This is a genomic window from Albibacillus kandeliae (genome assembly GCF_003116585.1).
GTDB lineage: Bacteria > Pseudomonadota > Alphaproteobacteria > Rhodobacterales > Rhodobacteraceae > Albibacillus > Albibacillus kandeliae.
Genome location: NZ_QEHM01000007.1, coordinates 280,341 through 393,541, shown reverse-complemented (window position 1 = coordinate 393,541; position 113,201 = coordinate 280,341). Strand labels below are relative to the sequence as shown.

101 protein-coding genes and 1 riboswitch (2 of these 102 cut by a window edge) are annotated in these 113,201 nt (G+C 65.9%); of the genes, 49 read left to right on the top strand and 52 right to left on the bottom strand.

From position 1 onward, the window contains the following. The 9 genes from dctP (DDT93_RS17650) to DDT93_RS17610 form a co-directional block, all read left to right on the top strand. Positions 1-758, top strand: partial view of a TRAP transporter substrate-binding protein DctP gene (dctP, locus tag DDT93_RS17650; protein WP_109467232.1) — the 3' portion only. 232 nt of this gene lie to the left of the window's left edge; 758 of the gene's 990 nt are visible here — the last part of the coding sequence; the start codon falls outside the window, past its left edge; the stop codon is at positions 756-758. Next, positions 755-1,354, top strand: coding sequence for a TRAP transporter small permease (locus tag DDT93_RS17645; protein WP_109467177.1), 600 nt, complete (start codon positions 755-757; stop codon positions 1,352-1,354). Before dctP (DDT93_RS17650) ends, DDT93_RS17645 begins: the two co-directional genes overlap by 4 nt. Next, positions 1,354-2,673 carry a TRAP transporter large permease gene (locus DDT93_RS17640; protein WP_109467176.1) on the top strand — a complete coding sequence of 440 codons (1,320 nt, stop codon included), beginning with the start codon at positions 1,354-1,356 and terminating at the stop codon, positions 2,671-2,673. The genes DDT93_RS17645 and DDT93_RS17640 overlap by 1 nt, the downstream gene beginning before the upstream one ends. After that, positions 2,670-3,911: a malonyl-CoA decarboxylase gene (locus DDT93_RS17635; RefSeq protein ID WP_109467175.1), complete on the top strand. Its 1,242-nt coding sequence runs from the start codon at positions 2,670-2,672 to the stop codon at positions 3,909-3,911. The genes DDT93_RS17640 and DDT93_RS17635 overlap by 4 nt, the downstream gene beginning before the upstream one ends. A 13-nt stretch (positions 3,912-3,924) precedes the next feature. Continuing rightward, positions 3,925-5,439, top strand: a complete 1,515-nt coding sequence (locus tag DDT93_RS17630; protein WP_109467174.1) for a malonate--CoA ligase — start codon at positions 3,925-3,927, stop codon at positions 5,437-5,439. Between the two features lie 70 nt (positions 5,440-5,509). Next, positions 5,510-5,616: riboswitch (TPP riboswitch) on the top strand. Beyond that, complete coding sequence (locus tag DDT93_RS17625; protein WP_109467173.1) at positions 5,607-6,221, top strand: YkoF family thiamine/hydroxymethylpyrimidine-binding protein; 615 nt, start codon at positions 5,607-5,609, stop codon at positions 6,219-6,221. It overlaps the preceding riboswitch by 10 nt. Positions 6,222-6,260: 39 nt before the next feature. After that, positions 6,261-7,028 (top strand): ABC transporter permease, encoded by a 768-nt coding sequence (locus DDT93_RS17620; RefSeq protein WP_109467172.1) that lies wholly within the window; start codon positions 6,261-6,263, stop codon positions 7,026-7,028. Continuing rightward, positions 7,015-7,755 (top strand): ABC transporter ATP-binding protein, encoded by a 741-nt coding sequence (locus DDT93_RS17615; protein ID WP_109467171.1) that lies wholly within the window; start codon positions 7,015-7,017, stop codon positions 7,753-7,755. The genes DDT93_RS17620 and DDT93_RS17615 overlap by 14 nt, the downstream gene beginning before the upstream one ends. Further along, the gene (locus tag DDT93_RS17610) at positions 7,752-8,732 is read left to right on the top strand and encodes an ABC transporter substrate-binding protein (protein ID WP_109467170.1); all 981 of its coding nucleotides are present in this window, start codon (positions 7,752-7,754) and stop codon (positions 8,730-8,732) included. Before DDT93_RS17615 ends, DDT93_RS17610 begins: the two co-directional genes overlap by 4 nt. Positions 8,733-8,767: 35 nt before the next feature. Here DDT93_RS17610 and DDT93_RS17605 read toward each other — a convergent pair whose 3' ends face one another. After that, positions 8,768-11,185, bottom strand: a complete 2,418-nt coding sequence (locus DDT93_RS17605; protein WP_109467169.1) for a GcvT family protein — start codon at positions 11,183-11,185, stop codon at positions 8,768-8,770. Then, the gene (locus tag DDT93_RS17600) at positions 11,182-13,572 is read right to left on the bottom strand and encodes a GcvT family protein (protein WP_109467168.1); all 2,391 of its coding nucleotides are present in this window, start codon (positions 13,570-13,572) and stop codon (positions 11,182-11,184) included. Before DDT93_RS17600 ends, DDT93_RS17605 begins: the two co-directional genes overlap by 4 nt. A 198-nt stretch (positions 13,573-13,770) precedes the next feature. Here DDT93_RS17600 and DDT93_RS17595 point away from each other — a divergent pair, with 198 nt between their 5' ends. The 3 genes from DDT93_RS17595 (at position 13,771) to DDT93_RS17585 (ending at position 17,717) form a co-directional block, all read left to right on the top strand. Then, positions 13,771-14,766 carry a LysR family transcriptional regulator gene (locus DDT93_RS17595; RefSeq protein WP_109467167.1) on the top strand — a complete coding sequence of 332 codons (996 nt, stop codon included), beginning with the start codon at positions 13,771-13,773 and terminating at the stop codon, positions 14,764-14,766. A gap of 114 nt (positions 14,767-14,880) precedes the next feature. Continuing rightward, entirely contained in the window at positions 14,881-16,401 is a 1,521-nt protein-coding gene (locus DDT93_RS17590) for a trimethylamine methyltransferase family protein (protein ID WP_109467166.1), read from the top strand. Further along, positions 16,398-17,717, top strand: a complete 1,320-nt coding sequence (locus DDT93_RS17585; RefSeq protein ID WP_109467165.1) for an aspartate aminotransferase family protein — start codon at positions 16,398-16,400, stop codon at positions 17,715-17,717. Before DDT93_RS17590 ends, DDT93_RS17585 begins: the two co-directional genes overlap by 4 nt. Here the strand turns inward: DDT93_RS17585 and DDT93_RS17580 are convergent. Next, on the bottom strand, positions 17,714-18,469 hold the full coding sequence (locus tag DDT93_RS17580) for a sulfotransferase-like domain-containing protein (RefSeq protein ID WP_109467164.1): 756 nt from the start codon (positions 18,467-18,469) through the stop codon (positions 17,714-17,716). The two genes, DDT93_RS17585 and DDT93_RS17580, sit on opposite strands and share 4 nt — an antisense overlap. Before the next feature lie 341 nt (positions 18,470-18,810). Between DDT93_RS17580 and DDT93_RS17575 the strand changes: the two genes are divergently transcribed. The 3 genes from DDT93_RS17575 (at position 18,811) to DDT93_RS17565 (ending at position 22,960) form a co-directional block, all read left to right on the top strand. Continuing rightward, a complete protein-coding gene (locus tag DDT93_RS17575; RefSeq protein ID WP_109467163.1) occupies positions 18,811-19,782 on the top strand; it encodes an ABC transporter substrate-binding protein in 972 nt (323 codons plus the stop codon). A 62-nt stretch (positions 19,783-19,844) separates the two neighbouring features. After that, entirely contained in the window at positions 19,845-20,900 is a 1,056-nt protein-coding gene (locus DDT93_RS17570) for a betaine/proline/choline family ABC transporter ATP-binding protein (protein ID WP_109467162.1), read from the top strand. Next, positions 20,897-22,960, top strand: a complete 2,064-nt coding sequence (locus tag DDT93_RS17565; RefSeq protein ID WP_109467161.1) for an ABC transporter permease — start codon at positions 20,897-20,899, stop codon at positions 22,958-22,960. Before DDT93_RS17570 ends, DDT93_RS17565 begins: the two co-directional genes overlap by 4 nt. Here DDT93_RS17565 and DDT93_RS17560 read toward each other — a convergent pair. Together DDT93_RS17560 and DDT93_RS17555 are read right to left on the bottom strand one after the other, a co-directional pair. After that, positions 22,949-23,911 (bottom strand): helix-turn-helix domain-containing protein, encoded by a 963-nt coding sequence (locus DDT93_RS17560; protein ID WP_198654893.1) that lies wholly within the window; start codon positions 23,909-23,911, stop codon positions 22,949-22,951. The genes DDT93_RS17565 and DDT93_RS17560 overlap by 12 nt on opposite strands. 82 nt (positions 23,912-23,993) lie before the next feature. Then, positions 23,994-24,779 (bottom strand): SDR family NAD(P)-dependent oxidoreductase, encoded by a 786-nt coding sequence (locus tag DDT93_RS17555; protein WP_109467160.1) that lies wholly within the window; start codon positions 24,777-24,779, stop codon positions 23,994-23,996. Positions 24,780-24,948: 169 nt separating this feature from the next. On the opposite strand from DDT93_RS17555, the gene dctP (DDT93_RS17550) reads away from it, so the two are divergent. Continuing rightward, positions 24,949-25,932, top strand: coding sequence for a TRAP transporter substrate-binding protein DctP (gene dctP, locus DDT93_RS17550; RefSeq protein ID WP_109467159.1), 984 nt, complete (start codon positions 24,949-24,951; stop codon positions 25,930-25,932). Positions 25,933-26,035: 103 nt separating this feature from the next. Continuing rightward, entirely contained in the window at positions 26,036-26,479 is a 444-nt protein-coding gene (locus tag DDT93_RS17545; RefSeq protein ID WP_109467158.1) for a type II 3-dehydroquinate dehydratase, read from the top strand. A gap of 3 nt (positions 26,480-26,482) precedes the next feature. Here the strand turns inward: DDT93_RS17545 and DDT93_RS17540 are convergent, their stop codons facing one another. From DDT93_RS17540 to DDT93_RS17465, 16 genes are all read right to left on the bottom strand, one after another. Then, positions 26,483-27,160: a GntR family transcriptional regulator gene (locus tag DDT93_RS17540; protein WP_109467157.1), complete on the bottom strand. Its 678-nt coding sequence runs from the start codon at positions 27,158-27,160 to the stop codon at positions 26,483-26,485. 134 nt (positions 27,161-27,294) lie between these two features. Next, a complete protein-coding gene (locus DDT93_RS17535; RefSeq protein ID WP_109467156.1) occupies positions 27,295-28,095 on the bottom strand; it encodes an HpcH/HpaI aldolase/citrate lyase family protein in 801 nt (266 codons plus the stop codon). Further along, the gene (locus DDT93_RS17530) at positions 28,092-28,949 is read right to left on the bottom strand and encodes an FAS1-like dehydratase domain-containing protein (RefSeq protein WP_232825495.1); all 858 of its coding nucleotides are present in this window, start codon (positions 28,947-28,949) and stop codon (positions 28,092-28,094) included. The genes DDT93_RS17535 and DDT93_RS17530 overlap by 4 nt, the downstream gene beginning before the upstream one ends. Positions 28,950-28,959: 10 nt before the next feature. Next, positions 28,960-30,153, bottom strand: a complete 1,194-nt coding sequence (locus tag DDT93_RS17525; RefSeq protein WP_109467154.1) for a CaiB/BaiF CoA transferase family protein — start codon at positions 30,151-30,153, stop codon at positions 28,960-28,962. Next, positions 30,150-31,304: a CaiB/BaiF CoA transferase family protein gene (locus DDT93_RS17520; protein WP_109467153.1), complete on the bottom strand. Its 1,155-nt coding sequence runs from the start codon at positions 31,302-31,304 to the stop codon at positions 30,150-30,152. Before DDT93_RS17520 ends, DDT93_RS17525 begins: the two co-directional genes overlap by 4 nt. A gap of 14 nt (positions 31,305-31,318) precedes the next feature. After that, the gene (locus DDT93_RS17515) at positions 31,319-32,542 is read right to left on the bottom strand and encodes an FAS1-like dehydratase domain-containing protein (RefSeq protein WP_198654892.1); all 1,224 of its coding nucleotides are present in this window, start codon (positions 32,540-32,542) and stop codon (positions 31,319-31,321) included. A gap of 198 nt (positions 32,543-32,740) precedes the next feature. Then, positions 32,741-33,319, bottom strand: a complete 579-nt coding sequence (locus DDT93_RS17510; RefSeq protein WP_109467152.1) for a cysteine hydrolase family protein — start codon at positions 33,317-33,319, stop codon at positions 32,741-32,743. Between the two features lie 60 nt (positions 33,320-33,379). After that, a complete protein-coding gene (locus DDT93_RS17505; protein ID WP_198654891.1) occupies positions 33,380-34,033 on the bottom strand; it encodes a GntR family transcriptional regulator in 654 nt (217 codons plus the stop codon). A 48-nt stretch (positions 34,034-34,081) separates the two neighbouring features. After that, on the bottom strand, positions 34,082-34,882 hold the full coding sequence (locus DDT93_RS17500; protein ID WP_109467151.1) for an N-acyl homoserine lactonase family protein: 801 nt from the start codon (positions 34,880-34,882) through the stop codon (positions 34,082-34,084). 10 nt (positions 34,883-34,892) lie between these two features. Further along, positions 34,893-35,624, bottom strand: a complete 732-nt coding sequence (locus tag DDT93_RS17495) for an ABC transporter ATP-binding protein (protein ID WP_109467150.1) — start codon at positions 35,622-35,624, stop codon at positions 34,893-34,895. Then, positions 35,617-36,396, bottom strand: coding sequence for an ABC transporter ATP-binding protein (locus tag DDT93_RS17490; RefSeq protein ID WP_109467149.1), 780 nt, complete (start codon positions 36,394-36,396; stop codon positions 35,617-35,619). The genes DDT93_RS17495 and DDT93_RS17490 overlap by 8 nt, the downstream gene beginning before the upstream one ends. After that, positions 36,396-37,343: a branched-chain amino acid ABC transporter permease gene (locus tag DDT93_RS17485; RefSeq protein ID WP_109467148.1), complete on the bottom strand. Its 948-nt coding sequence runs from the start codon at positions 37,341-37,343 to the stop codon at positions 36,396-36,398. The genes DDT93_RS17490 and DDT93_RS17485 overlap by 1 nt, the downstream gene beginning before the upstream one ends. Before the next feature lie 31 nt (positions 37,344-37,374). Further along, a complete protein-coding gene (locus DDT93_RS17480; protein ID WP_109467147.1) occupies positions 37,375-38,274 on the bottom strand; it encodes a branched-chain amino acid ABC transporter permease in 900 nt (299 codons plus the stop codon). Beyond that, positions 38,274-39,164: an NAD(P)-dependent oxidoreductase gene (locus tag DDT93_RS17475; RefSeq protein WP_109467146.1), complete on the bottom strand. Its 891-nt coding sequence runs from the start codon at positions 39,162-39,164 to the stop codon at positions 38,274-38,276. The genes DDT93_RS17480 and DDT93_RS17475 overlap by 1 nt, the downstream gene beginning before the upstream one ends. A gap of 4 nt (positions 39,165-39,168) precedes the next feature. After that, a complete protein-coding gene (locus DDT93_RS17470; RefSeq protein ID WP_109467145.1) occupies positions 39,169-39,918 on the bottom strand; it encodes an SDR family NAD(P)-dependent oxidoreductase in 750 nt (249 codons plus the stop codon). A 70-nt stretch (positions 39,919-39,988) separates the two neighbouring features. Then, entirely contained in the window at positions 39,989-41,197 is a 1,209-nt protein-coding gene (locus tag DDT93_RS17465; protein ID WP_109467144.1) for an ABC transporter substrate-binding protein, read from the bottom strand. Between the two features lie 196 nt (positions 41,198-41,393). On the opposite strand from DDT93_RS17465, the gene DDT93_RS17460 reads away from it, so the two are divergent. From DDT93_RS17460 to DDT93_RS17450, 3 genes are all read left to right on the top strand, one after another. After that, positions 41,394-42,692 (top strand): CaiB/BaiF CoA transferase family protein, encoded by a 1,299-nt coding sequence (locus DDT93_RS17460; protein ID WP_332872703.1) that lies wholly within the window; start codon positions 41,394-41,396, stop codon positions 42,690-42,692. A gap of 113 nt (positions 42,693-42,805) precedes the next feature. After that, the gene (locus DDT93_RS17455; RefSeq protein ID WP_109467142.1) at positions 42,806-43,720 is read left to right on the top strand and encodes an isocitrate lyase/PEP mutase family protein; all 915 of its coding nucleotides are present in this window, start codon (positions 42,806-42,808) and stop codon (positions 43,718-43,720) included. A 6-nt stretch (positions 43,721-43,726) separates the two neighbouring features. Beyond that, complete coding sequence (locus tag DDT93_RS17450; RefSeq protein ID WP_109467141.1) at positions 43,727-44,863, top strand: 2-methylaconitate cis-trans isomerase PrpF family protein; 1,137 nt, start codon at positions 43,727-43,729, stop codon at positions 44,861-44,863. A gap of 59 nt (positions 44,864-44,922) precedes the next feature. On the opposite strand, the gene tcuA is transcribed toward DDT93_RS17450, so the two are convergent. After that, positions 44,923-46,431 carry an FAD-dependent tricarballylate dehydrogenase TcuA gene (tcuA, locus tag DDT93_RS17445; protein ID WP_232825494.1) on the bottom strand — a complete coding sequence of 503 codons (1,509 nt, stop codon included), beginning with the start codon at positions 46,429-46,431 and terminating at the stop codon, positions 44,923-44,925. A 219-nt stretch (positions 46,432-46,650) separates the two neighbouring features. Here tcuA and DDT93_RS17440 point away from each other — a divergent pair, with 219 nt between their 5' ends. The 3 genes from DDT93_RS17440 to DDT93_RS17430 are packed head-to-tail and all read left to right on the top strand — an operon-like array spanning position 46,651 to position 50,541. Then, complete coding sequence (locus DDT93_RS17440; protein ID WP_232825493.1) at positions 46,651-48,123, top strand: aldehyde dehydrogenase; 1,473 nt, start codon at positions 46,651-46,653, stop codon at positions 48,121-48,123. 32 nt (positions 48,124-48,155) lie between these two features. Further along, complete coding sequence (locus DDT93_RS17435) at positions 48,156-49,136, top strand: NAD-dependent epimerase/dehydratase family protein (RefSeq protein WP_109467138.1); 981 nt, start codon at positions 48,156-48,158, stop codon at positions 49,134-49,136. A 10-nt stretch (positions 49,137-49,146) separates the two neighbouring features. Beyond that, on the top strand, positions 49,147-50,541 hold the full coding sequence (locus DDT93_RS17430) for an MmgE/PrpD family protein (protein WP_157960216.1): 1,395 nt from the start codon (positions 49,147-49,149) through the stop codon (positions 50,539-50,541). Here DDT93_RS17430 and DDT93_RS17425 read toward each other — a convergent pair. The 10 genes from DDT93_RS17425 to DDT93_RS17380 form a co-directional block, all read right to left on the bottom strand. Next, on the bottom strand, positions 50,538-51,221 hold the full coding sequence (locus DDT93_RS17425) for a GntR family transcriptional regulator (RefSeq protein WP_109467136.1): 684 nt from the start codon (positions 51,219-51,221) through the stop codon (positions 50,538-50,540). The genes DDT93_RS17430 and DDT93_RS17425 overlap by 4 nt on opposite strands. A gap of 229 nt (positions 51,222-51,450) precedes the next feature. After that, positions 51,451-52,398 carry an alpha/beta hydrolase family protein gene (locus DDT93_RS17420; RefSeq protein WP_109467135.1) on the bottom strand — a complete coding sequence of 316 codons (948 nt, stop codon included), beginning with the start codon at positions 52,396-52,398 and terminating at the stop codon, positions 51,451-51,453. After that, the gene (locus DDT93_RS17415) at positions 52,395-53,414 is read right to left on the bottom strand and encodes an oligopeptide/dipeptide ABC transporter ATP-binding protein (RefSeq protein WP_109467134.1); all 1,020 of its coding nucleotides are present in this window, start codon (positions 53,412-53,414) and stop codon (positions 52,395-52,397) included. Before DDT93_RS17415 ends, DDT93_RS17420 begins: the two co-directional genes overlap by 4 nt. Continuing rightward, positions 53,411-55,324, bottom strand: coding sequence for a dipeptide/oligopeptide/nickel ABC transporter permease/ATP-binding protein (locus tag DDT93_RS17410; protein ID WP_109467133.1), 1,914 nt, complete (start codon positions 55,322-55,324; stop codon positions 53,411-53,413). The genes DDT93_RS17415 and DDT93_RS17410 overlap by 4 nt, the downstream gene beginning before the upstream one ends. Then, complete coding sequence (locus DDT93_RS17405; RefSeq protein WP_109467132.1) at positions 55,321-56,265, bottom strand: ABC transporter permease; 945 nt, start codon at positions 56,263-56,265, stop codon at positions 55,321-55,323. Before DDT93_RS17405 ends, DDT93_RS17410 begins: the two co-directional genes overlap by 4 nt. 21 nt (positions 56,266-56,286) lie before the next feature. Beyond that, complete coding sequence (locus tag DDT93_RS17400; protein WP_109467131.1) at positions 56,287-57,804, bottom strand: ABC transporter substrate-binding protein; 1,518 nt, start codon at positions 57,802-57,804, stop codon at positions 56,287-56,289. 269 nt (positions 57,805-58,073) lie between these two features. Further along, a complete protein-coding gene (locus DDT93_RS17395) occupies positions 58,074-60,740 on the bottom strand; it encodes an AMP-binding protein (protein ID WP_157960215.1) in 2,667 nt (888 codons plus the stop codon). Positions 60,741-60,768: 28 nt separating this feature from the next. Beyond that, complete coding sequence (locus DDT93_RS17390; protein ID WP_109467130.1) at positions 60,769-61,653, bottom strand: SDR family NAD(P)-dependent oxidoreductase; 885 nt, start codon at positions 61,651-61,653, stop codon at positions 60,769-60,771. A gap of 72 nt (positions 61,654-61,725) precedes the next feature. Then, a complete protein-coding gene (locus DDT93_RS17385) occupies positions 61,726-63,297 on the bottom strand; it encodes a carboxylesterase/lipase family protein (RefSeq protein WP_109467129.1) in 1,572 nt (523 codons plus the stop codon). A gap of 41 nt (positions 63,298-63,338) precedes the next feature. After that, entirely contained in the window at positions 63,339-64,607 is a 1,269-nt protein-coding gene (locus DDT93_RS17380; protein ID WP_109467128.1) for a CaiB/BaiF CoA transferase family protein, read from the bottom strand. A 114-nt stretch (positions 64,608-64,721) separates the two neighbouring features. On the opposite strand from DDT93_RS17380, the gene DDT93_RS17375 reads away from it, so the two are divergent. Next, entirely contained in the window at positions 64,722-65,666 is a 945-nt protein-coding gene (locus DDT93_RS17375; RefSeq protein ID WP_109467127.1) for a LysR substrate-binding domain-containing protein, read from the top strand. A gap of 41 nt (positions 65,667-65,707) precedes the next feature. Here the strand turns inward: DDT93_RS17375 and secD are convergent, their stop codons facing one another. From secD to DDT93_RS17355, 4 genes are all read right to left on the bottom strand, one after another. Continuing rightward, positions 65,708-68,296: a protein translocase subunit SecD gene (gene secD, locus DDT93_RS17370; RefSeq protein WP_109467228.1), complete on the bottom strand. Its 2,589-nt coding sequence runs from the start codon at positions 68,294-68,296 to the stop codon at positions 65,708-65,710. A gap of 97 nt (positions 68,297-68,393) precedes the next feature. Continuing rightward, a complete protein-coding gene (locus DDT93_RS17365; protein ID WP_109467126.1) occupies positions 68,394-68,843 on the bottom strand; it encodes a hypothetical protein in 450 nt (149 codons plus the stop codon). 233 nt (positions 68,844-69,076) lie between these two features. Continuing rightward, positions 69,077-69,451: a hypothetical protein gene (locus DDT93_RS17360; protein ID WP_157960214.1), complete on the bottom strand. Its 375-nt coding sequence runs from the start codon at positions 69,449-69,451 to the stop codon at positions 69,077-69,079. Positions 69,452-69,513: 62 nt separating this feature from the next. Then, positions 69,514-72,027 carry a cation:proton antiporter gene (locus DDT93_RS17355; protein WP_109467124.1) on the bottom strand — a complete coding sequence of 838 codons (2,514 nt, stop codon included), beginning with the start codon at positions 72,025-72,027 and terminating at the stop codon, positions 69,514-69,516. A gap of 338 nt (positions 72,028-72,365) precedes the next feature. Between DDT93_RS17355 and DDT93_RS17350 the strand changes: the two genes are divergently transcribed. The 5 genes from DDT93_RS17350 (at position 72,366) to DDT93_RS17330 (ending at position 77,812) form a co-directional block, all read left to right on the top strand. Further along, on the top strand, positions 72,366-73,457 hold the full coding sequence (locus DDT93_RS17350) for a TRAP transporter substrate-binding protein (RefSeq protein WP_109467123.1): 1,092 nt from the start codon (positions 72,366-72,368) through the stop codon (positions 73,455-73,457). A 190-nt stretch (positions 73,458-73,647) separates the two neighbouring features. Beyond that, positions 73,648-74,226 (top strand): TRAP transporter small permease subunit, encoded by a 579-nt coding sequence (locus tag DDT93_RS17345; RefSeq protein WP_109467122.1) that lies wholly within the window; start codon positions 73,648-73,650, stop codon positions 74,224-74,226. Next, positions 74,226-75,617: a TRAP transporter large permease gene (locus tag DDT93_RS17340; protein ID WP_109467121.1), complete on the top strand. Its 1,392-nt coding sequence runs from the start codon at positions 74,226-74,228 to the stop codon at positions 75,615-75,617. Before DDT93_RS17345 ends, DDT93_RS17340 begins: the two co-directional genes overlap by 1 nt. A 321-nt stretch (positions 75,618-75,938) precedes the next feature. After that, the gene (locus DDT93_RS17335; RefSeq protein ID WP_157960213.1) at positions 75,939-76,421 is read left to right on the top strand and encodes a molybdopterin-dependent oxidoreductase; all 483 of its coding nucleotides are present in this window, start codon (positions 75,939-75,941) and stop codon (positions 76,419-76,421) included. After that, positions 76,418-77,812: a sensor histidine kinase gene (locus tag DDT93_RS17330; protein WP_109467119.1), complete on the top strand. Its 1,395-nt coding sequence runs from the start codon at positions 76,418-76,420 to the stop codon at positions 77,810-77,812. Before DDT93_RS17335 ends, DDT93_RS17330 begins: the two co-directional genes overlap by 4 nt. Positions 77,813-77,822: 10 nt before the next feature. Here DDT93_RS17330 and DDT93_RS17325 read toward each other — a convergent pair whose 3' ends face one another. The 5 genes from DDT93_RS17325 to DDT93_RS17305 form a co-directional block, all read right to left on the bottom strand. After that, positions 77,823-78,488, bottom strand: a complete 666-nt coding sequence (locus tag DDT93_RS17325) for a sulfotransferase family 2 domain-containing protein (RefSeq protein WP_157960212.1) — start codon at positions 78,486-78,488, stop codon at positions 77,823-77,825. Between the two features lie 271 nt (positions 78,489-78,759). Continuing rightward, complete coding sequence (locus DDT93_RS17320) at positions 78,760-79,788, bottom strand: trans-3-hydroxy-L-proline dehydratase (protein WP_109467117.1); 1,029 nt, start codon at positions 79,786-79,788, stop codon at positions 78,760-78,762. A 116-nt stretch (positions 79,789-79,904) separates the two neighbouring features. Continuing rightward, positions 79,905-80,528 (bottom strand): hypothetical protein, encoded by a 624-nt coding sequence (locus DDT93_RS17315; protein WP_109467116.1) that lies wholly within the window; start codon positions 80,526-80,528, stop codon positions 79,905-79,907. Continuing rightward, entirely contained in the window at positions 80,525-81,379 is an 855-nt protein-coding gene (locus tag DDT93_RS17310; RefSeq protein ID WP_109467115.1) for an alpha/beta fold hydrolase, read from the bottom strand. The genes DDT93_RS17315 and DDT93_RS17310 overlap by 4 nt, the downstream gene beginning before the upstream one ends. After that, on the bottom strand, positions 81,376-82,809 hold the full coding sequence (locus tag DDT93_RS17305) for an FAD-dependent oxidoreductase (protein WP_157960211.1): 1,434 nt from the start codon (positions 82,807-82,809) through the stop codon (positions 81,376-81,378). Before DDT93_RS17305 ends, DDT93_RS17310 begins: the two co-directional genes overlap by 4 nt. A gap of 232 nt (positions 82,810-83,041) precedes the next feature. Between DDT93_RS17305 and DDT93_RS17300 the strand changes: the two genes are divergently transcribed. From DDT93_RS17300 to DDT93_RS17245, 13 genes are read left to right on the top strand one after another with little or no spacing between them, the layout of a single operon-like run. Continuing rightward, positions 83,042-83,560 (top strand): TRAP transporter small permease, encoded by a 519-nt coding sequence (locus DDT93_RS17300; protein WP_157960210.1) that lies wholly within the window; start codon positions 83,042-83,044, stop codon positions 83,558-83,560. Further along, complete coding sequence (locus DDT93_RS17295) at positions 83,561-84,853, top strand: TRAP transporter large permease (RefSeq protein ID WP_109467112.1); 1,293 nt, start codon at positions 83,561-83,563, stop codon at positions 84,851-84,853. A gap of 58 nt (positions 84,854-84,911) precedes the next feature. Then, on the top strand, positions 84,912-85,895 hold the full coding sequence (locus DDT93_RS17290) for a TRAP transporter substrate-binding protein (RefSeq protein WP_109467111.1): 984 nt from the start codon (positions 84,912-84,914) through the stop codon (positions 85,893-85,895). A 35-nt stretch (positions 85,896-85,930) separates the two neighbouring features. Continuing rightward, positions 85,931-86,266, top strand: coding sequence for a hypothetical protein (locus DDT93_RS17285; RefSeq protein WP_109467110.1), 336 nt, complete (start codon positions 85,931-85,933; stop codon positions 86,264-86,266). A 57-nt stretch (positions 86,267-86,323) separates the two neighbouring features. Continuing rightward, positions 86,324-87,397, top strand: coding sequence for a class I SAM-dependent methyltransferase (locus tag DDT93_RS17280; RefSeq protein ID WP_109467109.1), 1,074 nt, complete (start codon positions 86,324-86,326; stop codon positions 87,395-87,397). After that, on the top strand, positions 87,397-88,125 hold the full coding sequence (locus DDT93_RS17275; protein WP_109467108.1) for an SDR family NAD(P)-dependent oxidoreductase: 729 nt from the start codon (positions 87,397-87,399) through the stop codon (positions 88,123-88,125). Before DDT93_RS17280 ends, DDT93_RS17275 begins: the two co-directional genes overlap by 1 nt. 8 nt (positions 88,126-88,133) lie before the next feature. Beyond that, positions 88,134-88,673, top strand: a complete 540-nt coding sequence (locus DDT93_RS17270; protein ID WP_109467107.1) for a hypothetical protein — start codon at positions 88,134-88,136, stop codon at positions 88,671-88,673. Further along, positions 88,670-89,023: a hypothetical protein gene (locus DDT93_RS17265; RefSeq protein ID WP_109467106.1), complete on the top strand. Its 354-nt coding sequence runs from the start codon at positions 88,670-88,672 to the stop codon at positions 89,021-89,023. The genes DDT93_RS17270 and DDT93_RS17265 overlap by 4 nt, the downstream gene beginning before the upstream one ends. Further along, positions 89,020-90,963: an oxidoreductase gene (locus DDT93_RS17260; RefSeq protein WP_109467105.1), complete on the top strand. Its 1,944-nt coding sequence runs from the start codon at positions 89,020-89,022 to the stop codon at positions 90,961-90,963. Before DDT93_RS17265 ends, DDT93_RS17260 begins: the two co-directional genes overlap by 4 nt. A 10-nt stretch (positions 90,964-90,973) precedes the next feature. Next, positions 90,974-92,602: a GMC family oxidoreductase gene (locus DDT93_RS17255; RefSeq protein ID WP_109467104.1), complete on the top strand. Its 1,629-nt coding sequence runs from the start codon at positions 90,974-90,976 to the stop codon at positions 92,600-92,602. Further along, positions 92,599-93,288 (top strand): carboxymuconolactone decarboxylase family protein, encoded by a 690-nt coding sequence (locus DDT93_RS17250; protein ID WP_109467103.1) that lies wholly within the window; start codon positions 92,599-92,601, stop codon positions 93,286-93,288. Before DDT93_RS17255 ends, DDT93_RS17250 begins: the two co-directional genes overlap by 4 nt. After that, positions 93,281-94,006 (top strand): hypothetical protein, encoded by a 726-nt coding sequence (locus DDT93_RS26960; RefSeq protein ID WP_232825492.1) that lies wholly within the window; start codon positions 93,281-93,283, stop codon positions 94,004-94,006. The genes DDT93_RS17250 and DDT93_RS26960 overlap by 8 nt, the downstream gene beginning before the upstream one ends. Continuing rightward, positions 94,003-94,365: a nuclear transport factor 2 family protein gene (locus DDT93_RS17245; protein WP_232825491.1), complete on the top strand. Its 363-nt coding sequence runs from the start codon at positions 94,003-94,005 to the stop codon at positions 94,363-94,365. Before DDT93_RS26960 ends, DDT93_RS17245 begins: the two co-directional genes overlap by 4 nt. Here DDT93_RS17245 and leuD read toward each other — a convergent pair. Genes leuD through DDT93_RS17230 form a run of 3 tightly spaced genes read right to left on the bottom strand, consistent with a single transcriptional unit; the run spans position 94,356 to position 97,155 of the window. Further along, entirely contained in the window at positions 94,356-94,967 is a 612-nt protein-coding gene (gene leuD / locus DDT93_RS17240; protein ID WP_109467101.1) for a 3-isopropylmalate dehydratase small subunit, read from the bottom strand. The two genes, DDT93_RS17245 and leuD, sit on opposite strands and share 10 nt — an antisense overlap. Next, positions 94,967-96,364 (bottom strand): 3-isopropylmalate dehydratase large subunit, encoded by a 1,398-nt coding sequence (gene leuC / locus DDT93_RS17235; RefSeq protein ID WP_109467100.1) that lies wholly within the window; start codon positions 96,362-96,364, stop codon positions 94,967-94,969. The genes leuD and leuC overlap by 1 nt, the downstream gene beginning before the upstream one ends. Continuing rightward, on the bottom strand, positions 96,361-97,155 hold the full coding sequence (locus DDT93_RS17230) for a GntR family transcriptional regulator (RefSeq protein WP_109467099.1): 795 nt from the start codon (positions 97,153-97,155) through the stop codon (positions 96,361-96,363). The genes leuC and DDT93_RS17230 overlap by 4 nt, the downstream gene beginning before the upstream one ends. Positions 97,156-97,327: 172 nt before the next feature. Between DDT93_RS17230 and DDT93_RS17225 the strand changes: the two genes are divergently transcribed. From DDT93_RS17225 to DDT93_RS17205, 5 genes are all read left to right on the top strand, one after another. Next, positions 97,328-99,082, top strand: a complete 1,755-nt coding sequence (locus DDT93_RS17225; protein WP_109467098.1) for a hydantoinase B/oxoprolinase family protein — start codon at positions 97,328-97,330, stop codon at positions 99,080-99,082. Then, positions 99,079-101,148, top strand: a complete 2,070-nt coding sequence (locus DDT93_RS17220; protein ID WP_109467097.1) for a hydantoinase/oxoprolinase family protein — start codon at positions 99,079-99,081, stop codon at positions 101,146-101,148. The genes DDT93_RS17225 and DDT93_RS17220 overlap by 4 nt, the downstream gene beginning before the upstream one ends. Further along, on the top strand, positions 101,145-101,762 hold the full coding sequence (locus DDT93_RS17215) for a cysteine hydrolase family protein (protein WP_198654889.1): 618 nt from the start codon (positions 101,145-101,147) through the stop codon (positions 101,760-101,762). The genes DDT93_RS17220 and DDT93_RS17215 overlap by 4 nt, the downstream gene beginning before the upstream one ends. Continuing rightward, entirely contained in the window at positions 101,759-102,631 is an 873-nt protein-coding gene (locus DDT93_RS17210) for an isocitrate lyase/PEP mutase family protein (protein WP_109467096.1), read from the top strand. The genes DDT93_RS17215 and DDT93_RS17210 overlap by 4 nt, the downstream gene beginning before the upstream one ends. Positions 102,632-102,738: 107 nt before the next feature. Beyond that, on the top strand, positions 102,739-103,539 hold the full coding sequence (locus tag DDT93_RS17205; RefSeq protein ID WP_109467095.1) for an aldolase: 801 nt from the start codon (positions 102,739-102,741) through the stop codon (positions 103,537-103,539). Between the two features lie 24 nt (positions 103,540-103,563). Here the strand turns inward: DDT93_RS17205 and DDT93_RS17200 are convergent, their stop codons facing one another. The 4 genes from DDT93_RS17200 to DDT93_RS17185 are packed head-to-tail and all read right to left on the bottom strand — an operon-like array spanning position 103,564 to position 107,314. After that, positions 103,564-105,054: a tripartite tricarboxylate transporter permease gene (locus DDT93_RS17200; RefSeq protein ID WP_109467094.1), complete on the bottom strand. Its 1,491-nt coding sequence runs from the start codon at positions 105,052-105,054 to the stop codon at positions 103,564-103,566. After that, complete coding sequence (locus DDT93_RS17195; protein ID WP_109467093.1) at positions 105,054-105,554, bottom strand: tripartite tricarboxylate transporter TctB family protein; 501 nt, start codon at positions 105,552-105,554, stop codon at positions 105,054-105,056. Before DDT93_RS17195 ends, DDT93_RS17200 begins: the two co-directional genes overlap by 1 nt. 2 nt (positions 105,555-105,556) lie before the next feature. Further along, positions 105,557-106,300 (bottom strand): arylmalonate decarboxylase, encoded by a 744-nt coding sequence (locus DDT93_RS17190; protein ID WP_198654888.1) that lies wholly within the window; start codon positions 106,298-106,300, stop codon positions 105,557-105,559. 57 nt (positions 106,301-106,357) lie between these two features. Then, positions 106,358-107,314 carry a Bug family tripartite tricarboxylate transporter substrate binding protein gene (locus tag DDT93_RS17185; protein ID WP_109467092.1) on the bottom strand — a complete coding sequence of 319 codons (957 nt, stop codon included), beginning with the start codon at positions 107,312-107,314 and terminating at the stop codon, positions 106,358-106,360. 123 nt (positions 107,315-107,437) lie between these two features. On the opposite strand from DDT93_RS17185, the gene DDT93_RS17180 reads away from it, so the two are divergent. Both DDT93_RS17180 and DDT93_RS17175 read left to right on the top strand, forming a co-directional pair. After that, positions 107,438-108,598, top strand: coding sequence for a mandelate racemase/muconate lactonizing enzyme family protein (locus DDT93_RS17180; protein WP_109467091.1), 1,161 nt, complete (start codon positions 107,438-107,440; stop codon positions 108,596-108,598). Between the two features lie 19 nt (positions 108,599-108,617). Beyond that, entirely contained in the window at positions 108,618-109,139 is a 522-nt protein-coding gene (locus DDT93_RS17175; RefSeq protein WP_109467090.1) for a MarR family winged helix-turn-helix transcriptional regulator, read from the top strand. A 43-nt stretch (positions 109,140-109,182) separates the two neighbouring features. Here the strand turns inward: DDT93_RS17175 and DDT93_RS17170 are convergent, their stop codons facing one another. From DDT93_RS17170 to DDT93_RS17155, 4 genes are all read right to left on the bottom strand, one after another. Next, a complete protein-coding gene (locus tag DDT93_RS17170; protein ID WP_109467089.1) occupies positions 109,183-110,826 on the bottom strand; it encodes a tetratricopeptide repeat protein in 1,644 nt (547 codons plus the stop codon). Positions 110,827-110,998: 172 nt separating this feature from the next. After that, entirely contained in the window at positions 110,999-111,535 is a 537-nt protein-coding gene (locus DDT93_RS17165; protein ID WP_109467088.1) for a carboxymuconolactone decarboxylase family protein, read from the bottom strand. After that, positions 111,532-112,404 (bottom strand): carbon-nitrogen hydrolase family protein, encoded by an 873-nt coding sequence (locus DDT93_RS17160; RefSeq protein ID WP_109467087.1) that lies wholly within the window; start codon positions 112,402-112,404, stop codon positions 111,532-111,534. The genes DDT93_RS17165 and DDT93_RS17160 overlap by 4 nt, the downstream gene beginning before the upstream one ends. Beyond that, positions 112,401-113,201, bottom strand: partial view of an ABC transporter ATP-binding protein gene (locus tag DDT93_RS17155; protein ID WP_109467225.1) — the 3' portion only. The gene runs 864 nt beyond the window's last position; the window shows 801 of its 1,665 coding nt (coding positions 865-1,665); the start codon falls outside the window, past its right edge; its stop codon occupies positions 112,401-112,403. Before DDT93_RS17155 ends, DDT93_RS17160 begins: the two co-directional genes overlap by 4 nt.

The following is a 113,201-nucleotide window of genomic DNA, read 5'->3' as shown; positions in this document are numbered from 1 at the left end:
CGCGCGGCCAGCTCGACATGACGATCTTTCCGCTGTCCTACGCGGGTGGCCAGCAACCGGCCTACAACCTGACCCTGATGCCGGGCCTGGTGAAGAACCATGACCACGCCGCCCGGCTGTCGGCCTCGCCCTTCATGGACAAGATCGAAGAGATCATGGGCGGCGACGACGTCAAGACGTTGGTGCATGGCTACCTGGCCGGCGGGTTCGGATCGAACAAGGGCTGCATCACCAAGCCGGCGGACGTGCAGGGCGTGACCATCCGCGCGGCGGGCAAATCCTTTGAGGAGATGCTGGCCGGGGCAGGGGCCTCGATCAGCTCGATGGCGTCGTCCGAGATCTACTCGGCACTGCAGACCGGGGTGCTCGACGCAACCAATACCTCGTCGGAAAGCTTCCTCAGCTATCGCCTGTACGAGCAGCTGAAGTGCTATACCCCGGCGGGTGAAACCGCGCTGTGGTTCATGTACCAGCCGCTGCTGATCAACAAGACCACCTTTGACGAACTGACGCCCGAGCAGCAGACGGCGCTGACCGATGCCTCGGCCAAGGCTGAAGCCTGGTATCTCGACAAGGCCAAGGAAGGCGACGCCGTCACCACCAAGGCCTTTGCCGACGCAGGGGTCGAGATCGCCGAAATGACGCAGGCCGACTTCGACGCCTGGCGTGAGCTGGCCAAGGAAACGTCCTACCCGGCCTTCGCTGGCTCGGTCGACGGTGGCCAGGACCTTCTCGACATGGCTCTGTCGGTCGAATGAGTGCTGCGCCCGTCGCTCCTCGTTCGGCGGGCGCCGACATCGGCGCGCGGGATCCGCGCGCCGATTACCGGCCGCCGTTCCCGCTGCGCGCCATCGGTGCGGTGTCCACGCTGTTCGGTGTCGCCGCCGCGGTGATGATCCTCGCCTCGGTGCTGATCACCTGCCACATGATCTTTGTGCGCGGTGTGCTGGGCCAGTCGACCATCTGGCAGACCGAGGCCGTGATCTACCTGATGATCGGGGCGACCCTGCTGGGCCTGCCCTATGTTCAGAAGCTGCGCGGACACGTCGGCGTTGATCTGCTGCCGCAGATGCTGCCGCCCGCACTGCGCCGCATCCTTGCCGTGGTGGTCATGCTGGCGACGGTTGCCATGGTCGCCGCGATGGTCTGGTACGGCTGGGAGATGTTCCACCTCGCCTGGAAACGCGGCTGGAAATCCGAGTCGGTCTGGGCCTTCCCGCTGTGGATCACCTACCTTTCCGTGCCGCTCGGCTTCGGGCTCTACCTGCTGCAATTGCTGGGCGATCTCTGGCTCGCGACCTTCGGTCCCGAGACCGTGCTGCCCGAACCTCATCCTGAACGGAGCCCCGACTGATGGATCCCCTGATGCTTGGACTTCTGGTGGCGGTTGCCACCGTCGTCGTCCTGTTCTCCGGCGTGTCCGTGGCCGTGGGCCTGCTGATCGTCGCCACGCTGTTCCTGTGGGTTTTCGACGGCGCCCGCTCGCTCGAGGCACTGCCCGAACTCTTCTATGCCGAGCTGAACAGCTTTGCGCTGTTGTCGATTCCGATGTTCATCATCATGGGGGCGGCCATCGCCTCGACCCGCGCGGGGCCCGACCTCTACGAGGCGCTGGAGCGCTGGCTGACCAAGGTGCCGGGCGGGCTGGTGGTGTCGAACCTTGGGGCCTGCGCGCTGTTTGCTGCCATGTCGGGCTCCAGCCCGGCGACCTGCGCGGCCATCGGCAAGATGGGGATCCCCGAGATGCGCCGCCGCGGTTATCCGTCGGAGGTTGCCGCCGGATCCATCGCCGCCGGTGGCACACTCGGCATCCTGATCCCGCCCTCGGTCACGATGATCGTCTACGGGATCGCCACCGAGACTTCGATCGGGCGGTTGTTCCTTGCCGGGGTCATCCCGGGGATTCTGCTGACATTGCTGTTCATCGCCTGGGCGATCTTCGACACCTGGCGGCGTGGCGCGGCGAGCGCGGCGCTGGCTTCGGCGCGCTACACCTGGCGCCAGCGGTTCGAGATCCTGCCGCGCGTCCTGCCGTTCCTCGCGATCATCGCCGGGGTGCTCTACGCGCTTTACGGTGGGGTGGCGACGCCATCGGAGACAGCCGCAGTAGGTGCGCTGCTCTGCATCGTGGCCGCCATCCTGATCTACCGGATGTTCAGCGGCCGCGACCTCTGGGTGGTGCTGCGCGACAGCACCCGCGAGAGCGTGATGATCCTGTTCATCATCGGTGCGGCCGGGGTGTTCAGCTTCATGCTGTCCTCGCTCTTCGTGACGCAGTCGGTTGCGCAGTGGATCGCCGCGCTGGAGGTCAACCGCTGGGTGCTGATGGCGGTGATCAACCTGTTCCTGCTGGTGGCCGGGTTCTTCCTGCCGCCGGTCGCGGTGATCCTGATGTCGGCGCCGATCCTGCTGCCGATCATCACCGCAGCGGGATTCGACCCTTACTGGTTCGCCGTGATCGTCACCATCAACATGGAAATCGGCCTGATCACGCCGCCGGTCGGCCTGAATCTGTACGTCATCAACGGAATCGCGCCGGATATCACCCTGCGGCAGGTGCTGGTCGGTTCGATGCCCTTCGTCGGCTGCATGATCCTTGCTATCATCCTGCTGTGTCTGTTCCCGGGGCTGGCCACCTGGCTGCCCCAAGCCGTGATGGGGGTCGCGCTGTGAGCCTTTTGTCCGATGTCCTTACCACCGTGTTCTCGCGCAGCAACCGGCGCCGGTTGTTGTCCGCGCCGGATAACCGCAGCACCGAAGCCCTGATCGGCGACCTGCTGTCGGGGCACGGCGAGATCTCGGGGATGACCACCGCCGCGCAGATCCTCGACCGCTACGGCGAGCTGGACGACGCGGGCAAGCTGGCCTTCTTCGACCATCTGTCGGAGGGTCTGGGCATCGACATCGGCGAGGTGCGCGCGGCGCTCGACGCCTTCGAGGCAGAGCCGGGGCAGGGATCGTACGGAGCGTTCCTGAAGGCTGCAGAGCCCCGCCGGCAAGAGCTGGCGCGGCGGCTGAACCGGGTGCCCGGGGCCACGCCGCAACTTGTGGCCATGCGCAGCGACCTGCTGAGGCTGATCCCGCGCAAGGACCCGCGCGCACGCATCGACCTCGATTTCCAGCACCTCTTTGCCTCGTGGTTCAACCGGGGCTTCCTTGTGCTGCGCCGGATCAACTGGGAAAGCCCGGCGCAGATCCTCGAGAAGATCATCGCCTACGAGGCGGTCCACGCGATCCACTCGTGGGACGACCTGCGCCGCCGGGTCGAGCCGTCGGATCGGCGCTGCTTTGCCTTCTTCCATCCGGCGATGCCGGATGAGCCGCTGATCTTTGTCGAAGTGGCTCTGACCAAGGGCATTCCCGGCTCGGTGCAGGGCCTGCTGACCGAGGGACGCGCGCCGCTGGCGGCCGAGGAGGCGGATACCGCCGTGTTCTACTCGATCTCGAACTGCCAGGCGGGGCTCGCCGGGATCTCCTTTGGGAACTCGCTGATCAAGCAGGTGGCCGAGGACCTCGCGGCGGAATTGCCGAACCTCTCGACATTCGTCACGCTTTCGCCCATTCCCACGCTCACGAAATGGATGGCGGAGCAGGGGATCGACCCCGACAAGCTTGACGACGACGGCCTGAAGTCGGTGGCGGCGCAGTTCCTGCTGCATGCCAAGCGCGGCGACGGGATGCCCTATGACCCGGTGGCCCGGTTCCACCTTGGCAACGGGGCCTATGTCTACGCGGTGCATGCGGGGGCGGACCTGTCGAAGAAGGGCATGGCGGAAAGCGCGGGGGCGATGGTCAACTACCGCTACGAGGCAGAGAGCTTTGCCGAGAACCACGAGAGGTTCGCCGGCCAGCAGGAAGTGGTGGCCAGCAAGGCGGTGCGCGCGCTGGTCAAGACGCCCGCAGCGGCGTGAAAGGAGACAAGACTTGGCAAACCCGCTTTACGACCGGCTGATCGCGCCGCTCGACGGACGCGCGTCCGATTTTCTGATCCTCGCCGATGGCCGGACCCTGTCGGGCGACGCCTTTCACCGCCTTGCGGCACGTCAGGCGGGCGCGCTGGTTGCGGCGGGTCTGGTGCCGGGTGACCGGCTGGCGGTGCAGGTCGAGAAATCGCCCGAGGCGCTGGCTCTTTACGCCGCCTGCGTCATGTCCGGCGTGGTCTTCCTGCCGCTGAATACCGGCTACAAGGCCGACGAGCTGGAATACTTCGTGTCCGACAGCCAGGCGGGTGCGGTGATTTGCGGACCGGGTGCCGAGGAGACGCTGCGCGCGATTGCGGGATCCGCCAAGGTCCTGACGCTGGCGGCCGATGGCAGCGGCAGCCTTTCGGACGCAGCGGCGGCCCAGCCGGACCGTTTCGACGTGGCCTCGCGCGGTGACGACGACCTTGCCGCGCTGCTCTATACCTCGGGCACGACCGGGCGGTCGAAGGGCGCGATGCTGAGCCAGTCGAACCTGTTGTCGAATGCGCTGACACTGGTCGAGGAATGGCGCTACACCGCCGACGACGTGCTGCTGCACGCGCTTCCGATCTTCCACACCCACGGGCTGTTCGTGGCCTCCAACGTGATGCTGGCCGCTGGCGGGTCGATGATCTTCCTGTCCAAGTTCGACGTGGACACGGTGCTGCGGTTCCTGCCGCAATCGACCTCGATGATGGGCGTGCCGACCTTCTACACACGTCTGCTGGATGACGCGCGTTTCGACCGCGAGATCTGCAAGGGCATGCGGCTCTTCACCTCGGGCTCCGCTCCGCTTCTGGCCGAGACGCACCGCGCCTTCGAGGCGCGCACCGGTCATCGCATTCTCGAACGTTACGGCATGACCGAGACCAACATGAACACGTCGAACCCCTACGAGGGCGATCGCCGCGCGGGCACCGTCGGCTTTCCGCTGCCAGGCGTGGAACTGAAGATCACCGACGCCGAGACCGGCGCCACCCTGCCGGACGGCGAGGCGGGCATCATCGAAGTGCGCGGGCCCAATGTGTTCCAAGGCTACTGGCAGATGCCGGAGAAGACCAAGGCCGAGCTGCGTGAGGACGGGTTCTTCATCACCGGCGACATCGGCGTGATCGACCCGGACGGCTATGTCCAGATCGTGGGCCGGGCCAAGGACCTGATCATCTCGGGCGGCTACAACATCTACCCCAAGGAGGTCGAGCTGGTGCTGGACGACCAGCCCGGCGTGCTGGAAAGCGCGGTGATCGGCGTGCCGCATCCGGACTTTGGCGAAGGCGTGGTCGGGGTGCTGGTGGCCGAGCCGGGCGCGACCCCGGACCTCGACGCGATCCGTGCCTCGGTGGGCGAGAAACTGGCCAAGTTCAAGCAGCCCAAGGTGTTGGAAGTGGTCACGGAACTGCCGCGCAACACCATGGGCAAGGTGCAGAAGAACATGCTGCGCGACCAGTTCGCAGAGGCGTTCAAGACCCCGGCCTGAGCCGGAATACCCTTTATCGAGAAACCGATAGCCACGGCGTTGACACGCCGTGGCGCATGCCTATAGTCGCCGCCGTAACCAGGGGTGCTCCGCGAGGGGCTGAGATGCGCAACAGGGCGCGAACCCTTCACAGCTGATCTGGGTAATACCAGCGGAGCGAGGTAGTCATGTTCATAGGCGCGCAAGTGTCGCTCTATCCGATGACGTCCGATTTCATCGACGTCATCTTCTCGGGTCTCGAAGCCCTCACCCCCTACAAGTCGGATCTGCGGATCGAGACGGACGACATGTCGACGCTCATGGTCGGTGCGCCCGGTCCGCTGCTGGATGCCATCCGCGACCTATTTGCCGCTGCCGCGCGGCGGCCCGAGCACGTGACGATGCACGTCACCCTCTCGCGCGGATGCCCGGGCGAGCCCGACGATCCGAGCTGCCATTGCGAGACGCTGACCCGTGCGCAGGACCTTTCCCTCGCCGAGCGTCAGGTGCTGGCGCGCGAGGCGGTTGCCGATGCGCCGGACCTCGGGGTCGAGATCGACCTCCAGTTCTCGCTCTACGTGCTTGGGCAGGATCGGCACATGGACGAGATCTATGGCTGCATCGACTTTCTCAAGGCCTCGGGCACCTTCCTGAAGTCCAAGAACTTCTGCACCCGGCTGCGCGGCGACGCGGGCGCGGTGTTCGAGACCCTGCGGCAGGCCTTCCTGCGGTTCGGTCCCGCCGAGGGGCATGTCACCATCGACATGACCGCCTCTGCCAACAGCCCAAGTCCGCGCGCCTGACGCGCGAGAGTCCCGGCCCCTTTGGCCGGGGGAGGCATCATGCCGTTTATCAGACACGCAATCCCGACTCTCCTGATCGCCGCTGCCCTGTTGCTGGCCTGGCAGGGCTATTGCCGCCTCGCCGAGGTCTCGCCGCTGGTGCTGCCCGCGCCCTCCGACGTGCTGGCCGCCCTCTGGATGGACCGCGCGCGGCTGGCGCTGCACCTGCTGGCGACCGTGAAGGTGACTTTGGTCGGCTTCACGCTCTCGATGGTCTTCGCCTTTGTCACATCGGTGGTGTTACATTTCACTCCGTGGCTCAGACGCGGGGCGATGCCGCTGCTGGTCGCCAGCCAGACGATCCCCATCGTCGCCCTCGCGCCGCTGATGGTGCTCTGGTTCGGCTTCGGGCTGCTGCCCAAGGTTTTGCTGGTGATCCTCGTCACCTTCTTTCCCATGCTTCTGAGCCTGCTGTCGGGCTATGGTCGGCTGCCCGCCGCCTACCGTGACCAGCTGATCTCGATGGGGGCCGGGCCGTTGACGGTGTTCCGCCGCGCGACCTTGCCCGTGGCGCGGCCCCTGTTCCTGGCCGGTCTGCGCATCTCTGCGACCTACGCCGTGGTCGCGACGATCTTTGCCGAATACGCCGGGGCGCGGCAGGGACTGGGGATCTACATACTGAGCGCCAAGAACAACTTCCGCGCCGACCTCGTGCTGGCGGCGGTCGCGGTTTCGGCCGCGCTAACGCTCCTTCTGCTGGGCCTCCTGCAACTCGCCGACAGGCTGACCGGCCGCCGGTTCCGGGGAGGCGACGATGTTGCGGGTTGAGGGGCTGACCATCCGGTCGGAGGACCGGTTGCTGGTGAGCGATGTCTCTTTCGCACTGGAGGAGGGGCGGATCACCTGCCTGATCGGCCCGTCCGGATGCGGCAAGAGCTCGGTGGTGAAGTGGCTCTCGGGCGTATTGCCGGACGGTCTGGTCGCGGAAGGCGCGACGCATCTCGACGACGAGAGGCTGTCTCTGCCGACGCCCGCAGTGGCCTACCAGCCGCAGCAGGACAGCCTGTTTCCCTGGCTGACCATTGCCGAGAACGCGGCACTCGGGCTGGAAGTCCGGGGGATGTCGCGGAGCGAGGCGCGGGCGTGGGTGCTGCCGCTGCTGGAGGCTTTCGGTCTCGGCGGGCAGGCGGCGCGGTTTCCGCGTGAACTGTCGGGGGGGATGCGCCAGCGCGCGGCCTTTTTGCGGACCATCGTCCAGCCGGGCCGGTTTCTGCTGCTCGACGAACCTTTCTCGGCGCTCGACGCGGTCACCCGGCTGGGGATGCAGACCTGGCTCTGCGAACGGCTGCGCGAGACGCCGCGTGGCGTGCTCATGGTGACCCACGACCTCTACGAGGCGACACAGCTGGCCGACCGCGTCTTGGTCATGGCGGCCCGACCCGGACGCATCGTCGCCGATATCCCGATCACCCCCCCGCGCGCCGCGCGGACCGAGGCGAACCTTGCCGAGATCCGAACGGTGCTCCGATCCCTGCTTATGGAGGAAATGACTTGAACAGGATCCTGATGACCGCATTCTGCCTCGCCCTGCCGCTGGCGGCGCAGGCGGACGAGAAGATCAGCATCGCGCTGGACTGGACGCTGAACACCAACCATGTCGGCCTCGTGGCGGCGCGCGATCTCGGCTACTACGCCGAGGCCGGGCTCGACGTCGATATCCTGCCCTATACCGACAGCGCCTCGACCGCACTGCTTGCGGCAGGCGCCACCGATTTCGCCTATATGACCGCGCTCGGATTCCTGAACGCGCGGGCCTCCGGCGCGGACCTCGTCGCGCTCTGGGCGACCATGCAGCACGAGACCGGGCGGTTGGTCTACAACAGCGAGAACGAGGGTATCACCCGCCCTGCCGACCTCTCGGGCAAGATCTACGCGGGCTTCGGAAGCGCCTGGGAGGCGGCGCTGATCGGCACCATGATCAAGGCAGACGGCGGCTCGCCCGAGTTCGACACCGTGACGCTCGGGACCGGGGCCTACGAGGCATTGGCCAGCGGCGCGGTCGATTTCACGCTGGAAGTGGCCACGTGGGAAGGCGTCAACAGCGAGATACTCGGACGCAAGCAGTCGCACTTCGACTATTCCGACTACGGCGTGCCGGATCAGCAGAACGGCTACATCGGGACGCGCCCCGAGCTGCTGGCCGAGCAACCGGAGATGGTGACCGCCTTCATGAAGGCGACCCAGCGGGGCTATGCCTGGGCCGCTGACCACCCGCAGGAAGCGGCGGCTCTGATGATCGCGGCGGGCGACTTCCCGAACGCCGCGCTGGTGGAGGGGTCGATGAAGGCCATCGTCGACGGGAACTACCTGCGGGATGGCGATACACCCGTAGGGGCCATCGACCGCGCGCGGCTGGAACGGATGGTCGGTTTCCTGGCCGAAAACGGGGTCCTGAAAGGGGCTGACGGTGCGCCGGTTGCGGATCTGGGCGATCTGTCGACCTGGTACAATCAGGACTGGATGACCGAGTAGGACGAAGGATCGCGCCGGCGGATGTGTCGGCGCGATCAGCCCCTGAGACGGCTGTTGCCCGGATCGTAGGGCGGCGTGTCAAGCACGCGCGCGGGATAGGCGATGCCAAGGATCTCGACCGACAACCCGTCATGTGCGCCGCGGTCACGCAGGTAGGCAAGGCCGAGCGCCTTGCCCGTGCGATGACCCCAGGACGCCGAGGTGACGATGCCCACGGGGGCGCCGTCGCGATAGACGGTGTGGCTGTAGAACGGGTCGACATCCTGCGTTTCGATGTCCAGCAGGACCATTTCCCAGCGATTGTCGCGGGCCTGCCGGTCCAGCATCGCCGCCTTGCCGACAAACTCGCGGCCCTCGGGCCGGATCAGGAACCCTGCGCCGGTTTCGCCGGGCGTGCGTTCGGTGGTGAAGTCCGCACCCCAGGCGCGATAGCCTTTCTCAAGGCGCATGGAGTTCATCGCGAAGGCGCCGAAGAAGCCGAGGCCATGCGGCACGCCCGCCTCGACCACCGCGTCGAAGAGGGCCGGGAGTTCGACAGCCGGGGCATGGAGTTCCCACCCGAGCTCACCGACATAGGAAAGGCGCATGGCGCGCACCGGGACTCCGGCGACGGTGATCTCGTGGACGGAAAGCCAAGGAAAGCCCCCGGTGAGGTCCGCATCGGTAAGAGTGGCCAGAACGTCGCGCGATTTCGGACCCATGAGACCGATCACGCCGATCCGGTCGGTCACGCGGGTGATGGTGACATCGTGATCCGCCGCGCGGGCACGTAGCAGGTCGTCGTCCATCTCCTCGGCAGCGGCGGCGGAGGTGAGGTAGGCGTGGTCCGGGGCCAGCCGCGCGACGGTAAACTCGGACTGGGTGCCGCCAGCGGGGGACAGCGCGTGGGTGAGGCCGACGCGCCCGACCCTTGGGGGCGTGTTGGCTCCGAGGCTCATGAGGAACGCTTCGGTTCCGGGCCCGGTGACCTCGAACTTGGAGAAGACCGACAGGTCGGCCAGACCGACCGCGTCGCGCACCGTCTGGCATTCGCGTGCCACGGCGTCGAACCAGTTCGAGCGGCGGAAACGCGGAATGGCTTCGTCCCCCAACCTGTCGCTGAACCAGTTGGGACGTTCCCAGCCATAGGCCGCGCCCATCACGGCGTTCCGCGCGAGCATCCGGTCGTGCAGTGGCGAGAGGCGCTTGCCCCGGGCCGCGGGGCGTTCCTCGTGCGGGTAGTGGACCCCGAACTGGAGCCCGAAGCATTCGATGGCCTTTTCCACCCGGTAGTCCCGGTCGGCCCACGAGCCGAAGCGGCGGCTGTCGACGGCGAGGGCGTCCATCGGCGGGGCGCCGTGGGTCATCCAGTGGGCAAGGAACCAGCCCGCGCCGCCGCCTTCCATCACCCCCATGGACGAACCGGTGAGGAGCCATGCGTTCGGCAGGCCGTGGGCCGGGCCGATCAGCGGGTTGGCATCGGGGGTAAAGGTGATGGGGCCGTTGACCACCGATTTCACCCCGCCGGTCTCGAGCGCCGGGATCCGCGCCATGGCGGCCATGATGATGTGTTCGACGCGGTCGAGATCGGGCGGCATCAGCTCGGCCCCGAACTCGGGCGGTACGCCGTCGATGGACCAGGGCTGCGCGTCCTTCTCGTAGGGGCCAAGGATCAGCCCGTCGCGTTCCTGCCGGACGTACCAGCTTTCTTCCGGGTCGCGGATCATCGGGAGCTCCGGCAGTCCGGCGGCGATGCGGTCGGCAACGGCGGGAATGGTTTCGGTCACGAGATACTGGTGCAGCACCGGCACGGAGGGGATGTTCAGCCCCATCATGTTTCCGATCTCCCAGCCCCATGTGCCCGCGGCGTTGACGATGTGGGTCGCGTGGATCTCCTCGCGCACGGTCTCGACGATCCAGTGCGCGCCCTCGCGGCGGATCGAGAGCACCGGGTTCTGCCGCAGGATGGTGGCGCCGCGCGAACGGGCGCCCTTGGCCATCGCGTTGGTGGCAAGGGTCGGGTCGACGTGGCCGTCGTCGGGTTCGTAGATGCCGCCGATGATGCCCTCGGTGCGGGCCAGCGGGTGCAGTTCGGCGACCTCCTCGGGCGAGGTCAGCAGGCGCAGGTCATAGCCGGTGAATCGCGACAGGCCCGCGACATGGGCGAATTCATCCATCCGGTCGGGGTTGGAGGTGATCCGCATCGCGCCGGACCGATGGAAACCGCAGGTGTCGCCCGTCTCTTCCGGCAGGATGTCGCGGTAGAGCCGGACCGAGGTGGCGCGCAGTTCCTGAATCGTGGGGTTGTGCGCGAAATGGGTGCAGAGCCCGGCGGCATGCCAGGTGGAGCCGTGGGTGAGGTCGTTTTTCTCGGTCAGGACGACATCGGTCCAGCCCGCCTTGGTCAGGTGGTAGAGCAGCGAGACGCCCATCGCGCCGCCGCCGATGATCAGGACCTGGGCCTTGAGTGTCATGCGCGCATCCGTTCGCCTTTGGGATCGAAGGGGGGGCGCGCCAGCGCCCGGGCCGGGTAGAGCCGCCCCGCGATCTCGATTTCAAACTGTCGTTGGGCCGTGTCGGCGGGGCGTTCACCGGGGGCGACGCCGATCATGCCGAGGGCAAGTGTCTTGCGAGTCCGCGCCCCGCGCGCGCCGGAGGTGGTGAGGCCGACGACCTTGCCATTCTCGCGGATCGGTTCGTCGTGGAGGACGAGGGGGCTGCCGTCGATTTCGAAGAGGTGGAGGCGACGCGTGAGGCCCTCGGCCTTCTGTTGTTCGAGGGCGGGCTTGCCGAGGAAATCCTTGCGCCAGCAGACGGTAAACCCGAGGCCGGCCTCCAGCGGAGAGATCTCGGGGCCGAGATCGTGACCCCAGTGGCGGAAGCCCTTCTCGATGCGGCAGCCGTCGAGAGCGTAGTGACCAAGCGGGCGGGCGCCCGCCGCGTGAAGGGCATCGAACACCGCTGGTGCCGTGGCGGCGGGAACGTAGAGTTCCCAGCCGAGTTCGCCGACGAAACTGACCCGTGTGGCGCGGCAGGCTTGTCCGGCGACGGCCACCTCGCGAGAGGTCGAAAAGGGGAAAGCGGTCCAGTCATCAGCAGAGAGAATGGAGAGCAGGTCGCGCGAACCGGCGCCCATGACGCCGATCACGGCCTCGTCCTCGGTCGCGTCGTGGATCACGATATCGCTGCCCGCGCTGTTGCGGCGGAGCCAGGCAAGGTCGCGCCAGCGGGTCGCCGCTCCGGAGACGAGGCGGAAGCTGTCCTCGGCAAGCCGGGTGATGGTCACGTCCGCCTCGATCCCGCCCCGGGCGTTCAGGAGTGGCGTGTAGACGGCCCGGCCCGGGGCGACGTCGAGATCGTTGGCGGCAAGGTATTGCAGGGCAGCAAGGGCATCGGGGCCGGAGATGTCGAACTTGCCGAATGGCGACAGGTCGACCAGCGCGGTGCCGGTCTCCATGATCGCGGCCTCGCGGTGCACGATGGGCTGCCAGCCCTGTTCGCCGACGGAGTAGGGAAACTGCCGCTCGCTCTCGTCGCAGGCGTACCAGAGGCCGCGCTCCCACCCGGCTGTGAGGCCAAAGACGGCGCCCGCCCGTTCCCAGTTTCCGTGCAGCGGCGATTGGCGAAGGCCGCGCCCGGCCTTGGGCTGCTTGAAGGGCCAGTGCAGCGCGAAGACATCGGCGACGGCTTCCTCCATCCGGGTTTGCACGTGAGCGCCCGTGGCGGTCAGCGGGTCGACGCGGGCGATGTCGACCTCCCAAATGTCCATCGGTGCGGCGCCCTCGATCATCCAGTCGGCGAGGATACGACCGATCCCTGCGGAGGACATGACGCCGACCGAGTTCATGCCGGCGGCGATGAACAGCCCGTCGACCTCATTAGTCTGCCCGATCAGGGGCTTTGAGTCCTTCGTAAAGCTTTCCGGCCCGTTCATGAAATGCTGGATCCCGATCTGTTCCAGCGCGGGGATCAGGGCGAGCGCGGCCTCCATGAAGGGCGTGAACTGGTCCCAGTCCTCTGGCAGTTCGAGGAAGGGGCGGTTGCCTTCGGGGCCGTGGGCGTTCCAGCACTTGGCGTGGGGTTCGAAGCCGCCGATCACCAGCTTGCCGGCATCGCCCTTGACGTAGATGCCACGGTCGAGGTCGCGCAGTACCGGGTAGGGCAGGGGCAGGCCGGGCATGGGTTCGGTGACGACGTACATGTGCTCGACCGCCTGTAGCGGGAGCGCGACGCCCGCCGCATCGGCGAGCCGCTTGGACCATGCCCCGGCGCAGAGGGCGACGCGGTCGGCGAAGATCTCGGTTCCGTCGGCAAGGCGCGCGCCTTTCGCCGTGCCGTTCTCGATCAGCAGTGCGGCGACCTCGGTGCCCTCCCGGATTTCGGCGCCCTGTGCGCGGGCGGCGCGGGCATAGGCCATGCAGAGGTCGACCGGGTTGACGTTGGCGTCTTCCTCGACCCGGAGCGCACCGGTCACGCCATCGAGGGAGAGGCCGGGCACGTCGATGGACTGGGGCGGAACGACCGTGGGAGTAAGGCCGACATGGCGGCCGAGGGCGGCGATGCGGTGCAGTTCGTCCATGCGGGCCGGGTCGCGCGCGATCCAGTAGCCGCCGGTGCGGCGGTAGCCGGTGGAAAGGCCGGTTTCCGCCTCCAGCCGGGGAAACAACTCTCCGGCGTACATGGCGAGGTGGGTCAGGTTGGGGGTGGCGCGCAGGGGCCCGACGATGCCCGCCGCGTGCCACGAGGTGCCCGAGGTCAGCTGGTTGCGCTCCAGCAGGGTCACCTGTTCGCCCAGCCGGGTGAGGTGATAGGCAAGGCTCAGGCCGATGGCGCCCCCGCCTATGATGAGTGTGCTGGTCATCGTCCTGCCCGGCCGCCACAGTTCCTGCCCGAAGGGAGCCCGAAACCGGCGGCGCGATCAAGGTCATGGCTGCTGCATTAGGACAACTAATGAAAGTCAGAACAGATCGGTGCCCAAGCCGGAAGCATTTGATTTATCGGCCTCTGCATCGCAAGCTACGCGCCGGTAACACGGCCGGGACAGGCGAATGGGGCGCAGATGAGCAAGACGCGCAAGGAAATGGACATCAACCTGTTCCGTGCCATCGAGGTCTTCATGGCGGTGACCGAGATGCGGCAGGTGACCGCCGCAGCCGCCGCGCTGGGGATGACACAGTCTGCCGCCTCGCAGCACCTCAGGAACCTCGAACTGGCCTTCGGCGTCACCCTGCTCGACCGGAGCCGCCGCCCGGTTTCGCTGACCCATGCGGGCGAGGCGTTGCAGCGGCACGGGTTCCGGATCCTGAATGAGATCGAAGACCTGAAGTCCGAGCTGCGCCACCTCAGTGCCTCGGCCCTGCCGGTGCTGCGCATCGGCCTGCTGGCGTCGATAGCCACGACGCTGACGCCGGGCCTCTACGACTTTGTCGAGAACCGGCTGCGGATTCCCGAACTGGTACTGTCCGCCGGTCTTGCCTCTGACCACCAGAGCTTGCTTAACGCGCGCAAGATCGACGTGGCCGTGACCTCTGATCTCTTGCTAAACACAAGTGATTACGACGTTTTCCAGATACTCGAAGAGCCTTTTCTGCTGGTGCTGCCCGAAGGATACGACGGCCCGGCGGACGACATCACCGAAATCGCCCGGCGTCTGTCGCTGGTGCGGTTCGGGGCCTCGACCCCGGTCGGAAGGCGGACCGATCAACACCTCCAGCGCTGTCGGCTGGACCTGCCCCACGCGATGGAGGCGGACCGCGCCTCGATGGTGGTGGCCGGGGTGGTGACGGGCAAGTGTTTCGCCATCCTGACACCCTCGCTGCTGATCGACGGGGTGGCCGAGGGGATGCCCCTGCGGCTGGCGCCCTTGCCCTTTGCGGGGTTCAAGCGCGGCATCCAGTTCGTTGCGCGGCGCGGCGATCTTGGCGAACTGCCCGCGCTGCTGGCGCATGAGAGCCGCGCGATCCTGCGCCAACACTTCGAGCGCCGCTTTCCGGGCATTGCCGATGGCATTGACTACGGTCCGGACTATGGCGCCGCGGCTAATCCACTTCATTAGGATTTCCGATAAAGCGTCTTGCCGCTGTGCGGAGCGGATTCCGCGGGCTTAGACTGAGATCCAGAATCAGGGTGGCGCACCATCAGTGGCGCCTTTCAGCGAAAGGATCAGCGGATGAGCCGGAGAGCGGGTCGTCGCGTGAGGATGGAGGCCCGCGCCGCGTCGAACGGGCTGGCGGCACCCTACACGCTGCGGCGCATCGGTATGGTCAGCCTCATCAGCGAAGAGTCGGTCGCGATCATCGAGCGCAACGCCGACCGGATTCTTGACGAGATCGGCATGGATTTTCGCGGCGACCCCGAGACGCTGGAGCTGTTCCGGGCGCATGGCGCGCGGGTCAGTGGCGAGCGGGTGCGGTTCGATCCCGGCTGGTGCCGGGACAAGATCAAGACGGCGCCGTCCATCTTTACCCAGCACGCGCGCAACCCCGCGCGATCGATCCAGGTTGGCGGCGAGGCGCAGGTCTATGCGCCGAGTTTCGGCCCGCCCTTCGTGCACGATATGGAGAAAGGTCGGCGCTATGCGACCATCGAGGACTTTCGCAACATCACCAAACTGCACCATCAGCTGAACGCCGTGCAGCATTCGGGCGGCGTCGTGGTGGAGCCGGTGGATCTGCCCGTGCCGGTGCGCCACCTGCACATGGCACATACGCACCTGACGCTGAACGACAAGCCGTTCATGGGCGCGGTGACGGCGCCGGAACGGGCCATCGACACAATCGAGATGTGCAAGATCGCGATGGGCAAGGAGTTCGTCGAGAACAACTGCGTGCTCTACTCGGTGGTGAACACCAACGCGCCGCTGGTGATGGACGAAACCATGCTGTGGGCGCTGAAGGAATACGCCAAGGCAGGGCAGTGCACGGTGGTCTCCCCGTTCGTCCTCGGCGGTGCGATGAGCCCGGTTTCGGTCGCCGCGACGCTGGCGCAGGTGCTGGCGGAGGTGCTGGCCTCGGTCGCGCTGATCCAGCTGATCCGGCCCGGCGCACCAGCGGTCTTTGGCACCTTCTTCTCGCCGCTGAGCCTCAAGACAGGGGCGCCGACCTTCGGCACGCCCGAGGGGACCCAGTTCCAGATGTGCGCCAAGACGCTTGCGGACCGGCTGGGCCTGCCGTTCCACTCGGTCGGCGGGCTGACCTCGTCCAAGGTGCCGGACGCGCAGGCGGGTTACGAGAGCCAGTCGCAGCTGATGGGGGCCGCGCTGGCTGGGGTGAACTTCATCATCCACGCGACCGGCTGCCTCGAAGGGCTGCTTACCACCGGCTACGAGAAGATCGTGATGGATGCCGACCGCTGTTCGGCCATGCAGAGGTTCGTTCAGGGCGTGGACTTTTCCGAGGCCGCGCAGGCAATGGAGGCCTTTCACGAGGTCGAGCCGGGGGGGCACTTTCTTGGGGCCAAGCACACGATGGACAATTTCGAGTCGGCCTTCTGGCTGGGCGACATGTCCGACAACGGCACCTACGAGCAATGGAGCGCCGAGGGCGCGACATGGGAACACGAACGCGCCTCGGCGCGCGTGAAGAAACTGTTGGACACCTACATGCCGCCGGAGATGGACGTCGCCACGCGCGAGGCGCTGGACGATTTCGTGGCGCGGCGCACCCGCGAGATCGAGGGAGACCCCAAATGACGATGCAGACCACCTGGACCCTTGCCGATACCGCGGCGCGGCGAGACCGGTTCTATGCGGCGAGCCAGAAGAAGTTCGTGCCGTTTCGCGAACCGATGGTGTTTCGCAAGGGGTCGATGCAGTACCTCTGGGACGTTGAGGGGCGCAAGTACACCGATCTGCTGGGCATGAACGTCTGCATCTCGGTCGGGCATTCGCACCCCAAGGTGGTGGCGGCGGCGATGGAGCAGGCGCAGGAGCTGACCCATTGCACCACGATGTTCTACCACCCGGTCCCTGCGCATTTCGCCGAGGAACTGGCGGCGACCCTGCCGAAGGGGCCGAAGGGCGACGTGGAATGGGTGGTGCATTTCACCAACTCGGGGTCCGAGGCCATCGACCTCGCCATGACCATGGCGCGGGATTACACCGGCAATCTCGACCTGCTGGCGCTGCGGTCGGCCTATCACGGGCCGACGGGCGCGGCGCAGTCGATCACCGGGATCAGCGGCTGGCGTCACGCTGGAATGCCGGGCAACGTGGCCTTCGTCGCCGAGCCGAACCAGTACCGGGGCATCTTTGGCGAGAATGCGGGCGCGCAGCCCTATCTGGAGGAGATCGAGCGCACCATCCATGCGGCGACGATCGGCAAGGTCGCGGGCATCTTCGTCGAGAGCGTGCAGGGTTACGGCGGTATCATCGAGATGCCCAAGGGCTACATGACCGGCGCGGCGGAACGGGTGCGGGCGGCGGGCGGGCTCTACATCGCGGACGAGGTGCAGTCGGGCTTTGGCCGGACCGGCGATCACATGTGGGGGTTCGAGGCCGATGGCGTCATCCCCGACATCGTGGTGATGGCCAAGGGCATCGGCAACGGCTTTCCCCTTGCTGCGGTCGTGGCGCAGAAACACATCGCGGCGCCGATGGCCGAGAAGTTCATGTTCCACACCTACGGGGCCAACCCGACCTCCTGTGCGGCGGGGCGCGCGGTTCTGGAAGTGATCCGCGAGGATCGGGTTCAGGAGAACGCCAGGGTGGTTGGCGCGGCGCTGCTGGAGCGGTTGCAGGATCTGAAGCAGCGGCATGCCGCGATCGGGGACGTGCGGGGCCGGGGCCTGATGCTGGCCATCGAGATGGTCAAGGACCGCAAGACAAAGGAGCCGGATGCTGCGACCACCTCGGCGGTGTTCGAGGCCTGCCGCGACAGCGGGCTGATCCTGTCGAAATCCGGGCCCTACCAGTCCTGCCTGCGGATGGTGCCGCCGCTGTGCCTGTCGCTCGATGACGTCGACACGGTGGCCGAGGGTCTCGACCGGGCCTTTGCCTCGACCGCCTAGGGTTTCAGTGCCTGCGCCTTCAGCTCTTCGTAGAAGGGCCGGTGGTGATCGAGGTAGGCCCGCATCCGGGGATGCTGTTCGGCGATCCGGTCAAACTGCGCGGCGCGTTCGCGCAGTTCGTCTTCGGTGATCGGGCGGATGCCCTTGGAGGCGCTTACCGCGCCGTGCCAGCCCTCGACCTGTTTCCAGTCCTCCGGCTTGTCTTCCTGCCACTCAAAGGCATGATCGGCTGCGGGCAGGCCGATGGCCTGCCAGAGGGCGCCAACGGTGCCCGGGGTGTCGGCGCGCACGTCCTCGGCCTGCACAATCACCGGTGGTCGCCCGGCGCGGCGCAGGGCGGCAACGTGCTGCGCCTGCGCTTCCAGTCCGATCTCCTCGAGCGTGGCCTCGGGGTCCAGCTTGAAATAGGACATGATCGAGGCCACCGGGTCGCGGATCAGGAAGGCGTTGATCAGCACATTGCCGAAAGCGCGGTCCTCCATGATGCGGGGCATCACGTAATAGCTCATGTCCTTGATGAAGACCGGCCGGGTCCGGGCCTCCTCCATCAGCATGTCGCGCACCGCTTCGTAGCTGAGCGGGCGGTCGGGCTCGGCCTCGAAGTGCGGCATCTCCCGGACCTTCCGGTGCACGTAGTAGTCGTACATGAAGGGCTCGTGAAAACAGGTGAGGTCGCCGCGTTCGCGCATGACCCTCTCCATCGCCGTCGACATGGAGCGCGGGTGGGACCAGAGCGCGATAATCGGATGCATCGTCTTCTCCCTTCGGGGGGCAAATCCGGGGTCTGCAAGAGACCGGGTTGACGCGATGCTATGGGTGCAGTTCCTATGGTGTCATGATGCCTTTGGGCACTGGCAGCAACGGGAGAGCGTTTCGAGGCCGCTCCGGCAACAGTGGGTGGCAGACCGGATAGGTGCCGGAAGGCACCTATGCAGGGGGGCAGGCGGGGGTCAAGCTTGCACCTGGCGCGCCGTTTCGGGTCTATTCACCCGACACATTCGGCGCACCGGCCCATGACGACCGCCAGGGCGGCTGCGGGACGCCGATGGCGGGACATACAAAACAACAACACCGCACTGACAGAGGAGAAGACATGACCAAGTTCAAGAGTCCGGCATCCGCTATCTGCGCCGGGGCCGCGATGCTGGCGCTTGCCGGTGCGGCACAGGCCGCCGACCTGGGCGCCACCGATGCCCCGATCAAGCTGGCCATCAACGAATGGACCGGACAGCATATCACCACCCATATCGCCGGCGACCTGCTGACCAAGATGGGGTACAAGGTCGAGTACGTGACCGCAGGGAACTATCCCCAGCACACCGCGCTGGCCGACGGCGACCTGTCGGCGACGCTGGAGGTCTGGACCAACAACGTCGGCGACATCTATCCGAAGATGAAGGAAGAGGGAAAGATCGTCGATATCGGTCCCCTCGGCCTCGCCACGCGCGAGGGCTGGGTCTATCCCAAGCACATGGAAGAGCTCTGCCCCGGCCTGCCCGACTGGGAAGCGCTGAAGTCGTGCAAGGACGCGATGGTCACGCCCGAGACCTTCCCGCAGGGCCGCATCCTGTCCTACCCGGCCGACTGGGGTACCCGTTCGGCCGATATCATCAAGGCGCTGGGGATCGACTACAAGGCCGTGCCCGCCGGATCCGAGGGTGCGCTGGTGGCCGAATTGAAGGCCGCCGACGCGCGCAAGACGCCGCTGGTCATGATGATGTGGGCACCGCACTGGGTCTTTGCCGATGTCGACGTCGGCTGGGTCGAACTGCCGGCCTACGAACCCGCCTGCGATACCGATCCGTCCTGGGGCCCGAACCCGGACGCCACCGGTGACTGCGGGGTCGAGGCGCCGGAGACCGTGAAGGTGGCCTGGTCGGGCTTCGAGGAGAAGTGGCCGGCAGCCTGGGCGTTCCTCGAAGCCTTCTCGGTGGATACTTCCGAGCAGGAACTGATGATGAAAGCCATCGACCAGGACGGCGGCAAGGTCGAGGATGTGACCGCCGCATGGGTCGCCGATCACGAGGCGGTCTGGAAACCCTGGGTCGACGCCGCTACCCAGTAACCCGCGACTGGCGCGGTCCGCAAACGGGCGGGCCGCGTGACCTGACTTGCCTGGATCATGCGATGAACGACCAACCCGAAGCGAAGCTCTCGGTCAGGGACCTGTGGAAGATATTCGGACCCGATCCGAAGGGCGTCGTGTCAGGGGAATTCCCACGGATGACCCACGAGCAGCGGCTGGCGCATGTGCGCGCCAGCCAGCATCACGTTGCCGCCGCCGGTGTCAGTTTCGACGTGCCCACCGGCCATATCTTCGTGATCATGGGGCTTTCGGGCTCTGGCAAGTCCACGGTGCTGCGCTCGATCTCGCGGCTGGTCGAGCCGACCTTCGGCTCGGTCACGCTGGAGGGCACCGATCTGCTGGGGGCCAGCCAAAGCGAGCTGATCGAGATCCGGCGCCACAAGATGGGAATGGTGTTTCAGGACTTTGGACTGCTGCCGCATCTCGACGTGATCCAGAACGTCGCCTTTCCGCTCAAGGCGCAGCGCCGTCCGCGCGAGGAGAGGCGCGAGCGCGCGCGCCAGATGATCGAACTGGTGGGTCTCAAGGGGCGCGAGCATGCCTATCCGCACGAGTTGTCGGGCGGGCAGAAGCAGCGGGTCGGCATCGCACGCTCGCTGGCGGTGGAACCCGAACTCTGGTTCCTGGATGAACCCTTCTCGGCCCTCGACCCGCTGATCCGGTCGCAGATGCAGGACGAGTTCCTGCGTCTCCAGACGCAATTGAACAAGACCATCGTCTTCGTCACTCACGACTTCCTCGAAGCGCTCAAGTTGGCCGATGAGATCTGCATCATGAAGGACGGCGAGATCGTGCAGATCGGCACCCCTGCAGAGATCGTGCTGCGCCCGGCGAACGACTATGTGCGGCGATTCATCGGTGACGTGCCGCTGGCCAATGTGCTGCGCGCCGAGGACGTGATGAGCCCGGCATGGGACGACGGCAAACCCCATCCGACGGTGGCGCGGCAGGCGATCCTCGACGAGGCGATCAAGCTGTTCGACGAGACCACCGAGACGGTCGACGTCGTCGATGCCGAGGGGGCGGTGATCGGCTCGCTGCACCCGCTCGAAGTGATCCGCTCGCTCTATCATGACCAGCCGGAGACCGCTGCATGAGCCGTTTCGCGCGGCGTTTCGTGGTCTCTTGCGGTGCGGCCTGGCCCTGGCTGCTGGTCTTTGCCGTGGGCGCGGCGCTGGTTTTGGCCCGCGCCGCATATCCCCAGGTGGTGACCTTTCCCGATGGCTGGCTGCTGCCGTTGGAGGGGCCGATCAACGTCGCGATGGACTGGATCGTCGAAAACCTGCGCGGCGTCACCCGGGCGATCAGCGGGGGGCTCGGTTGGGCCTTCTGGCTGGCGCAGGAGATGCTGGTGCATACGCCCTGGCTGGTCACCCTCGCCGCGATCTCGCTGATCAGCTGGCAGGGCGGCGGCCTGCGGCTGACGCTTCTGATCGGGGCGATCCTGCTCTACATCCTGGTGTCCGGCTACTGGACCGAGGCGATGAACACCCTCGCGCTGGTCCTTGTCGCCCTGCCGCTCTCGGTGCTTCTCGGCTTTGCCGCAGGCTATCTCGGCTACCGATCCGAGACAGCGCGCGGGATCATCATGCCCACGCTCGACCTGATGCAGACGGTTCCGGCCTTTGCCTACCTGATCCCGATCCTGCTGCTCTTTGGTTTCGGTCCGGTGGTGGGGCTGATCGCCAGCGTGGTCTTTGCGGTGCCGCCGATGGTGCGTAACACGATCCTGGGGTTTCAGCGCATCCCGCCCGCGATCATCGAGAGCGCGTGCATGTCGGGATGCTCGCGGCGGCAGCAGTTCCTCTGGGCCGAGTTGCCGACCGCGCTGCCGCAGATGCTGATCGGGGTGAACCAGACGACCATGGCGGCGCTGTCGATGGTGATCATCGCGGCAATCATCGGCGGATTCGAGGACATCGGGTGGGAGGTCCTCTCGGCGATGCGCAAGGCGCAGTTCGGGCAGGGGCTGCTTTCGGGTATCGTGATCGTGGTGCTGGCGGTCATGCTCGACCGGCTGACCGCCGCCTATGCCGCGCGTCAGCTGCCGACGACAAGCCACGCGGGCTGGCCGTGGCGGCGGTTCGCCGTGATCCTCGTCGCCGCGATCTGCGGGGCGTGGCTGCTGGCCTGGCTGGTTCCCTTCTTCGCCGACTGGCCCGAGGCGCTGGTGTTCTTTCCCGCCAACGCGATCAACGCGGCGACCACCGACTTCGTGATGGCCTTTGGCGAGGTGATGTCGCGGATCAAGAACGCAATCCTCTACTTCTTGCTCCTGCCGGTGAAACTCGGGTTCGAGCGGGCGGTGGTGCCCTTCACCTGGGGCGTGACCTTTACCCCGCTTGCCAAGACGATCTACTGGCTTTTGGCGGCAGTGGCCTGTGCCGTCGCCTTTGGCCTCGGCCGCTGGCGCGCCGGGGTGGCGGCGGTGATTGTCGCGGGGTTCCTGTTCCTTGGGGCGACCGGGCTGCCCTGGGCGCTGGTGGTGCTGGCCGTGGGCCTGCTGGCCTGGCAGGTCGGCGGCGGGCGGTTGCTGGCCCTTGCCGTCTTCAGCCTCGGCTTCCTGCTGCTGAACGGCATCTGGCCCCCGGCCATGCTGTCGATCTACCTCTGCTTCGTCGCGGTGGTGATCTGCATCCTGCTGGGCGGTGTCATCGGCATCTGGGCGGCATCCTCCGACGTGGTCTCGCAGGTCATCCGCCCGATCAACGACATGTTGCAGACGCTGCCGCAGTTCGTCTTCCTGATCCCGGCGCTGATGCTGTTTCAGGTCGGTGACTTCACCGCGCTGCTGGCGGTGGTCGCCTATGCCATCGTTCCGATGATCCGCTATACCGAGCATGGGCTGCGCTCGGTTCCGCGACCGCTGATCGAGGCCGGGGTGTCCAGCGGCTGTTCGCCCTGGCAGATGTTCTGGCAGATCCGTCTGCCGCTGGCGCAGGCGCAGATCCTCATCGGCATCAACCAGACCATTCTCTACGCGCTCGGTATGCTGGTGATCGCCGCACTGGTCGGAACCACCGACCTCGGGCAGGCGATCTACATCGCTCTTGGCAAGGCCAACGCCGGGGCGGGGCTGGTGGCAGGGCTTGGCATGGCGCTGATCGCCATGACGGCGGACCGGATCCTGCAGGCGGTGATCCGGTCAGGACGCTGACGGCTGGCCCAGTGACATCGCCTCGATGTAGAGCAGGAAGAGCTCGCGCTCGCTGGTGATGTCGAGCTTGTTGTAGATCCGGCGCTTGTGGTTCTTGATGTTGCCGACCGAGAGCCCCAGCGCCCCGGCGATGCCGGAGCTGTTGTGGCCTTCGAGGGTCAGGCCGACGATATCGCGCTCGCGCGGGGTCAGACCCAACTGGTTGCCCCAGGCCTCGATGCTGGTCGAGCGGCCCGGCGCACCGGCTCTCTGGGGTGCCGGGGTCCAGACATAGCGCTCGGTTCCGCCGAACTCGCCGGCGATGGAGGTGCGGATCATCTGGCCAAAGGGGCTCTTCTGTTCGCGCCACTCGTTGGTGACCCAGATGGTCTCGCCCGTGACACTGGTAAGACGCATGGGGCGCCCGAGCGACGGAGAACTCTCGATATCGGGCTGCTCGCCGCTCATCAGAAGGCGGATGTGCAGCCTGTAGAGCGAGGCCGCGGCAGGGAAGATGCCGCGCAGGTTCAGCACGTCCTCGGGCGTGAACAGTCCTCGGCGGTTGTTGTAGAAGAAGGCGACGGAATCCCGCGCGACGGCAGGCATGAAGACCCCGATCTCGTCCTTCACCCGGATCTGGGGCAGGAAGTTCTGCACGTAGTTGTCGCACCGGTTGTGCCCGGCGATCATGTCCTGCAGCCAGATCACCCCCGGTTTCTCGCTCTCGCGCCAGTGTTCGAGATAGGGGTCGTCCTCGATGAACTCCGAAAGATAGAGCTCGGCCAGGTGCGATGGGAAGGAGTGCGAGTGAATCAGGAAGCGGGGCTGGTCGAAAGCCGAGTAACGCGCCATCGTGATAAAATCGTAATCGAGCACGGTGCCGATCGCGTCGGCGAGCTGTTTCTCGAAACGCGCGGTTCCCATTGCGCCGGTTATCTCCGGCAGGGTCTCAACGAAGCGGTTGGTCTCCATCTCGGCATCCTGTCGCTCGTGCGGGTCGGCAGGACGACTCTGGCGCTTTCCGGTCCGCAGGACAAGCCGGGCCGCGCGGCGCCTACCAGAGTGCGCCGCCGGTCACCTGAATGTTCTCCATCGTGATGCCGCGTGCCGCATCGCTGCACAGGTAAAGGGCAAGCGCGGCGATCTCATCGGTCTGGAGGATGCGGCCCTGCGGGTTCTCCGAGGCGATATCCGCCATTGCCTGCTCGACGCTGCGCCCGCGCGCCTCTCGCTGGACGATCTCGGCCACGTCGCGGCGCATCAGGTCGGTTTCCACCCAGGTGGGGCTGATCATCACGCAGGTCACCCCGTGGGGCGCGCCTTCCAGGGCGACACAGCGGGTCAGCCCCAGCAGCCCTGCCTTTGAGGCGCAGTAGGCCGGGTTGTCCTTCCACCCGACGCTGGCGGCGGTGGAACCTATGTTAATGATGCGCCCGAACCCCTTGTCGATCATGCCGGGCAGCAGGGCGCGGGTCATCCGGAAGGCGCCGGTGAGGTTGGTGTGGAGGATCGCGTTCCAGAGGGCGTCGTCGTGGCCGCAGACTGGCTGCTCGCGGGTCATGCCAGCTGCATTGACGAGGATGTCGGCGGGGCCGATCGCGGCATCCGCGCCCGCGATGAAGGCGTCGATGCTGGACTGGTCGGTCACGTCGAGCGGCGCGGCGAAGACACGGTCGCCCGCAGTTCTCAGCGCGGAAAGCGCCGGATCGTCGCTGCTCCGGGCCGAGCGGGAACCGACCGCGACGGCCGCCCCGGCTTGGGCCAGCGCTTCGGCGATGGCGAGGCCCATGCCCGAAAGTCCACCCGTCACGATGGCGGTTTTCCCGGTCAGATCGGTCATGTTGCCCTCCGTCAATTCCCTGTTCGCGCCACTCTAGCGGGATCGCGACCGGGGAGCCACGTGATCGATCGCGTTCGACGCGGTTTGCAAGGCATCCGAAATCGTATTAGATTTTGATGATCATAATACGAAGATAGATTCGTATGATTCAAAATGGGGAGGAAACAACATGATGGACCGGAGACTGATGCTGGGGGCCCTCGCGGGCGCGGCACTCTTCGTTGGGGGACCGCAGGCGGTTATCGCGCAGGACAAGCCCGAGCTGACCTTCTCGGCGGTGTTCTCGCAGCAGGACATCCGCGCCGAGATGATGGAGATGTTCAAGGCGGATGTGGCTGATATCGCCAGCCTGCAGCTCTACTACGGCGGCAACCTGTTCAAGCAGGGGACCGAAATCACTGCGATCCAGCGCGGCAACCTGTCGATGGGCAACGTCGCGCCGCAGGACATTGCCAAGCAGATCCCGGCCTTCTCGATCCTGACCTCGGCCTACCTGTTCCGCGACGCGGCGCATCTGAAGGCGTTCTTCGAGAGCGACGCGGGCGCCGAGATGAAGGCAATGGCAGAGGACCAGCTGGGCATCCACATCCTCGGGCCGACCTACTTCGGCACCCGGCAGGTCGGGCTGCGCGTCGACAAGGAGATCAAGACGCCGGCGGACATGCAGGGGATCAAGCTGCGGATGCCGGGCGGGGACGCGTGGCAATTCCTTGGTTCGGCCCTTGGGGCAAACCCGACGCCGATGGCCTATGCCGAGGTCTACACCGGGTTGCAGACCGGGGCCATCGACGGGCAGGACAACCCTTATCCGAACGTCGAGAACATGAAGTTCTACGAGGTGATGAGCCAGATCGTGCGGACCTCTCACCTCGTCGCCTATGACCTGCTGGTGATCTCGCAGCAGGCGTGGGACGCGATGAGCGCGGATCAGCAGCAGGCGTTCCAGGCCGCAGCCGACAAGGCCATCGCCTGGAGCACCGAGCAGCATCTTGCACAGGAGGACAAGCTGGGCGCGTTCTTCGAGAGCGAGGGGCTCAAGATCTCGACGCCCGACGTCGACGCGTTCCGCAAGCACGCGCAGGAGATGTACCTGAACTCGGACCTGTCCAAGGACTGGCCCGCAGGGATGCTCGACCGGATCAACGCGCTCTGAGTTGACGCGCGGCCCGGTACCGGGCCGCCACTACCGGGAAAGCCGGGAAGGGCGCGGTGCGCCGTCCTTCCCGGATCAGACAAGGCGTGCATAGGGAAAGATCATGCGCAAACCCCTCTACGTTCTGAACGGCCCCAACCTCAACCGGCTGGGCCTGCGCGAGCCCGAGATCTACGGCAGGACAACGCTGGCCGAAGTCGAAGAACGCTGCAAGGCGGCTGCGGGGCAGGAGGGGCTGGTCTTTCGCCAGACCAATTCGGAATCCGAGCTGATCGGCTGGATCCACGAGGCCATCGACGAGTCCTCGGCCCTGCTGATCAACCCGGCGGCGTTCACCTTCTATTCGATGGCGGTGATGGATGCGCTCAAGATGTACCCGCACCCGATGATCGAGTTCCACATCTCCAACGTCCACAAGCGCGAGCCGATGTACCACACTTCGCTGGTCTCGCCGGTCGCGACCGCCGTGATGGCGGGCACCGGCGCGCGGGGCTATGCCCACGCGGTACGGATCCTACGCGAGATGGTCGACGAACGGGCGTGTTAGTCTTCAGCTGAACTTGCCGGTGGCGAGGATGTGTTCCATCCCCGCCCGAACATGCGAGGTCAGCAAGGTAACCGCCGCCTCGGCATCGCGGGCAATGACGAGGTCACGCAGACGGCGGTGCTCGTCAGCGGCCGGTTTGCCGCGAAAATCGAGCGCCAGAAGGTGATAGCGCAGGTAGCGGTCGAACACGTTCGAGTGGGTGGTCATCAGCGCGGGCATGTCACAGGCCGAGATCGTCGCGTGGTGGAAATCCCAGTCGAACTGCACCCATTGCTCGACCGAAGAGGGCGCGCCGTCCATCAGCTTGGCCTCGACCGATTGCAGCTTGTGATGGGCGGACACGACATGCGCCTCCCAGTCGAGGCTGCCAAGTTCGATCGAGCGGCGCAGGGCGTGGCACTCCAGCAGCAGGCGCAGTTCGCAGATGTCGCGCAGGTCGGCCTCGTAGACGGGTGCGACCTCGAACCCGCGCTGGCCTTCGGCAACCACGAAGCCTTCGACGACAAGCCGGTTCAGGATCTCGCGCAGGGTGGTGACGCTGACCCCATAGGCTTCGCGCAGCCGATCGAGACGCAGCCGCTCGTCCGGTTTTAAGGCGCAGCGCAGGATGTCGAAGCGCAGCTTGCGCAGGGTGGCGTCCCCGACGGACTCGCCGGCGGTTTCGGAAACGAAGATCTTCACGGCAGGCTCGCGGCTTGGTTCCGGGTGTCCTGGTGATCCTATACGCAGGCCGCACGGGAGGAAATGGGAGAGGATCCTATTTTTTACGTAATGTAGGATAAAGGGGGTGAGCTCGCGAAGTGAGGCCTCCGGGGTCAGACGACTTCCCTCTGCCGCATGATCTGGTGGGCCCAGTCGATGACCGGGCGGTCGACCATCTTGCCATCCACCGCGACCACGGAGTTTCCCGAAGCCTCCAGCGCGGCGATGATCCTTTGTGCCCGGTCGACCTCGGCGTCGGTTGGCAGGAAACTCTCGTTCGTCGCGGTCACCTGGGCCGGGTGGATGCAGAGCTTGGCCCCGAAGCCGAGGGTGCGGGCGCGGCGGGCGTCAGCTTCGACGACGGCGGTATCGCGGAAGTCCTGCGTCACCCCATCGACCGGTTGGGCCAGACCACCGAGACGGGAGGCGAGCACGAGTTCGAACCGCGCGGGGTCGAGGAGTGCGCCCGTGTCGGGAATGCGCAGGTCGGCGGCAAAGTCGAGATTGCCGAAAGCCAGCCGCGACAGCCCCGCGATGGTCACGCTCTCGCGGACGGTCGCGAGGCCCTCGGCGGTCTCGATCAGGGCGATCAGCGGCGTGCCGGGCAGCCGGTCGGCGACCGCCCGCAGGCTGGCGGGCGTCGCCTTGGGCACCATGACTGTAGCGCAGCCGGCCCCGGCCAGCGCGTCGAGATCGGCGTCGAACCACAGGCTGTCCATGCCATTGACCCTAACGACCGCTCGCTCGTCAGTCCTGACGTGCGCGCCAACACTGTCACGGGCGCTGTCCTTCAGCCCCGGCCCGACGGCATCCTCGAGGTCAAGGATGATCGCGTCGGCGCCCGAGGTGGCGGCCTTGGCGAAGAGCTCGGGCTTGTGCCCGGGGACGAACAGGTAACTGCGGGGAGTCCTCATCGGAGCGACTCGACCGTGGCGCTTGCCTGCATGGCGAGTTCTCCGTCTGGTCCCCTGGCCCAGAGCGAAAGGGTGCCATCCTCCACCGCGTCGGCCTCGAGCGTGAAGGGCCGGTCGCAGAACAGGGGGGCCATGCCGCGAAATTCGAACCGCGTGAGCCGGGTTCCGGTGCCCTCGGTGGCGAAACCCTGAAGCAGGGTGGCGGTCAGCGGCCCGTGCACCACGAGGTCGCGATAGTCTTCCTCCTGCTGCGCATAGGTCCGGTCGTAGTGGATGCGGTGCCCGTTGGAGGTGAGGGCGGAAAAGCGGAACAGCAGCACCGGGTCCGGCGTGAAACCGGACGACCGCGCGGCGCCATCGGGCGCGGGCGCCGGGGCCGGTTTGGGCGCGCCCGGGGCAGGGGCCTCGCGATAGACGATGTCCTGTTCTTCCTCAATGCAGAGGGCGCCGCCCTGCATCAGGCGGTGGCGCAGGGTGACGAAGACCAGAGCCCCGGCGCGTCCGGACTTGGTGACCACGTTCAGGATGGTGCTCTCCTTCTCGGCCTGCTGGCCGATGGTCAGCGGGCGGTGATAGGTGATCCGGCCGCCGGCCCACATGCGGCGGGGCAGCTTAATGTCGGGCAGGAAGCCGCCGCGTTTCGGGTGGCCGTCCGGCCCCAGCCCGCTGCGGGCGACGAAGGGATTGAAGTAGAGCCAGTGCCAGCCCGGCGGCAGCGGGTCGCCGGACTGCAGTGACCGCGCGAGGTCGAGTGTTGCGGTCAGCGCGGCGGCGCGGTCTGCTGCAATGAGCTCGGTGCGGGTTTCGGTACGGCCGATCGCGTCGGCGTAGTCTTCGATGGTGTCGGTGGTCACGTCCTGTCCTTCAATAGATCGCGCGGTCTGCGACCAGCGCGGAAATGTCGGTGTCCGAAAGGCCAAGCAGCTCGCCATAGACGTAGGATTCGGCACCGCCGAGCGTGGGGGTGCCCTGGGTGATCCCGGGCGTGTCATCGCCGGAAAAGCGCGCGACGCGGCCCACGGCGGCGCGGGTGGCGCCGCCCGTTTCGGTAACGTCGAGGATCGCGCCACGCGCCCGCAGGTGCGGATCGCTTACGATATCGGAGGCGGCCCAGGACAGGTGCGCAGGGATGCCCGCCGATTGAAGCGACGCGGCGAGCTGCTCGCCTGTGCTCTGGCGGGACCAGTTCGCGATCAGCGGATCGAGCGTTGCGCTGTTGGCGTGGCGCGCGGTTTCGGTGGCATAGCGCGGGTCGCTTGCCAGGTCGGCCTGATCCATGAGCATGGCAAGCGCGCACCATTGCGCATCGTTGGCAACCGCAATCGCAAGCCAGCGGTCGGGGTCGCGCGTCGGATACAGCCCGTGGGGGGCGCGGCGCAGATCGCCGTTGCCCATCCGTTCGACCGTGATGCCTGCCGATGCCGCGACCAGCGCGTCGCCGACCAGCGAGGAGGCGACCTCGCGCGCGGCGACGTCCACGTGGCAGCCGCGGCCGGTGCGCCGCCGTTGCAGCAGCGCGGCCATTGTCGCGAGCGCGGCGTTCATGCCGACTGAATGGTCCATGACGTGGCGCATCTCGACGGGCGGGCCGTCGGCGTGCCCGCTGAGATGACCGAGGCCGCCCCAGGCCCCGAACAGCGGAGCGTAGCCCGCGAAGTGGCTTTCCGGACCGGTCTGCCCGGAGGAGGAGACCGAAACCATGACGATGTCGGGCCTGGCCGCCCGCAGGTCGTCGTAGGACAGGCCGAGCCTCTCCATAACGCCGGCCCGGAAACTCTCGGCGGCGACGTCCGACACCGCCACCAGCCGCTTGGCGAGGGCAATGCCGTCGGGGTGTTTCAGGTTCAGCCGCACCGACAGCTTGTTGGACGAGACCTGGTCGAAGGTGGCCGGGCCCTTGCGCCCGTAGACGGCATGGGACTTGCGGAAGATGTCGGGGCGCAGCGCGGTTTCGACCTTGATCACCTCCGCCCCGAGCTGGCTGAGCATATGGGTGCAGAAGGGACCCGCCGCGTGGACGGTGAAATCGGCGACGCGCAGTCCGGACAGAGGTGTCATGCACTGGCCCTCCGTTGCGCGGGTTCTTCCAGCAGGGACTGATCGGCACCGGGCGCGGGGGCAGGGCAGTCGACCGGCAGCGCATCGGGGTCGAAGCGGAAGGGGAGCGACTGGACCTTCACGGTGCCTCCGGATGCGGCGACTTCGTGGAAGATGCCGCGCGCGGTTTCCTGTGCGCCGGACAACACTTGCGCGGCGTCGTTGTAGCGGGCCATCGGCACCCCTAGCTCCTGCGCCGCGGCCACGAGGTCGGCGACTTTGCGGTGTGATGCCCAATCGCGGATGCGGCGGTTGATCTCGTCGCCACGGGCGCTGCGCCCCACGGCGTCGGCAAGGTCCGGGTCGGCGGCCCAGTCGTCGGCTTCCAGCAGTTTGACGAGGCCCTGCCACTGGCGTTCCTCAAGGGTCAGCAATTCGACATAGCCGTCGCTGCATTCGATGACGCCGCCGAAACGGAAGGAGCGCGTCAGGCGATGCTCGACCGATCCGTCGCCGAACCGCTGGATGGCGAAGGCGCCGACCGCGACGTTGGCGTCCTGCACCGAGGCGTCGACATACTGGCCGCCCCCGGCCCAGAGTGCCGAGAGTCCGGTGAAGGCGGCAGCAACGCCGCCCTGCATCTGCGCGAAATGGCCCGCGATCTTGAGCGGCGGGCGGTCGGGAAAGAGGTCGGCGGAGAGGCCATTGGGGAGCAAAAAGCCCTCTCCGCCCGCGTGGACCAGCGTCAGCTCCTCGCCCAGCCAATCCGCCTTGGGCCCATAGGCGCCGAAGGGCAGGACCGAGAGGTGCACGATGTGCGGGTGCCGCTGCGAGATACGGGCCTGGTCCAGCCCTGCCCTGGCCCGGTCGGCCAGGGCGGTGTCGTCGATCAGCAGGTCGGCCGAGGCAAGCAGCGTATCGAATGCCGCGCGGTCGTCCGGCTGGTCGAGGTCGCAGGTCACGCTGCGCTTGCCGGTGGCAAGGAAGGTGAACAGCGCGCTGTCGCTACCGGGCAGGAGGGGTGGCTCCTGCCGGAGCGGGCTGCCGCCCGGAGGTTCGGCCATGATGACCTCGGCCCCCATCAGGCACATCAGGCGGCCCGCCTGAGCCGCCGCCACGCCGGTGGCGCGTTCGACGACTCGGATACCTGCGAGGGGCTTCGGGGCAGTCATGGCCGGTCCCTTCCTTAGCGGACCACGGGGAGGTCGAGTTCGAGGTTGCCGCAATCGAGGAAGACGCGGAGGCTCGGGTCGCGAGACTGAAGCGCCACGGTGGCGACGCCCGGAGTGGTCAGTTCGCCGCGCTGGTTCTCGCCCCAGATCTCGATGTCGACGAGGGCGTGGCCATCCTTGATGTATTTCCTGGAGACCTTTCCCTTGCACCAGGTGCTGTCGCCCATGGTGTTGAAGCGGCGCATCTCGGTGCGGACGCGCTTGAGGAAGCCCGCATCGCCCATCCAGTTGGTGACGAGCGAGGCCATCCACGACGACCGCTGCGGGCCATAGTCGTAGACGCCGGGCACGCCGACTTCCTTGGCGGTGCTTTCGCGGTGATGGCCGATGCCGGTGTATTCAATGCCGCCGCCGGCCTCGGGGTTGCGGAAGAAGTGGCCGGGGTGCTTCATCGCGTTCTGGAACACGACCCCGTGGGTATGGCCGCGTCCGGAGCCGACGAGGAAGCCCATGGTGTCCATCAGGGACAGCGGGCCGCGTACGATGGTGTCGAGCGTTTCGCCCTCGGTGACGTCTTCCCAGTAGCGCACCTTGGAGCCGCGGATCTTCGACGGTTCCTCCATGATGCAGGCGTCGAGCTCTTCGAACTCGGCCTGGGTGTATTCGTGGGTCGTGATGTCCTTGTACTTGCCTGCGTCCCGGGCCGCCTTGCGTTCGTGGCGGGTGCAGGTCCCGAGGGCGCGGGAGAGCATGTCGCCATGCTGGTTGTAATAGGTCGCCTCGACATACTGCAGGACCAGACGGCCGGAGAACTTGCTTTCCTTCTCCTCGATGCCGATCACGCGCTCGATCGCGTTGATCCGGTCACCGGGGCGGATGTGGCGGAAGATTTCCCAGTCGTTCCCGGCGTAGAAGCCGTGGACCCCCGGAAGGCCCCAGCGGGTGCGGCCGATCCAGCCGAGCGCCATCGGGAACATCGGGTGCCCCAGTTGCGTGCCAAACCGGCTGGCCGCACCGTATCCGGTATCGCGGTAGAGCGGGTTGAGATCGCCGATGCCGTTGCACCAGTTGCGCAGCGTGTCGGAGGTTGCGTCCTGAAGGTAGGGGCCCTCGGGGCGCAGCTGCAGGCCGATCATGTCCTTCGCGGCGGCGATGGCCTCGTCGGTGATCTTTCCTTCGGCTGGGGCGCCGCCCATGCCCTTGGTGTCGTCTTCCTTGATTTTCTCTGCGGTGGTCACGGGTGGTGCCTCCCTGGCTGTGTGATGATCGTGCCGTCGTGGCACCATGTGATGCATTTCATATAATGCATTATTTTTTGAGGCGTCAAGCGGCGTAATTTGCCGTCAGTCTATATTATTTGCAAAAAACTGAGTGCAGATAGCAAAAGAAGGGCGCAGCTGGGGCGCCCTTCTTGACATTATAATGCATTATAATGGTCAGAAGTCGAATTCGGCGGCCTTGGTGACCTGGGCATAGCGCTTGAGGCCGGACATGGCGTGCTCGTGCTCGTCGCGGGTCGCCCCGGCGCAGCAGTCTTCGAGTAGAACGCAGGCGTAGTCGCGGTCGTGGCCTTCGCGCACGGCGGCGGAGACCACGCCATTGGTGGAGACCCCCGACAGGACGAGACGGCGAATCCCCTGTGCGCGCAGCAGCGGTTCCAGCTTGGTGGCGTAGAAGGGGCTGACCCGGTGCTTGATGATGTCGGGATCGCCGGGCTGGGGCGCGAAATCCTCGTGGACCTGCGTGCCCCATTCTCCGAGCTTGAACAGCCCGTTCTCCTTTGCCTTGGAGAACACGGGCGAGCCCGGCGGGCATTCGGCATAGTCGGGTGAGAACCCGACCCGGACATAACCGACCATGACCCCGGCGGCGCGCGCCTTTGCAATCGCCAGTCGGGTTGCCTCGTAGACGCCACGCTCCTGCATCAGGGGCACGTAACTCTTGCCGCCCACGCCATCGGGGTGGACGAGGTCGTTCATCATGTCCATGACGAGAAGTATGGTGTCAGAGGGCATCGCGGGCTCCTTTCGGGTGTCCTGGGGTATCAGACCCGGACACCAGGGCGGCGCCGCGGGCTATTCGGTATAGCTGGCCTTGAACTCGTCCCAGCCGGCGCGGATGTGCGTGCGCAGGGACGACAGCAGCGCGGCCTCGTCGCGGGTGATCAGGGCATTGAGCATCTCGCGGTGTTCCTGGGAGGCGCGGTCGATCCGGTGATCGAGCTTGTTGATCAGGTCGAAGGGGTAGCGCGCCCAGAGCGTGCGGACAAAGCGCAGGGTCTGTGGCAGATCGGCGGCCAGGTAGATGGTTTCGTGAAACCGGTAGTTGATGGCTCGCACCGCGTCCCGGTCTCCGGCCTTCGACGCGGCCTCGAACTCGTCCTGCATCTTGCGCAGCGCGTCGAGGTCGCGGTTGGTGAGCCGCCCAAGGGCCTTCAGCCCAAGTTTCGATTCCAGCGTGACCCGCAGGTCGGTGATTTCTTCGGTCGCGTTGATGTCGAAGGGAGCCACGACCGCACCACGATGCGAGTTGCCAAGGACAAAGCCTTCTGCCTCGAGAAGCTTGATCGCTTCCCGGACGGGCGTGATCGAGGTCCCGATCATTTCGGCGATCTGGGCCTGCTTGAGCTTTGATCCGCGCGGGAACTGACCGGAGATAATGCCTTCTCGCAGAAAGTCCGCGACCCGCTCTTCCTTGGTCTGGTGTTTCAAGCTGCCGTCCATGTTCATTTTTCCCCTCCCCGGAAAAATGACGGAAAAGGTGCATTCTGCACTTTCTCATCGCTGCGCCCCGGGCGCAAGATCCAGACGCAGCACCTGCCCTTCGAGCCCCGGCGCGGCGGCCGGGTAAAGGTCGAGCAGGCGCGGGTCATGGGCGGGCAGGACGTGATCGTCGCTGTCGGCCAGATCCCGGATCAGGTCGTGCGAGGCGATCATCTCGGCGATGCTGAAGGCCACGGCAAAGGGAATGCCGCGCTCGTATTCCTCGTAATAGTGCAGCGCGTCCGACGCCAGAACGACCCAGCCCCGCGCGGTATGGATGCGCAGGATCTCCTGCCCGGCACAATGGCCGCCGACCCAATGCGCCGTCACGCCGGGGGCGACCTCGTGGTCGCGTCCGTGCAGGTGCAGGCGGCCTTCGTGTAGATAATGCACCAGCCGCGCAATTTCGTCGGGCCAGTAGGCATGGCGGAAGGTCGGTTTTTCCATCCACGGCCCGGTCACATAGGCCATTTCCTCGGCCTGCATCAGGAAGCGGGCGTTGGGCAAAGCGTCGAGATAGCCGAGGTGGTCGTAGTGGGCGTGGGTGAGCACCACGGTCTCGACCTTCTCCGGGTCCACGCCGAGCGCGGCCCAGCCGTCGGGCGGGCTCATCACCTGCCTGTGTCCGTTGCGGGCGCCCTTGGCGGGGTCAAGCCCTGTATCGACGACGATGATGTCCTCGCCGGATTTGAGAACCCAGCAGAAGAAGTCGAGCGTCAGCAGGGCAGTGGGGTCCGGGTCGCTGATGAAGTTCACGCCGCGGGTGCGGGTGTCGTTGGTGGCGTGCCGGATGGCGTAGATTTCCCAGGTCTTCATTGTCTTCCCCTCAGGCCGCCGCGGCTCCGAGGAAGGCGTCGATCGCCTCCTGCCGCGCGGTCTTGTCCCTGAGCGCCTCGGCGCTGCGATGGCCGACGATCCGGCCTCCGCGCAGGAAGTGCAACTCGTCGCAGAGCCGCATGGTCACCGCGAGGTTCTGTTCCACCAGCACGATGGCGAGGTTGCTTTCCTTCCGGATCACCGCGAGCCGGTCGAAGACCCTGCGCACGAGGAGCGGGGCAAGGCCGAGCGAGGGCTCGTCGAGCAGCAGGAGTTTCGGGTCGGCGACAAGGCCACGCCCGATGGCGAGCATCTGCTGCTCGCCACCCGAGAGCCGCCAGGCGGAGCGATTGGCCTTTTCCGCGATCTCGGGAAAGAGGTCGAGCACCATGTCCATTCGCTGGCGCCGCTCGGCGGCGGATTTCTGGTAACCGCCGAGCACCAGGTTTTCGCGCACGGTCAGGTCGCCGACGATCTCGCGGCCTTCGGGGACATAGACGATCCCCTTGGCGACGCGCCGCCGCGCCGGGTCGCCGGTGATCGGGCTACCGGCAAAGTCGACTTCTCCCGAGGCGGGGATGACGCCGCAGATTGCCTTCATGGTCGACGATTTGCCCGCGCCATTCGCGCCGAGCAGAGCGACGACCGCGCCCTCCGCGACGGAAAAGCTGATGCTGTCGACTGCGGGGGCCCCGGTGCCGTAGCTCACGGTGAGGTTCCGGACCTCGAGCAGGTTACTCATCGTCATCGCTCCCCAGGTAAATTCGGACCACGTCCTCGTTGCCGCGAACCTCTTCGGGTGTGCCGACGGCGACAAACTCGCCGAAGTTCAGCACGTAGATGCGGTCGCAGATCGACATCACGAGATCCATGTCGTGTTCGACCACCACCAGCACGAGGTCGGTGGAGGCGAGTTTGCGCAGGACCTTCATCAGGTCGCGCGTTTCGGAGTTGTTCAGCCCGGCCGCTGGTTCATCCAACAGCAGGACAGAGGGCTTGCCGACGATGGCGCGGGCGATCTCAACCAGCCGCTGGGTGCCGGGAGGGAGCTCTGAGGGCAGGAGATCGGCCGAGTCCGCGAGGCCGAGGTCGGCCAGCACGCGGTCGGCGGCGGCGGCCATGTCCTGCCGTTCCTTCCGGCCTGCGCTGAGCGGGAGAAAGGCGCTGGCCCATCCGGCAGAATAGTTGCGGGCCACGCCGATCATCACATTCTCGCGGACGCTCAGGTCCGGGCAGAGCGCGACATGCTGAAAGCTGCGCACGATGCCCTTGCCGGCCCGAGCGGCGGGTGGAAGCCCGTCGAGCGATGTCCCGGCGTAGGTGATCGAGCCATGCTGAGGGCGGTAGGCGCCGGTCAGGCAGTTGAACAGGCTCGTCTTGCCCGCACCGTTGGGGCCGATCAGCCCGGTGATTTCTCCGGCGCGGAATTCGACGTCGAGACCCTTCAGCACCTTGATGCCACCGAAGGAGAGCGCGATGCCGTCCCCGCGCAGGGCGTTGGTGACCTGGTCCATCATGCGCCTCCCTTGCGGCGTGCCAGCGTTTTCTGGATGCGGGGCAGGTAGTGACCCAGCAGGATCATGCCGAGCAGCGAGAGGCCGTAGAAAACCGGGATCCATGCGCCCGAGGCCGAGAGGAGCTGGGGCACCAATGTGACGAAGGCGCCGCCGATCAGGACGCGGACCAGCGACAAGCCGTAGAAGCTGACCACCGATCCGACCAGCAGGAAGATCGCCTGCCAGAAGGTGAAGCCGCCCGGCGAGACGGTGGAGCCGGAGAAGGCCAGCGTGGCCCCGCAGAGTGCGCCGATCCCGCCGCTGATGCCCATGACGGCGATCCGGGCCCAGACCCGCCGTGTGCCGAAGGCATCGGCCGCGGCCGGGTGCGTCTTGGCCAGCAACAGGGTCATGCCCTGCCGCGACAGGCGGAAGCGGGCGACCGCAGCGGCAACCGCGACCAGCATGGCGAGCCCGAGGTAGTAGCGCTGGAGGCCCATCTCGACGCCGGGAACCAGCGGGGTGGAGACGTAGAGCCCCTCGTACCCGCCGGTGATCCAGTCGAGGTTGTTGATCATCTCGGGGACGGCCAGAGCAAGAGCCAGCGTGGTGACTGCAAGGTAGATGCCGTGCAGGTTCCGAGAGGGCCAGGCGAAGGCGATCCCGAGGGATACACCCAGAAGGAGGGCGAGCGGAACGCTGGCCCAGAGCGAGACCCCGAAGCGGGTGTCGAGGACACCGACTGCGTAGGCGCCGAGCGCGGTGAAGAAGGTGTGGCCGATGGATACCTCGCCGCCGTAGCGCACGAGGAACGACACCGCCAGGACGCCGATGGAGTTCGCAAAGCAGAGGCCGAGCGTGAAGGTCCACGAGCCGCCGACGATGAAGGGCAGCGCGGCGAGGATCGCCACGGGAATCCAGCTGGCGATGCTGCTGGCGGCGATGTCCTGAAGGCGCTGTGTCATCGGGATCGTCCTCGAGAGGGGTTGGGCCTGATCAGACACGGCTGCCTCCTACGCGTTGAAGAACGCCGTTGGGGAAGATGTTCAGCGCCAGAAGGATGATGCCGAGCAGGAAGGTACTTGAGAACTCCGGCGAGACGTAGAAGGTGAAGAGGTTCATCAGGACCCCGATCAGGATGCCGCCGACAAGGCTGCCGGGGAGGCTGGCAAAGCCCCCGATGACGGCGGCGGCAAAGGCCTGCAGCATGAAGGTGGCCACGGTAGTCACGCTCAGGAAGGTCGTCGGCACGATCAGCAACGCGCCGATCACGCCGAGGATCGCGGCGGTGACCCAGGCGAAGAGGTGGACCGAGCGGAGGTTGAGCCCGCAGACCTCGGCGGCAAAGGGGTTTTCGGAGATGGCGCGGAAGGCGATGCCGAGCTTGGTGTAGTCGATCACGATGAACAGTGCGCCAATGGTCACGACGGCGACCGCGAGCACGGTCAGGTCATAGCCCGTCACCAGCAGTCCGAAGACCGAGAAGGCAAAGCGCGGGATCGGCAGGTCGAGCGCGACGATGTCGGCGCCGAATAGCAGCAGCGTGACGCCTTGGGCAATCAGGCCGAACCCGAGAGTCGCGATGGTCGAGGTCAGGTCGCTCTCGAACACCAGCGGCGAGATGATCGCGTAGATCAGGAAGGCGATGGCGACGGCGCAAAGCAGTGCGACGATCACCGCCGCGCCCCAAGACAGCGAGAGCAGCACACCGGAGGACAGGCCGTAGACCAGAAAGGCGGTCAGGCCCGCGACGTTCCCGTGCGAGAAGTTTACCACCTTGGAGCACTTGAAGATCATCACCAGCCCCAGCGCGCCAAGCGCGTAAAGGCAGCCGGTGATCATGCCCGACCAGATCAGCGGGAACAGGTCGTAAAGCAGGGTGTCCCAGAACGTCATCAACTCTCCTCCATGGTGCCGTTCTCGACCAGCGTGATCACGCCGGGAAAGTATTTGCCGGCCATCCCGTTGGCGACCGATGCCTCGTAATAGTCGCGCACCCGTGCCGCTGCGGGCAGCCGCACGCCGGTGTCGGCGGCGAGGTCGAAGACATAGCCGATGTCCTTCAGCACGTACTCGGGCGGGAAGGACCTGTCGGGAAACTGCCGCGGACCCATCGACTTCATTCCGTGATTACGCAGGACGAAACTGTCGCCCGAGCCCTTCGACACGGCGTCGAGCAGGGTCTCGGCGGTAACCCCCGCCTTTTCCCCCAGCACGATCATCTCGGCGAGGGCGACGGTGTTGGCAAAGACCAGCATGTTGTTGACCAGCTTCAGCACCTGCCCCGCGCCGACCGCGCCGCCGTGGGTGACGTCGGACGCGATGTAGTCCAGCACCGGGCGGATGCGTTCGTAGACCGCGGGATCGGCGCCGACCATGATGCTGAGCTTGCCCTGCTGCGCGGCCTCGCGGGTGCGCGCGACGGGGCAGTCCGCAAATGCGATATCCGATGCGGCGAGCGTTTCGGCGGTTTCGCGCGCCGAGGCGACCGTGGTTGTCGAAAGATCGACGACTACGGTGCCCGGAGCGGCGGTGGCGGCGATCAGTGCGGCCACCTTCTGGACCTGCGGCCCGCCGGGCAGCGAAAGGCAGATGATATCGCAGGCAGCGGCGAGCGCCTCGACCGTGTCCACCGGTTCGGCCTTGGTGTCTGCCAGGGCCGCAAGCGCATCGGCGGAGAGATCAAAGCAAAGGACGCGGCCCGGGTGCTTGGTCGCGATGTTGCGGCACATCGGGCCGCCCATGACGCCAAGCCCGATGAAACCTATGGTGTCGGTCGTCTTCATGGTGTTAGTCCATCAACATCCCGCCGTTCACGTCGAGAACGGTGCCGGTGATCCAGTTCGAGGCAGGCGAGGCGAGAAACAGGATGGCCTGCGCGATGTCCTCGGGCTGGCCGAAACGGCCCAGAGGCACACTGCCGTTGGGCGAGGGCGCGGCGCGCTGGGTCACGGTTTCCCACATCGGGGTTTCCACCGGGCCAGGGGCGATCACGCTGGCGTAAATCCCCTTGGCCGCGCCGTTCTTGGCGACCCACTTCATCAGGCCATGCACCGCCGATTTCGCGGCGACGTAGGAAGGCCCGGAGGCAACGCCGCCGATCTTGGAGGCGATGGAGCCGAGTGCGACGATCTTGCCGAAGCCCTGCGCCTCCATCATCGGGAAGATCTCTCGCACCGGATTGACCACGCCCATCAGGTTCACGTCGAGGATCGAGCGCCATTCCTCGTCGGTCGAGTCGACGAGGTGCTTGTGCGAGATGGTTCCGGCGCAGAGTATCAGCGCGTCGATGCTGCCATGCTCTTCCTTCGTCTCGGACAGGATGGTGCGGGACTCGTCGCGCGAGGTCACGTCGTAGCGGCGATAGTGGATGCGGTTGCTTTCGAACTCGGCGCTGTCTGCGATATCGGTTGCGATCACGGTCGCTCCGGCTTCTGCCAGGGCCAGGGTGGTGGCGCGGCCGATGCCGCCCGCTGCGCCGGTGACCAGCGCGATCTTGCCGTCGAGCCGTGCGGGCGCGCTGACTGGGATGAAGGACATGGGATTCCCCGTTTCCTGGGTATTGAAGTGAGTCCCGCCGGCATCGGGCCGGCGGGGAGATGTGCGCGCGTTACTCGCTTTTGGCGACGTCGAAGGCGACGGCAGGGTAGGGCTGGAAATCGCGGACCAGGACGAATTCGCCGTCCTTGTACTGGATGATGCCTTCCTGCCGGGTGCCGCGATGATCGTCCGCGCTGAAGGTGACGCCCCGGGCGCCGCCGACAGAGGCATTGGACATGGTGTTCATCGCCTTGACCATGTTCTCGCGGGTGATCTCCTCGCCGCTGTCGAGCAGGAGCTGGAAGCCCTTGTGGAACAGGGCGGCGTTGCTCCACCCGTTCAGGCCGAGAACGCCGACGGGGTCATTGGGATAGTACTTGGCCACGGCGTCGCGGTAAGCCTTGACCTCGGGTTCGTCGCTCGACACCGGCAGCAGCCAGGACGAGAAGTAAACGCCGTCCAGCAGATCGCCGGCCAGCTTGAGGGTCGACGGATCGGCAGTGAAGAAGGGCGCGAACCATGCGACGTCGACGCCCTGCAGATCCGCCGCCTTGAGCGCGGCAGCGAGGTTGGCGTTGGAGCCGTAGAGCACCACCGTTTCGGCACCGGATTTCTGGACGCGGCGGATATGGGCGCTGAAGCTCGTGGTCTTGACGTCGAACGGGATCGACTCGACTGGCTCCATGCCGAGGTCCTTCATCACGAGGTCGAAGCCGCGCTTGGCCGACTTGCCGAGTTCGTCGTTCTCCCACAGCAGGGCGATCTTCTTGTGGCCCAGACCGTTGACGGCATACTCCGCCGAGGCCCCGGCAGACCAGCCGTAGTCGGGCAGCAGCGGGAAGACATTCGGTTCAACGAAGAAGGCGCTGGCGCCGCCGACCGGGCCGATGATCGGCACGCCGGCTTCGTTGGCATAGGGAATCACGGCGACGTTGGTCGCGGTTCCGAGCGGTGCGGCGAGGGCAAAGATGCCGTCATCTTCCGCCAGGCTGCGGGCCACCGCGACGCTGCGAGCGGGATCGTAGCCATCGTCCTTGGTAATGAAGTTGAAGGTCCAGCCGTCGACTTCGCCGCTCTCGTTCAGCATCTTGAAGTAGGCTTCGGATGCGTGGGTCAGCGTGGCGTAGAAGGGCACGGGACCGGTGATCGGGGTGAAGGCCCCGATGGTCACGACCTTGTTCTCGGTGTCGATCCCGGTTTCGGCAAGGGCGGGCGCGGCCGCGAGGGCGGCGGCGACCGCGATCCCTCGTGCGGAGCCTTTCCAAATCTTGTCTAGCATTTCTTCTCCTCCCTGAGAATTTGTCGTTCTGCGCTGCGGCTATGCCGATCGTTGGCGACGCGGGCATGATGCATCATAACGGCATAGTGTCAACAATCTACATTTTAAGAGACTCGCTTTCCTTTCAAGATTTCGCAGTCGATAGGCGCAGGCTGCGCGCTCTTGACGTTAAGATAATGCATTATGCATTATATGGATGACAAGGAAAATCCTTCTGGGCGAGAGAATCCTTTCTCCATGCCCCGGGAACACAGGAGAATTATGCATGATATCCGGAAACCTCTCGGGCAAGACGGTGATCGAACTGGGCAGCATGATTGCCGCACCCTTCGCCACCCACATCCTGAATCAGTTGGGCGCCGAGGTCATCAAGATCGAGCCGCCCGCGGGTGAAACCACCCGGAAACTGGTCAGGGGCGGTCCGAGTGGCAGCTACCTGGCCTTCAATCGCGGCAAGCGGAGCCTTTGTCTCGACATGGCGACGCCGGCGGGCAGCGAGGCCTTTCGCAGACTGGTGGCCAGCGCCGACATCGTGGTTCAGAACCTTTCACCGTCTGCGGCACGCAAGCTCGGCGTGACGTTCGAGGCGTGCAATGCACTGAATCCCGACATCGTTTTCTGCCATATCAAGGGATACGGAGCGGGCCCGCTGGAGGAGCAGGTGGCGTCGAATCCGATCGCCGAGGCGGCCACGGGCGTGATGTACTACAACCGGCCCGAGGGCAAACCCGCGCGCATGGGCCCTTCGTATCATGACCAGTTCGCGGGGTGTTATGCAGCCATTGCCGTGCTTTCGGCGCTGATGTCCGATGGTGCGCCCGAGCGGCGGAACATCGAGATTGGCCTGTACGAGACGGGGCTGCACATCGCCGCGCGCGATCTGCTGGGGGTGGAATTGAAGTCTCAATTGCTCGGTCGCCCCGAACAGGAGCCTTCGGCAGAGTTCTCCATGCCGGGCTATGGGGCCTACCAGACGGCGGACGGGCGGTGGATGTACCTCGTCATGCTGACCGACGAGCATTGGCGGCGATTCTGTCTTGCCGTTGGGCTGGAGCCGGACCCCGAGCTTGCGACCCTGCGCCAGCGGCGCGCGCGTCGTCCGGAGGTCGAAGGGGCGGTGACCCAGAGAATCATGTCACACGACTACGAATCGCTGGCGTCCATGCTTGGGCAGGCCGGGGTCGGATTCACCGAGGTTCTGCCGCTGGATCGGGTGCTGGCAACGCCGCAGGCGCGGGCCGGGGACAAGATCGCCTCGTTTGATTTCGGGGGCTATGCCTTTCACGCGCCAGACCTGCCGGTCCCGGCCCTGTTACGCGGAGAGGGGAGGGCGGTGCCGCCGCCGCTGTTGGGTGAGCATTCCGCAGAGATCCTCGCGGAGCTGGGGTTTGACGGGGCGGAAATCGACGAGTTGGTCGGATCGGGAGGGGCTGTCGTGTCGGATGACCGGGCGCCGCTCTGGGCCTTGCCGCGCGCCAACAAGGCAGCCGAATAAGCGCCCTGCAAGAATGCATCATCCGTTGAGGGTGATGCGAAGTGAAAAATGTCAACAGTTGACAAAGATTATCCGGCGCTCATACTTCCGGAACGTTCAGCCGGAAGAAGGCCATGCCAGATAACAAATACAACTCGCCCGTCGGCATCATTCACACTGACCTGCGCACCCGCCGCGCCGCGTTTCGCGCCCTGATGGAAAGCAGAACTGCCGAACTGCTGCCGGGGGCGGCCAACCCGCTGACCGCGCGGATCATCCAGGATCTGGGGTTCTCGGCGGTCTACCTGACCGGCGCGGGCCTCACCAACACCACGCTGGGCCTGCCGGACCTTGGCCTCGTCACCGCGACCGACCTCGTCGAAGCGACCGGGCGGATCGCCGATGTCTGCGATCTGCCGCTGCTGGTGGACATGGACACGGGGTTCGGCAATGCGCTGAACACCTATCACACCGTGCGCCGACTGGAGCGGGCGGGGGCCGCCGCCATCCAGATCGAGGACCAGATCTTTCCGAAGAAATGCGGTCACTTCTCGGGCAAGGGTGTGGTTCCGGTCGAGGAGATGCTGGGCAAGCTGCGCGCCTGTCTTGATGCGCGCGAGGACGAGAACCTGATGATCGTCGCGCGGACCGATGCGCGCGCGGTCGATGGCTTCGAGGCCGCGATGGACCGTGCGCACCAGATGATCGAGACGGGGGCCGACATGATCTTTGTCGAGGCCCCCGAGACACGGGAGGAGATCGAGGCGATCGGTCAGCTGCCCGCGCCGCAGGTGATCAACCTTGTCGTCGGTGGCAAGACCCCGATGATGGAGCTTGACGCATTGCGCGACGCCGGTTTCTCCTGCGTGCTCTATGCCAACGCGGCGCTTCAGGCATCGGTCAAGGCGATGCACGAGGTGCTCGGTTCGTTGCTGCGGACCGGTTCCCTGTCGGAAGTCTCTGACCGTCTCGCCAGCTTTTCCGAGCGCCAGAGGCTGGTCGGCAAGCCCGAGATCGATGCCCTGAGCGCGCGCTACGAAGGGTCCTGACGCCTTATGAGCCTGAAGAGTGTGCCCGCGAGTTTCTGGCGCGGCGGAACGTCGAACGCGCTGGTGTTTCGGGCGGAGGACTTGCCCGGCAGCCGCGCGGACTGGGAGCCGATCCTGCTCGCCGCGATGGGCTCGCCTGATCCGAACGGACGTCAGCTGGATGGCATGGGCGGGGGCATTTCCTCGCTATCCAAGGTCTGTGTCCTGGCACCGCCGAGCCGCGAGGATGCGGACGTGGATTTCACCTTTGGACAGGTACCCGTCGGGCCCGGGCCGGTCGACTACGGCGGCAACTGCGGCAACATGATCTCGGCTGTCGGTCCGGCGGCCATCGACCTCGGTTATGTCGCCTTTCCCCCGGATGGCACGGCGCGCGTGCGAATCCACAACACCAATACAGGCAAGATCATCGTGAGCCATTTCCCGGTGCGGGACGGGGCTGCGGAGGCCGAGGGAGCGCTGGCGATCGACGGCGTGGCCGGAACCGCCGCGCCGATCCGGCTGGAATTTCTTGCGCCCGGTGGCGCCAAGACGGGGCGCCTGTTGCCGACGGGGTCGCCCAGTGACGCGCTCGAGACCCCGGACGGCACTGTGCGGGCGAGCCTTGTGGATGCGGCCAACCCTTGCGTCTTTGTGACGGCTTCGGACCTCGGCAAGACCGGGGCCGAGGCACCCGAGGCGCTGGCGAAGGATGCGGCGTTCATGCGCCGGATGGAGGACATCCGCCGCGCCGGGTCTGTCCGGATGGGGCTGGCGGCCAGTCTGGAGGCGGCGGGGCGCATTCCGAGCATTCCCAAGGTTGCCATCGTCGGCGCTCCGGTCGACGCGACCAGCCTGTCGGGTGCGATGATCGCGGCCGAAGAGGTTTCGCTGATGGTGCGGATGCTGTCGATGGAGCAGCCACATCGCGCGGTGCCGATCACCGGGTCGATCTGCCTTGCGCTGGCCGCGAGGGTGCCCGGCACGGTGGTCGCTGAGGTGTGTTCCACCGCTTCCGGTCCGCTGACATTCTCGCATCCCTCGGGGACGATACTCGTGGATGCTGAGGCTGCCGAGCGCGGAGGGCAGTGGGAGGCCATCAGCGGCAGTGTCTACCGGACGGCCCGCAAGCTGTTCTCGGGCGCTGTCTTTTATCGCGGTTGATCAAGGCAAGGAAAAAGGCCGGTCCCGAGGGCCGGCCTTTTCCGAGGCTTTGTCGTCGTTCACTCCGCCGGTTCGGCAACCTTCGCCCTGGTCCCGACATAGGCGGCGGCGCTTTCGCCAGCCAGCTTGCCGAAGACCGAGCCCGACATGAGGCCGGTGCCGCCCGGGTAGTTTTCGTAGAACAGGCCGCCCAACAGCTCGCCCGCCGCATAGAGGCCGGGAATGGACTGGTCGGTCATGTCCTGCACTTCGCCCTTGGTGTTGATCTGCAGCCCACCGAAGGTGAAGGTGATGCCGGTCGTGCAGACATAGGCCTCGTAGGGCGGCTGGTTGATCGGCAGGGCCCAGTTGGTCTTGGGCGGCTCGATGCCCTTGGTGCCGACACCGTCGAGGATCGAAGGGTTGTAGTCGCCACCCTGGCAGGCGTCGTTGTACTCGCTGACCGTGGCGGCGAGCTTGGCCGGATCGAGGTCGAGCTGTTCGGCCAGTTCCTCGATGGTGTCGGCCTTAGCTTTGGTGACCTCCTTGATCCGGTATTCATCGCGCAGGCGGTGGATGGTCTGCTGGTCGAAGATCTGGATCGCGGTGCGGTTCGGCTGGGCCATGATCTCGCGCCCGTACTTGGCGTAGGTCAGGTTGCGATAGTCCGCGCCTTCATCGACGAAGCGTTCGCAGTCCGTGTTGACCATGATCCCCAGCGGGTAGGAGTGCTTCTGGAAGTTGTCGAGAACCCAGCGGTCGCCATAGGGCGGCGCCGAGATGTCCCATTCGCAGGCGTGGCAGGACGACCAGTTCCCATAGGGCTTGGCCCCGATTTCGAGCGCGGCCTGGATGCCTTCGCCCATGTTGTGCCGGGTGCCGCGCACGCGGCACAGGTCCCAGCCGACGCCGAGGTAGCGCACCCGCCACTGCTGGTTCGACTCGAAGCCGCCGCAGGCGAGGATCACGGCCTTGCCGGTGATCTCGCCATAGCCTTCCTTCGTTCGCGTCTTGACCCCGGTCACGGTACGGTCCTGCGACTGGAGCAGGCCGATGGCGGCGGTGCCGTAGCGGATTTCGATGCCCAGCTTCTCGGCGCGCTGAATCTCGGCTTCGACGAGGCCCGCGCCGCCGCCGACCGCCTCGATGTTCACGCCACCGTAGAAGTGATGCTTGCCATCCACGAGATAGCTCTGCCGTCCGAACATCGGGACGAAGCGGATGGAGTGGCTGCGGAGCCAGCCCATCGTCATGCGCGACCGGTCGACAAGCAGCTGTGCCAGATCCTCGTCGGTCTGGTAGCGGGTGACCTCGCGCATCTGGTCCATGAAGAACTCGCGGCTGTGCGGGGGCAGGATGATCTGGTCGCGCTCTTCGTCCGACAGGTCGGTCAGAATGTCCTGCACCACGTCGTCGAGACCCTCGTGCGCAAAGCGGAAGCCGCCAGCCGTGAAGTAGGAATTGCCTCCGCGCTCCTCCTCGGGCGCGCGTTCCAGGACCAGCGTCCGCGCGCCGTTCTCATGGGCCGACAGGGCGGCGCACAGGGCCGCGTTTCCGGCTCCCACCACGATGACGTCATATTCGCTCACGTTTCTCTCTCCCAATTTCGCGGCCGCGGCGGGCACGGCGCTGCATTTCATGCCTTTTCGTAAATTGTAGACAGTTGACAGTCAAGCCTGTTCGATGCATTTCGGTAGCAGGAATGCGTCACCTTCACATGCGAAGGAGGCTGGAGTCACGCCAATACGTCAACTGTTGACAATATGTGGCAGCCTAGACAGCCTGCGCCGGAAATACGGGAGGACATGGTGAGGAAGTACGGCTTATTCATCGGGGGAGAGTGGACGGAAACGGGGCGGGGCGCCCGGTTTCCGGCGGTCAATCCGTTTACGGCAGAGCCGTGGGCAGAGCTGGCAGAGGCGGGGCAGGGCGATGTCGATGCCGCGGTGGCAGCGGCAGTCGCGGCACAGCCTGCGTGGGCGGCAACCAATGGGGCGACGCGGGCCGCGATTCTCAATCGCATCGCGGACGTGATTGTCGAGAATGCGCAGCAGATGGCGGTCTACGAGTCCACGGACAACGGCAAGGTGATCAGGGAGACCGGATCGCAGATGCTCTTCGCGGCGCGGCTGTTCCGGTTCTACGCGGGCTATGCGGACAAGCTCTATGGCAGCACGATCCCGCTCGATAGCCCGACGATCTTTGACTACACGCTGCGCGAACCCTACGGCGTCGTGGCGCTGATCACCGCGTGGAACTCGCCGATCACGCTGCTTTGCAACAAGTTGCCCGCTGCGCTGGCGGCCGGGAACACTATTGTGGTGAAGCCCTCTGAACATGCCTCGGTCTCGACGCTGGAATTCTGCAAGCTGCTGACCGAGGGCGGGTTGCCGCCGGGGGTGGTGAACGTGGTCACCGGTGCCGCCGAGACCGGAGCTGCACTTGTGCGTCATCCCGACATCGCCAAGGTGAGCTTTACCGGCTCGCCCGGCGTCGGCCGCAAGATCGCGTCGATGGCGGGCGAGATGCTCAAGCCGGTGACGCTCGAACTCGGCGGCAAGTCTCCGAACATCGTGTTCGATGATGCCGACCCGGAGGCGGCGACCATCGGGGCGCTGGCCGGGATCTTCGGCGCGACGGGGCAGACCTGCGTGGCGGGGTCACGGCTGCTGGTGCAGCGCGGGCTCTACAACGAAATCACCGAGCGGCTGGCAACACGGGCGCAGGCGATCCGGTTGGGTGACCCGCTGGACCCGGCTTCGGAAATGGGAACGGTCGCCAACCAGCCGCAGTTCGACCGGATCATCGCGTCGATCGAGAGCGCAAAATCGGACGGGGCGCGGTTGGTCACCGGGGGCGGTGCGGCGAAGGGCGCGCACCTCGGCAAGGGGCTGTTCATCGAACCGACGATCTTTGCGGATGCCCGCAACGACATGGCGGTGGCGCAGACCGAGATCTTTGGCCCTGTCCTGACTATCCTCCCCTTCGAGGAAGAGGAGGAGGCGGTGCGGATTGCCAACGACATCCCCTTCGGCCTCGCCTCGGGCATCTGGACGCGCGACATCTCGAGGGCGATGCGTCTGGTGCCGCGCATGAAATCCGGGGTGGTCTGGGTCAACACCTACCGCATGGTCGCCGCGCAGGCGCCATTCGGCGGTACAAAGGAGAGCGGTTTCGGCCGGGAACGCGGCGAAGCCGGGATCATGGAATTCACCACCACCAAGAACGTGATGATCGACTATTCCAGCGAAGCCCGAGACCCCTTCGCCATCAAGAACTGACGCGCCGGAGGGCGCACAAGGGAGGACGTTACATGAAGATCAAGGGCGGCAAGTTCATGGTGACCGGGGGCATCAGCCTCATCGGGTCCCATGTGACCGAGCAATTGCTGGAACAGGGCGCGGCGGAGGTGATCCTCTTCGACAACTACTCGCTCGGCACCACTGATATGATCGCGCATATCCTGGCCGAAGACCGGGTCAGGCTGGTGCGGGGTGACATCACGCGGGTCGGGGAGCTGTATAACGCGCTGGAGGGGGTCGACGGGATCTTTGCCATCGCGGGGTTCCTGACTTTGCCGTTTGCGGCCAACCCGGAACTCGGCATCACGGTGAACGCGCTCGGCCACGTCAACGTGCTGGAGGCGGCGCGCTATCGCGGGGTGAAGAAGGTGATCTTCTCCTCCTCAGTCGCGACCTATGGCGACCCGGAGCCGGGGCTGATCGACGAGACGCGGCCCTTCCGTTTTCACACCATGACGCCGCCGGGCGTGCTCTATGGCTCGACCAAGATCATGGGCGAGCAGCTTGGGCGGCTCTATTCGCAGAAGTACGGCGTCGAGTCCGTGTCACTGCGCTATGCCACCGTCTACGGTGAACGGCAGCACTATCGGGGCGTGAACGCGCTCTACATCATCGACACCTACGACAAGCTGGTGCGGGGCGAGCGCCCGCAGATCCCGGGCGACGGGTCGGAGGTTCATGACTACATCCACGTCGCCGACGTTGCCCGCGCAAACCTGATGGCGATGGAGAGCGACGTGACCGGCGAGGCGTTCAACGTGGCGACAGGGGTCGCAACCAATCTCAACCGTTTGTTCGAGATCATCGCGGGGATTGTCGGGTCGGACCTGACGCCGGAGTACAAGGACAAGGAAGGCGCCGTGCGCGTCACCACCTCCAGCCAACTTGATTTCTCGATCGAGAAGATCGGACGGATGATCAGCTGGACGCCGCAGGTCAGCATCGAGGCAGGGATCGAGCGGCTGATCCGGTGGCGCAAGGCGCAGGGGTAGGGCGATGAACATGCAGACCACATCGGCCATCGGGCCTTCGGCGGCATTGGCCGGATTTGCCGAGCGGGTATCCTTCGACGAAATCCCGACCGAGGTGCTGGAGCGCGCGCGCATCCATATTCTCGATGGCCTCGGCCTGGCCGTGGCTTCCACCGTCTTTCCCTATGCCAAGCCGACGCTGACGGCGGTGCAGGAGTTGAGCGGCGGCGCGGGGTGCACCGTTATCGGGCAGGCCTTCCGCGCCGCGCCGCGCGATGCGGCGATGGCCAACGGGGTGCTAATCCACGGTCTCGACTACGACGACACGCACCTCGAAGCGATCGTGCACCCGACTGCGGCGGTGCTGCCCGCCGTTCTGGCGGTGGCCGAAGATCGTGGACTTTCGGGCCGCGAGGCGCTGGCCGCCTTCTGCATCGGGATGGAGGTCTGCATCCGGCTTGGCGCCGCGGTGAAGGGCGGGTTCCATCACACCGGGTTCCACGCGACCGGTGTTCTCGCGCATTTCAGTTCGGCCATCGCGGCGGGGCGGCTCATGGGGGCCAACGCGCGGCAGCATGTCGATGCCTTCGGGATCGCCGCGAGCACGGCCTCGGGCGTGCAGGTCTTTCTGGAGGAAGGAGCCTGGACCAAGCGCCTGCACCCGGGTTGGGCGGCCGCAGGTGGCATCACCGCGGCGACGCTCGCGCGGCACGGTTTCGTCGGGCCCACGCGGGCGCTGGAGGGGCGTTTTGGCCTGTTCGATACGCACCTGCACGAGCACGCCAAGGTCGTCGATCCGAGCTTTCTGACGGAAGGGTTGGGTGACAGGTGGATGATGGCGGATACGGCTCTCAAGCCTTATCCGGTCTGCCACTTCATCCACGGCGCGGCAGATGCCGCGCTGGCGTTGCAGGCAGAGATCGCCGGGGCCGAGATTGCCTCCGTCGATATCCTGCTGCCGCAGGACACGTTGAAGATCGTGGCCGAACCGATCGAGCACAAGCGGAACGCCCGGAACGAGTACGAGGCCAAGTTCTCCGCGCCCTTCGTCGTCGCCTCGACCCTCTTGCGGGGCCGTTTCGGCCTGTCCGACCTGACGGAAGAGGCCATCGCCGATCCGGCGGTGCAGGCGCTGGCGCGGCGGTGTAGCTGTCATGCCGATCCGAAGTCCCTCTTCCCCGAGTACTTCTCGGGCGGGGTGAAGGTGACGCTGGCGGATGGTCGCGTGCTGTCGCAACATGTTCCGGTGAACAGCGGGGCGGGCGACAAGAAGATGACGCTGGATGAGACGACGGAGAAGTTTCTCCAGAACACCGCCCTCGCCATTCCCGAGGCGCAGGCGATGCGCATCCGGCAGGCGGTGATCGACCTCGAACATCTCGAGCTTGCCGATCTCTCGGCGGTGTTGCGGGGCGGGGCGGCTTAACCCGCCTTCGCCTCCTGCTCGACCTTGTCCATGGCAAGCTGCGCGTGGATGCGGGCATTACGTATGTGGGTCCGCATGGCGGCCTCGGCCTTGTCGGGGTCGCCGGATTCGAGGGCATCGAGGATCGCATGGTGTTCGGCCAGCGCCTGGGCCGCGCGCCCCGTCATCGTCGACGACTTGTAGCGATAGAGCCTCAGCAGGTCGTAGAGATCGCCCGAGACCATCGAGATCAGGTAGTCGTTCTGCGAGGCTTTCACGATGCGGAAGTGAAAGTCGAAATCGCCGCTCTGCTGGTAATAGCCTTCGCCCGAGCGCACCTCTTCGTGGGTGGCGTGATCGTCGAGCATGGCCCGCAGCTTGGCCAGTTCGTTGGGCGAGATCCGCTCGGTCGCAAGGCGGCAGGCCATGCCTTCGAGGGCCTCGCGCACATCGAGCAGTTCCGCCAGCCGCCGGGTCGAGAGTTCGACCACCCGCACGCCGATGTTGGCGGTCCGCTCCAACAGGCGGCGCCCCTCCAGCCGCCGGATGGCCTCGCGCAGCGGGCCTCGGCTGATCCCGTATTCCTCGGCGAGAACCTGTTCGCGCACCCGATCTCCAGGCGAAAGCTCGCCCCCGATGATCGCGGCCTCCAGCCGTTCGGTTGCCGCGTCGACCAGGGATTTCGCTTCGATCTTCGTCATTTGCTCGGGCCTCGCTGCGATCTGCCAAGGGTTTGGCCGGGAAAATTGTTAATTGTAAACAGTAGAAGGCGGGAAGGATTTGAGCAAGCAGGTTTGCGGCGACCGACAGGTCGGGCGCGGAAAGGCTGGCGGCACGCAGGTGCGCTGATGGGAATGGGCAGATACAGGCGTGGAAGACCCGCACCGATGGGCGGGTCTTGGCACGTCAAACAGGCCGGTCGGGATTACGTCACTTGTGGCGGAAGATCACTGGGCAGTCCGCGACGCGGTCGTCAATGCGATCCAGCCAGTCCCTTGCATCGGTGAGGTCGGTGACATGGGCGTCGAGGAACGCCGTGGTCACCAGTGCCAACGCTTCGAGCTGGTAGGGCACGGTATGCCCCTCGGGCGTCATGCCGCCAAGGTAGTGGTTGGCGTCGTCCAGAACGGCGAGATACTTGCCGCCCGGCGGAGCGAGGTCGTAGGGTTCGCACTTCCAGTGCCAGTCCTGCCCCTTGGCCCCGCCGTCCTCCTTGCCGGTCACTGTCAGGACCGGGCCGGTCATGCCATCCCAAGACCCTTCGCGCAGGCCCTGCTGGTTGCGTCCCTGTCCGCTGAGCACCATCGCGGCGCGGAACCGTTCGTCGCGAAAGCTTTGCGGCCCGTCGGGCAGGTCGATGACCGCGCCGGCGAAGAGTTGGGCGGTATAGGCCCCGAAGGAGTGTCCGGCGATGGCGACCGGCAGTTGTGTTTCCGTCGCGCCCATCGCGGCAAGGATCGACGGCATCTCGTCCATGATGCGCCGCACGATGCGGATCCGGTCGAGCCAGTAGGCCGGGTCGTGCAGGATTTGGAACATCGTCGGCCGCACCGCGGGCAGCTTGCGGGCCCAGAGCACGAGTTCCGGATCGTCGGGGTCAAGCCCCAGTTCCGGTTTGGCGCGGGCCACGGCAAAGATGCTGTCGGCGAAGGTCGGGTGGATGACGAGGTAGCCCGCTGCCGCCCAGGTGTCGGTCATGGACCCGTAGGCCTTGCCGCTGGATCCGAGGCCGTGACAGAAGACCACGACGCCCTTGACCGGCCCGGTGGCGGGGTGACGGCATACCAGCGAGATCTTGCCGCCCGCGCCGTCGGAAAGGACCATGTCCGACACCGTGACCGCACGGGGATCGCTGCTCGGGTTCCAGGGCATGTTCATGTCGTCACCTTTTCCTTCAGACCGCTTACGCCTGCTGTTCCGCCTTCGACGAGGAAGCACTGTGCCGTGCCGCCGCCGCTTACGTCCAGCGAGGTCGGCACGTCCTTGTGGCAGCGCTCCATCGCAAAGGCGCAGCGGTTGCGATAGGGGCAGCCGGCCTCGGCCATTCTCGGCAGTTCCGACGCCGGGGCCGCGCGCCGCGCCGCCCGCCGGGCCCTCTGCCGTGCCGGGTCCAGCAGCGGTACCGCATCCAGCAGCGCCTTGGTATAGGGATGCGCAGGGCGGTGGTAGACCCGGTCGGCAGGCCCTTCCTCGACGATATGGCCGAGGTACATCACCGCGATCCGGTCCGAGATGTGATGAACCAGCGCGAGGTCATGGGCGATCAGCAGGTAGGCGATCCCCAGCGCGTCGCGCCGTTCGTAGAGCAGGTTGATGATCTGGTTCTGCGTTGAGACGTCCAGAGCGCTGACCGGCTCATCCAGCACGATCAGCTTTGGCTGCAGCGCGAGGGCGGCGGCGATGGCGATCCGCTGCCTCTGGCCACCCGAGAACTCGTTGGGAAAGCGCGGCAGGTGGGTTTCGGGCAGGTTCACGAGGCGCAGCAGTTCGGCGGCGCGTTCACGGCGTTCGGCCCGGGACATGCTGGTGTGGATCTTGAGCGGCTCCGTGACGATCTGCTCGACCGTCATCGAGGGGTTGAGCGAGGAGTAGGGGTCCTGGAACACGGCCTGGATGTTGCGGCGCACCTCGGGCGGATAGTGCGTGTCGAGCGCGGCGAGGTCGGTGCCATTGAACCGCATGGTGCCGCTGGCCGCGGGCACCAGACCCAGCAGCGTGTTGGCGATGGAGGACTTGCCCGAACCGGACTCGCCAACCAGCCCCAGCGTCTCGCCCGCGCGGATCGAGAGGGACGCGCCTTTGACCGCTTCGAAACCGGTACTCCGGAGACCGAGGAACGACCGACCGCCATAGCTCACCCGCAGGTCCTTGATGTCGAGCAGCGTCTCGCTCATTGCGCGGCCTCCAGCACGAGTTCGTCGGCGCGCACGCAGCGGATCAACCGGGCGTCGCCGCTCAGCGGCACCGGGGCGGCGCAGGCCTCGGTGACATGCGGGCAGCGCGCGGCAAAGCGGCAGCCCTCGGGCCAGTGGCCGGGCGTCGGGACCGAGCCGGGGATGACTGGCAGGGGTGGCGTGCCGCTGGCGCCGTGGGGCATCGCCGAGAGCAGACCGGACGTGTAGGGATGGCGCGGGTTGGCAAAGAGATCGTCCACCGGCGCGGTCTCGACGATCTCGCCGCAATACATCACCGCGATCCGGTCGCAGACATCTGCCGCCACGGCGAGGTCGTGGGTGACGAAGAGCATCGCCATCCCGAATTCGTCCTGCAGGTCGCGAAAGAGGTCGAGGATCTCCTGCTGCACGGTCACGTCGAGCGCGGTGGTGGGTTCGTCCGCGATCAGCAGCTTGGGCCCGCAGGACAGAGCCCGCGCGATGGCGATGCGCTGCGCCATGCCGCCGGAGAGCTCGTGCGGATAGGCCTGCGCACGCTCGGTCGCGCGGGGGATGCCGACCCGGTCGATCAGCTCGACCGTCCGGTCCCAAGCGGCGCGGCGCGAGAGGCCCTGCTTGACCCGCAGCACCTCGGAGATCTGGTTGCCGACGGTATAGGCCGGATTGAGGCTGGTGGTCGGGTCCTGAAAGACCATCGCGACGTCGTTGCCCCGGACCTTCTCGAGACCGGCCTTCGAGAGGCCGAGCAGGTCCGTCCCATCCAACGTGACGCGGCCCCCGGTGATCCGGCCACCGGCACCGATCAGCCCCATCAGGGCAAGGCCCGTCACCGTCTTGCCCGAACCGGATTCACCCACGAGGCCGAGGGTCTCGCCGCGCGCGATGCGGAAGGACATATCGGTCACGACCGGCACCTCGGCGCCCCCCTTGGGCGAGACCATGACCTCGAGCCCTTCGACACGTAGCATGTCGTCCGCGCGTGGGGGGAGGGGGCGGCTCGGCGCGGTCCGCACCCGGGCAGGGGCGGTCGAGGGCGCCGCGGGGACGCGGATGCCACGGCCGATGGAGTCGCGCAGCACGTCGCCCAGCAGGTTCACCGCCAGCACGGTCGCGACGATGGCCAGCCCGGGCGGGACGGCAAGGAAGGGGTTGAGCTCCATGTAGGAGGCTGCGGTGTTCAGCATGGTGCCCCAGCTCGCCTGCGGCGGCTGAACCCCGATGCCGATAAAGCTGAGGCCCGCTTCGGCCAGCAGCACCGCGCCGACGGTCAGCGTGACCTGAACGATCAGCGGCGGTGCGATGTTCAGGAAGATGTGGCGCACGAGGATACGTGTTGGTGAAGCGCCGATGACACGGGCCGACTTGGCATAGACCTCCTCGCGCTCGGTCAGCACGACGGAGCGCGCGAGACGCAGGAAGGCGGTGGAATAGAGGATGCCGAGCGCGAACATGGCGCGATGCAGGCCGGTGCCGAGGATCGCGATGATGACGATGGCGACCATGATGCCGGGGATCGAGACGATGGCCTCGACCAGCCGCATGGTGAGGCGATCCCACCAGCCGCCCCGGTAGCCGATGAACAGCCCGATGGGCACGCCGATCAACACTGCGAGGCTCGTGGCCTCGACCGCGGCGATGACGGCGATCCGGCTCCCGTAGATCAGCCGCGAGAGCACGTCGCGCCCGAGGTCGTCGGTGCCAAGCCAATGCGCGGCCGAGGGACCCTGAAGCGATGCGATAAGGTCCTGATCCAGCGGGTCGTAGGGCGCGAGCCATTGGGCGAAGAGGGCGCAGACCACCAGTGCCGCCAGCACGAGAACGGAAGGGATGACCACGGCGAGGGTCGAGGGCGTCATCCAGGCCGGGCGCGATTTGCGCGTCGTCTGTGCAGGGAGGGAGGCAGAAGTCATGACGGGCGCGCCTTCGGATTGATCAGGCCGTAGAGGATGTCGGTGACGAGCTGCACCAACATCACGACCAGCACGAGGACCAGCACGATCCCCTGGATCATCGGGATGTCCTGCTGGCGCACTGCCGCGATGGCGAGCGAGCCGATGCCATTGATGGCAAAGACCTGCTCGACGATGAGGGCACCGCCGAGGAGGACCGTGACCTGGAACGACAGGACGGTGATCACCGGCACCAGCGCGTTCTTGAGGGCGTGCTTGAAGGTGACCCGGAGCGCAGACAGGCCCTGGGCCCGCGCCGCGCGGATGTAGTCCTGTTGCAGCACGCCCACCATCGCCGAGCGCACCTGCCGCGCGATGGCGGCGCTGGTCGACAGGCCGAGGGCGAGGGCGGGCAGGGTGATCGAGCGCAGCCATTGCCCCGGCGAGTCCTTGAACGGGACATATCCGGTGGCCGGGAACCAGTTCAGCGCGACGGCAAAGACCGAGACGAGGATCAGGCCGAACCAGAAGTTCGGGATTGCCTGACCGATGGTGGCGCCGAAGGTGGCGAGCCTGTCGATCCAGGACCGTGGCCGCAGCGCTGCCGCCACACCCGCGCCAAGGCCCACCACCACCGAGATCAGCACCGAGGCGAGGGTCAGCGAAAGGGTCGCGGGCATCCGCTGCACGACCGCGTCCACCACCCGCACCGAGTTGAAAAAGGAGGTGCCGAGGTCACCCCGGACCGCGCCCTCGAGCCACTGTACGTAGCGCACGAGGAAGGGCTGATCGAGGCCCAGCCGTTCGTGCACCATCTCGTACTGCTCCGCCGTTGCCCGGTCGCCTAGGATCAGGTCTGCAGGATCGCCCGGCAGCAGCGCGGTCAGCGAGAAGGTCAGGAAGGAGACAATCAACAGAAGCGGCACCATCGCCAGCAGCCGCTGCCCGATCAATCGTGTCATGGCCTGACCTTCCCGCTGGTCTCAGTTGTCGACGCGCAGGCCGCGCAGGATCGGCGTATCGGTGCCCGGGCGGAACTTGACCGTCGGATTCTCCGCCATGGCGTCGGATACCCCGAAGAGGATCGGCGTCGTCGTGATGAAGATGATATAGCTGTCGTCCGAGACGTTTTCGAACATCTCGTTGTAGATCGGGGCGCGGTCCGCGTACTCGACCTTGGCCAGCCCTTCCTCGCTCAGTTCCATCAGCCTTGGATCAGGCTCGACCCGGTAGGGATTGAACAGCGCTTCCTTGGCCACGTAGTAGGTGGTCAGGTACTTGGGGTCGAGGAAGGTGTTCCAGACCAGGTTGGTGGCCGGGAAATCGGTCGACATCGACCGCCGCGCCAGCGTGCCGGGCTCGACCGTCACGATGTTCATGGTGATGTTGATCTTTTTCAGGAAGCCGGCGACCGCTTCGAGGCGCGAGGCGAAGACCGGGATCGAGGGCATGTCGAATTCGAAGCCGTCCTCGTAGCCCGCTTCCTTCATCAGCTCCTTGGCCTTGTCGAGGTCATAGGCGTACTTCCCGTCAAGCGCCGGGTCATGCGGCCAGAGGCCATCGCCGTAGGGCTGATAGGCAGGAACGGAGAGACCGAACTCCACCGCCTTGGAAAAGGCCGCCCGGTCGATGGCATAGGCCATCGCCTGACGCACGCGCTTGTCGGCGAAGGCGGGAACCTTGGTGCCCTCGCGGTCCATCAGGCCAAGGTGATAGGTCGTCCCGCCGGGCTGGCGCAGAAGCTGGATGCCGGAGGTGCGGTCGACGATGGCGGCCTGCGGGCTGGACAGGAAGATGGCAATGTCGATCTGCCCGGTCTTGAGCGCGTTCAGCATGGCGGTGGCGTCGGGGATCTCCGACAGCTCCAGCCGCGCAACGCCCTGGTCGTCGGGGGTGCGGTAGTCTGGCGAGGGCAGGTAGACGCGCAGTTCGCCTTCGCGGGAGTCCGCCGCGGAATAGACATAGGGGCCGGTGCCCACCGGGTTGCGGTCGAGCGCGGGATCCTTCAGCGCGTTCGGGCTGACCATCATCCCGGCGGTTCCGCTGAGGGCGTCGATGATCGACGGATCGGGGCTCTTGAGCGAGATGGTGATCTCGTAGGGGCCAGTCGCCTCGGCCTTTTCGGCCAGCTTCATCGAGGCCTGTACGCCGAGTTCGATCACCCGGTTCAGGTTGGCCGCCGCCACCTCGGCGTTGAACTCTGCGCCATCGGAGAACTTGATGCCCTCCTTCAGCTTCACCTTGATGGTCGTGCCGTCGACCTCGTAGCTTTCGGCCAGCAGCGGGATCAGGTTGTTGTCGGCGTCATGGTCGAAGAGCGACTCGTAGACGGGCCGCAGGTAGCCGGCGCCGCCGCCCGAGTGCTGGTGCGGGTCCATCGTGATCAACTTGGCCTGTTCGCCCAGTCGCAGCGTGCCCGAAGGCTCGGCCCAAGCTGCCGGGGCGCTGAGCGCAACGCTCAGGACCGCAGACGCCACAAGTGTCTTGAATGAAATGGTCATGTCAGGCCCTCCCAGCCCGTATGTCTCCTCGGGCCCAGACCTATCCCAGAAAGAGCGATCACAAATACTCAAAACTTTCTGAGGGATGATAAGTTTGAGTGATGCCTTGGGGCGTGGTGGGAGGGGATGGCACCGGGGACCCTAGCGCCGTGCCCGCTGGCGTTTGGGCCGGGTCGAGGTCTGAAAAGCCGGGTAGCAGAACGAAAAACTCCCGCCGGGGCCCGGCGGGAGCTGCAGTAAGGCTACGTGGCTCTGACCAGCGGAGTGGCTCAGCTCTCGGGGTCGTCCTTTGGCGCACCGAAGCCCGGCGCACGTTTTTCGCGGAAGGCGCGCAACCCTTCCTCCAGATCGCCATCGCGCTGGGTGGAAGCGAAGCTGTCGATCTCGGCGGCGAGGCGTATCTCGGGAGCCTTCCGACGTGCAGCCGGGGCGACGAGCCGCTTGACCTCGCGCAGGGATTGCGGGCTGCAGGCGGCGATCTCGCGGGCCATGCCGAGGGCGCGTTCCATCAGCTGGTCAGGCGGCAGAACCTCGTTCACCAGCCCCCAGTCACAGGCGGTCCGGGCGTCCACCAGACCGGCAGTATAAAGAAGCTGGGCGGCGCGGGATGGCCCCAGCCGGTCATGGAGACGCGCGGTCGAGCCGCCGGTGGGAACGATGCCGTATTTCGCGTGGCCATCGCCAAGCCGAGCCCCGTCTGCGGCAAGGATGATATCGCAGCACAGCAGCATCTCGAGCCCGCCCGCGACGGCGACGCCATTTGCGGCGCCGATCACCGGGCAGGGCAGTTCCTCTATCATGGTGATGACCCGCTGGTTGTAGAAGAGGGTATCGGTCAGCGTGCTGCCTCCTTCGGCCAGCGCGGCCTCGAATTCGATCAGGTCTCCGCCCGCGCAGAAGGCGCGACCGGCGCCGGTGAGGATGACGGCCCGGAGGTCGGGCATCGCGGCGACCTCTTGTAGCCGGTGAGCGAGCGACCGCATCAGCGCCCGGGAGGCCGCGTTCAGTGCCTCGGGGCGGTCCAGGGTCAGGATGGCGATCTGGTCCCGCACCTCCAGCCGGACGCAGGAGGCCACCAGCGTATAGGTCTGTGGCAGCGGCGCGAGGGCCTCGGCCAATGCGCGCATCTGCGCCGCGTCCGCGCCGGACACCAAGGCTTCGACAAGGGTGCGTTTGCGGGCGTCGCTGCCGACAGTGACCTGCACCGAAGCCGACTCGCCGCAATGGGCGGCCACTTCCATCCTCACCTTCTCGGCGATCGCCTCCTCGCGGAGGGCGAGCTTGAAGATCTTGCCGACCGCCGTCACCGGCAGGGCATCGATCACAAGGATCCGGCGAGGGCGTGCCGGGGGTTCGTGGATCCCGGCTTCGAGTGTCTCGTAGAGGTCGCGCAGGTTCACGCTCTCGCCTGCCTTCGGTACGACGAAGAGCACGGGCACCTCGCCCGCGTACTGGTCGGGCATACCGACGGCGGCGCTGATCTCGACCCCGGGGGCGGCATTGGCCACATCCTCTATCGAGGCCGGGTCGATGTTGTGGCCGCTGCGCACGATCAGGTCTTTTTCGCGCCCGGTCAGCACCAGCCGCTCGTCTTCCGTCAGGAAACCGACGTCGCCAGTGGTCAGCCAGCCCTCTGCCAGTATCCCCGTGTCGTGGCTTGCCTCGACGTATCCGGGAAACACCTGGCGTCCCCGCACCTGGACCAGACCGCTTTCGCCGGGGGGGCAGGGCGTCACGCCATCCTCGACCTGCACGATCCGGGTTTCCGAGAAGGGCGCGCGCAGTCCAACGCTGCCCGCGACCGGAGTACCGTGACCGGGGGTGAAGGCAATGGCCGCCGAGGTCTCGGTCATGCCGTAGGTTTCGTGGATGGGGATGCCTGTCTTGCCCGTGAACCTTGCCCCGATGGCGCCCGGCAGGACGGCGCCGCCGGTGACCGCCATGCGCACCGACGAGATGTCGGGGCCCGGCTCGTAGGATACAGCCATCGCGCCGATGGACGTGGGAACGCCGCTGACGACGGTCGCACTGAATGCGTCAACCAGCCGCCAGTAGGTGCCGATCACCTCGGGCGGGCGCAGGGCATAGGGCGAGGGCACCACCATATGCCCACCCGCCGCGAGCACGGAGAGGCCGACCGTCATCGTCCCGCCGACATGGAAGAAGGGAAAGCCGTTCACGACCGTGTCGGTCTCGTCGTAGCCAAAGACCTGCGCAAAGCCGAAGGCCGCGTGGATCTGGTTGCCGTGGGTCAGCGGAACCAGCTTGGGCCGACCGGTGGTGCCGCCGGTGTGGAACAGGGCGCAGACGGTGTCGCGGTTATTCGAAGGCTCGAACTCCAGCCGGGCGGCGGGAGCACTTTCCAGCAGCGGGCCGAGCGCGGTGAACCCATCAGCCATCGCGCCCGCGCCGCCGATCACCAAGAGGTGCCGGAGGGTCGGAACCTCCTGCAACAGGCCCTGCGCCTTGTCCCAGCACATCCGGTCGAGCTGGGCCGCCGGGATCACGAGGATCGTGGCGCCCTCGGCGTTCAGCAGGTCGGCGATGGCCTCGCGGCTGAGCAGGTAGTTGAGCGTGCTCGCCACCCCGGCCACCTGCGCGCCTAGCAGCAGCGCGGGCAGGTCGGGCAGGGTCGGCGTGAGAAAGGCGGCAACGCCCTGTTCCGAGGTCAGCCCGAGGCCGCGAAACAGGTTGGCGGCGCGGGTGACCTCGGCCAGCAGTCCGGCGTGGGTCAGAGATACGCCCACGTCTGCCGGATCGGGCGATCGCAGGACGGTCAGGGCCGGCCTGTCGCCGCAGTGCTCGGCGGTGGCGCGGGACAGGTCGTAGAGATTGCGCGCCGTCACCAGCGAGTCGTAGGGCTCTGCCTCGATCGCGCGGATGTCCTCGATCCCGCGCACGGGCCGGACGGGTCGGGTGGTCTTCAGCGGCGGCATCTGGGTCTCCGTTGTGCGGCGATGGCAGTCAGCGGGCGGCCGCCGCAGCGCGTTGATAACCGGCGTGGGCCAGCTCCTGCCGGCCCTGTTCACCACCGGAGGCCGGCACCGACTCGTCCTTGCGGTCGGTGACCTCGTCCCACCGGGCGACGATGTCTTCGGCTTCGCCATTGGCGAGGATACCGGGGGTCAGGGTCACGTTGGCAGCGGCAAAGGCGCCCGCGCCGCCGCAAAGGATGGTGCGCGTCGGGGCCTCGGGGCGCATCAGTGCGACGATGCCGGGGCTGACCCGGGAGGGGTGCAGGAGGTCAAGCTCGGCCTCGGGCAGCAGGCCGTCGAGCATCTGTGTCGCGGCGGTCGGGGCGATGCAGTTCACCCGGATGTCGTAGCGCGCGCCCTCGAGCGCCAGCGTCTGCATCAAACCCACGAGGGCCATCTTGGCGGCGCCATAGTTCGACTGGCCGAAGTTGCCGTAGAGCCCGGACGATGAGGTCGTCATCACGATCCGCCCGTAGCCCTGCGCCTGCATCAGCGGCCAGACCGCCTTGCAGCAGTGGACCGCGCCCATCAGGTGCACGTCCATGACGAGGCGGAAGTCCGCGAGGTCCATCTTGGCGAAGGTCTTGTCGCGCAGGATGCCGGCGTTGTTTACCAGCCCGTCGATCCGGCCCCATTCGGCGACGATGCGGTCGACCATCGCCTGCACGGCTTCCATCTCGGCGACCGAGGCTGCGACGGCCAGTGCCTCGCCGCCAGCCGCAGTGATCTCGTCGGCCACTGCCTGGGCGTTGGCCTCGTTCATGTCGTTGACGGCAACGCGCGCGCCGTGGCGGGCCAGCAGCAGGGCATGTTCGCGGCCCAGTCCGCCGCCAGCGCCGGTGACAAGAACAACGCGTCCGGAAAGGTCAATCATCGGGGTTCCTCGCAAGGTCAGTGCCTCGGCCCAGGCCGGGGCTTCGTTTGAGTGTGTATCGTGGTCCGCCCGTCACGTCTCGGCCGGGAGGGGCCGCAGCGGCGCCGCCGTTCCGACCAGCCAGTTCCACGGCTGGTCGCCTGCCGCGCGTCGTCGGGCGAAGTCCTCGTCGATCAGCGCGTACATCTCGTGGAAGAGATCGTGCCGCACCGCGGGTGCGTCGGTGATGTGCAGGATCGCCCCGCCGTCGGAGTAGTCGGGCCAGACCGGGGCGCCCTCGGCGGACGGGGTGCCGTCGCGGGTGAAGCCGGTCCAGTAGTCGCCGATGATGCGGGTGATCTCGGCCTCTTCCGGCGTGTCGGGCGCCTTTGGCCATGCCGGGGGCGACTGGCGCATCGTGTCGAAGACGTAGGGCAGCTCGCAGGCGTGGAAGGCGTGCAGGTCGCGGTCGTCGGCCTCTGGGTAGCCGTGGTCGAAGAAGTAGACGTGGACGGGCAGCCCGTTGCCCACCTGCGCCTTGGCCGCGCTCAATACCGTCCAGCCAAAGAGCGCGTCGCCTGCCGCCGTCTCGCCGCTGCGGCTGAGATCATCGGCGGGGTAGAGTGCGAGGAAGCGTTCGGCCAGATCGCCGTAGCGGTCACGGATCATCTGCTCGTAGGTCGCCGCGTCGGCTGGCACTGGCGGCATCAGGAACTCCAGCGTCGGGATTTCGCGCGCGTTGAAGCCGGTGAGCAGCGGCACCTGAGCGGTCTGGCCACTTCGGAACAGCGTCAGCGGCTGGTCGGGCAGGACGAGCCCGTCCACCACGCCCTGCGCGGCAAAGCCCGCCTTGTCGGCGGCGAGCGAGAGGGTCTGCGCATCCCAGCCGCGCAATTCCTCGATGCTCGACACGCCTAGGGCGGACAGCAGGCGTTCGCCGGTCGCCTCGCCGGTGCCCATGCCGTGACGGTTTTCCTTCAGATGCTGGGCGGAACAGATATGGCCGCTCTGTGCGATGGCGCGGGCGAAGAGCCCTTTCGCGGCGGGCGCGCAGAGCAGGTAGTAGACACTGAGAGCGCCCGCGGACTCGCCTGCGACAGTGACATTGTCCGGGTCTCCCCCCACCGCCGCGATGTTGCGCTGCACCCATTCGAGCGCGGCGATCTGGTCGAGCAGCCCGTAGTTGCCCGAAACACCATCGCCGGATTCTGCGCTCAGCTCGGGGTGGGCAAGGTAGCCCAGCACGTTGAGGCGGTAGTTGATCGTCACCACCACCTGCCCCTTGCGGGCCAGCGCCGCGCCATCGGTCAGCGCCTCGCTGCCCGCGCCGCGCAGCAGGTTGCCACCGTGGATCCAGACGAAGACCGGCAGGTCTTTTGCCTCCTCGGGCGCCCAGATGTTCAGGTTGAGGCAATCCTCATCCTTGTCCGGGATATCGCACTCGTAGACGCTGCCCTTGCGCCGGAAGGGTTGGGGGCAGGCAGGGCCGAAGGCAGTCGCGTCGCGGACGCGCTCCCAGTCGGGCATGGCGACGGGCGGGCGCCAGCGCCGGGCGCCCGTTGGGGGCAGGGCGTAGGGCAGCCCGCGATAGACGTGCAGCCCGCCTTCGGCCCGGCCCCGGGCCCAGCCAGCGGGAAACTGCGCGATCGGCATGTCATTTGTCATTCTGTGCTCCTCCCTGTCCCATCTATCCCCGACCCGGCGGGTCAGATGACCCCCATCGAGCGCATCCGCGCGAGTGCCGCCGTGTCGAAACCGGCGCCGCTGAGGACGGCCTCGGTATCGGCGCCCAGGCTCGAGGGGGCCTGCGATGGATGCCGGTTTGTGCCGTCGGCCTTGAACGGCAGGTTCGGCACGTGCACCGGGGCGCTATAGCCCGCGATCTGCATCTCGCTGATCAGGTCACGGGTCGCGAACTGGTCCTCGCGGACGACTTCATCGAGGCTGCGGACCCGCGCGGCGGGAACGCCGCTGGTTTCGAGCAGGGTTTCCCATTCTGCCGCGGTGCGGGTCATGAACAGGGCTTCCAACTCGGCGCGCAGTGCGGGGGCGGCCTTGGCGCGCTCGGCGGGCGTCGACCAGCGCGGGTCGGCCAGCACGTCCTCGCGGCCGACCGCCTTGCACAGCAGCCGGAACTGGCGGTCGTTGTTCGCGGCGAGCATCAGCACGCCCTCGCGGGTCTGGAAGGCGCCCGAGGACGGGCTCTGGCTCCATGCCTCGTTGCCGTTCTGTGCGGGCTGCCAGCCCGCGGTCAGGTGCTGGGTCACCAGCGAGGCCATCAGCATCAGCGCGGTGTCGAGCATCGCGACGTCGAGCCGGACCGCCTTGCCCGTGCGGCGCACCTGGGCCAGACCGGCCATGATCGCCATCGCAGCGTTCATGCCCGTGGCATAGTCGACATAGGGCGCGCCCACCTTGGTCGGGCCGTCGCCCTTCTGCCCGGTGGTCAGCATGATGCCGCACATGCCCTGGATCACGTGATCGTATGCCGGTCGCGGGCTGAACGGTCCGTCCTGACCGTAGGCCGAGATCGAGCAGTAGACGATATCGCGGCGCAGGGCGCGGACCGCATCGAAACCGAGGCCGAGGCGTTCGGCGACGCCCGGCTTGAAATTCTCGACGAAGATATCGGCCGTCTCGATAAGCCGCTTCAGCGCGGCGAGGCCTTCGGGAGCTTTCAAATCCAGCGTGACGGACTTCTTGGCGGCGTTGTGGGCGAGGTAGTTGAGGCCCATACCAAGCTCTCCGAGCTCGGCACTGGGGCCACCCTGCCGGGTCCAGTCGCCTTCGCCGGGCTTCTCGATCTTCAGCACTTCGGCGCCCAGCAGCGAGAGCTGGTAGGTCGCGAAGGGCCCCGCGAGGACCTGGCTCAGATCGACGACCCGCAGGCCCGCGAGAGGCTGGAATCCGGCCGGTTCGGACGGGTCCGTCGGGCGCACTTCCGGCGAGTCAATGGTTTCGGTTCTGCTGGTCATCACGCTCTCCTGCCTTGACGTGAAACGGCCGGACATTCTCCACCCGGTCTTGCCTTACGAAATCGACGCCAATAGAAAAACTTAAAAAAACCTGTAGTGTGAAAGCTCCAGCTTATGCCTCACTCGCCTCATCACCTCGACCGGCTGCGCCTGCGCCACCTTCGCCTGCTGGAACTGATCGAAACGCACCGCTCGCTGCGCGCCGTGGCCGATCAGCTTGGCCTGACGCAGCCGGCGGTGTCGCAGATGGTCAAGGATCTCGAATTCGCCTTTGGTGCGACGCTGGTCGAACGCTCGGTGCGCGGCGTCGAACTGACCGGCGTGGGTCGCCTCGCGCTGCAACGGTCACGGTCGGGGCTCGCCGCGTTCCACACACTGGCGGCGGAACTGGACGAAGGGCTGCCGCCGGTCCTGCAGGTCGGGACCAACCCGGCGATGATGTTCCACCTGATCCCCGCCGCACTGAAGGTCGCGCGGCGTGAGGAGGCCCCGATCCGCTATGCCCTGCGCACCGGGCTCGCACTCGACATGGCCCGCGCGCTCTGGAACGGCGAGATCAACTGCTATGTCGGGCGCATCGATTGGGAAGTCGTGCCCTCGGACATGAAGAACAGCCTCAGGCACACCCATCTCTACGAGACCGAGCTGGTCGTGGTTTGTTCCCGAGAGCATCCCCTTGCGTCGCGGGGGAGGGTGATGCCCGCTGACCTCGAAGCGGCGACATGGGCCCTGCCCCCGGAGGATTCGAAAAACCGGGTCGGGCTCGCCTCGGCCTATCGCAACCTCGGGCTGGGCGAGCCGAGGATCGCCGTGGAGGTCGCCGCCGATCCCAACGGGCTGATGAACATCGTGCGCGAGATGCCGATGCTGGCGGTGGTGCCGCGCATGGTGCTCGATACCGCGTCGGCGGGCGATCAGTTGGTGATGCTGGAGTCAGACGACCTGCGCCTCCCGCCGGTCGAGGTCGGTTTTCTCACGCTCGTCGAGCACGAGAACCTTTCGGGGCTGCAATCGTTCCGCGCGGCGCTGGTCGAGACGGTCGCGGCCTCGTCGATGTAGACGGATTGCCCTGCCCGCCGGAGGCGGACAGGGCGGTGCGCTTAGGTCGCGTGCGACGGCTCCAGCGCGGCGTCGCGCTCCTCGCGGCTGCGTCGGTCGACCCCGAGCATCAGGACGATGTTCTTGGCGACGTAGATCGACGACCATGTCCCGACGACGATGCCGAAGGTGATGGCCGTGACAAAGCCGCGGATCACGTCGCCCCCAAGCACCAGCAGTGCGATCAGGGCCACCAGCGTCGTGAACGAGGTCATCAGGGTCCGGCTCAGCGTCTCGTTGGCGGAGAGGTTGAGAAGATCCCGAAGCGGCATCTGCCGGTACTTCCTGAGGTTCTCGCGCACCCGGTCAAAGACAACGACGGTGTCGTTGATCGAGTATCCGAGGATCGTCAGCAGGGCCGCGACGATGGTCAGATCCACCTTGAACTGGAACAGCGAGAAGAAGCCGAGGGTGACAATGATGTCATGGATCAGAGCGGCGACCGCCCCGACCGAGAACTGCCACTCGAACCGGAACCAGACGTAGACGAGAATGCCCAGCGTCGCCGCGCTGACCGCCAGCAAGGCGGTCCAGAGCTGTTCCGCCGAGACCTTGCCCCCGATCGTTTCGACCGAGGTGAAGTCGATGCCGGGATCGGTCTGGCGCAGCGCATCCTGGACCTTGGTCAGGGTCTGCTGCGAGACAGAGCCGTCGCTCCCCTCGCCACCGATGCGGATCGAGACCACGTGCTGGTCCGCCGCGAAGGACGGGTCGAAGACCTGGGTGATCGTCGCACCCTCTATCCCGACATCCGACAGCGCGGTGCGGTAGGCCCCGATGTCGAGCGCGTGATGCGTCTCGGCCCGAATGCTGGCGCCGCCCTTGAAGTCGATCCCGAGGTTGAGCCCCATCGTCGCGATCAAGAACAGAGACACCACGACCGCGATGGCAGAAGCGCCGAAGGTGGCGAACTGCGCGCGGAAGAAGTTGATGTTGGTCTGTGCCGGGATGAGCGAGAGCAGGCCCCTCATCTGCAGGGTCTTGGGCTTGCGCCACTCCAGCCAGCCCTGAAGCACCAGCTTGGTCACAAGGATGGCGGTGAACATCGAGGTCATGATCCCGAGGCCCATGGTCACGGCAAATCCGCGTACCGGCCCTGACCCGAGCCAGAACATCAGCCCGGCGGTGAGAAGGCCGGTGAGGTTCGAGTCGAGAATGGCCGAGAAGGCGCTGTCAAACCCCTTGCCGAAGGCACGCCAGACCGATTTCTGGGCCCGCAGTTCCTCGCGGATGCGTTCGAAGATCAGCACGTTGGCGTCAACCGCCATGCCCATGGTCAGGACGATGCCCGCAATGCCCGGCAGGGTGAGCGTGGCGCCGATGGCCGAGAGCAGGCCGACGAGCATCGCCATGTTCATGCCGAGGGCGAAGGTCGCAACAAGGCCGAACCCACCATAGCAGAGCACCATCAGGGCGCAGACCGCGATCAGGCCGACCACGGCGGCGCGGGCGCCTGCGGTGATGCTGTCCTGACCGAGTTCGGGGCCGATGGTCCGCTCTTCGAGGAAGTGCAGCTCGGCAGGGAGGGCCCCGGCGCGCAGCAGTGTCGAGAGCTCCGTGCTCTCCTCTACCGTGAAGTTCCCGGTGATGATGCCCGAACCGCCCGCGATATGGCTCTGGATCACGGGGGCAGAGATCACCTTGTCGTCCAGCACGATGGCGAAGGGCGCGCCGATGTGGTTCGCAGTGTAGTCGCCAAAGGCGCGCGCGCCCGAGGTGTCAAAGCGGAAGGTGACCGCCGGTCTGCCGTTCTGGTCGAACCCGGGTTGCGAGTCCACGAGGTCCTCGCCGGTTACCACCGCGCGCGGGTCGAGGTTGTAGATCAGCTCAGGCTGGTCGGCGGAGGGCAGCGAGAGGCCGTCACCGCTCGCGCTCTTGCCGGTTCCGAGCACGGGGTTGAAGGACAGCCGGGCCGTGGTGCCGATCAGCGATTTCAGCGTCTCGGCGGAGTCGATGCCGGGGACTTCGATGAGAATCCGGTCGGCGCCTTCGCGCAGGATCGTGGGTTCGCGTGTCCCGGCTTCGTCGATACGGCGGCGGATGATCTCGAGGCTTTGCGCGACAACCCGGTCCGTCATCGCGGCACGTCCGGCTTCGGTGTAGCGCACGACGAGCGTACCGTCTTGGTCCACTGCCTCGATATCGTACTGCCCGGCGCCGGAAAGGGAGCTGACCGGAGCGGCAAAGCCGCGCGCGGTCTTCAGCACGGCATCCATGCCGGACTGTCCGGCGACGGCGATGCGCAGTTCACCGACGGGGGCGTCGAGCCGCCGCACGCTGGTGATCTTCGGCTCCATCTTGCGCAGGGCGTCGCGCAGGTCGGGCCAGAGCGAGTCCATGCGTTGCTGGGCAACGCTGTCGACGTCGACCTCGGCCAGCAGATGAGCCCCGCCGCGCAGGTCCAGCCCGAGGTTGACGAGGTTCGAGGGCAGCCACGACGGCCAGTTGTCGGCTTCGGCGGGGGTACTTGTGGTGGCGAGGTCGTTGTGATGCTCGACACGGGAATAGAAGGCGTTCGGCAGGGCAAGCCAGAGGCAGAGCAGGCAGATGCCCCAGACGCCGATACGTTTCCAGATGGAAGGTCTGTTCATGATGGGATCCTGACAGGCCGGCACCGTCACGGCGCGGGTCCTGTCGAAAATGTCTTGGAATCGTGGTGATGAATGGCGGCGCCGGTCCCGGGCGGGATCAGGCGGCGTCTCGCGGCACCATCGGTGGCGCACGTACCGGATGAGCATCGGGCGCGCCGTAGTGTGTATGAGCCGCGTCGCGAGTGATGCCCGGCTTGAGCACCTGCCCGGTCGCGGGCAGAGGCCATTCGGGGGGCGCGGTGTGTGCGGTCTGCGGCAGCGGGCCGGGTCCCGAAGGATCGGCCGCGCGGGTGATGCCGCGCGCGTGCGACGCTGGCAGGACGATGCCCACCTCTTCCACGAGGGTCGGACTGGTGATCGTCGCCTGCGCCGGGCGCGGCTCGGGCACGGGGAACGAAACCGCGGGCGCCGAGACGAGCGCGACGGGCAGCACCGAGAGCGCGTATCCGAAGTCGGCCAGGTGGCGGAAGACCGCGCGCATCCGGGAGGGCCCCAGCAGGCGGAGGATCGGCGCGATCAGCAACAGAAGGCCGAGCGCCCGGGTCAATCTGACCGCATGGCGCGCTTGTCCGAGGCCAGTCGGGGAGGCCGACCTGCCAGTTTCAGGATGCGAGGTGTGGATACCGTGCTGCAATGAGTTCGCGCAGGAAGGAGTGCAGTGCCTCTGGCCACATCGGGACAAATCCGGGAGGGCAGAGGGCCGGGCGCTGCGGTCACGATCGGTCGACCGTGGCGCAACGCAGGAACCCCGGTCCGCATGGGCGGATCAGGGCTCGGAGGTCAGGCTTGCGGAGGGCTTCTAGCGCGTAGGTGTCCCGGCGCGACGTCGTCAACCAAGGGCGGCTCTCGCGCCCCGGCCAGCATCGACCGGCGCCACGACGGCGTTGGCACCTCGGTGATCCGGGGCAGGAGGCCGGGTGTCGTGGGGTCCGAGGACTGGATGTGTTGATCGGCCAGCAGCGCGGCGGGCGACAGGATCGCCACATCGGCGATGAGGGTCGTCCCGATCACCGTGGCCGCCCCGGTCTGGTCCGTTTCAAGCCGTGTGTCGCGCGTCCCGGCGGCGGCGCCAAGCTGCACCGCCCCGATCGCGAGGATCAGGCCGAGGAGCATCACGCGGAAGGCCGGGGCAAGGCGGGTCAGGGACACGGACATTTGGAGAGCAAATGGGGCGGGCACGAAAAATTGCAATGGGGGACTCGACGCGGCCACGTCTTTCAGGCCGCGTCGTCGGTTCCGGGCAACAGACCCGAGGGGTCGATGCCGCGCTTTTCCGCGCTTTCGCGGACAGCCGCACGAAGCGCTTCACTGCGCTCCAGCAGGCGGCGAAACCTCTCCTCGTCCAGCACCAGCAGGGTCGTGGGCGCGATGGCACGGACATCGGCGCGGCGCGCCTTGTTGGTCAGCAGCGCCATCTGCCCGAACATGTCCCCCCGACCCAGGCGCGAGGTCTGTCCCGCGCTCTCGAGTTCGACGGCACCGGAGGCGATGAAATAGACGCTTCGGGCCGTGCTGTCCTTGCGGATGACACGCTCTCCGGCGTCGAAGTAGCGTGTCATCAACGACCGGCCCAGACGCTTGAGGCTGCCGTCGTCCATCTCGGCAAAGAGGGGAAACTCGCGGATGAAGGCGGCGCGCTGGATCGCGACGTCGAGGCGCGGCCGCTCCTCCGCAGCACCCCGGCGCGCGGCGAGGTCCTGCATCAGTGCCATGTGAACCTCGGCGCCGATCAGGCCGTCTTCGCGCATTGCGGCGTACTCCCGCTCCTCCATCCGCAGCGCGGTCCGCCGGATGAAACGGCGCTCCAGTTCCTCTGCGTATCCCGGATACTGCAGGCGCAAACCTTCCAGCGCGGTTTCGACCGCTTCGATCCGCCGCGACAACAGCTCGTGCAGCAGTTCAGCAACGCGCCGTCCGTGAATGCGCCGGATGCGGCCGTCGATGAAGGAGCCGAGGTCGCGCATGATCAGCCGCTGGGACAGCAGCCGCTCGAAGCGGTCCGCTGTCATCCGGGCGAGGGGGCCCGACAGACGCAGACGCCCATGCAACAAGACTGCCGTGCGGAAGGCGCGGCCATAGGCGAGGCTCTTTCGGGCGGCCCGCTGATAGCCGTTCCGGCCCTGCGAGCGTGCGCCCTCGATCAGCCGGTCGGCGTCCGAGAGCACAAGTTCCGCCATCCGTGCCGAGATGGTCCGCTCCTTCATGCGCGCGAGGATGGTGTCGCGTTCGTGACCCGCCAGCGCGATCAGCCCCAGCGCGATGCGGTCGCGGTCGAGTATATCGGCATTGTCCTCGGCCATCTTCACGGCGGTTTCGAGGCGCTCGCCGAACCGCTTGGCCTCGGACCGCACCGTGTCGCGGTTCAGGTCGTAGTTCTCGGTGGTCCGCGCCACGTCTTCGCGCACGGTTTGCAGGGCAACCGCGACCACCTGCCGGGAGAGGGCCTCGTCGATGGGCGACAGCCGGTCGAGGCCGAGCTTACCGATGATCCAGCGCAGTGTCGTCCCCTGCACCAGCAGGGTGAAGAGGGTGAAGCCGGTGGCCAGAATACCCACGACCCGTTGGATCCCATCGGGCACGCGCACGCTCTCGGTGACGGCGAGGGCCAGCGCGAGCGTCACCGCACCGCGTAGTCCGCCCCAGAGGATCGCGGCGCGATAGGGTCTTTCCACGTTCGGAGACAGCTTCAGCGCCGTCAGCAAAGGCATCAGCCCGAAGAGGATCACGGTGCGCGCGGCGACAGCCGCGACGACGACCACGCCGACAAGGGCGAAGTCCTCCAGCCGCACTTCCTTCAGCAGGCGCGGGATAAGGAGCGCGGCGAGAATAAAGATGAGGGCCCCGGCCCAGTGCGCCAGCACATCCCACAGGTCGCGCAGGTTGCTCCACGACTGGGGCGGCAGGCGCGCGGGGGCAGTCAGGTTGAGCGTGAGACCGGCGGCGACCACGGCGATGACACCAGAGGCACCGACGCTCTGTTCCGCGATGATGTAGGTCAGGTAGGGCAGGGCGACCGAGATCGAGTGCTGCGCCAGTTCGTGACGGCTGAACAGGGACATCACCCAGACCGCGATGCGCGCCGCCACCCAGCCGGTCAGCGCACCGCCCGCGATCAGGATGGGGAACCGCGCAAGCGCCTCGCCGAGGCTGGGGTCCGGCAGCCCGAGCATCACGAAGCCCATGAACAGGCCGAAGAGCGCGATGGCAGCGGCGTCGTTCAGCAGGCTTTCACCCTCGATAATCCGGGCCAGCCGTCGCGGTGCCGAGATCGAGCGGAAGATCGAGACCACGGCCGAGGGGTCGGTGGTCGAGACGATAGAGCCGATCAGGAAACAGGCCGCCAGCGGCAGCGCGCTGGCCCAGGACAGCGCATAGCCGATGCTGACCGTCGCCACCACGACGGCGACCACCGCCAGCACGATGATCGGCACCCAGTCGTCGAGCATCCGGCGCAGGTTCATCCCGATTGTCGCCTGGAACAGCAGGGTTGGAAGGAAGACGTAGAGGAACACGTTGGACTTGATCGGCAGGCCCAGGATCGCCTCGGCCACCGGGTTCAGCGCGTCCGTCAGTTCGGTTCGGAGGAAGAAGGTCGCCCCGGCGCCGATCATGATCCCCAGAACGGCGAGGATCACGCTGTAGGGCAATCGCACACGCGCGGCAAAGGGTTCGGCGAGGCCGATGACAAGGAAGAGAGACGCGATAACAGTGGTTACGAGTATGATGTCCATGCGGTGGCAATATCAGAAGAATTTGGGGGCGCACGCCCATTTTCACATGTAGTGTCGGAAAGCATTTTTTCCGCTCAACCACAGCATTTCCGCGACGCTTCGCCGCTGTTTCCTGACCTCGGGTGCCCTTGAAGCGATCAATCCGGCATCAGGTCGATCCGGGGGCGGCCTTCGCGGAATTGGGAGTGGCGAAAGTCCGCCCGGAGCGTGCGCAAATACTGCGAAAAAATTGCTGCTGACGTCATGGACATTATCACAGCAGATATATTAGCTGGCGCCAGAACCTGCCTGCGGAGCGGCACGGCACGTTTATTATTGTATTTTTGGGAGGAAACAGAGTGGATCGTCGTTCCTTTATCCGCGCGGGCGCACTTGGCGCCGGCGTCGCAGCAACCAGCCTTGCGGCCCCGGCCGTCGCACAGGGCAACATCACCTGGCGCATGGTCACCACCTGGCCGAAGAATTTCCCGGGCTTGGGTGTCGGCGCTCAGCGTCTGGCTGACCGCATCACCGCGGCCTCCGGCGGCCGCCTGACCGTTCAGGTCTATTCCGCCGGCGAAATGGTGCCGCCGCTGCAATCGCTGGACGCCGTCATCGACGGCACCGCCGAGATGAGCCACGGCGCCGCCTACTACTGGCAGAACAAATCGCCGGCGCTGTCGTTCTTCACCGGCGTTCCCTACGGCATGACCTCGCGCGAGCTGACCGCGTGGGTCCGTTACATGGGCGGCCAGGAAATCTGGGACGAAATCTATGACCAGTTCGGCGTTCAGGGCTTCCTGTCGGGCGACACCGGCACCCAGGCGGGCGGCTGGTTCCGCAACGAACTGACCGGCGTCGACTCGGTCAAGGGCCTGCGCTTCCGTACCCCCGGCCTCGGCGGCCGCGTGTGGGAGAAGCTTGGCGCGACCGTGACCAACATGGCGGCGGGCGAGATTTTCCAGGCGCTGCAGTCGGGCACTCTCGACGCGGCAGAGTTCGTCGGCCCCTACAACGACCTCGCGCTCGGCTTCTACCAGGTGGCGAAGAACTATTACTTCCCGTCCTTCGTGGAACCCGGCCTCGCCACCGAGCTGGTCGTCGACAAGAAGAAGTACCAGGCCCTGCCGGCTGACCTGCAGGCGCTGATCAAGGACATCTGCCAGGCCGAGTACGACCAGGTTGCGTCCGACTTCTACGCCAACGACCCGCGCGCGCTGCAGACGCTGATCAACGATCACGGCGTCAACGTCATGCAGTTCCCCGAGGAAATCCTGAAAGCCGGTGCAGAGGCGGCGCAGGAAATCATCGGCGGGCTACGCGACTCCGGCGATCCGCTGGTCAAGAAGACCGCCGAGAGCTTCATCGAGTCGCTGAACATCGTCCGGACGCGGTCGCGCGACACCGACGGTGCCTTCGTTCAGGCGCGCGAGAAGTACTTCCAGATCTGAGGCGATCATTCGCCTTCGGGGGGCCGGGGCATTGCCCCGGTCCCCTTTCCGCGCGCCCCGGTAGGCCAGTCGAGCCGGGGGGAGCGAGGATGATCCAGGGGACTGCGGCACAATGCATTATCCGCTTTCCCTTTGCGCCGGAGCAAACTATCGCAGCTCGGTCCTGTCCCAACAGCACAGAGGTGGACACATGCGTTTTCTTGCAGGGGTAGCCGCAGCGATCTGCGGCCTCAATCAGGTCATCGGCAGGCTGTTCGCCTGGCTGTCGCTGGCCATCGTCGTGGTGTGTTTCACCGTTGTCGTCCAACGATATGTCTTTGCGACGAGCTATGTCTGGATGCAGGACCTCTACATCTGGCTGAACGGCGCGATGTTTACCGCCGTCGCTGGTTTCGCGCTGATGCGTGACGATCACGTGCGGGTCGACATCTTTTATCGTCCAGCCTCTATGAGGACGCGGGCACTGGCCGATTTCGTCGGTGTGCTGCTGTTCCTCCTGCCCTTCTGCTACGTGGTCTATGCCTATTCGCTGCCCTTCGTGCTGCGGGCCTGGGGCTACCACGAGGCGTCGGCCAACGTCGGCGGCATGCCCGGGCTGTTCGTTCTCAAGAGCTTCATTCTTGCCTTCGCCGCCCTGATCGCCCTTCAGGGCGTGGCGATGCTGATCCGCTCGATCCTGGTGCTGACCGGCCGTGCTGCTCTGGTCCCCGCTGCAATCCGATATCCCGATGATGTCGTCAAAGATGTCCCCCGCGAGGAGACCTACTGATGGATCCCGTCCTGATTGGCGAAATGCTCGCCGCGCTCATGTTCTTCGGCGTGATCGGCTTTCTGCTGCTCGGCTTCCCGGTCGCCTTTACCCTGGCCGGCGTGTCGCTTCTCTTCGGTCTCGTCGGGATGTCATTCGGCGTGTTCGACCCTAGCAACTTCGGATCGCTCCCGAACCGCTACATCGGCTTCATGACCAACGAGGTCCTCGTGGCCGTGCCGCTGTTCATCTTCATGGGCGTCATGCTGGAACGCAGCCAGATCGCGGAACAATTGCTCATGACCATGGGCAAGCTGTTCGGCAACCTGCGCGGCGGTCTTGGCATCTCGGTCGTGCTGGTGGGCGCGATGCTGGCGGCTTCGACCGGCGTGGTCGGCGCGACCGTGGTCACTATGGGCCTGATTTCGCTCCCGGCGATGCTGCGCGCGGGCTACGACCCGCGCCTCGCGACCGGCGCGATCTGCGCCAGCGGAACGCTGGGCCAGATCATCCCGCCGTCGACCGTGCTGATCTTCATGGGAGACATGCTGTCGGGCATCAACAGCCAGGTGCAGATGCAGAAGGGCAACTTTGCCCCGGTCCCCGTTTCGGTGGGCGACCTCTTCGCAGGTGCGTTGCTGCCGGGGTTGATGCTTGTCCTGCTCTACCTCGCCTACATTATCTTCAAGGCGGTGACGGATCCCGCATCTTGCCCGGCCACGCCGGTTGCACCGGACGAGAAGAAGAACCTCGGCCGCGAGGTTCTGGTTGCGCTGGTACCTCCGATGCTGCTGATCCTCGCCGTTCTCGGCTCGATCCTCGGGGGCATCGCGACCCCGACCGAGGCCGCATCGGTGGGTGCGGTCGGAGCCATGATCCTCGCGGCGCTGCGCTGGCGGCTGAGCTTCGAGGTGCTGAAATCGACCGTCATGTCGACCGCGACGATCACCAGCATGGTCTTCGTGATCCTGCTGGGGGCCTCTGTCTTCTCGGTCGTGTTCCGCATGATGGGCGGCGACAACCTCGTCCACGAGTTCCTGTCGAACCTGCCCGGCGGGCGGCTGATGGCGGTGGCGCTGGTCATGGTCATCATGTTCTTCCTCGGGTTCATTCTCGACACCTTCGAGATCATCTTCATCGTCATCCCGATCACCGCGCCGGTGCTGCTGATGATGGACGTGGACCCGATCTGGCTCGGGGTTCTGGTCGGGGTGAACCTGCAGACCTCCTTCCTGACGCCGCCCTTCGGCTTCGCGCTCTTCTACCTGCGCGGCGTGGCGCCGGCGGATATGCCGACCTCTGCGATCTATCGCGGGATCATGCCCTTCGTGGCGCTCCAGATCCTCGCGATCGCCGTGCTGTTCGCCTTTCCGCAGATCGTGACCTGGCTTCCCAAGGTCATCGCCAACTGACGGCCTGAGGCGGCGACGCGACCGTTCAATGTGTCGCGTTCGGGCAACTATGGGCAGGGTCCTCCAACGTCGTGAGGGCCCTGTTCGCCCTTGCCCACTTGACTTCCACACCGGGTTTTTGGGTATCTGGAACAGACCCTTGCGCATTCTGGATGCGGTCCTCGCGGGGGCCGTGTATCGCGTCCGCGCGGGCAGTCGGGACAAGTGACAGACGGGGGCTGGCGGGTCATGTGCCCAATTAAGGCCAAACTTGTAGCCCAGCCTGACCGAACCCATTGCTTGCGTTTGATCGCGGAAGAGTTCCAGAGGAGGATCCTAGAAATGCGGCACCCATTCAAACTGTTGCAACGCCTGCTGACGCTGGCCCTGCTGATCGTCTCGGTCTCGCAGGCGCGGGCCGCCGATGGCATCCTGACCGTCGAGGCGGACGGCAAGACGACCACGTATTCCTACGAGGATCTGGTGAATATGCCGCAGGCCAGCGTCACGACAATCAACGATTATGTGGATGCGAAATCGACCTTCACCGGCCCGCTGCTGCGGGACGTGCTGACCCAGAACGGCATCGACGAGAAAGCACAGATCAAACTGGTCGCCTTGAATGACTTCTCCAACACCATACCCGCCTCGGATGCCTTCAAGTACGAGGTCATCCTGGCGTTGCAGATGAATGACAAGAAAATGTCAGTTCGCGACAAAGGTCCCATCTGGGTCATTTACCCGATGGACAACTACCCCGAGTTGCAGGACGACCTCTACAACGGCCGGCTGGTCTGGCAACTCAAGAGTATCGCCCTTCAATGAAGAACACCAACTCTCTGGCGCGGACCCTGCTCATGGTCCTCTTCGTGGCTGCCTCCGTTCTCGGTGGCAGCGCGTTGTGGACTTTGAACAACCGCGTCAGGGAGGTGAACACGGCTGAGCAGAGCGATCCCTTGTGGATCGCCTCCCAGCTCCAGTTCGAGTTGCTGAGGCTGAAGGACGATATCCGGACCTATCTCGACGGAGAGACTGCGGGCGAGAAGGTTCTGCAGCGGTTCGACATCGCGTGGAGTCGGGTGAATGTTGTCCAGACCGGCAAGATGGCCACTCTGGTCGAGTCCTTCAGGATTGACGACTCGGTGATCACCGAACTCGAGGCCACCTTTCAAGAGCTCGAACCGACCATCGGTGCGCTGGCGCTGAGCACCGACGACACCGAACGGCAGGCGCTGTCGGACAGGGTGCTGACGACCCTCGAACCCTATGACCTCAAGCTCCGGGAATTCGCCCTCGCGCTTGCCCAGTCCAAGGCCCGCATGATGTCCGATTTCCGGACCGGCGCGCTATCGCTGTCACAGACCCTAATCTATCTCTTCGCGACCATCATCGTGCTGACGGTCATCTTCTTCGCCTTCTTGATCATCGACCTCAAGGCCAGCCGGTCAACGGCCGCGAACCTGCAACGCATGGCAAAGGAAGCCGAGTTGGCCTCCGCCGCCAAGGACAAGTTCATGAGCGCGGTCAGCCACGAACTCCGTACACCCCTGACCTCCATCATCGGGGGGCTCAAGCTGATCCGGATGCGGTTCGCGGACAGCCACAGCGAGCAGGAGAACAAGATCCTCGATATCGCCGAGCGCAACTGTGAGCGCCTGATGACGCTGGTCAACGACATCCTCGATGCGCTGCGCATTCTGGAGGGCAAGGCCGATCTCAGGCTGGCGAAGATCGACCTCGCAAGGACCGTGCTGACCGCCGTCGAAGACTGCCAGGCCTATGCCTCGCAGATTGGTGTCTCCTATGTGGCCGAGGTGGAGGACACCGGGCTGGAGGTCCTCGCGGACGAAGACAGGATCTCGCAGGTGATCTGCAACTTCCTGTCGAACGCGGCCAAGTTCACCTCGCCCGGCGACCGGGTCGTGGTGCGGGCCTTCGCGACCGAGGATACCGTCCGTGTCGAAGTCGAGGATCACGGAATGGGTATTCCCGAGAACGAACACGGCAACGTGTTCACACGGTTCCATCAGGTCAATCCCGGCGAGAGCGGCTCGAAGAAGAGCAGCGGCCTTGGCCTGAGCATCTCGAAGCAGATCATCGAGATGCACGAGGGGGGCATCGGATTTTCCAGCACGCTCGGTCAGGGTTCGATCTTCTGGATCACGCTCAAGCGGGCTCCGACCGAAGCCGCCGAGGTTGGCCGGGCGGCGGCGTAGAAAAGCCGACCTAGCAGACGTAGCTCTGCCTCGCGATGAGGTCGTAATCCCTGGCATAAAAGCTCTCGATGCGCCGCCGTACAATAGGGCGTACGTTTACCGGCAGCACGATGCTTTCGTTCCGGTCCAGACGCGAGGCCTGACCCTTGGCGCCGGTGAACTTGTCGATCCATTCGATGACCGGACCGAGCCCGTTCTCAAACAGGAACAGCTTGACATCGGGGTCCACGAAATCGCTCTGCGGTCGGATGTGATTGTCGCAGGCGGAGTGGTCGCGTTCGTAGAGGGTGAAGACCAGGTCGACCCATTCCTCGAAGGTGCCGTGAAAGGTCTTGTTCCAGTCCAGTTCCACCGTGACGGGTTCATCCGCCTCGACCGGGTGCAGATGCGGGGCGCGATGCGCCAGCCGCGTGTAACGGTACTGGAACTCGCTGAGAATGCGCTCGAGCGGATCGCGCATGATCGCAAAGCGGACGTCCACGAAGTCGGCGGGCAGGAGGGTCTTTGCGGTCTGGATGTCCATGTGCTGGGGCGTGGTCCGTGCCCAGTCCACGGGGTTGCGGCTGTAGAGCGCGACCTTGCCGATGGTTCGCAGGTAGCTGGTGACACTCGATCCGCCGGTTTTCGGGATGTGGACAAAGTGCAGGAGCTTACCATTTACTCGCGCCAGTGGCATGCTCAGCCCTCCTTCTTTCGGATCCGTCAGCCGCTCTTTGACCGTGTCGTCCGGGTCGCGGATCGAATCCTTCTTCGCGCCCGCTCTTAACGCAGGCTGACTTGAAGAGCAGCCCTGTCGTTTTGGCATAGGCTCTTCAACTATGACAAATGTGCGTCAAGGATGGAGCGGTTTTGCGATGGTTGGCTGAGGGGCGCGCTTTGACACTCCCGATGGACGCCGAGAATTGATCTCCAGAAAACGGGATGGAAACGCGCCCGCCGCGCGCGCGTCAGTGTGCGCCCCACGTATCGGAGAGCCGGTATCCTTCAGGCCAGGGATCGGTGGGGTCGAGCATGTGCTGATGGATGCCGGTGATCCAGCCACGTCCGGAGATCTCGGGAATGATGGCCGGTGTGGATCCGACAGCGGTTTCGCCGAGTATGGTTCCCGAGAAGGTCGATCCGATCAGCGAGCGGGCGGTCAGGCGATCCCCTGTCTTCATCCTGCCACGTGCATGCAGGAGTGCCATCCGGGCCGAGAGCGCGGTGCCGGTCGGGGACCGGTCAACCTTGCCCGGCTGAATGGCGACGGCTGCACCGGTTTCGAGGCCCTCCGGCCCCTCGACCAGCGGTCCCGCGAACAGGCAGAACGAGATGTGCCGCCAGTCGGGGTTCTCGGGGTGCTCGAAGCCAAGCTGTTCGTTTGCAGCATTGGTGATCCGGACGCCGAGCGTGGCGATGTCATGCGCCTCCTCCTCGGTCAGCGAGAACCCAAGGGCCGCGGCATCGACCACGACGAAACTGTCGCCCCCATAGGCGAGGTCCACGGTCAGCGTCCCGAGGCCCTCGACCTCCAGCCGCTGGTCCAGTCTGGCGACAAAGGAGGGGACGTTCTGGACGTGGATACGCTCGGCCTTGCCATTCCGGCATTCGGCGCGCACGCGAACCAGCCCGCCGGGCGCTTCGAGAACCATGTGGGTTTCCGGTTCCTGCATCGGCACCAACCCCCCGTCGAGCAGCACCGTGGCGACGCAGATCGAGTTCGAACCGGACATCGGTGGCGTGTCTTCGGGCTCCATGATGATCCACGCGGCCTGCGCCTCGGGGTGTTTCGGCGGAACCAGAAGATTGACGTGCCGAAAGACACCGCCGCGCGGCTCGTTCAGAACGAAGTTGCGAAGAGTCTGGTCGCGTGCGATCCAGCGGCTCTGTTCCCAGATCGTATCGCCCGGAGGGGGCAGAACGCCGCCGACGATCACGTCACCTACTTCGCCCTCGGCATGGGCCGAGATCACGTGAATGGTCTTGATGGAACGCATGAGGGCCCCCTTTTCGCGACGATGTGCCGGGCACTCAAGTCATAGGCGTGTCACCGGTCGATGAACAACCGGATAACTGAACCGGGCCAGTCCGGCCCGCCAGAATGCCGCCCGGGTCAGCGATCGGGGGCGGCGATCAGGTTCGCGGTGCAGGCGAGCTTGGCCGATGACGACAGCGCGTTCTCCTTGCCGTAGTCGATCGCGATCCAGTCGAGTCCCAGCGGGTTGAACGCCTTGGGCGGGGTAAGCCAATCGCCGTCGCCTGCGCCACCGAAGTGCTTGTGCAGCACGCCTTCCACCTGCCAGCGCACGTCGCCCGTGCCTTCGGGAACCGTTCCGAGCCCGCCGGTGAGTGTGAGCTCGCGATCCAGACGCGGCGTGGCTGGGCCCACCCGGCGCATGAGGTAGGCGTGACGGAGTACGGGAGGTGCCTCCCCGCCGCCATAGCCCCAGAGCGAGAGCCAGTTCTTGCGGAACCCGTCCAGATCGTGATTGAACCAGACCCTTTCGAGGTCGTCCTCGCGCGCGAGCCCTTGGAAATCGAAGTAATCCCAGGCGGTTTCGTCCCCCAACAAACGCTTCGAGATGCGCCAGTTCGCATAATGGCCCGTGCCGGGAATCGCGTTGAAGAAGGGCATGTCGACATCGACCAGCCATTGCGAATAGCCGCGCGCCTCGGCGTCCGGGGGGACCGTGTAGGCGATGAAGATGACGAGCGGACAGTCCTCGAGCGCGCTCATGCCGCACCGAGAAAGCTGTCGATAACCTCCGCCATATGGCGGTGGTGGTCGGGGTCGCTCCACGCCTTGAGCTCTACCTTCTCAGCGCTCGGGATCAGTTCGGCGACCTGGCCGAAGTACTCGAACAGCATGTCGGAGGTCGAACAGACTACCAGCGCGGGCTGGGTGATCTTTGGCAGCCGGTCGCGTTTGGGGTGCCGGAAGGCGGCGCGGTAGGACAGGTGGTAGGTGCGCAGCGCCTTCAGAACCTCGACCGTGAAATCATGAAGGTAATCGTCGTCAGGCAGGCCATCGGGCAGGCGGCCTTCGGCGGTGTAGCGGTTGTAGTACGGCCAGAACAGGTGCTGGTCGCGGCAGAAGTGCCAGACCTTCATCAGGTGCGTGGCTTCGGCGTCGGGCGCGATCTCGCGCGCGTAGCGGTCGAGCACCTCGCTTTGCAGACCACCCGAATAGAGCCCCATGCCGTCGATCACGATCCGGCGGACGCGGTCGGGATGAGCAATTGCGATCTCCATGGCGATGGAGGCGCCGGTGTGGCTGCCGTAGAGGTCGAACTGGTCCGGCGCGAGCTGGTCGATGGCGGTGAAGGCTGCGGCGGCAAGGTCGCCGATCTCGGGCTGCGGCAGCGCTAGGGGTTCCGAGTCGCCGTTGCCCGGCGTGTCGGGCGCGATTACGTCACGGCCAAGGGCCGCAAGCTCGGCCATCACGCCTTCCAGCTGCTTGGAAGACCCCGGCGACTGGTGGATGGCCACCAGCGGTCTCTCGCCTGCCGGTCCGGCACGGCGGTAGTGGATCTGGCGGTCGCCGATGTCTGCGAACCCCCGGGTGATGCGGTACGACGTGGTTGTCATTCTGCGTTTGCCTCCATTGCAAGCGTTCCAAGGCGCTGACCGAGCCAGCGACCCAGGGTAAGGGCGGGCGTCACGCTCATGCCGGAGATGAAGCCGCGCCCCGAAAGGGTCGAACCGCCGATGGCTTCGCCCACGGCGTGCAGGCCGACAATCTGTGTTCCATCGGGGCGAATGACGGTGAGGGTTTCGTCCACGTCGATGCCGGCCGGTGTTTTCAGGACCATGCCGCGCATGCGGATCGCCCTGAGCCCGGAGGGACCGATGGAGCGGGGCAAGTGGATTCGGCCCATCGGGTCCTCTGCCGTGCCATCGCAGGCCGCGTTGTAGGCAGTGATGGTCGCGGCCAGCGTGTCGGGCGACATGGTGGTCCGCTCTGCGAGCGTCGCGATGTCCGGGGCGGTCACGAAATCGGGACGCTTGTCCCATGCGGCCGAGAGCTCGTCCTCGGTCCAGCCGGGCAGGACGGGCGGTGCCTCGCGCAGGATGTCGTCGTCGAAGACGCACCAGAAGGACATGTCGGGCTGTTCCACCAGCCCGTGCTCGCGGTTGTCGACGCTGGGGTCGTCTTCGCGCACGAAACGGGCGCCATTGGCGGTCAGATGCAGCTCCCACGGCTGGCGGACCTGCGGGGTAAGGCTGGGCATCTGGCGCCAGATCACCCGGTTGCTGCCGGGCTTCTCCGGAACCCCCGCGTAGGTCGGGAGGAACAGGTCCTGTCCGCGCAGGGCGGCGCCTGCCTGTTCGGCGATCTCGATGCCGGAGCCGTCAGAGCCGGGCATGGCGGCAGTATAGAGATCTCGACCGCCGGTCAGTCGCGCGAAGAGCGCAGCGTTGCTGCCATAACCGCCGGTCGCGAGGACGACCCTGTCCGTTGCGACCTCATAGTCTCCGTCGGGTCCTGCCAGCACCAGACCCGTCACGGCACCGTCGCTCAGCCGCAATCCGGTGGCCCTGGTTTCGAGTCGCAGCTCGGCGTTGGGCAGGGTCATGGCCTTTTCGAACAGGGGCTTCAGCACCTTGTAGACCGAGAGACCGCCCTCGACGCCCCAATAGGTGCGCGCCTCGCGATAGGCCTCGTGCAGGTGCAGGATGGTGGGGCAGGAGGAGTCCATGTCGAAGCCGTTTTCCATCAGCCAGTCGATTGTCTCGCCCTGCCGGGGCAGGGTCAGATCCAGAATCTCGCGCCGTCCGGTCCCGCGGTTGATGCGCTCGATGTCGGCGAGGTGGGCTGCTGACGTATCGGTGATCCCGCGTTCGCTCTGCAACCGGGAGCCGGCCCCGCTCAGCTGACCGAGGCTGACATGGAGGGTCCCGCCTGTCTGCTTTTCCGCCTCGACCACAAGGACCTTGGCGCCTGTTTCTGCTGCCTCGATCGCGCATGGCATTCCTGCCGTGCCAGCCCCGACGATGACAATGTCAAACCGGTCCATTCCGAGTTGCCTCACCTGTCCTGCCGGCTTGCTTGATTCTTCCGCACCTGCGGAAGCGCCGCCGGATTTGTTCAAAAAATCGTAGACAAGCTGTTCCATTTATAAGACATTAAGTCAACGAAAAGGAATACAATTAAATTGACTGGTCCGACTCATGCTCCGGATCGGTCGTTCTGCGGCGAAAACTCCGGAAGAGAGTCGGGCCGTCTCGAAACAGGAGGAAAGGCTGGCGATGAAGGCATCGGCTGCATTCGGGGTATTCTGCAAGGCGGGGGCGCTGTTCTGCGGCCTCATGCTGCTCGCATTTACCGGGTTGGTCCTCTATTCGGTCTTCATGCGCTACGTCTTCAGCGCGCCCCCGATGTGGGGTGAGGAACTGCCGAAGCTCCTCTTCATCTGGATGACTTTCATCGGCGCGGGCTTTGCCTATCTCTCGGGTCAGAACATCCGGATGACGGCGCTGATCGACCTTGTCCCCAATGGCACGCGGCGGGTCATCGAGATCGTGATCCACCTGTCTGTCGTTGCGATGCTGCTCGGGATCCTCTGGTATTCGGTGCCCATTCTCAAGCTGACATCGCGCTCGGTGTCCTATGCCACCGGCCTGTCCGATGGCTGGAAGTTCATCGTCCTTCCGGTGGGCGCCGTTCTGCTCCTGGCGAACGAGGGATTCCGGCTCTGGAAACTGTTCAAAGGCGGTGTCGACGAACCCGTCGCGGTCGTGGACGGCTGGCGCGAGGCTGAAGAATAAATGCTGCTTACGCTCTGTATCGTCCTTCTGTTCATTCTTGTCCTGCTGGGCATGGACATCGCCTTTTCGGTTGGCGCCGCTGCGCTGACCTACATCGTGGCCAGCCAGTTCGACCCTCGTCCGGTCAATCCAGTGCTGTTCACCAAGACGATCACCTCTGGCGTCGACAGCTACGCGATGCTGGCGATCCCAATGTACGTGCTCGCCGGGGAACTGATGACCAAGGCCGGGGTGACCCGGCGGCTGATCGACTTTGCCGCGGCGATGGTGGCCCATCGTCCGGGGGGCCTTGCCAACGTCGGCATCACCTCGAACCTCTTCATGGCCGGGATCTCGGGCTCCGCCGTGGCAGACGCCGCCGCGACGGGTTCGATCCTGATCCCCGAGATGCGCAAGCGCGGCTACTCGGCTCGCTATGCCGCCGGGGTCATCTCGGCCGCGGCCGCGATGGGTCCGATCATTCCGCCTTCGATCCTGTTCATCCTTCTCGCCTCCATCGCGAACCTGTCGGTCGGCGAGCTGTTCATTGCCGGGATCCTGCCGGGCTTTGTCATGTACTTCGGGCTGATCGGCATGAGCGTCTTCCTCGCCAAGCGCTACAACATCCCGCGCGAGCCCAAGGCTTCGTGGGCCGAACGCAAGCAGAAGATCAGGGCCGGTATCCTGCCGCTCGGGGCCCCGGTGATCATCATCGTGACCAAGGTGGCCGGTATCGCGACGCCGACCGAGGCGGCGGCCATCGTGGTGGCCTATACCCTGCTGATCGGCTTCTTCATCTACCGCGACATGACGATCCGCCGTCTGATCGACTCGCTGGTGAACGCGGCGATGACGACGGCCGTGATCATGATGACCGTGGCCTTCAGTCAGATCTTCGGCCAGATCGCCGTGCTCGCCGGACTGGGCAAGCTGGTTCACGACACGCTGCTGATGATCTCGGACAATCCCTATGTCCTCTTCCTGATCATCAACGTGCTGCTTCTGATCCTCGGCACCTTCCTCGACGCGATGCCGCTGATGCTGATCCTCTCGCCGATCTTCTTTCCGTTGATGACCTCTCTGGGTGTGGACCCGATCCATTTCGGGCTCGTGATGGTCTTCAACCTCGTGCTTGGCATGATCACGCCACCAATCGGGCTGAACCTGTTCGTCATGGCGCGGATCTCGGGGCTCGGGATGCTCGAGGTCTTTCGCGGGGGTCTGCCCTTCTACGCGGTGCTCTGGGTCGCGCTGATCCTGCTGACCTACGTCCCGTGGATCACTGTTCTACTCCCCTCCTTGCTGATGCGATGAGCGGCAACAAGAGCCGGAGAAATCGGCCTGAACCCAACACCAACAGGAGCTTGAAAAGATGAACTACAATATCTCTCGACGCGGACTGATGGGCGGCGCTGCCGCCGTCGCCGCAATGGGTATGCTGCCGCACCGTGCGCGCGCCGCAACCGTCTTCCGCTATGGCAACGCCGGCGGGCCGCAGACCGTCTCGAACACCTTCAACGCCGCCTTCTCCGACGCCATGTCGGAAAAGACCGGCGGCGAGATCTCCTTCGAGATCTTCGCAGGTACGCTCGGTGGCGAGAAGGACCTGATCGAGTCGATGGCGCTCGGCAGCCTCGATATCTACAACGGCGCCTACACCGGCACCGACGAGTTCGACATCCTCTATTCGCCCTACTTCTTCCGCGACGCGGAACATGCGAAGGCGGTGATGGCGTCCGAGATCGGCGCGAAGGCCTCCGAGGCGCTCTCTGCCAAGTACGACTCCAAGCTGCTGGGTGTCGGCCGCCTCGGGTCCTACAACCTGATGATCAAGGAACCGATCGAGACGCTGGCCGACCTCAAGGGCCGCAAGATCCGTGCGCCCCAGATCAAGGGCTGCATCGAGGCGCTGAACTTCTTTGGTGCGATCCCGACCCCGATCCCGTTCAACGAGGTGTATCTCTCGCTGCAATCGGGCATCGTCGATGGCGTCCTTACCGCGCTGAACCCGGCGGTCCAGTTCAAGTTCTACGAAGTGTGTAAGCACGTTGTGGTGCCGGACTTCGGCCTCGCCCTCGACAAGGAAGTGATCTCGAACGCGGCATGGGGCTCCATGAGCGCCGAGCAGCAGGAGATCATGCAGGCGACCTTCGATGAGCTCGAAGTCACCGACTACTACGAGGTCGGGGTCGCGCAAAAGGACAAGGACTTTGCGACCTGGGCCGAGTCCAATGGCGACGACGCGCTGATCAACCTCGACGCGTCGGGCCTGATCGAAGCCATGACGCCGGTGAACAAGAAGCTCGCCGACGAGACCTTCGGTGAAGGTGCGTGGGACAAGATCAACGCTCTCTGAGTGTCTTGAGCTGAACTGACAAAGGAGACCCTGCCATGGGCATGATCCAACACCCGACCGGTTTGCCGATGAAGGCCGAGCAGACCTTTTTCAATGATCCGGCAATCGACCGGCTGTTGGCCATGATCATGACCATGGCGGCGGAACTCAATGTCACGCGCGACCGGCTCACCACACTGGAAATGCTGCTGGAACAGGGTGCGCCGGTGACGGCCAAGGCCCTGGACGAGTTCCAGCCGACGGAAGAGCAGAAGGCGAAACTGGACGCCGCGCGACAGAGCTTTGCCAACGAGCTCATGTTCTGCACGCTCGGCATCGAAGCCTCGCTCGGCGCGCCCGAAGACGGCGTCGATCAGTTCAACAAGGAATAAGGCCGGTCCCCGGGGGTGCCGCGGGCACTCCCGGCGGCCCCCTCCCGGAGACTCCAAATGTTTGACGATATCCCCCAGAACCGGTCTTTCGACGCCTACCAGCAGTTCGTGCTGGATTGTAAACTCTACTGGACCCGCCAGATCTTCCCCGAGGTGCGCAAGCGCTATGCGGCCAAAGTCGGGACGAGCGAACCGGAAACCGGCGCCGACGTCGCTGCGCTGATGAAGGACGACACCACCGCGCAGTTCTTCGGCTGGTACGAACGCCACCTGCAGCGGATGAAGTACTCGGGCCAGCGCGGCCTTGCCGTGCACTATGGCCAGTACCGCGAGGATATTGCCAAGGGGCTGAACGCCACGGTTCCGTCGCACCTGCTGGAGCTCGATCCGGAGTTCGAACAGCCGGTCTATTACACCAACATCGACATCCACCAGCACCCGGGCGGCGTCTGGTCGGACGAGATTGCCGGTTACGTCTACGAGCGCGGCGCGCAATCGACCGCTCCGATGCTCAAGAAACACGCGAGCCTCTGGGACCGGATGCGCGCTCAGGCGATGCAGCGCGTCGGCAAGGAGGTGAAGCGCGTGGTCGACCTCGGCTGCGGCTTCGGCGCCTCTACCCTGCCGTACTACGCTGAGGACCCGGAGGTCGACGTGGTTGGCGTGGAACTTTCCGCACCTTGCCTGCGGCTGGCGGCGCAGCGCGCGGCCGAGACACAGGCCCGCAACGTGCTGTTCAAGCAGGCGGACGCCATGGATACCGGGCTGGAAGCTGGAACCTCGGACATCGTGACCTCGACCATGATGCTGCACGAGATGCCCCCGAGCCATATCAAGGGCGTGTTCAAGGAAAGCCACCGGCTGCTCGCTCCGGGCGGCCTGTCGATCCACCTCGACTTCTTGGTCCGCGACGACCCGTTCAAGGAATACGTCCATTACGGCCATTCGGCGCGTAACAACGAGCCCTTCATGGTCCCGCTGAACAAGATGGACATCGTGCAGGCGCACAAGGACGCGGGCTTTGACGAGGTGGAAATCGTGCCCTTCGAGGAATTCGATGGTGCGCTCGATCCGTCGATGGCTGCGTGGCGCTTTCCCTGGACATTGATCATCGCGCGCAAGGCGGCGTGATGGCTGCCCTCGTCGATCTCAACGGCTTGCGCCTGCTCATCATGGGCGGGGCAGGCGGGATTGGTGCGTCCTGCACCCGGCTTGCCGTGGAAGCCGGGGCAAAAGTCGCCGTCTCCCACCTGCCGGGCGAGACGACGGGGGGTGAACCGGCCTTCGTCTGCGATGTCACCGATGCGGCGCAGGTGAACGCTGCGGTCGACGGCGCAGTCAAGGCGCTTGGCGGGCTCGACGGGGTGATCCTCACCGCCGGGATCTTTGATCATCGCGGGGTCGAAGAGACCTCGGACGAGGACTGGGCCCGGATCGTCGCGCTGAACCTGACCGGCCCCTTCCACGTGGGCCGCGCGGTCGCGCCGCATTTCCGGCAGGCCGGGACGGGGTCGCTGGTGCTCTTCTCCAGCCAGATCGGTCTGGTGGGCCACCGCCGCGCCACCGGTTACGCGGCGACCAAGGGCGGGGTGAACGGCCTGACCCGGACGCTCGCCATCGAGTTCGCCGCCTTCGGGGCCCGCTGCAACGCAGTGGCGCCCGGCCCGATCGAGACACCGATGACGGCGGTCGCCCGCGCCGATGCCGACCGTGCCCGCAAGCTGGTCGAAGCGGTGCCGCTCGCGCGGTTTGGCCAGCCCGACGAGATCGCCCGCGCCGCTCTCTTTCTGGCCGCGCCGGCCTCCTCCTACATCACCGGGCACATCCTCGTCGCCGATGGCGGCGTCACAGCTATCTGAGGACAGCCATGACCCAAGAGATCGACCCCTACTACGTGCAGGAAGACGACAACCTCGCCGAGATGGCCGAGGTCCTGAAACCAGCACTGGCGTTCAAGGAGGGTGACATCGAACGGCTGTCGCCCGAGGCCAAGAACCTGTTCTCGGGGCGCCGTCACCTGGGGATCGACTGGCTCGACCGATACGAGATCGTGCTGGAGGTGACAGAGGCGCCGGGCGGGTGCCATTGCGGCATGAAGCCGGGTCAGAAGATCGTGTTCGACATGCGTCACAAGGTGAAGCCGGAACTGTCGGATGCGCCGCTGTGTGTTCACCTGATTTCGCCGGTGCTGTCCATTTTCTACATGACCTTCGACCGCGCGGCCGAGGGGCTCAATCCGCTGACCTGCGTCTGGCGCTACGTCGAATGCCCGATCACCGGGCCTGATCACGGCGCGGGCAAGGCGTTGGCCAAGGTTCATATCCGTGACTCTGCCACTCACGAAGCGGTCACGGCCCGGGTCCCTCCGGGGTCTGATTTTTCCAGCACCCCGGAGGGCATCAAATGAGCCTGCCGAACGAGATGACACCCGAGGATTGTCGCCTTGTCGCCACGGTGACGCGCGCGTTCCATTGCGCCAACAAGATCGGGGAGGGCGAGACCTTCGTCTTTGATCACCGGGGTATCCTGCTGACCGGAGAGTCGAGCGCCAACCTGTGCATCGGCATGATCTGCAAGCTGCAACCGGTGCTGATGATGGCGCAGGACCGGCTGGCCGAGGGGCTGCACCCGATCGGCGGCTACGCGCATTTCGACTGCTTCGACACGGGCATCGACCATGGCGGCACCGGCAAGGTCTATGTCGAGATGTCGCTGGTCGACGGGCGTACCGGGCAGACGGTGCCGAAACCGGAATGAGCCGCTACGAAAAGGTCATGACGCCGTTCGACCTTGCCGGGGTCGAGGTTCGCAACCGCGTCTTCCTGCCGGCGCATACCACGAACTTCGGGGTCGATTTCCTGCCGACCGAGCGGCACGTGGCCTACCTGCGCGAGCGGGCAAAGTCGGTCGGGCTGGTCATCGTGGAGCCGCTGCGGGTGCATCGCACCTCGTTAGGCCGCTCCGGCGGTCTCTCCGGGTCGGACCGGCGTGCGCTGGACGGGCTGCGCCGGATCGTGGACGCGGTGCGAGAAGAAGGCGCACGGGTCTTCGTGCAGATCACCCATGCGGGGCGACATGGCCCAAACGACACAGAGGGGCTGCCCGCCTGGGGGCCATCGGCGATCCCCTGGGTCGCAGGCGGCGAAATCCCCCACGCGATGACCCGCGCCGAGATGATCGAGGTGCGCGAGGCCTATCTCGAAACCGCCGGGCTGGCGGCCGAGGCGGGGTTCGAGGGGATGGAGGTGCACATCGGCCATGGCCACCTGTTGCACCAGTTCCTGTCGCCTTCGTCGAACCAGCGCGACGACGACTATGGCGGGTCGCTCGACAACCGGATGCGGTTTCCGCTGGAGGTGCTCGCGGCGGTGACCGGCGCGATGGCTGGCGTCATGCCCGTGGGGATCCGCACCAGCGTAGATGATCTGATGGCCGGCGCGCTCGGGCCCGAAGAACAACGCGAGATCACGGCACGCGCGGTCCGCGTTCCGGGCGTGGCCTTCGTCAACGCCTCGGTTGCCGCTTACCAGTGGCCGTCGATCGGGCACCACGTGGCCGACATGGCGCATCCGCCGCATCCCTTCCGCGACCTGACCGAGGCGCTGCGGCCGGTGATCGGGGACCTGCCGCTGCTGACGGCCAACCGGTATCGCACGCTGACCGAGGTCGCGGACACGCTGGCGCGCGGCCAGATCGACATGGTCGGGATGAACCGGGCGCATATGGCGGACCCGCACCTGATCGAGAAATCGCTGGTGGGGCGCGAGGACGAGATCCGACCCTGCGTCGCGCACAACTTCTGCATCGGACAGGTTGGTGCGCACCGGCCGATCTCCTGCATGAGCAACCCGCGCGTAGGCAGGGAAGAGCATTGGTCGGAAGACCCCGCGATCACAGATAGGCCGCGCCGGATGCTGGTGCTGGGCGGTGGGCCGTCGGGCATGGAGGCCGCGCGGGTCGCGTCCCTCGCGGGCCACGATGTGAGCCTGTGGGAGCGCTCCGACAGGCTTGGCGGCGTGCTGACCCTCGCCGGGACAGGCGCGGGCCGTGGGGATCTGCACAAGCTGAGGGACTGGTTGTCGGGCGCGGTCGAACGCGCGGGCGTCAGGGTCAGGCTCGGTGTTGAAGCGACGGCGGAGGAGGTGACCTCGGCTGCCCCCGATGTCGTTATCCTTGCCACCGGGGCGCACCGTTCGGCGCAACCGGTCGCCGGGATTGATACGCTGACTGCGGAACAGGCGATCGCCTTTGCCGGGGACTGGGCCGGGCGTCGTGTCGCCATCCGCGATGATGAGGGATCCTGGGCAACCCTGTCGGCGGCGGAAACGCTGGCGCAGGCGGGGGCGTCGGTCGAGATCTTTCAGGTTTCTACCGCCCCGCTCTGGTCCGTTTCGCTCTACAGCCGCATGACCGCGCTGGAACGGCTGGCAAAGGCCGGGGTGATCTTCCGCCTGGGCCACGCGATCAGCGGTGGCTCTGAGGGCGCCCTGCATTGCCGGATCAACCCGCTGGGCCGGGATGAGCGGCTCGGTCCCTACGATGCACTCGTCCACGTGGCACCGGGCACTGCCGTATCGGATCTGCAGACCGCGCTGGAAGACAGCGGGGTCAAACCAATCGTCATCGGCGACGCGACTGCGCCCCGCACGCTCTTCGAGGCGATGCAGGATGCGCAGCGCGTCGCCCGCACACTCTGAAGGATAAGACATGGACACCATCAGCGCCGATATCGTCGTCATCGGATCCGGCTCGGCCGGGGCGGTGGCCGCCGGACGGCTCGCCATGGAAAGCGGCGCCCGGGTGGTGGTGATCGAGGCCGGGGGACGGGACTGGAACCCTCTGATCCGGGTCCCGCTGATGACCGGCATCCTTCTGCGCAACCGGCATGCCAACTGGTTCTATCATTCCGAGCCGGAACCGCACCTGAACAACCGCAAACTGTTCTGGCCGCGCGGCAAGGTGCTGGGCGGGTCCTCGGCGATCAACGGCATGGTCTGGACCCGTGGCCTGCCCTCCGACTACGACAACTGGGCGCAGATGGGCCTGCCGGACTGGACTTGGGACAAGGTCCTGAACAGCTTTCGCGGGATCGAGGGGCACTGGGGCGGCGAGACCGAGTTGCATGGCGGCAAGGGTCGGCAAAAGCTCTCGACCTATTCCGAGATCAACCCGCTGTCGCAAACCTTTCTCGAGGCGGGTCAACAGGCGGGCCATCCGCTGACAAGGGATTTCAACGGCGCGGCTCCCGAAGGGGTCGGTCGATACGATTACACCATTTCGGGCGGGCGCCGGATGAGCGCGGCCCGGGCCTTTTTGGTCCCGGCGCAGGAGCAGGGCAACCTGCGGATCCTGACCGGCGCCCATGTCCTGCGGATCGTGACCGAAAAGGGCCGGGCGACGGGTGTCGAGATCGCGATGGGCAAGCGGCAGGTCCGGGTCGAGGCGGACCGTGAGGTGATCCTGTCGGCAGGGACAGTGAATTCTCCGCAGATCCTGATGCTCTCGGGGATTGGCCCTGCCGATCACCTGTCGGCCCACGGGATCGCGGTGACCCATGATCTGCCCGGCGTCGGGCGCAATCTGCGCGATCACCTGCTGGTGCGGGTCGAGTACGACTGCACCCAGCCCATCACCCTGCACAACCTGCTGCGCGCCGACCGGGCCGGGCTGGCCCTGCTCGAGGCGATGTGGCGCGGGACGGGGCCTGCGGCCCGCTTTCCGCTGGAGGCCGGGGCGTTCCTCAAGTCCGACGACGCGCTCGACGAACCGGACCTTCAGGCCCATTTTCTTCCGGGGCGGTCGACTGCGGCCGTCCGGATGCCCTTCAGTCGCGCGCCGGACCGGGGGCACGGGTTCTTTGCCAATATCTACCAGATGCGGCCGGACAGCACCGGGGAGATCACCCTGCGCTCCTCAGATCCGTTCGATGCGCCGCGGATCCGCGCCAACTATCTCTCCGCGCCGAGAGACATCGCGGTTCTGCGCGCCGGGGTGCGGCGATTGCGGGAGATCTTTGCCCAACCCGCCTTTGACGCATTCCGGGGCGCCGAGAATGCGCCCGGTCCGCAGCGTCAGACGGATGCGGAACTGGATGAGTGGATCCGGCAGGTTGCGGACACGGTGTTTCACCCGGTCGGCAGTTGCAAGATGGGCAACGATACGATGGCCGTCGTCGATACCCACCTCAAGGTGCGCGGCATCGAGGGGCTGCGCGTCGCCGACGCCTCGGTGATGCCGACCATGCCCTCTTGCAACACCGGCGCGCCCTCGCAGATGATCGGGTCCAAGGCTGCGGACTTTGTCATGGCAGACCTGAACGGAAAGGCCGCCGCATGAAACTCGAAGACGATCTGGCCGAGCTGAAGGCCAAGCGCGGGTACATCCTGCCGCATCACGGGTTGCTGGCGATTACCGCGCCCAACCTGCTGGCGGGCTATGATGCCGCCTATACCGCGCTGGCGCTGGAAGATCGCGTGCTCAGCCATCACGACCGCGAGTTCGTCTGGCTCGCGATCCTGATCGCGACGGACGAGGAAATCGCGACCCACCACATCGAGAAGTTCCACAAGGCCGGCGGGACGGCGGAAGAGCTAAGGGCGATCCTGCGGATCACCGCGACGGTCTGCGGCTTCCGGGCCTATCGCTTTACCCAAAAGCACTGGGCTGATCACCTGCCCGAGATCGACATCGTTGAGGAATGGACCGGTGCAGTGGCGGCGGCGGGCGCGGGGGCCGAGGCGCGGCTGGTGCACATGGCGGCCTGCGCGGTGCAGATCTGCCGGGGCGACTGGGAGGGGCTGCGCTGGCAGCTGCGGGATGCCTATGCGGCCCGGGTCGATGAGATGGAACTGGCCGAGGCGCTGTCGCTGACGATGTTCCCGGCCTCGGTGCCCTACTTTGTGACCACGGCAAAGATCTGGCGCGAGATGATCCGCAATGGTGAGCTGGAGGCCGGGGAGACCTTTGCCGCCTGGGCAAATTTCGCGGGGCAGGGCGGACACGGCGGCGGCCCCGATGACTGACGATCTGAGAAACCGGCTGGAGGCGCTGAAGTCGACGCGGGGCTTCCTGTTGCCCCATCATGGCGCGATGGCGGCGGGAGATCCGGCGCTGCACGAGGCCTACCTTGCCATGTACCGGGCGCTTACCGTCGAGGAACGCGCGCTGACACCTTTCGACCGCGAGGCGGTCTGGCTGGCCCTGCTGGTGGTCGCCCGGGAGGTGATCGGAACCCATCACATCGAACTGTTCCTCGCTCATGGCGGCACCGGCGAACAGGCCGAGGCGATCATTGCCATGGCCGGTTTTTCGGGCGGGTTCGATGCGCTTTCCCTCGCCGGGGAGGGCTGGAACAGGCAATTGCCGTCACTCGATCCCGGCGCAGCCTATGCGCGCGGCCTTACCGCGCTGAATGGCGGCCAGATCGGCGCGGAGACCGCGGAACTCGCCATGCTCTGCGCTCAGGCCGGGCGCGGCGATCAGCCCGCCGTGCGTCACCACCTTGCGGCATCCTACGCCCTCGGCATTCCCGAGCCGCAGATGCTCGAAGCGCTCAGCTACGTGATGTGGCCAGTCGGGGTGAACCGCTTTGTCGAGGCCTGCGAGACGTGGCACCACCTGCTGCAATCGGGCGAGGTGACCCCCTCGGCCCGGTTTCGCGTCTGGGCCGAGATGTCGGGCATGGGTGCCTACGATCCGGCCTCGGGCGCGGCGGTTGGCGATTTCGGAGAGACGTCGTGAGCCCGGCGGAGACGGCACTCGCGTTCCTCGGGCACCTGGCCGAGGGCGAGGTGGATCAGGCGGCGGCGCTGCTGGCGCCCGATGTCCGGATGATCTTTCCCGGCGGTGTCGAATTTCGTGTCCTGGCCGAGCTCTTCGCTTGGTCGAAGCCGCGCTATCGCAGGATTACCAAGGTCATCGCCCGTACCGATACGGCGGGCAATGCTGTTTATGTCAGCGGCACGCTGGAGGGTGAATGGCCCGACGGCGAAGTTTTCTCGGGTATTCGGTTTATCGACCGGTTCGAGCTCGAGAACGGCCTGATCCAGCGTCAGGAGGTCTGGAACGACATGGCGGAGCGGCGCGCCGGTCAGCCCTGAACCGGGGCGGGCCAGACCCAGGGCGCACGCTCTTTCCGATCCTCGGCAAAGGCCGCGATCTCATCCGCATGGGCCAGCGTCAGGTCGATGTCGTCCCAGCCGTTGATCAGCTTCTGCCGCCAGACCGGGTCCAGCTCGAACGCAAAGCTCACCCCCGGCCCGGTGATCATGAGGCTCTCCAGATCGACGGTCAGGTCCACCGCGCAGGCGGCGAGCAACACCTCCACCACCTCGGCATCAAGACGAGCGGGAAGCAGGCCGTTGTTGATGGCATTCGACGAGAAGATATCGCCAAAGCTCGGGGCGATCACCACCTGGATCCCGGCGTCGACCAGCGCGTAGACGGCCGCCTCGCGCGAGGAGCCCGCGCCAAAGTTGCGACGGGTGATCAGGATGCGCGCGCCCTTGGCCTCGGGCCGGTTCAGGGCAAACTCCGGGTCGGGCTGGCCGTCGTCCCCGTGGCGCATGTCGTAGAGCAGGAAGTCGCCATATCCTTCCGAGCGCGGCGTCGACATGAACCGCGCGGGGATCAACTGGTCGGTATCGATGTTCTCGACGGGCAGGGCAGTGGCGCGGCCTTCGATCCTTGTCCAGCCGGTCATCAGAGACGTCCCTCCAGCAGGGGGCGGGCATCGGTGAGGTGGCCGGTGACAGCTGCGGCGGCGGCCATGGCGGGGCTCATCAGGTGCGTACGTGCGCCCTTGCCTTGCCGACCCCGGAAATTGCGGTTGGTGGTGGAGGCGCAGCGCTTGCCCGCGGCAACGAGGTCACCATTCATGCCGACGCACATGGAGCAGCCGGAGTCGACCCATTCGAGACCGGCCTCGGTGAAGATCTTGTCGAGCCCCTCGGCCTCGGCCTGCTGTTTGATCTGTGCCGAGCCGGGCGAGATCAGGCCGGGGACAACGGCCTTGCGGCCACGCAGAACGGCGGCGGCGCTGCGCAGGTCCTCGATGCGGCCATTGGTGCAGGAGCCGATGAAAATCTGGTCCACCTGCGTATCCGTGAGCGACTGACCCGGTTTCAGGCCCATGTAGTCCAGCGAGTCCGAAATCCGCTTGGCCTCGGCTTCGGTCCGCGCCCGCGCCGGGTCGGGGACACGACCGGTGATCGGCAGGGCCTCTTCCGGGCTGGTGCCCCATGTCACGATTGGGGCGATCTCGGCGGCGTCGAGCGTGGCCTCGCGGTCGTATTCGGCGCCTGCATCCGGGGCGAGCGCGAGGAAGCTGTCGCAGGCACGCGCCCATTGAGCGCCGGATGGGGCGTAGGGGCGGCCCTTGATCCACGCCAGCGTCACCTCGTCGGGGGGCACCATGCCGCTGCGCGCGCCACCCTCGATGGAGAGGTTGCAGAGCGTGAGGCGGCCTTCGACGCTGAGGCCGCGCACGGCCGATCCGGTGTACTCGATGGCGTGGCCCCGTGCCCCGTCTGCCCCGAGCAGCGAGATCCAGTTCAGGGCAATGTCCTTTGCGCCCACCCCGGGAGCAAGTTCGCCTTCGACGGCCAATCGCATCCGGCGGGGTTTATTCTGCCAGATGGTCTGCGTGGCCAGCACATGCGCCACCTCGGTCGCGCCGATGCCAAAGCTGTAGGCCCCCAGCGCGCCGTGCGTTGCCGTGTGACTGTCGCCGCAAACGATCAGCAGGCCGGGCAGCGTGACACCCTGTTCGGGGCCGGAGACATGGACGATGCCCTGACGCGGGTCACCGACGCCGAACAGCTCGATACCATGCCGGGCGGTGTTCTCGGACAGCGTCCGGATCATCCGGGCGATATCGGGCGAAGCGGCGGTGCCGTGGGTCGGAACGTAGTGATCGGCCACGCCGAAAGTCAGCTCGGGATGGCGGACCTTCATGCCGCGCTCGGCGATCTTGGCGAAGGCGTGGTGCGAGCCTTCATGCACGAAATGCCGGTCCACCCACAGAAGTGACGCGCCATCCTCGCGCGTCAGGATCTCGTGGCTGTCCCAGAGCTTGTCGAGCATCGTCCGTGGGGTCATTGAGTCGTCTCGCTGAGCACCGGCGCCCAGTGCCGGTCGTCGTTGCCGCCGACCCGGTTGAGCAGCATCTCGAGCTGGAACCGGTCCGGGCGGTACAGGGCGTAGAGGTATTCGATTCCGTCGCCGCTGGCGTCATAGACCACCCGGGTCAGCGAGATCAGCGCGGCCCCAACGGTCGTTTCCAGCGGTTCGGCGGTTTCCGGGGTCGCCAGCACGGCCGACACGGTCTGGCGCGCATGATCGACCCGCACACCCTTGCGTTCCAGCAGGCGGAACAGCGGCGTACTGGCGAGGTCGGCCTCGGAGTAGCTCTCGGCGATGCGCTCGGGAACGTAGGTGGTAAGGTGCGAGAAGGCCTTGTCGTGGGCGCGGCGAAGCCGAACCGCGCGCTGCACCTTCTCGTCGGGACCGAGGTTCAGCGCCTTGCCGACCTGTTGCGGTGGCGAGACATAGGCAAAGGACAGGAGCCGCGCCGTGGTCTCGGCGGCCATCCGTTCGAGCTGGGGCATAAGGGTCGCGAAATCGGCCTTGAGCTGGACCGGCGTCGAACTCGGCTGGCGCACGACCGTGCCGCTGCCGGCACGCCGCTCGACAAGGCCGTCGCCGACCAGCGCATCCAGCGCCCTGCGAATGGTCACGCGCGAGACGCCATGACTCTCGGCCAGTCGGAGCTCACCGGGAAGCGCCTCTCCGGGGGCGTGGGTCCCGCCGAGGATCTCGTCGCGAAGAAGCAGGTAGATGCGTCTTGCCTTCCCGCCTTCCGGGGCTGCGGCTCCGTTCTGTACCGTCATGAAATGCCTTTCCTGCCTATGTATCCGTCGCAGCGGTCTGATGACACATCATGCAACTATTCTGTACTTTTGCCACCAGCGAATATCCTGAGTTGAAAATCAGAAATTTGTATTTTAAAAGATACAGGAAGCCTGTAGGCTGATCAATGACAAAAAGCAGGGAGTCGCGTTGATGGCGCATGTCGGTACGGCCGGAGAGGCCGTGGACAGAACGGAAAAGGCGCGCGGGCCGGAGCAGGGGGTCGACCCCATCACCCTCGCGATCCTCGCGGGGCGGATGGAGCAGATCGCCGACGAGATGGATGCGACGCTGTTCCGCTCGGCCTTCAATCCGATCATTGCAGAAGCCCACGACGCAAGCCACGGTATCTACCACGCCGAAACCGGCGAAACGATGGTGCAGGGCAAGAACGGCCTGCCGATCTTCGTCGGTGTGATGGCCTTTGCCGTGAAGGCGGTCATCGACAAGGCGGCCGAGTCCGGCGGGCCCAAGGACGGTGACGTCTGGATCTTCAACGACGCCCACATCGGCGGCACCCACCTGTCTGATATGCGGCTGGTGCGTCCCTACTTCCGGGAGGGCAAGCTGTTCTGTTGGCTCGCCTCCGTTGGCCACTGGCACGACGTGGGCGGCGCGGTGCCCGGCAACTACAACCCGGCGGCCACCGAGGTATTTCAGGAGGCGGTTGTCCTGCCGCCCGTCAAGCTGATGGCCGAGGGCGAACTGCGGACCGACATCCTCGACATCATCCTGCGCAACACCCGCCTGCCGCAATCCGCCGAGGGCGACGTGAACGGCCAGCTCGGCGCGCTTGATCTCGGGATCAAGCGGCTTGACGCGCTGCTCGACGAATACGGCGGCGACACGGTGAACGAGGCGCTGGCGGCGCTCGCCATCCGGGCCGAAACGCTGCTGCGGCGCGAGGTGGAGGCGCTGCCAGATGGCCGCTGGGAGGCGATCGACTACCTCGACAACGACGGCATCACCGACGTGCCGCTGCCAATCAAGGTGGCTCTGGAGGTGAAGGGTGACAGGCTGAGCCTGGATTTCACCGGTTGCGCGCCGCAGGTGGCGGGACCGATCAACATTGCCCTGCCGACCTCGATCGCCTGTGTCTACGTGGCGATCAAGCATATCTTCCCGTCGCTGCCGGCCAACGCCGGGGTGATGAAACCCATCGACATCAAGGTGCCCGAGCACAGCCTGCTGTCGGCCGAGTTCCCGGCCCCGACGGGCGGCTATACCGAGACCATCCTGCGGATGATCGACGTGATCTTCTCGGCCGCGTCGCAGGCCGCGCCGGACCGTGTGGTGGCCAATGCCTATGGCACGATCAATGCGCTCTCCATCGCCGGTAAGAAATCGAACGGGCAGCGCTGGGTCATGTTCAGCTTCTACGGGGGCGGTCACGGCGGCACACCCGAAGGCAACGGGCTGAACCACGGGTCGGCTCCGATTTCGATGGCGACGATCCCGCCGGTGGAGATCCTCGAGGCGGCTTACCCTGTGGCGTTCCGGCAATGGGCGCTGCGGGAAGGGTCCGCCGGTGTGGGTAAGCACCGCGGCGGGCTTGGCGCGGTCTACGAGATCGAGGTGCTGGAAGAGAACGGGGCCGAGGCCTTCTTCTTCGGCGAGCGGGGCAAGTTCCCACCCAAGGGTGTTGCGGGGGGCGGCGGTGCCGCGGTGAACCGCTTCGACTACGAACAGGACGATGGCTGGCACCAGCCCCCGATGACCTCGAAGATGCGCGGGATCGTCCTGAAACAGGGGCAGAAAGTGCGCCTGCAAAGCCCCGGCGGCGGCGGCTACGGCCCGGCCTCGGAGCGTCCGGCGGCTGAGGTCGCCCGTGACGTGGCGCTTGGATACCTGTCGGCCGATCAGGCCGACGCAGCCTATGGAAATGCCTGGAGAGGGAACGCGGAATGAGCCTCGGGAGCATCATCGGAGTCGATGTCGGCGGGACCTTCACGGACGTCTTCTCGCTGGACCTGGGGACCGGGGAAACCGCCGTCGCCAAGGTGCCGACCACGCGCCCGGACCAGTCCGGCGGGTTTCTCGACGGCATCCGCGCCGCCCAGCCAGACATGGGCCGGATCCGTTCGCTGGTGCACGGCACCACGGCCGGGACGAACGCGCTGCTGGAACGCAAGGGTGCAAGAACCGGGGTGATCACCACCGCGGGCTTCCGTGACGTGCTGGAGATGCGCCGCCGCGACCGGCCCCGCACCTGGGGGCTGCGCGGGGACTTCACGCCTGTTGTTCCGCGCGACCTGCGCCTGGAGGTTTCGGAGCGCGTGCTTGCCGACGGGACGGTCGATCAGCCGGTCGATCTCGACGCGGTCCGCGACGCGGCGAAGGCTCTGCAGGCGCAGGGCTGCGAGGCGGTCGTGGTGCTTTTCGTCAACGCATATGCGAACCCGGTCAACGAGCAGGCCGCGGTGGAGGCGTTGCGCGCCGTCTGGCACAACCCGCACGTCGCCGCGTCCTCCGAGATTCTGCCCGAGATCCGCGAGTTCGAGCGGTTCTCGACGACCGCGCTGAACGGCTATCTTCAGCCCGAGGTCGCGGGCTACCTCGCGCGGCTGGAAACAGCGCTGAAGGGTGGCGGTTTCGGTGGCGAATTCATGATCGTGCAGTCGAACGGCGGGGTGATGTCGGTCGACACCGCCTGCAAGCGTCCGGTGCGAACAGCGCTGTCCGGCCCCTCCGCAGGGGTGATTGCTGCAGGCTACATCGCCGAGACGGCTGGCTATGCCAACCTGATCACCGGCGACATGGGCGGGACCAGCTTTGACGTCTCGATGATCGTGGGTGGCGAGACCGTCGTCTCGCCCCAGACCTCGATTGACTTCGGAATGGTGGTCCGGACCCCGATGATCGAGATTGCGACCATCGGCGCGGGCGGCGGTTCCATCGCGTCGGTCGATGCGGGCGGTCTGCTGACCATCGGGCCGGAAAGCGCCGGGTCGAACCCGGGGCCGGTCGCCTACGGGCGCGGCAATACCCGTCCCACGGTGACCGACGCGAACATCGTGCTGGGCCGGATCGACGCGACGCGGCCGCTCGGCAAGGGACTGGGCGCACTGGACCTCGAGGCGGCCAAGGTCGCGATCGAGGAACACGTCGCCAAGCCTCTCGGGCTTGGGGTGATGGAGGCGGCGGAGGCCATCGTGCGGGTTGCCAACTCGCGCATGGCGGGCGCGATCCGGCTGGTCAGCATCGAACGCGGGCACGATCCGGCCAAGTTCGCCTACATGCCCTTCGGCGGCGGCGGAGCCCTGCATGCCGGGGCGATGATCGACGAGGTGGGCATCGGGCGCGCGCTGATCCCGCGCTTTCCGGGCGTCACCTCGGCAATGGGCTGCGTGATTGCCGACATGCGGCAGGATTTCGTGCAAACCGTCAACGCCACGCTCGACGCGCTCGATCTGCCCGGTCTGGCCGACCACATGCAGACCCATTTCGACGAGGGCCAGATGGTGCTGGAAAGCGCCGGATCCGAGTTCGCCTCCCGCGAGGAGCGTTTCGAGCTCGACATGGCCTACATCGGCCAGACCCACACGGTGTCGGTGCCGATCACGGTCAAGGTCGAGAATGGCCGTGTGCAGGCTCCGACGCGGGAAGCCGTTCGCGAAGCGTTCGAGGCCAGCTATCGCGGGCTGTACGGGCGGCTTCTGAAATCGGGTATCCGGGTGCTGAACCTGCGATCCTCGGTTATCGGCAAGCGGCCCAAGTTCGACCTTGCCCGCCTTGCCCCGGCCAAGGACGCCACTGTCGAAGCCGCCGAGCGCGGATCACGACCTGTTTTCGTGCGGGGCCAGTGGGAAGAGGCGCGCATCGTGGCACGGCTCGAATTGCCCGTCGGGGCGCGGGTCGACGGACCCGCGGTGCTGGAGCAGCCCGATGCGACGATCTTTGTCGAACCCTGGCTCAGCGCCACTGTTGACAGCTACGGCAACATCATCATCGAACAGAAGGGAGAACAGGCATGAGCGGCGGACCAATCGATCCGGCGAAAACCGCGCTGGTGACAATCGACCTTACCAACGACTTCCTGCATCCCGATGGCGCCTATGGCCGCGCCGGGCAGGGCACACCGGAACTCGCCGCGCTGCCGGGGCGCGTGGCGCCGATCCTGCCTGCCCTTCGCGACAAGGGCGGGGTCTTTGTCTCGGTCCAGTTCACCATCGAGCATGTGCGGGGGCGCCCCTTCCTGATCGCGCCGCACCTGAAGGAGCTGCGTCCCTTCCTGAAGGAAGGCGACTTCGCCCCGGACTCCTGGGGCAACAAGGCCGTGGATGAGCTTCTCCCGCCCGACGTGGAGATCGAGAAGGTCGCCTATTCCGCCTTCTACCAGACCCGGATGGAACATGTTCTTAAGGGGTTGGGCATCGACACGCTGGTGGTGGCTGGCATCGTCACCAACGGCGGCGTCGCCTCGACCGTCCGCGATGCGCATATGCGCGGGTACAGGATCATCCTGCTGACTGACGGCTGCGGGGCCTTCAAGAGCGACGTGCACGACGCGACGCTGGTCTCGCTTGGCTCGGTCGTCGAGCAGGAGACCTGCGCCGACTTCCTCGCCCGACAGGAGTTGGCATCATGAGCGGTCCCAGCCTGCGCGAACTGCTTGCAGCACCCGAAATCCTTCTGGCGCCGGGCGTCTTCGATGCCCTCACCGCTTCCATAGCTGAAAAGGCGGGGTTCAAGGCCGTCTATCTCTCCGGTGCGGCAGTCGCCTACACGCGCCTTGGAATGCCCGACATCGGCCTGTCCACGATGACCGAGATGGCGGACACGCTGGCGCTGATCCGGGACCGGATTTCTCTGCCCATCGTGATCGACGCCGACACCGGGTTCGGAAATGCGCTGAACGCGCAGCGAACCATGCGGATATATGAGCGGGCGGGCGCCTCGGCGCTGCAGGTCGAGGACCAGACCTATCCCAAGCGATGCGGTCACCTCTCGGACAAGTCGCTGATCCCGACAAGCGAGATGTGCGGCAAGATCCGGGCGATGGCGGATGCGAGGGCCTCGGAGGAGACGCTGATCATCGGTCGGACCGATGCGATTGCCGTCGAGGGGTTTGATGCCGCGTTGGAACGGGGGGCTGCCTATATCGAGGCCGGGGCCGACGCGCTCTTCATCGAGGCGCCGCGCAGCCTGGACCAGCTTCGAAAGGTCGGTGAAATTCTCGGCAGCCGCGTACCGCTCATGGCGAATATGGTCGAGGGCGGGGCGACACCGATGGTGCCGCCGGAGCAGTTGCAGGACCTCGGCTACTCGCTGGTGATCTTCCCGGGCGGGATCGTACGTGCGCTCGCACGGACGGCCGAGGAATATTACGCCAGCCTGCTCGGGACCGGATCCAACGTGGCCTTCCGCGAGCGGATGTTCGACTTTGACGGTCTGAACCAGCGGATCGGCACGCCGACCATGATCGAGAATGGCCGTCGCTACGAAGACAAGGCCTGAGGTTCAGCCGCAACCGGCGCCGAAGTGTGCCGGGCCCACATGGGGCTTTCGCCTGTCGCCCGTTGCTGGCAATGACAGGCTAACCTTACGTACAGGAGTCCCGACCCATGGCCCATTCTCTTTCCAACTCGACCGGTCCCTCGGATGCGAGCCTCAGGCACAACCACCCGGATTTCGCCAGCGATGCGATCCGGGAGGCAAAGGAAGACCTGGCGGCCTGCTTCCGGATGGCTGCCCGTCTCGGGTTCGAGGAAGGCATCTGCAACCATTTCTCGGCGCTGGTGCCCGGTCACGACGACCTGTTCATCGTGAACCCCTATGGCTATGCGTTCCGCGAACTGAAAGCACCTGACCTGCTGGTCTGCGATTTCCACGGCAACGTCGTTGACGGTGATGGCACTCCCGAAGCCACCGCCTTCTACATCCATGCAGAGCTTCACCGGCTTCTGCCGCGCGCGCGGGTCGCGTTCCATACGCACATGCCCTACGCAACGGCGCTGGCCATGACCGAGGGCGAGCCGCTGATCTGGGCGGGCCAGACGGCGCTGCAGTTCTACGGCCGGACGGCAGTGGACGAGAACTACAACGGCCTTGCACTCGATCAGGCCGAGGGGGCCCGGATTGCCGAAGCGGTGGGCGATGCCGACATCGTCTTCATGAAGAACCACGGCGTGATGGTGCTGGCCCCGACCATCGCCAGGGCTTGGGACGACCTCTACTACCTTGAGCGGGCCGCCCAGGTGCAGACCCTCGCCATGTCCACCGGTCGCAAGGTCCTCCCGGTCTCGCCCGAGATCGCAGAGGCCACAGCGGCGCAGATGCAGGAAGGCGCGCTGGAATCTGCGCAGCTGCATCTGGCCTCGGTCCGGCGCCAGCTGGACGCCGAGGAGCCTCAGTACCGGAGCTGACCCCGGCCTGCCTCTCCGGGCGGCTCAGGTCCGCCGCATCGCGACCAAGGCGGCCGCAATAGGCAGCAGAAGCGCAAGCGCCGTCAGCGCGAAGCAGACTGCGGCGATGGGGGACGACAGGAAGTCGACAAAGCTTCCCCGGGACAGTTGCAGCGCGCGTCGGAGGTTTTCCTCCATCAGCGGCCCCAGAATGAACCCCATGAGGAACGGTGCGGCAGGAATGGCTGCCGCACGCATCAGGCAGCCGATGAGCCCGATCCCGGTGACGACCAGAACGCCGAAAGTGTTCAGGTCGATGCTGTAGACCCCGACCGAGATCAGGCAGATGATGCTGGGAAACAGGAAGCGGTAGGGGACGCGCACCAGTTTGACCCAGAGCCCGACCAGCGGGATGTTCAGGACCAGCAGGAACAGGTTGCCGATCCAGAAGCTGGCGATCAGGGCCCAGAACAGGTTGGCATTTTCGACCATCATCCGTGGGCCCGGCTGTATGCCCTGAACGATCAGGGCGCCAAGGATCAGGGCCATTGTCGCAGTGCCCGGAATGCCGAGCGTCAGGGTCGGGATGAACGCCGTCTGCGCCGCCGCGTTGTTCGCGGATTCGGGCGCCACGATGCCTTCGATCGCGCCCTTGCCGAACTGGTCGCCATGACGCGACACCCGTCTCTCCTGTGCGTAGGCCATGAAGGACGCGATCGTCGGCCCGGTTCCGGGCAGGGCGCCGAGCAGCGCGCCAAGCGCCGTGCCGCGAAAGAGCGGTCCGAAGCTTCTGCGAACCTCGTCGCGGGTCGGCAGCATGTCGCGAAGGCGGATCTTGCTGCTCGACTTGTCGGAGATGCTGGTGGTGTGCGAGCAGGCGATCTCGGCGAACCCGAAAATGCCCATCGCGAGGGCAACAAGGCTGATGCCCGAGATGAACTCGGGGAAGCCGAGGGTAAAGCGCTGGACGCCAGAGCTTATGTCTGTGCCGACGGTGCCAAAGACCACACCCATGAGCACCGCGACGAGGGCATTCAGCCGCGACCCGCTTGCAACCGCAGCGGCGCCGACGAGGCCGAGCAACATGACCGCGAAGTATTCGACGGAGCCGAAGCTGAGGGCGATCTTGGCGATGAGCGGTGAGAACAGCATCATCAGGATGATGCCCACCGAGCCCGCGATGAAGGACGCCATGGCCGACGCGAACAAGGCAACGGCAGCACGCCCCTGCTTGGTCATCGCGTGCCCGTCGAGGGTTGCAACAGTCGAGGACGGGGTGCCGGGGACATTGATCAGGATCGCGGAAATTGACCCTCCGTATTCGCCGCCATAGTAGATCCCGGCGAGCATGATGATCGCTGCCTCTGGGGTGAGGTACATGGTAAGAGGCAGCAGCAGGGCGATGCCCAGCATGGCGCCGAGGCCGGGCAGGGCGCCGATGAGCGTTCCCATGGCGACACCGGCAAAGCAGTAGAAGAGGTTCACGGCGGTCAGGGCCGTGGCGAACCCGCCGGCGAGGTTGGCGAAGGTTTCCATCATTGCGCTCCCGGCCAGACGGGGATCGACAGCCCGAGGAGGACAACGAAAAGGACCCAGATCGAGAGGGCGAGGCCGACGGCAAGCATCAGGCTCTGCAGCGGTCGCGCCTCCCTGTCGGCAAATGCGCCAAGCAGCGTGGTTCCGATGATTGTCAGGACCAGCCCCAGCGGTTCAACGGCGATGGCGAAGAAGACGAACGCCAAGCCGATGAAAATCACCCGTCTGAGGGGTACGTCCGCGCCCGCGTGCAGCGGGGCGACGAAAGCTCGGATCGTCATCAGGGCACCCAGCCCGGTTCCGATGATGCCAAGGTAGAAGGGGAAGAAGCCCGGCCCCATGCGGCGCGGCGTGCCGATCCCATAACCGGATGCTGTCCAGGTGAGGGCGAGGCACCCGCACAGGATGACGATCCCGGCGATGAGAGCCCGCACGTCCAGTCGTTGATCCGCGTCGCTTTCCAGCGGGCGGTCACTGTCGATTTCCATTCTGTCGGACATGATCAGATCAACCGGCTCAGGTGATCGGCCGGCACACGGCCAAGCGCGCCCAAAGCAGGGGACTCGGCGGAGAGCCCCAGCAACTGCGCCGCACGCCACACTCCGGCGGTCGAACTTGCGATCACCGGAACGCCGAGGTCCGTTTCGAGCGCGTCGCAAAGATGCAGCGCGGGTAGGCCGCCGCAGGAAATCAGGACCGCGTCGATGGGGCCCTCCGCTGCCTCGGCGACTCTCCGGCCTAACTGAGTCACGGTGTCGGGCGTGACCCGCAGAACGTCGTCCACTCCGACGATGCCCATCCCGGAAAGCGCTGCAATCTCGAATCCGGACTGTTCAAGGAAGCGCACGAGACAGTCGTTCACTTCGTTCGAATAGGCTGTTCCCACCGCGATGCGCCGGGCGCCAACCGCGAGCAGCCCGTCGCGGATCGAATTGCTCATGGTGGTCGCGGGCAGCCCGGTCTCGGCCTGCATGATCTCGACCAACTCGTCGTTGAACGTGCCTCCACGGAAGAAGCTCAGCGAGGTCCCCATCAGGGAGATGGCCTGCGCGCCGTCCTCTTCCTTAAGTGCGCGCGCCAGTTCGCGGACGCGTCGCACTGCGCTGGAGTAGTCGTTCATCGCCATTTCCCGCAGGGCGAGGCCGCGCGCGGCAAAGCGAATTCCGGTGGGGAAAAGGCCGTATGCCTCGGGCGGCACCTCTCCGGCTGCGGGCGGGACGATCATACCGATGACCGGCGTGTTCACTTGGCTGCTCCTTGCGCTGGCTGAGTGGCCGCCCGGAGGACCGGGCGGCGAGGTGTCTCACTTGTCGAGGGCCTTACGGGCTGTACTCGACCACGTCTCGATGACGCCCGGCAACTGTTCCGCAAGCTCGGCGCCGCTCAGGTAGGTGGGCACCAGACCGCGCGAAGACAGGTCCGCCCTCAGCGCTTCGTCGGCGAGTGCCGCGGCGAAAGCTGCCTCCAGTTTTTCGATGACCGGAGCGGGCGTACCTGCCGGGGCCATGACGAACTGGCGGGGCGCCGCATCGAACCCGTCGACAACGGAACTCACCGTGTCGATTGATTCAAACCCGGGCACCGGGTCCTTCGTGGTCACGCCCAGCACCTTGAGATTGCCGCCCTCCGCCTGCGAGGACGCGGCATTGAGGCTCGTGATCGCGAATTCCACTTCGCCCGACATCAGCGCCGTAATCGAGGGCGAGCCGCCCTGAAAGTGGACCGCCTCCATCTCGAGCCCTGCATCGTGGTTCAGCTGCTCGCCTGCGAGGTGCTGCAGCGTCCCGACTCCAGACGAGGCATAGAAGAACTCTCCGGGCTTAGACTTCACCAGTTCGACGAACTCGCTCATGTTCGAGGCCGGGACGTCATTGTTCGCGACCAGCGCAAGCGGAGCGACGGCCAGCTGTGCGATCGGGGTGAAGCTCTTGATCGGGTCATACCCGACCTCGCCGATCACCACGTCCGCCACGGTCGCGGCGGTTTCACCCAGGTAGAGCGTGTAGCCGTCCGGCGACGCATTGGCGACGTAGCCCGGGGCGATGGTGCCACCGGCGCCGGGCCGGTTCTCGACGACCATCTGCTGGCCAAGCTCCTTGGTCACGCGATCAGCCACCAACCGGCCAAGCGTGTCCATCCCCCCACCGGCCGAGAAGCCGACGACCAGCGTCACGGGCTTGTTCGGATAGTCGTCCTGGGCGAGCGCGGCGCCCGCAAACAGCGACGTCACGGCCACAGCCGTCATCACTCGACGAAACATGAAAACCTCCCTTTTCTGTCTCCCTGAAAAATACTCTCAGAGAAGAAAGTTTGCTTGTCAACTAATTCGGTGAGCCATAGAAGGAGTCGGCAGATTGCCGAACCGGACCAAGAAGGAACCGACATGAACACCACGATTGCCGAAGTTGTCGCCTATCCGCTGAATATCCCTGTGGAGTTCTCGCTTGCCGGTGCGACAGCCAAGACCGGGTTGTCCTGCGTCGTCGTGCAGGTGACCACCGCCGACGGCATTGTCGGTCACGGGTTCACCGCGATCACCGAGGAGGAAATCGTGGCAGAGGCGATCAACTCGGTGGTTGCTCCGAACATCATCGGTCTGAATGCTCTCGATCGCGAGCGAATCTCGGAGGAGCTCTATTGGCTGCTTACCCCGCGGGGTCAGACCGGATATGCCAGCCATGCTGTCTCCTGCATCGACCTCGCTCTGTGGGACATTCTTGGCAAGGTGACGCGGCAGCCCTGCTGGCAATTGCTCGGCGGCGCACGCCGCGAGGTTCCCCTCTACGTGACATTCGGCTTCGGCGCCTTCGACCGCGATCAGCTTGGCGATGTCGCGCGCCATCTTCGTGCTGACGGGATCAGCCGGTTCAAGATGGTCGTCGGTCACCACGGTCTGCACAAGCGGATCCGGGGGGCCGACCTGCGCTCCATCCTCGAGGAGGATATTCAGCGGGTGCGGGTTGCCCGGGAAGCCATCGGCGACGAAAGCGATCTGTTCATCGACGCGAACTGCTCGCTTGACCCCAGTTCGGCACGCTGGCTGGCGGAGCGCCTCACGGAGTACAACATCACCTTTTTCGAGGAGCCTGTCCGCGACAACGATCCGGCGCAGATGGCGGAGCTTCGGCGCGCTACCGGGGTTCGGGTTGCCGCGGGCCAGAACGAGGGTCAGCTCTGGCGGTTCCAGTCGCTTCTGGATGCAGGTGCGGTTGACGTGATCCAGCCCAACGTCGTCATCTGCGGCGGCCTGACCGCGGGTTCCAAGGTTGCTGCCCTTGCCGAGGCGCGGAACGTAACGCTGGCAAATGGCGGGGCCTTTCCCTATCACAACATGCACCTTCATGCCGGTTTCGCGCATGGCGGGCTGGTCGAATGGCACCTTGTTGCAGTCGAGATGAGCAAACCGATCTTCAAGGGTCTGCCAGAGGCCAAGGGACAGACACTGCCGCTGCCGGATAAACCGGGCCTCGGGTTCGAGCTCGATCTGGACGCGGTGAAGGAACTCGCCAAGCGGCCGCTCTCGGCCGGTACCGGCAAGGCCTGATTGGGAGGCGGGATGCCGCATGAATGATGCGACCAACACTGGCGCCGCAGGCGATATCGTCGCTCAGGACGTTGAGGATGCCCTCGAGTTTGGCATCCTTAACGAGTTCGTCGGCATGCATCTCCGGATTGCCTATGAACGCGCCTATGCCGATTTCGTCGAGCGTCTGGGGGATGATGCCCTGCGCCCGGGCTACTTCACCATCCTGACGCTGGTCGTGAACAACCCCGGGATCAGCCAGACGCAGATCGGCCGGGCCGCCGGACGCGACAAGTCCAGCATTACCAAGGCGCTGCGCTGGATGGAGGAAACCGGCCTGATCTCGCGCGTGCGCCCGGATACCGACCGGCGTACCCATCTCAGCCAGGCTACGCGCAAGGGCGTGGATCTGCAGGCGCGCATGGAAATCAGGGCGCGGCAACATCTGACCGCCCTGAATGACCTGATCGGGGCAGATCACCGCGAAGAACTGATCAGCACCCTCAAGCGCATCGGCCAGTTCTCTGACCTGGACAGGCCGGCGTTGGACGAGGCCGACTAGGCCGCCTGCGGGCTTACTTTGGGCGAGCGCTGCCGTTTTCCGGTCAGGACGAACAGCACGACACTGCGGATCGGCAGGCGCAGGACGCGGTGATCGGCACCTCGGCACGGGCCACGGCCTGATCCAGCAGCTGGCGCACGTGAACGCCTTCGACCGTGTCACCCCGTCTCGACAGGCACTCCGACAGGCCGTGCAGGCTCCACACGTTGCGCGGATGGCGACAGGGGCGCGGCAGCGTGTCGTCAAGGCCGAGGTCGGCGCGATAGACGGCTTCCGCCTCTTCAAACTGTCCCGCGTCCATCAGGAGAGCGCCCAGGGCATGGCGCGTGGGCTGCATCCAGCCCCAGGGCTCGTCGTAGAGCAGGTTATCGTCAAGTGACACCGCGCGGCGCAAGTGATCGAGACCTTCGGCTGTCCGGCCGGATTTGTAGTGAAGCTCGCCCAGCATCATCGCCTCTGCAACCTTCAGCACGTCGCTGCAGGGGTTGTTGAACATCATCCGTTCCGGCTGAACCGCGTCGCGCGCTTGGGCAAAGAGCGCCGCGCTCTCCTCGGCCTCGGCAAGGCGGCCCAGATTGGCGAGCGCGACGGTGCGTGCATAGTGCAGCAAGGCCGTGCTGAAGGAGTAGAGGTCTGCATCCTCGGGGAAAGCCTCTTTCAGGATGCAGGACCAGCGCCCGAAGCGGATCAGGACGTGCAGACGCATCGGCACAAAGGCTTCGAACAGTTCCGGCAGGTAGCGGACGACCGGCTCGGGCAAGGTCTCGACCAGCGCCTGAGCCCCCTCGAACGCATCTGACGGGCGACCGAGGAACATCGCGCCATAGATCTGAAAATGGAGGTTGTGGATGCGGTAGACGGTGTAGAAATTCTCGCCGCCCGCATGTTTGAAATAAGCGCGATCCACCCGCGCCGCCGCTCGGTTCCGAGCGACCACATTGTGATAGTCGCCGCACAGCACGTCGATATGGCTGGCCATGTGGACAAGGTGCCCGGAATCGGGAACCAGCCCGATTAGGCGGTCGCCGTGTGGCAGTGCCTTTTCCGGCGTCGGCGACATTTCCATCAGGTGGATGTAGAAGTGAAGCAGCCCCGGGTGATCCCAGGCGGCGGGGATCTCGGCAAAGGCGCGTTCCAGCGCTGCCCGCGCTTCTTCCGTTGAGGCGCCCTCTGCCGGCTGGCCGAGGCGCGTATCCCAAAGCGCCCAGGGCGTGCGGTTCATCAGGGCCTCGACAAAGATCGCGGTCACGTCGAGGTCATCGGGAAACCTTTGGTAAACAGGGCGCATCACCTCGGCAAAGCCGTCGTTCCAAGGCCCGTAGTCCTCGATCTCGGGATCGGTCGGGAACCGCGCGGAGAGCGCATCGACCAAGGCGCGTTCCACGTCGCTTGCCGGTAGGTCCCGGGCCTCGGCCAGAAGCCCGTGGGCCCGCGCCAGCGCCGCGGCCTTCTCGTCGGGTTCGAAGAACTCCCAGAGCTTGTTGTAATTCGGGCCGAGGCAGTGGGCGATGGCCCACCGTGCCATCACATGCCTTGGGTCAAAGTCCAGCACCCGCTCGTAGCAGGCAATGGCCTCCTCGTGGTTGAAGCCGTACTGCCAGACCAGACCCCGGTCGAACCAAGTCTGGGCTTCGCCAGCGGTATTCTGAAATCGGCGGCCAAAAGAGCCAAGATCGAAATAAGCCATCGGGAAAACGCGGCGCCTCCCTAGTAAATGCTAAACTTCTCCTCCCAGACTACCGCAGTTTGGCCCATCTCCATAGATGCATCCGAAATGCATCTTATTGGTACCTTGCTGACGGCCTTGTCCGGACCCGACCCGACAGGCCGGGAGCCTGCCGTTCAGGGCGCCTGTCAGCCTAGGCCGGAGCCACGGGGTAGTAGGAAATGTCGTCGTCGAGTGGTGTCTCGTAAGTCAGCAGCAGATAGCCGAGGACCGAGTAGAAACCGACGGTAGCGATCAGGTCAAACACCGCTTCGCGCCCGACGAGCTCTGCCAGTTCAGCCTCCTGCTCGGACCCGAGACGGTGGTCGTCCAGCAGCGCATCCACCGCCTCGACGAGTTTCAGGTCCAGCCCTTCGGCACCACGGCGCACGGCCTCGATACGGTCATCCGGAAAGCCGAGCTTGCGGGCGCGGTCGACATGCTGGGACCATTCGTAGTCCGAGCCGAGCCGGTACCCTGCCCGCAGGATCACGACCTCCAGCAGTTCCATCCCGAGAGCGTTTTCCTTGACGATGTGCTGGCGCAGCGGCGCCCAGGCCCGCAACAGGGCCGGATGATAAGCCATGGTGCGGTAGACGTTGAGCCCGGTGGCAAACCCGCCGCGCATGTCGTCCAGCGCCTCCGGCCAGTCGGCGTCGCTGATCGGGGGGCAGAGTGTGGGGCGTGTCATATGGTCGTCTCGCTCAGGTTGGCGGCGTAGATCATCGGGACCCGGTCCGCCCAAATGCCGGTGGCGGCGCGGTACCGTGCGATGTCGGCCAGATCTATCTCGATGCGCAGGACGTCTTCACGGTCGTGGTTCAGGCGGCCAAGAACACGACCGTCCGGCGCAAGCGCGCAGGAGCGGCCGAAGAACCGGGAGGTGCCGTGCAGACCCGCGCGATTGCAGGAGAGCACGAAGATGCCATTCTCAACGGCGCGGGTATAGCACCGGTGCACGAAGAGGTCCTCGTCTGGGACCGGCGCGCCATCGGCCCCGAAGGAGGCCCAGATCGATGCCACGATGGACGCGCCCTTGACCGCAAGTATCCGGGTGATCTCGGGGAAGCGGATATCGTAGCAGATCTGGACGCCAAGACGGGTTCCCAGTGCCGGGTAGGGTTCGATAGAACTCCCGGGAGTGAAGTACAGTTTCTCGTTGTGCCACTGGTGGACCTTGGCATAGCAGCCTGCGATGCCGTCCGGGGTCACGACCAAGGCGCTGTTGCGGATCACTGCGGGTTGCACCGCGTCGCGCAATCCAAGGCCCACAATTGCAGAAACTTGTCGCTCGCGGCAGAGCTGCACGATCCGGGCGACTTCCGGCCCGTCGATGTCGGCGCATGCGGCGACCAGCGCCGACGCATAGTCCGGTACGTCGCTGACGAAGGGTCCACCCGGTACCAGCGGCTCGACGTATCCCGTGTTGGAGAGCTCGGGGAAGATCACCAGGTCCGCACCAACGCTGGCCTCCTGCTCCAGGAAGCCGAGGATCTTCTCGAAGTTCCCCGCCGGATCGAGCGCGGTCGCATCCATCTGGACGAGCGCGGCGCGGATCATGCGGGTTGGACCTCTGTCACCGGGCGTCCGGCTTCGAAATCCCACGACCGTCCCGGCGCTGCATCAATCAGCGCAGCGGTGTAGGCATGTCGGGGATTGGAGAGGACTTCCGACGCCGGTCCCATTTCGACAACTTTCCCCTTCTGCATGACCATGACGTCATCGCAGATCTGGGCGGCCACCCGCAAGTCATGGGTAATGAAGAGCATGGACAGGTTCCGCTCGCGCCGGATCCGGTCGAGCAGGTCGAGGACCTGAGCCTGGACAGAGACATCGAGTGCCGACACCGCCTCGTCCGCGACGATCACTTCGGGGTCCATGAGCAATGCCCGGGCAATGGCAATCCGCTGCCTTTGTCCGCCGGAAAACTGGTGGGGGTAGCGTGACAGACCCTCGGGATCGAGCCCCACGGTCTCCATGATCTCGACCGCGCGCTCGCGGATCTCGGCACGATCTCGGCCGTAGTTCAGCGGACCCTCGCAGAGGCTTTCGAGGATCGGGATCCGCGGGTTGAGCGAGCGGTTTGGATCCTGAAACACCATCTGGAGGCGCTGGCGCGCGCGCATCAGCTCGGCGCCCTGAATGTGCGAGATATCTTGTCCGTCCAGCAGCATAGCGCCCGCGCTCGGTTCTTCCAATCGCATGACACAGCGCGCGACCGTGGACTTGCCCGAGCCGCTTTCCCCGACGATGCCAAGGGTGCGCCCCCGGCGCAGGCGAAACGATACGTCATCGACGGCGCGCACCGCGTGATCGGCGCGACCCATGATCCGGGACAGGGCGCTGCCGAGGCGGAA

Bases quoted from the DNA above. Each gene is read 5' to 3' on its own strand.
- DDT93_RS17335 (WP_157960213.1), top strand. From the start codon at position 75,939: ATGCGGCACCCATTCAAACTGTTGCAACGCCTGCTGACGCTGGCCCTG.
- DDT93_RS17595 (WP_109467167.1), top strand. From the start codon at position 13,771: ATGAGCAAGACGCGCAAGGAAATGGACATCAACCTGTTCCGTGCCATC.
- DDT93_RS17395 (WP_157960215.1), bottom strand. From the start codon at position 60,740: ATGCCGCCGCTGAAGACCACCCGACCCGTCCGGCCCGTGCGCGGGATC.
- DDT93_RS17385 (WP_109467129.1), bottom strand. From the start codon at position 63,297: ATGACAAATGACATGCCGATCGCGCAGTTTCCCGCTGGCTGGGCCCGG.
- DDT93_RS17330 (WP_109467119.1), top strand. From the start codon at position 76,418: ATGAAGAACACCAACTCTCTGGCGCGGACCCTGCTCATGGTCCTCTTC.
- DDT93_RS17465 (WP_109467144.1), bottom strand. From the start codon at position 41,197: ATGCTAGACAAGATTTGGAAAGGCTCCGCACGAGGGATCGCGGTCGCC.
- DDT93_RS17375 (WP_109467127.1), top strand. From the start codon at position 64,722: ATGCCTCACTCGCCTCATCACCTCGACCGGCTGCGCCTGCGCCACCTT.
- DDT93_RS17200 (WP_109467094.1), bottom strand. From the start codon at position 105,054: ATGGAAACCTTCGCCAACCTCGCCGGCGGGTTCGCCACGGCCCTGACC.
- DDT93_RS17410 (WP_109467133.1), bottom strand. From the start codon at position 55,324: ATGACTTCTGCCTCCCTCCCTGCACAGACGACGCGCAAATCGCGCCCG.
- DDT93_RS17270 (WP_109467107.1), top strand. From the start codon at position 88,134: ATGACCCAAGAGATCGACCCCTACTACGTGCAGGAAGACGACAACCTC.
- DDT93_RS17575 (WP_109467163.1), top strand. From the start codon at position 18,811: ATGACCAAGTTCAAGAGTCCGGCATCCGCTATCTGCGCCGGGGCCGCG.
- DDT93_RS17545 (WP_109467158.1), top strand. From the start codon at position 26,036: ATGCGCAAACCCCTCTACGTTCTGAACGGCCCCAACCTCAACCGGCTG.
- leuC (WP_109467100.1), bottom strand. From the start codon at position 96,364: ATGACCCCACGGACGATGCTCGACAAGCTCTGGGACAGCCACGAGATC.
- DDT93_RS17560 (WP_198654893.1), bottom strand. From the start codon at position 23,911: ATGGAGACCAACCGCTTCGTTGAGACCCTGCCGGAGATAACCGGCGCA.
- DDT93_RS17555 (WP_109467160.1), bottom strand. From the start codon at position 24,779: ATGACCGATCTGACCGGGAAAACCGCCATCGTGACGGGTGGACTTTCG.
- DDT93_RS17255 (WP_109467104.1), top strand. From the start codon at position 90,974: ATGGACACCATCAGCGCCGATATCGTCGTCATCGGATCCGGCTCGGCC.
- DDT93_RS17265 (WP_109467106.1), top strand. From the start codon at position 88,670: ATGAGCCTGCCGAACGAGATGACACCCGAGGATTGTCGCCTTGTCGCC.
- DDT93_RS17390 (WP_109467130.1), bottom strand. From the start codon at position 61,653: ATGATTGACCTTTCCGGACGCGTTGTTCTTGTCACCGGCGCTGGCGGC.
- DDT93_RS17605 (WP_109467169.1), bottom strand. From the start codon at position 11,185: ATGACACTCAAGGCCCAGGTCCTGATCATCGGCGGCGGCGCGATGGGC.
- DDT93_RS17230 (WP_109467099.1), bottom strand. From the start codon at position 97,155: ATGACGGTACAGAACGGAGCCGCAGCCCCGGAAGGCGGGAAGGCAAGA.
- DDT93_RS17645 (WP_109467177.1), top strand. From the start codon at position 755: ATGAGTGCTGCGCCCGTCGCTCCTCGTTCGGCGGGCGCCGACATCGGC.
- DDT93_RS17250 (WP_109467103.1), top strand. From the start codon at position 92,599: ATGAAACTCGAAGACGATCTGGCCGAGCTGAAGGCCAAGCGCGGGTAC.
- DDT93_RS17570 (WP_109467162.1), top strand. From the start codon at position 19,845: ATGAACGACCAACCCGAAGCGAAGCTCTCGGTCAGGGACCTGTGGAAG.
- DDT93_RS17620 (WP_109467172.1), top strand. From the start codon at position 6,261: ATGCCGTTTATCAGACACGCAATCCCGACTCTCCTGATCGCCGCTGCC.
- DDT93_RS17300 (WP_157960210.1), top strand. From the start codon at position 83,042: ATGAAGGCATCGGCTGCATTCGGGGTATTCTGCAAGGCGGGGGCGCTG.
- DDT93_RS26960 (WP_232825492.1), top strand. From the start codon at position 93,281: ATGACTGACGATCTGAGAAACCGGCTGGAGGCGCTGAAGTCGACGCGG.
- DDT93_RS17160 (WP_109467087.1), bottom strand. From the start codon at position 112,404: ATGATCCGCGCCGCGCTCGTCCAGATGGATGCGACCGCGCTCGATCCG.
- DDT93_RS17600 (WP_109467168.1), bottom strand. From the start codon at position 13,572: ATGACCAGCACACTCATCATAGGCGGGGGCGCCATCGGCCTGAGCCTT.
- DDT93_RS17170 (WP_109467089.1), bottom strand. From the start codon at position 110,826: ATGGCTTATTTCGATCTTGGCTCTTTTGGCCGCCGATTTCAGAATACC.
- DDT93_RS17535 (WP_109467156.1), bottom strand. From the start codon at position 28,095: ATGAGGACTCCCCGCAGTTACCTGTTCGTCCCCGGGCACAAGCCCGAG.
- DDT93_RS17345 (WP_109467122.1), top strand. From the start codon at position 73,648: ATGCGTTTTCTTGCAGGGGTAGCCGCAGCGATCTGCGGCCTCAATCAG.
- dctP (WP_109467159.1), top strand. From the start codon at position 24,949: ATGATGGACCGGAGACTGATGCTGGGGGCCCTCGCGGGCGCGGCACTC.
- DDT93_RS17340 (WP_109467121.1), top strand. From the start codon at position 74,226: ATGGATCCCGTCCTGATTGGCGAAATGCTCGCCGCGCTCATGTTCTTC.
- DDT93_RS17320 (WP_109467117.1), bottom strand. From the start codon at position 79,788: ATGCGTTCCATCAAGACCATTCACGTGATCTCGGCCCATGCCGAGGGC.
- DDT93_RS17325 (WP_157960212.1), bottom strand. From the start codon at position 78,488: ATGCCACTGGCGCGAGTAAATGGTAAGCTCCTGCACTTTGTCCACATC.
- DDT93_RS17520 (WP_109467153.1), bottom strand. From the start codon at position 31,304: ATGACTGCCCCGAAGCCCCTCGCAGGTATCCGAGTCGTCGAACGCGCC.
- DDT93_RS17565 (WP_109467161.1), top strand. From the start codon at position 20,897: ATGAGCCGTTTCGCGCGGCGTTTCGTGGTCTCTTGCGGTGCGGCCTGG.
- DDT93_RS17495 (WP_109467150.1), bottom strand. From the start codon at position 35,624: ATGAGTAACCTGCTCGAGGTCCGGAACCTCACCGTGAGCTACGGCACC.
- DDT93_RS17585 (WP_109467165.1), top strand. From the start codon at position 16,398: ATGACGATGCAGACCACCTGGACCCTTGCCGATACCGCGGCGCGGCGA.
- DDT93_RS17470 (WP_109467145.1), bottom strand. From the start codon at position 39,918: ATGTCCTTCATCCCAGTCAGCGCGCCCGCACGGCTCGACGGCAAGATC.
- DDT93_RS17355 (WP_109467124.1), bottom strand. From the start codon at position 72,027: ATGGACATCATACTCGTAACCACTGTTATCGCGTCTCTCTTCCTTGTC.
- DDT93_RS17380 (WP_109467128.1), bottom strand. From the start codon at position 64,607: ATGACCAGCAGAACCGAAACCATTGACTCGCCGGAAGTGCGCCCGACG.
- DDT93_RS17415 (WP_109467134.1), bottom strand. From the start codon at position 53,414: ATGAGCGAGACGCTGCTCGACATCAAGGACCTGCGGGTGAGCTATGGC.
- DDT93_RS17450 (WP_109467141.1), top strand. From the start codon at position 43,727: ATGAGCCTGAAGAGTGTGCCCGCGAGTTTCTGGCGCGGCGGAACGTCG.
- DDT93_RS17315 (WP_109467116.1), bottom strand. From the start codon at position 80,528: ATGAGCGCGCTCGAGGACTGTCCGCTCGTCATCTTCATCGCCTACACG.
- DDT93_RS17165 (WP_109467088.1), bottom strand. From the start codon at position 111,535: ATGACACGCCCCACACTCTGCCCCCCGATCAGCGACGCCGACTGGCCG.
- secD (WP_109467228.1), bottom strand. From the start codon at position 68,296: ATGAACAGACCTTCCATCTGGAAACGTATCGGCGTCTGGGGCATCTGC.
- DDT93_RS17210 (WP_109467096.1), top strand. From the start codon at position 101,759: ATGAGCGGTCCCAGCCTGCGCGAACTGCTTGCAGCACCCGAAATCCTT.
- DDT93_RS17455 (WP_109467142.1), top strand. From the start codon at position 42,806: ATGCCAGATAACAAATACAACTCGCCCGTCGGCATCATTCACACTGAC.
- DDT93_RS17430 (WP_157960216.1), top strand. From the start codon at position 49,147: ATGCAGACCACATCGGCCATCGGGCCTTCGGCGGCATTGGCCGGATTT.
- DDT93_RS17225 (WP_109467098.1), top strand. From the start codon at position 97,328: ATGGCGCATGTCGGTACGGCCGGAGAGGCCGTGGACAGAACGGAAAAG.
- DDT93_RS17400 (WP_109467131.1), bottom strand. From the start codon at position 57,804: ATGACCATTTCATTCAAGACACTTGTGGCGTCTGCGGTCCTGAGCGTT.
- DDT93_RS17475 (WP_109467146.1), bottom strand. From the start codon at position 39,164: ATGAAGACGACCGACACCATAGGTTTCATCGGGCTTGGCGTCATGGGC.
- DDT93_RS17485 (WP_109467148.1), bottom strand. From the start codon at position 37,343: ATGACACAGCGCCTTCAGGACATCGCCGCCAGCAGCATCGCCAGCTGG.
- DDT93_RS17580 (WP_109467164.1), bottom strand. From the start codon at position 18,469: ATGCATCCGATTATCGCGCTCTGGTCCCACCCGCGCTCCATGTCGACG.
- DDT93_RS17295 (WP_109467112.1), top strand. From the start codon at position 83,561: ATGCTGCTTACGCTCTGTATCGTCCTTCTGTTCATTCTTGTCCTGCTG.
- DDT93_RS17490 (WP_109467149.1), bottom strand. From the start codon at position 36,396: ATGGACCAGGTCACCAACGCCCTGCGCGGGGACGGCATCGCGCTCTCC.
- DDT93_RS17590 (WP_109467166.1), top strand. From the start codon at position 14,881: ATGAGCCGGAGAGCGGGTCGTCGCGTGAGGATGGAGGCCCGCGCCGCG.
- DDT93_RS17305 (WP_157960211.1), bottom strand. From the start codon at position 82,809: ATGGACCGGTTTGACATTGTCATCGTCGGGGCTGGCACGGCAGGAATG.
- DDT93_RS17220 (WP_109467097.1), top strand. From the start codon at position 99,079: ATGAGCCTCGGGAGCATCATCGGAGTCGATGTCGGCGGGACCTTCACG.
- DDT93_RS17510 (WP_109467152.1), bottom strand. From the start codon at position 33,319: ATGCCCTCTGACACCATACTTCTCGTCATGGACATGATGAACGACCTC.
- leuD (WP_109467101.1), bottom strand. From the start codon at position 94,967: ATGACCGGCTGGACAAGGATCGAAGGCCGCGCCACTGCCCTGCCCGTC.
- DDT93_RS17525 (WP_109467154.1), bottom strand. From the start codon at position 30,153: ATGACACCTCTGTCCGGACTGCGCGTCGCCGATTTCACCGTCCACGCG.
- DDT93_RS17180 (WP_109467091.1), top strand. From the start codon at position 107,438: ATGAACACCACGATTGCCGAAGTTGTCGCCTATCCGCTGAATATCCCT.
- DDT93_RS17480 (WP_109467147.1), bottom strand. From the start codon at position 38,274: ATGACGTTCTGGGACACCCTGCTTTACGACCTGTTCCCGCTGATCTGG.
- DDT93_RS17290 (WP_109467111.1), top strand. From the start codon at position 84,912: ATGAACTACAATATCTCTCGACGCGGACTGATGGGCGGCGCTGCCGCC.
- DDT93_RS17360 (WP_157960214.1), bottom strand. From the start codon at position 69,451: ATGTCCGTGTCCCTGACCCGCCTTGCCCCGGCCTTCCGCGTGATGCTC.
- DDT93_RS17275 (WP_109467108.1), top strand. From the start codon at position 87,397: ATGGCTGCCCTCGTCGATCTCAACGGCTTGCGCCTGCTCATCATGGGC.
- DDT93_RS17285 (WP_109467110.1), top strand. From the start codon at position 85,931: ATGGGCATGATCCAACACCCGACCGGTTTGCCGATGAAGGCCGAGCAG.
- DDT93_RS17175 (WP_109467090.1), top strand. From the start codon at position 108,618: ATGAATGATGCGACCAACACTGGCGCCGCAGGCGATATCGTCGCTCAG.
- DDT93_RS17500 (WP_109467151.1), bottom strand. From the start codon at position 34,882: ATGAAGACCTGGGAAATCTACGCCATCCGGCACGCCACCAACGACACC.
- DDT93_RS17425 (WP_109467136.1), bottom strand. From the start codon at position 51,221: ATGACGAAGATCGAAGCGAAATCCCTGGTCGACGCGGCAACCGAACGG.
- DDT93_RS17260 (WP_109467105.1), top strand. From the start codon at position 89,020: ATGAGCCGCTACGAAAAGGTCATGACGCCGTTCGACCTTGCCGGGGTC.
- DDT93_RS17215 (WP_198654889.1), top strand. From the start codon at position 101,145: ATGAGCGGCGGACCAATCGATCCGGCGAAAACCGCGCTGGTGACAATC.
- DDT93_RS17310 (WP_109467115.1), bottom strand. From the start codon at position 81,379: ATGACAACCACGTCGTACCGCATCACCCGGGGGTTCGCAGACATCGGC.
- DDT93_RS17625 (WP_109467173.1), top strand. From the start codon at position 5,607: ATGTTCATAGGCGCGCAAGTGTCGCTCTATCCGATGACGTCCGATTTC.
- DDT93_RS17505 (WP_198654891.1), bottom strand. From the start codon at position 34,033: ATGAACATGGACGGCAGCTTGAAACACCAGACCAAGGAAGAGCGGGTC.
- DDT93_RS17405 (WP_109467132.1), bottom strand. From the start codon at position 56,265: ATGACACGATTGATCGGGCAGCGGCTGCTGGCGATGGTGCCGCTTCTG.
- DDT93_RS17435 (WP_109467138.1), top strand. From the start codon at position 48,156: ATGAAGATCAAGGGCGGCAAGTTCATGGTGACCGGGGGCATCAGCCTC.
- DDT93_RS17205 (WP_109467095.1), top strand. From the start codon at position 102,739: ATGGCCCATTCTCTTTCCAACTCGACCGGTCCCTCGGATGCGAGCCTC.
- DDT93_RS17640 (WP_109467176.1), top strand. From the start codon at position 1,354: ATGGATCCCCTGATGCTTGGACTTCTGGTGGCGGTTGCCACCGTCGTC.
- DDT93_RS17615 (WP_109467171.1), top strand. From the start codon at position 7,015: ATGTTGCGGGTTGAGGGGCTGACCATCCGGTCGGAGGACCGGTTGCTG.
- DDT93_RS17195 (WP_109467093.1), bottom strand. From the start codon at position 105,554: ATGTCCGACAGAATGGAAATCGACAGTGACCGCCCGCTGGAAAGCGAC.
- DDT93_RS17280 (WP_109467109.1), top strand. From the start codon at position 86,324: ATGTTTGACGATATCCCCCAGAACCGGTCTTTCGACGCCTACCAGCAG.
- DDT93_RS17420 (WP_109467135.1), bottom strand. From the start codon at position 52,398: ATGAACATGCCCTGGAACCCGAGCAGCGATCCCCGTGCGGTCACGGTG.
- DDT93_RS17185 (WP_109467092.1), bottom strand. From the start codon at position 107,314: ATGTTTCGTCGAGTGATGACGGCTGTGGCCGTGACGTCGCTGTTTGCG.
- DDT93_RS17460 (WP_332872703.1), top strand. From the start codon at position 41,394: ATGACAAGGAAAATCCTTCTGGGCGAGAGAATCCTTTCTCCATGCCCC.